We start from the raw sequence: 115,343 nt of genomic DNA on the forward strand, positions 1-115,343 counted from the left end.
TAATCCTAAATTGTACTTTTTCAATCCGAAATTGACTCGTGGATCAAGGGTCAAATACATAAAAAAAGAAAGTAGAGCTTAGTTTAAACCCTACTTTCTAATTCCTGACGAATTTTCCAATAAGCCCAAAAATGAAAAAACCCCGAAAAATTCGGGGTTTTTATATAAACAAGATAGTGCGATCTTATTTAACTTTTTCAACTACAGCTTTGAATGCCTCAGGGTGATTCATTGCAAGGTCAGCAAGAACTTTTCTGTTCAAGTCGATCTCTGCTTTTTTCAAAGCACCCATTAATTGTGAGTAAGATAAGCCATGTATTCTAGCTCCTGCATTGATACGTTGGATCCATAAAGCTCTGAATTCTCTTTTCTTCGCTTTTCTGTCTCTGTACGCATACTGCAAACCTTTCTCGTACTTGTTTTTAGCTACTGTCCAAACATTTTTACCTCTTCCGAAGTAACCTTTGGTTGCTTTTAAAACTTTTTTTCTTCTTGCTCTTGACGCTACCGCGTTTACTGATCTAGGCATAGTAATAAATTTTTTGACTCTTGGTGGCTCGGCTTTCGCTGTGCACTTTTAGACCAAAGCGTCTGGTGAATAATTAACCTTTAATTGATTTTGTTGATAAACGAGAATTAACCGATTCTCAACATAGCTTTTACTCTTCCTTCATCTGACTCGTGAACCATACCCATTTTTGTCAGATTTCTCTTTCTTTTGGTATCTTTCTTAGTCAAGATGTGGCTTTTGTAAGCGTGCTTTCTTCTGATCTTACCGGTTCCAGAAAGCTTGAACCTCTTTTTTGCACTTGATTTGGTTTTTACTTTTGGCATAACTGTATTTGTTTGTTGAAAATTATTTCTTACTTGCTTTTGGCGCTAGGAATAAAAACATCCTTTTGCCTTCCATTTTTGGCATCTGCTCTACCGCCCCGTATTCCTCTAGTGCTTGAGCAAATTTCAATAAAAGCATCTCCCCTCTTTCTTTGAAGACGATCGTTCTACCTACAAAGTGAACGTATGCTTTTACTTTTGCTCCTTCCTTCAGGAAATTGATCGCATGCTTCAGCTTGAAGTTGAAATCGTGGTCATCCGTATTAGGTCCGAACCTGATTTCTTTCAATACTGTCTTTGCAGCATTTGCCTTGATCTCTTTCTGCTTTTTCTTTTGCTCATACTTGAACTTCGCATAATCGATGATCTTACATACTGGCGGATCAGCTGATGGGGAAATTTCTACAAGATCAAGATCGTTTGCTTGGGCAAGCTTGACTGCTTCGGAAGTCTGCATTACGGCATTGCCTCCCTCTACAAAGTCACCAACGACCCTTACCTCACGTGACCTTATTTTCTCATTGATCTTATAAGGTTCTTCTTGTCTTTGTCTAAACGGTGTTCTTCCTCTCAAAATATTATTTTATGGTTTGTTAATGAAATTGCCTGCAAATATCGGAATAAAAATTGGGATTATAAAAAATCCCAATTTATTTTACCTAATTTATTGTGCTAAAGATTCAGAAATAATTCCTTTGAAGTAAGTAGCAAACTCCTCTGGAGTAAAACTACCTAGGTCTCCTTCTCCATGCTTACGTACAGAAAGTTTGCCCTCAGCCATTTCCTTTTCTCCTACGATGAGCATGAAAGGAATCTTCTTAACTTCAGCATCTCTGATTTTTCTTCCTATTTTCTCATCCCTATTATCTATAGCACCCATGATATCATGGTCTTCAAGGATACTTTTGACTTGCTCTGCATATTCGGTAAACTTCTCCGAAATCGGTAATATGGTCATCTGTTCTGGTGAAAGCCATAGCGGGAAGTTCCCTGCACAATGCTCGATCAATACAGCCACAAATCGCTCCAATGAACCAAAAGGTGCTCTGTGAATCATCACAGGCCTGTGTTTCTGATTATCTGACCCAATATACTCAAGTTCAAATCGATCAGGTAACTGATAATCTACCTGAATGGTTCCTAGTTGCCACTTTCTACCCAACGCATCTTTGACCATAAAGTCTAGCTTTGGACCATAAAATGCCGCTTCGCCCAATTCAGTCACAGTATCCAAACCTTTCTCTGCTGCTGCTTCAATGATCGCAGATTCTGCTTTGTTCCAAGCATCATCAGACCCTATATACTTCTCAGCCTTCTCTGGATCTCTCAAGGAAATCTGCGCTGTATAATCTTCAAAACCCAAAGCCCTAAATACATATAAAACCAGATCTATCACCTTAATAAATTCCTCTTTCACCTGCTCTGGTCTACAGAAAATATGCGCATCATCTTGGGTAAAGCCTCTTACCCTAGTCAAACCATGAAGCTCACCGCTCTGCTCGTATCTATAAACTGTACCAAATTCTGCATACCTTATAGGAAGATCTTTGTAAGACCTTGGCTTGTGCTTGTAAATTTCACAATGGTGCGGACAATTCATTGGCTTGAGTAGGAACTCCTCCCCTTCGTTTGGAGTCGCTATAGGCTGAAATGAATCCTTACCATATTTCTCATAGTGACCAGACGTTTCATATAGCGCTTTGTGTCCTATATGTGGCGTCACTACTTGTTGGTATCCCGATTTGTCTTGCGCACGCTTCATGAAATTCACCAAGCGCTCTCTCAAAAGTGTACCTTTTGGTAGCCAAAGTGGAAGCCCCATACCTACTTTTTCAGAAAAAGTAAAAAGCTCTAGTTCCCTTCCTAGCTTTCTATGATCTCTTCTTTTGGCTTCTTCAAGCATATGAAGATATTCCGCTAACTCTTTAGCTTTTGGAAAAGTCACCCCATAAATCCTGGTGAGCATTTTGTTTTTCTCATCACCTCTCCAATAAGCTCCTGCGATATTCAGGAGTTTTACTGCCTTTATAAATCCAGTATTTGGGATGTGAGGGCCTCTACAAAGATCTACAAAGTTACCTTGCTCATAGAAGGTAATATTACCATCCTCTAGTCGCTCAAGTAGGTCTAGTTTATATTCATCACCTTTTTCTGTAAAATAAGCTACAGCATCGGTTTTAGAAATGTCCTTTCGGATATATTCATTTTTTTGCTTGGCAAGCTCTGCCATTTTAGCCTCAATCTTTTCCAGCTCAGCACCATCAAACTCCCTATCTCCGAAGTCAACATCGTAATAGAAGCCCGTTTCGATAGAAGGACCAATGCCCAATTTTACACCTGGGTAGAGCGCCTCTAGTGCTTCAGCCATCAAGTGAGCTGATGAATGCCAAAAAGTAGACTTTCCGTCTTTGTCATTCCATGTCAAAAGTTGAACAGTAGCGTCTTCATGTATGGGTCTATTAGCGTCCCATACTTCGCCATTTACTTTTGCTGCAAGTACATTTCTAGCTAAACCCTCGCTGATACTAAGTGCAATCTGTAGCCCAGAAACTCCTTTTTCATAAGATCTTACCGATCCATCCGGTAAGGTAATGTTGATTTGTTGATCTGACATTTAGTTTTTAAAATCAATTGATGAAACATCGCACCTTTACAAACAGATGCTTTATAGCCTGCAAATATGCAAATTCAATGGTTGTAAAGAAAATTAGTCCTCAAGAGATTCACTATTTTTTAATAAACTCTAGCATTACAATTTCAAACATTGTTAGAATCAACCTTATATTTGTTTTAAGTTTGATAAATATGCTATACGACATCATCATCATAGGCGGGGGAATCGTAGGACTCGCAACAGGATTGAAAATAAAGGAACAAAAACCAGAATTGAACATTGCCATTCTTGAAAAAGAAAATGAACTGGCAAAACATCAGACGGGAAACAACTCTGGTGTCATTCACTCTGGCTTGTACTATAAACCTGGCTCACTCAAAGCGATAAATTGTATCGAGGGCTATCAAGAATTGATAGATTTTTGTGATCAAGAGCAAATCCCTTATGAAATCACTGGAAAAGTGGTGGTCGCAACCAGAAAGGAGCAAATCCCCATTCTTAATGGACTGCATGATAGAGGGTTACATAATGGATTGACTGGAACAAGACACATTACCTTAGATGAATTAAGGGAATATGAGCCCTATTGTGCTGGTGTTGCTGCCATCCATGTACCACAGACGGGTATAGTGGATTATAAAAGAGTAGCACTAGCCTACGGAGAGAAATTCAAAAAGCTAGGTGGCGAGATCTTTTTGGGACATGAGGTAATCAGGACTAGCATTCAAAAAGGTTATTCGGTAGTACAGACCAAACTTCAGCATTTTGACAGTAAGTTGATCATCAATTGTGGTGGACTGTATTCTGATAAAGTTGCTCAAATGAACCAAGCTGAACCATTAGATGTGAAGATTATTCCTTTTAGAGGTGAATACTATAAGCTGAAAAAAGAAAGAGAATATTTAGTCAAAAACCTGATCTACCCAGTGCCAGATCCTAATTTCCCATTTTTAGGAGTTCATTTTACAAGAATGATGAAAGGTGGCGTTGAAGCGGGGCCCAATGCAGTTCTGGCATTCAAAAGAGAAGGTTATAAAAGGTCTGATGTCAACTTGAGAGAGTTATCAGAGACCCTGTCTTGGCCAGGCTTCCAGAAGGTCGCTGCAAAATATTGGAAAACTGGTTTTGGAGAGATGTATAGGTCATTTTCCAAAGCTGCATTTACCAAAGCTCTACAAGAGCTGATTCCTGATATTCAAGAGTCAGATCTGGTTGATGGTGGTGCTGGTGTCAGGGCTCAAGCCTGTGATAGAAATGGTGGTCTTTTGGATGATTTCAGCATACGTGAGAATCAGTTTGCTATCAACGTCTTAAACGCCCCCTCTCCTGCTGCCACAAGTTCACTCGCTATTGGGAATACAGTAAGCCAATTGGCATTGAAAAGATTCTAAAAAAAAGACCAGTCAATTATTTGACTGGTCTTTTAAAAAGTTGAAGATTAAAATTCAATTAAAAACCTAACCCAACGGCCATTGCAGTAGCATTCACATTGAAGTCAGCCACTTTTGTGGCAGCACCGCTCTCAAGATTGATACTATAAACAGCTGTGGTACCGCCCACTTCAAGAAGGGCAAATGCCATATTTGATTTTCCTCCAATATCAAACCCATTATCAGCTGTAATGTCTACACCTAACGCTCCGATAGCTACAAGACCTCCATCATTTGGCGGATCTTGCTTGTACAGCATATTTGTTTCGCTGTCTATTACATACAATACAGTAGAAGTTGCATTTGCTATATTATTGGTATAAGCTGCGCCATTTACCATAGGAGAGCCAGGGTTTAAGTTACCATCTACTGCTACGACAGTTCCTAAGTCTGGATGAAGTCTGAGGTTTTGACCTGTATTACTCACCAACCTGATTCTATCTACTGTAGGATTGAAATCAAAGCCAAAAGTTGAACCAGAAAGAAGTGGATTAAGCACAGCTCCAACAAGGGTCAATTGACCATTAGCTGTATTCACAGTCATAATTCTGCTCAAGCTAGTGATGGCATATAGTTGACCATTGGCAGGTCTGAAGTCGAGTCCTACTACAGTCTCATTTGCTAATAATCCTTGGAAAGCTACCGCATTAGCCTGTGGGGACATAGGATTAAATCTGTGAAGCATATTATCCTCTGTGGCAGCATAAGCCACTGGATTTGTTTTGAAAGCAATTCCAAAAACAGGTTGATTGAATGTACCTACCCATTGTGCTCTGCCAGATGATAAGTTGATAGTATATAACTTTGATTCATTCTCGTGTCTTGTTACAGCTAAAGCCACGCTATTGTCAGGATTGATGTCAAAATTACCCATTCCCATAAAATCCACTCCCAAATCTCCGATTTCTCTCAATCCTCCGTCATTAGGTGGATCTTGAACATAAAGCTTGTTGCTTGCGAAATCAATGTCAAAAAGCTCTGTTGCACTTGCGCCTGCCATACTATTCGTATAAGCCACAGCACCAATTCTTGGGTTACTTCCTCCTGAAATATTGCCATCGGTAGCTACGACATTACCTAATTCAGGATGCAATCTCAAATTCTGTCCCGATTCAGTCACCAACCTGATTCTATCTACTGTTGGATTGAAATCGATCGAAGCATTTTCCCCACTGATGGCAGGAGAAAATGAACTTTCACCCAAAGCAGTGGCCACTCCTGAATTTTCATTGATTACATATAGTCTACTGCTAGCACCCAGAGCATAAAGCTGACCCGTAGCTGGTCTGTAGTCGATACTTATGATGTTATCTCCTGATTCAAGGCCAGTAATTTCTCTAGTATCCATCGGAGAATTCAATTCTCTTGCATCATACATTGCTATCCTATTTCCTTCCAATAATGCAGTGAAAGAAACTTCTGGTGCCATTCCTGGTTGATCGATCCCAGGCATTTCATCTTCATTGTTACAACTAAATCCTAGAATAGCTGTGGTCGCGATCATTAGGGCACGTAGCCCAAAAGTAAAACTGTTCTTTTTCATGTTATTAGTTAATGTTGGTTCGAATAGACAGACTTACGAACTCATGAAGGCGATTGGATTTAGTGATCTGAAAAAAAGTTAAAATAAAACCAATTTTAATTATAAAGATGAAAGAACAGGACAGTGATAACTTGAAAAAACTATCTGAGAAAATTCACTAACGATATATTTTAGATTGAATCAATTTTAAACCAAATCTGCGAAGAATGTATCCAATATTCTACATTTCTCAGTATTTAGAAAGTCAAGAAATGCATTTGGCACTGGCATATGCTTTTTCCCTTTCAACCAGACTAATCTCCATTTTGTCGTGATAGGTAGTCCGTTTACGGGAATGATTTTTAATTGTCCCGACTGCAATTCGTTTTTGATACCAATCAGGGGCATGATGGAGTATCCTAATCCAGCAAGGACAGCTTGTTTTACCGCCTCATTGGAAGTTAATTCCATTTTTTTCTGAATATTGATTTTGCTTCCTTCTATGAATCTCTCCATTGTCTGTCTTGTTCCAGAACCTTTTTCTCTAAAAATCAATGGCAAATCTTTGAAAATATCTTCTGAGTAATTTCTAATTTCTAAAGTAGACTTTTTGTCACCTACCAAATACAAGTCATTGTCTAAAAGATCCATGTACTCCAGATTCATGTCTTTAGGCAAAATAGACAGTAGTGCAAAATCCACTTCATTATTTTCCAAAGATTCTAAAACCTTACTTTTGTTTGTTACATCCATGACCAAATCAACGCCCTTGTGTAATTTCATAAAATCTCCTAAAAAATAGGGCATAACATATTTCCCAGTAGAGACCACCGAGATTCTTAACTTTCCAGTAAGTTGACCCTTAAAAGCTAATGTCTTTTCCTCTATCGAGTTAATTTGATCCAGTATTGGTTTTACTAGCTTGGCGATTTCATATCCAAATTCTGTGATTTGAATTTTTCTACCTAATACCTCCGTCAATGGTATTTCGAATTGGTCCTGAAAATTTTTCAATTGAATTGAAACTGCCGGTTGAGTCAAATGCAACTCTTCAGCGGCTTTGGTAATCGAGCAAGTCTCTACAACTTTCAGAAAGACCAATAGCTGATGTAAAGTATAATTCATAAATAAGCCTAATGATTCGGATAATAAAGTTAAATAAAAATTAATGAAAAATTTAAATCTATTTTGCCCAATAAATGATACTGGAATAAAAACACTGCAAAATGAAAAAGAAGACAGATTTTAAATTAATAGAGGGAGAATTTAGTGGAAAAGAAGCCAAGGAGATTCTAAATCAACTGTTCAGCGATAAAATAAATTTCCACGTCAAGAAAAGCTTCAACTCAAGTATTAAATATGGTACTAAGGACTTGCAATCCGAGGATAGGATTAAGTTTTTAAAAGAAGAAGTTAATGAAATAAATTCGTTTTTTGAAGCGGACGATTATTCAGATCAAACCTATCTGATCGAGGCTAAGGTGATAGTAAAACCTCTAAGTGAATCTTCTGATAAGGATCATTAACTCTACCATTCAGATAATTTAAGCGACAAAAAAATGAATTTCAACCTGCTTGTTGAAAACTTAACAAACCCTGCACTGATGTTCTTTGTGCTTGGTCTGATTGCGGTATTGGTCAAAAGTGACTTAGAAATTCCAGCAAATTCATCGAAATTTATATCACTTTACTTATTATTTGCTATAGGCTTCAAAGGCGGTCAAGAGTTGGCCCATGAGGCATTTACCATGGAAATAGCATGGACTATTCTCTTCGGGCTACTAATAGCTTCGGCAATTCCCATTTATACTTTTTTCATATTGAAGAGAAAGTTGAGTATATATGACTCAGGTGCTGTAGCCGCTGCATATGGCTCAATAAGTGCTGTCACATTTGTGACAGCAGTGAGTTATTTGGAGATTCAGCAAATGGCTCTACATGGTCATATGGTTGCCATCATGGCATTGATGGAAGCTCCTGCCATTGTAATTGGTTTACTATTGATTTCCACTTTTGAGAAAGATGGAAATCAAATTGAAAAAGTCAAAAAGCGAACTGTAATAAAGCATTCGTTTACCAACGGAAGTGTTCTACTCATTTTGGGAAGTCTTGTGATTGGATTTTTGGCCTCAGACGCTCAAGCTGAAGGTATAAAACCTTTCACAAATGATATTTTCAAAGGCTTTTTGGCTATATTCTTACTTGACATGGGCATAATAAGTGGTAAAAAATTGGGGTCGTTTTTCTCATATGGATGGTTTCCAATCATCTTTGCCATCATGATACCATTAATAAACGGATCAGTTGTAGCCATTGCAAGTGGAATAGTTACTGATGATGTTTCTAACAGATTCATGCTAGCCATTCTTTCTGCAAGCGCATCCTATATTGCAGTACCAGCAGCCATGAAAATGACCGTTCCCAAGGCAAATCCCGGATTGTTTCTACCGATGGCCTTAGCAGTCACCTTCCCTATAAATATTACCATCGGAATGCCACTTTACTTTCTTTTGGCATCTTACTAGACTACTTATACTTTACACTTTGTAGAAAATTGAGGCTTATTCCATGATTAAAGTGCTAATTTCGTTGAATGATGAAATTAGCACCTTTAATTTTAATTTTGATATTTATGTCGACACCATTGAGTGCTCAAAATGACTTCAATAGTTTTTACTGGACAAGATATTATCATGTATAAAAAAAGGAGATCTACTAAGACCTCCTTTTTTTATGAATCTTATTTCCAAGTTACCCTGGTAGATTTGACCTCTTGAGAATTTCCACCCACCATGATTTCAAATTCACCAGGCTCAAATACAAATTCTGTGTTGAAATTATAAAACTTCAAAGCTTCCTGAGTTAGCTCGAAAGTAACAGTCTTTGATTCTCCAGCTTTGAGGAATACTTTTTCAAAACCTTTAAGTTCCTTAACTGGTCTTGTGATAGAAGCAACCAAATCTCTCACATAAAGCTGGACAACTTCAGCTCCATCTATTTTGCCAGTATTTTTTAATTCAACACTAATTTCTAGTTTTTGATCTCCTTCAAAGGAAGTACCATTCAATCTGATATCACTGTATTCGAATGTGGTGTAACTCAGGCCGAAACCAAACGGAAACAAGGGTTCATTAGGTACATCAAGATAATTTGATCTAAATTTCTGAAACCATTCTCCTTCTGGCAAAGGTCTTCCAGTATTTTTATGATTGTAGAAAATTGGCACCTGTCCGACGTTCTGAGGAAAAGTAGCGGTAAGCTTACCCGAAGGGTTCACATCTCCAAACAATACATCTGCAATGGCATCCCCAGCTTCACTGCCTGCAAACCATACATTCAAAATCGAAGGGACATTTTCAGCCTCCCACTTCATGGCCAAAGGACGGCCAGTGAACAACACCATAACCACAGGCTTACCAGTTGCTAAAAGTGCCTTCATCAAATCTCTCTGACTCTGAGGAATCTCTATGTCTGAACGGCTGGATGCCTCTCCACTCATCTCTGCCGACTCTCCCATAGCTGCAATGATCACATCGGCTTTTCTAGCAGCAGCTACAGCTTCTTGGATCATAACTTCGGCTGACCTATCATCTCTGTAGGTAGGCTTTCCGAATATACTCACTCGAGATTCTAAGACTTCGTCCTCTGTGATATTTGCACCTCTAGCATAGATGATGTTTGCTTTATCTCCTACCGCATTTTCGAGGCCTTGCCTCAAAGAAATTGCCTGATCAAATTTTCCTGCTACACTCCATGTTCCCGCCATGTTCTCTTTGTTATCCCCCATTGGACCGATTACAGCAATGGTTCCTTTTTTCTCAATAGGTAAAACATTACCTTCATTTTTCATCAAGACAAAAGTCTCTGCGGCTATTTTTCTTGCCACTTTTCTGTGCTCTGCATTGAAGACATCTCTTTTTGAACGCTCTGGATCAGCATATCTATATGGATCTTCGAATAAACCAAGCTTAAACTTTGCAATCAAAATCCTTCTAACAGCTTCATTGATTTGTGCTTCTGAGACTCTGCCTTCATCAAGAGATTTTTGAAGAGTTGTCAAAAACCCTTCACCCACCATGTCCATGTCAACACCAGCATTCAAGGCCAAAGCTGACACATCCTGTAAATCTCCCATGCCATGATCGATCATTTCATTGATAGCAGTATAGTCTGTAACTACAAACCCATTAAATCCCCACTGATCTCTTAGCAGATCGGTCATCAGCCACTTGTTTCCACTAGCTGGAATCCCATCTATATCATTGAACGAAGTCATTACCGTGCCTACTCCCGCCTCTACTGCTGCTTTGTATGGAAGCATGTATTCATTGAACATACGCTGACGACTCATGTCCACAGAATTGTAATCTCTTCCTGCTTCTGGTGCGCCATATAAAGCAAAATGCTTCACACAAGCCATAATCGTATTTTCTAAGGTCAAATCATCCCCTTGATAACCTTTCACCATCGCCTTGGCTATCTGAGCTCCAAGGTAAGGATCTTCTCCATTTCCTTCAGAGACTCTCCCCCATCGAGGATCTCTGGACACATCTACCATAGGAGAAAAAGTCCAGTTGATACCATCAGCACTAGCTTCTATGGCTGCGATTCTGGCAGACTTCTCAATGAGTTCCATATCCCAACTGGCGGATAAGCCTAAAGGAATAGGAAATAGTGTTTCATAACCATGAATCACATCCATCCCAAACAGTAGAGGAATTTTTAGTCTGCTTTCTTCTACTGCTATCCGCTGTACTTCTCGAATTTTTGTGGCTGATTTCAAGTTGAAAAGCCCACCAACTTTTCCTTCTTTAATTTTCTCGGCGATATTGGAACTCTCAGCTTGACCTGTGGTAATATCTCCAGCAGCAGGAAGGTTGAGTTGACCAAGTTTTTCTTCTAAGGTCATTAATGCAAGAACAGAATCCGCTTTTGCTGTAAAATCTATTTCACCGTCATTTGTTTTTTGCTGAGAACAACTTGCTAATAATACTCCAGCAATTAGTGCCATCATGCATGTATATTTTATCATAAATTTTTCTTTCGTTTTTTAATCAATGCTACTTTTAATTTACTTGAACAATGTCAGACCTTTTCGAAACTCCATTTTCATTGAAAGATTCGATAGTGAAATAATATGTCTGACCCGCTGTTAGGCTTTTCAGATTCAACTTGTTTTCACCATAAATCATCCAAGAATTGTAAAGTTTATCAGGTGCAATTCCCCAGAGGATATTATAGCCTTGTGCATCAGGAATAGCATCCCATGTAATCAACGCATCTCTTGGATCTTGATCTCTGCTTACTTTGAAATTTCGCACAAAGCTAGGAATTTTACCCATTCCTTTGCCAAAAATTCTAAGGCCAGAAATGGCTAAATGAGGTGTTGGAACGTGAACATGTTCATACCTTACATACCTGAATTTTTTTGTGAATGGAAGTACTACATAGTCGTTAGGTGTGTCTTTGAAGCTTTTTTCTTTATCTATGATCAGCTCCCAATTATTTTTGTCATGCGACCCGTAAATTTTATACCTATGATACAAGTTTGGAATTCTGCCGTACATGTCAGATTCATGGTCATGGTAGTTTATCTGAATGGCATGCACCATACTTTCTTGCAACAAGTCAATCTCTATCCATTGGTCTTTTTTTGCATCATCAGCAAGCCAAAAGGTCTTGACATTTTCATCCACCATATGGTTTGGAGCATATGTCCCAACCTTGGAAGATGCTTGAACAGGCTTATTGTAAGATAAGAGCATCCATCCTGTGAATTCTCCATTTTTGGACAATTCTGAGGGTGCATAATGCGGGTAATCGCCAAAATACGTATCTGTATACATCAAGCCATCCTTGTCAAAAAATGTAGGAAACATAGCAATTCTTCTTTCCCAATTGACATTGACAGATACAGCATTACTTCCAAAGTGCCAGTAGGCATTCCCTGGGCCAATAACAGTACTTCCGTGGCCAGCTCCATTCATAAATCCACCAGGCTTGTAAGAGATTGGATTGTTTGGTGCATACTCATATGGTCCAAGTGGATCATCACTGGTGTACACCCCGTCTCCATATACATTAAACTCCGTACCTGGTGCTGCATATTGCATGTAATACTTTCCGTTGTGCTTAGTCAGCCAGGGGCCTTCCATGTAACCACCTAAAACAGTGTCCGCATGATTTTCACCAAAACGCTCCCATCCATGCTTTTCCATATCCAAATTAAAAAGCTCGAAAGTCTCCTCCGAAGGCCTGAACCTTTTCTTCATATCCAACTTCTTAGCTCTTATGGGATATTTATTGGATGATCCCCAGAACACGTAGGCTTGTTCATCGTCATCAATAAAGATATGGGGGTCTTGAAGGTTGTTGATGATGCCAGGTACTGCTTTCCAGTCTCCTTTTTTAGGATTATCTGTGTACAATACACTCATACTTCCAGAAGGATTTCCAGAGACATAAAGTACTGAATCTTTGTAATTATGAGCTGTGGGTGCATTGGATCCTTCAAAGTACCACTTTTCTGGCTCAATAAAAGTCCAATTGGTCAAGTCTGAGGAATGCCAATAGCCCATCGATCTGGTAACGAACATGTAATACTCTCCCCTAAACTCAACCACGGCAGGATCAGCTCCAGAGCGGTATGATTTATCTTGATGTGAATTATAAATCATGTAGGTGTAATCCAGATTGATCGGATTACAGTAGGTCGATTGGGCACTGGATTGAAGAATAGTCAGGTTAAAATTGACTAAAAATACGACCAAGAAACTTATACGAACTTTCAATTTATTAAACATACCCATGAGGTCTATCAATTCAACCTTAATTAGAATAGTGTGGACTCGAAAATCCTAGCTTGTCCAATCCTTCTTTCACCTCTGGAGAAGTCATAAATAAATCCCACAACAAACCAGTTCTGTGATTCTCAATCATCACGACAATAGGCCCCTGATCTATGGCTAAGTACCTCTGTGGAAACCAATCTTCCTGAACACTGAAAGCATCATAAAACCCATACTTCCCAAATAACTTATCTCCATAAGTTTCATACCAATACCTCATGGCTTCCATGCTATACTCTGGAGTATATGGAAATGATGATAAAGCAGCCGTTGGAGAAATTACACCTTTGTCACTACTTTCACCAGGAGCATGCGCAGCATATCCTTTTACAGAATAGCTTGCAGTAAGGCCCCAAGAGTGAGGACCATACCCTTCAAAGTTATTTGGGTTCTCGACGCACCAAGCGCGATTAGCTAGTGTATGGTTGACATTGTGTCTCCAATAGTCAGCATATTGATCTTTCAGTCCTCTTGGATCCAATGCCAAATACGAATAATGTGCCCAAAACAAAGGTCCTCCCAATTCTTTTGCACCATTATGATTCAATTCCAACAAATGCCCAAAAGGCTCACTATTTCCTTTGATCGCTCCATCACGTGCCCATCCTTTGTGGTAATAAGCTGCATCAACAGGATATGTCGGAGATGAAGCTGCCAAAATGTATGCGATCATCGTTTCATCATAGCCTTTTAAGCCATGGTTTCTTTTAAATTCATATTGTGGAGACCAGTGCCAAAGCATAACTTCTTCTTTTTCATTCCTGTACCACGACCACTCCATGGCTTCGTATAGCTTGGTGATTTTATTCGCCATAGCTTGCTCCTCTTCATTTCCGTCCTTGAAATATTGCCTTACTGTAAGTAATCCCTGTATCAAGAATGCAGACTCTACCACATCTCCTCCATCGTCGTCATAGCCAAAAGGTTTCACTTTGCCTGTTTCTCCATGTATCCAATGAGACCATATGCCATGAAACCTATCGGCTCTTTCTAAATAATCTACGATATGATTCAATCTTTCAAATCCTTCTTTTCTAGTGATAAATCCTCTTTCGATACCGACCAAAATCGCCATAACTCCAAAACCTGAGCCACCCGTAGTAATTACATTTCGGTCATTTTCTGGATATTCTCCATCCAAGTGAATTCTCTCTCGAGCCAATAAAGATGTAGGCTCAGCACCATCCCAGAAATACTGGAATGTACGGTATTGAACCAAAGTCATCAGTGAATCATCTGAAATTTCACTTTCTTCTATGACAGAGGAATTATTGTTTTCTCTTTGCCCGCACGAAACCATCCATACGAACATTGACATGATAATAATGCTGAATATTCTCATTTTATATCTATTAATAGGTGAATCCTAATTTATTTAAACCTTGTCTTACATCTTGATCTTGCATCAGCAAGTCCCAAAGCAAGGCTGTTCTGTAATTTTCGATCATCAATACAATAGGGCCTTGATCTATAGCCAAATAAGACGACGCAAACCAATCTTCTGTCTGATTAAAAGCATCATAGAAGCCGTATTCTCCCCATAATCTATCTCCCAGCTTATAGTAGAAAAACTCCATAGCTGCGATGGATTCTTCTGGTGTGTAAGGAATGGAAGACAAGGCCGCTGTTGGGGTGATCACCCCTCTGTCATTTGTCGGTGAATGGGCTGAGTATCCAGCATGATTATCACTGGCTGTTAGCCCCCAAGAATTGTCTCTGTATCCTGCAAAACCTAATGGATTGGTCACGCAATACATTCGGTTGATCAGTGTATGATTTACACCTTGAGTCCAGTAATTGGCATATTGATCTACCATGTTTCTAGGATCTAGACCTAAGAATGAATAATGAGAAAAAAATAAAGATCCACCATAATTTACTCCCAGAGGAAGAGGAATGTTATAAAATGAATTACCATTTCTCATTCCTCCATTTCTTGCCCATCCATTGTCATAAACAATTTTTTCAATAGGAAATGTAGGAGAAGCTGCGGCTAATACATAAGCAATCAAAGACTCATTATACCCACTTATCTGAAGATTCATGGCCCATTGATGCTGAGGTGACCAATGCCAGTAAAGCACATTCTGATTGCCACGTGTGTACCATGACCATTCCACTTCTTCCCAAAGTTTGGTGATCTTGTCTATGATAACTTTCTCAGCTGGAGATTGCTCGTTGAGATATTGCCTAACAGTCAAAAGTCCTTGAATCATCAAGGCTGTCTCTACCAAATCCCCACCATTATCAAACTGTGAAAATGGAAGCATTTTTCCTGTATTACCATCAATCCAATGTGACCATGCACCATGAAATCTATCTGCTGATTCTAAAAAATCGACTATTTTCCTCCATCTCTCTACCCCCTGCTCTCGAGATATAAAACCTCGCTCGATCCCAACGATTATCGTCATTACGCCAAAACCAGAGCCACCTACTGTCACGAGATTTCCCGAGGTATTCCTTTCTCTGGTCATTCCACTCGCTGGATGTGCAAAGTCCCAAAAGTATCTAAATGTCTGTTGTTGAACTTTAGTCAAAAGCTCTTCTGTTGGAATTCTAGGGAATTTATCTTGAGCTGAAGGCAAAGTGAATAATTCTCTAATTTGCCTTTCTTTTGTATCTCCATCAGGCCCAGTTATACCTGACTCTATGGTAAGTGTATATTTTGAAAAGTCTCTTAAAGGTGCATTACTTCTGAACTCCAGCTTCCCGTCCTCTTGAACGCTAAAAGTTAAGCTTACATTTGTGGGCCCAATGATGCGAATTCTGCTTGCAAAATTTTGATTTTGATTTATTGTTCCTGTGAAGGTTACTTTTCCTAGCAAGTTCAATGGAGTATCCAAAATTCTATTCGAATGCACTGGCTTAGCATTTTCAATTTCTATAGATGCCACTTCTAATCCTGCTCTTGCAGTAGAAAAATCAAGTTGGAAATTATTTACTTGCTCACCATTAGCACCTCGCAAAGCACTTAAAGAAATTTGATATCTTGAATTTGACTCCAATAGCCCTTGTGGGAAAATCACCAACTCTCTGTTTTGAGCAATGAGACTTTGAGAAAAATTTACATCCGTACTGGTTCCATCATTTATTTTCTTGAATGAAACTGCTCCCTGAATACTTGCTTGGTCTATGGCCGCAGAGAACCTAAAGGTCATAGGCTGATCCAAAGGGATATCTTGATAAACGTCGTTGACCACTTCAGGAGTACTACCTCCAACAAGGAAAGAAGTAACGCTGATAGCTGGTAATTCCTTTTCTTCACTGCATCCCCAAAAGGAAAGACCTAATATTAACAGCCAAGTAAGTTTATTGATTTTGAGTTTCATATACAAGTAAGGTGAAATTTAATAAAAATGGGAGGGTCGGTTATCCCTTTCCCTCCCATTAAATACATTCATGAAGTAGGATTATGGACGCTCAGCATTCATAATTTCCCGAATCTTCTCTTGTGTCAAAGCCACATTGAAAATTCTCAATTCATCTATTAAGCTTTGTGTGGAAAGGTGATTCCATCCTGTAAATCTAGGAGCTCCAGATCCGATAGAAAGAATATCACAACCTTCCCAATCAATACCCGCAAATGATCCTTGACTTACAACGTTACCATTGATGTATACAGCTGCATTGGTTCTTGATACAGTTACCGCAATATGTGCCCACTCACCAGCCGTAGGATTAATATCAGCCGCTGCACCACCATCAAACCAGTTTTCACCTGATCCATTACCTAGGTTCATTTTGATCCTTTGGTTGGCACCTGCTGCTTCTCTGAACAATCTCAAACCTTTTGTTCTCAGATTTTGACTATTTGGATTAACCGTATCAGGAGGCCCCATGACCAAGATTCCCGCTCTATTCGGATCAGCATTTACTTTGTACCAGAATACAGCTGAGAATTCTTGATTTCTCAAGTTGTCCGTAGGTAATGTCAGGTATCCACTGCTACTTCCTCTATATGCTCTACCGATCACGCCATCAGCAAACCCTGGAGAACCATTGATGGTAGCTTGTCTTACTCTTACGAGTTCCATATAATCACCGTCGAAAGGAAGATAGAATACCTCCCCCTCATAGACTGGAGTATAAGGCTCTACTTTTTCAAAGTTTACAGTCTGTGTAGTAGTCTTACCAGAAGTATCTCTAGCTTCTATTACAAGTGTATGCTCCCCATTTCCAAGCTCTTCATACCTGTGAGTCTTCACTAGTCTCCTATAGTCTAGGAATTCATTTACTGACAATATCTCAGTACCGTTCAATCTTAAAACTACCGATTCTATTTCTATATCATCTTTGACTTCAAAGTTGATATTCAATGGAGTAACATCCTCAGCTACTCTGATCAATGTACCTTGAAGCGGGAAGTTAATAGTAATAGAAGGTGGATCTACATCTGTACCAGGAGCTACAGGAATGATATCATCCGTATAAGTACCATCACAACCGAAGACAATTAGTCCAAGTGCAAAGAGTGTATATTTTAAATTTTTCATAATGATTTCTATTTAAGGATTGGAAATGATCAACCTTGAGGTGTATCATTAGATAACTGAGGCAAGATATCGATCTGCTCCAATGGATAAGGCAAGAACCTATGAATCGCTGGCTGGAAATTTCTTCCTCCGAAATTCAACTCATTGGTTTTGTTATGTCTTACCAAATCATAAAATCTGATACCCCATTCCATACCGAATTCCGCAAATTTCTCATCCAATACTGTATCGATAGTAACTGACGATACTGGATTCAACCCAGCTCGACTTCTCACTTGATTGACGGCGTCCAAGGCAGATAGTCCTGATGAACTTGCGCCACTGACTACTGCTTCTGCATGCATCAATAGGATTTCAGAATACCTGATTACTGTCATGTTTTTATTCGTACCATAGGTAAATCTACCAGGTGTCAACTGTGTGCTAGGTAGGTAATGCTTACCACTTAGGAAATTGTACCTCGGGTGATTGTTGAATACATCGCCATCAGGAGTTGAATTGGTAATCCATGTAGGAAGTGGCGAATAATTTGGATCGGAAGCGATTTCAGCAATTCCAGCTGGAGTAAATAGAACTGTGGTCTCTAGACGGGTACGCTCATTTCTATCTAGCATAAACTTGATGTACTTTGGAGTAGGTGCCCAGAATCCCCATCCAGTAGAAGCACCAGTTCTTGCTGGTGTCCAGCTAGAAGGGCCAAAGAATGAGAAATTGTACCCAGTAGAAGTACCTGTTGCAGTTCCAAAGTCTGAATACTGGAATTCAAACACGTTCTCTCTACTCAATTTCCCAGGAATTTTGAAAAGCTGGTAGTAATCTGACTCAAGAGCAAAGGCATTAGAAGATATGATTTGACTCGTTGCATCTACTACACCTTGCCAATTTTTCAACTCTAGATTTGCTTGTGCTTTGATCGCTAATGCTGTATATCTCGTAATACCACCTCTAATGTCTGATCTTTGGTTTGGATGTACGTTTGGTAGCATTGGGATAGCTTCATCCATTTGAGCAGAAATGTAGGACATTACTTGATCGAAGTTTGACAATTCTACATTGAATAATGCTGAAGGCTGTGAACTCTCTGGAATCAAAATAGATCCCCATAGCTTTGCCAAAAACATCAATTCAAAAGATTTCATAACTTTGATTTCCGCAATGTACTGCTCCGCTGTACTAGCAGAAGCACCAGCTTCTTGGTATTTTCTGATCTCTTCCATGGCACCATTCCAATACAAGATATCCGTGTATAGGTTTAGCCAAGAAGAGTTATACAACCAGAAACTTCTGTCATACCTGAATAAATCAGTTTCAATCAAAGGATTTTGATCACCAGCAGGAATCACATCATCACCTCTTGTTGCAATGGTTGGGAAAGTTTCCCATTGAAGACTATATAGCTCTGCATAAGCACCATACAGCATCAAGATCATATTCTCTGTCTGTGTGTAATCTGTCTCTTCTGCTATATTTTGATTTTCCAGAGGCTGATCCAGAAAATCATCACATGAACTCAGACCCAAGCTCAAAGCCAAGATCATCACAAGTCCAGTTTTTATAATTTTGAAATTTTTCATGATTTACCTCCTTAATTAAAATTTAACATTTAAACCAACAGTGTAAATCGCTGGGATAGGATAAACCTCACGGTCAATACCATTTGCCACCTCAGGATTGAAACCATTGTAGTTGAATAGGGTCAATGGACGCTCTGCTGTTACTGAAATTCTTGTTTCTGGGAAAGTTTTTCCAAAAAGCGGCTTATCCTTGATCGTATATGCCATTCTTACATTTTGGATACGGAAATATGAGCCATCCTCGATGAAATAAGTACTCATGTTTTGATTCCATCCTTTTCTCAGGCCGGCAGCAGAAGGATATTGATTTGAAGTACCTTCCCCTCTCCACATGTTTTCAGCCAAATCAGCATCTATATTGGTATCATTGGTGAAGATGATCTCACCTCTTTTCCTATTCAAAATGCTAAATCCTGATTGACCTTGGAACAATGCTGAGAAATCCCAGTTCTTGTATCTGAAGCCTGCATTGAATCCATAAGTTAGCGCCGGTAAATATGATCCTAGAACTTTTCTATCTTCATCATTGATGATTCCATCACCATTAAGATCTTTGAAGATCAAATCACCTGGCTGAAGGTTATTTTCTGCAATGAATGCTTCATTATATCCACTATTAGTGATGTCAGCTTGATTTTGGAATACACCTATGACTTCATAGCCATAGAATGCAGAGATAGGTTGACCAAGAATAGATCTCTGTCTAAATTCTGCCGATCCACCATCTAAGTATTCTGGGCCACCTAGGCTCAACACACTATTTTTCAATGTTGCAAAATTACCTGAGATAAAGTAAGAGAAGTTGTTGGTCAATTGATCATCCCAACCAAGACTTAATTCCAAACCTTCGTTTCGAACTTCTCCTACACTTCTTCTTTCGGAAGCTCTGATAACTGGAGGAATAATTTGAATTGCCAAATTCTTAGAGTCTCTTATGAAGTAATCAGCGTCCAAACTTAATCTATCTCTTAAGAATTTTGCATTGATTCCAATGTTAGTTTCTACAACCATCTCCCACCTATCTATCAAATCAAATGTTGGGTTTAGTCTTCTACCAAATACAAATGCATTATTCAAAGCAACACTATTTTCTTGTAATGTAGGACGTCCGACTGATGGAGCAATTCCATCATTACCTAATTGCCCCCAGGAAACTCTGAATTTCAAGAAGTCGATACCATTTACATCGAAGAATTTTTCAGATGACAAAACCCATCCTGCACCAACTGTGGCAAAATTGCCCCATTTTTTTTGATATTTGTTTGATCCATCACCTCTGAAAGTGGCATATAATAAGTATCTATCATCATAATTATAGGCAAACCTTCCGAAGAAAGAGAGGTAATTCTCTCTATACCCACCATCACCGATGCCATCTACATTAAAATTAGTAACATTTGATAAATACCAGAACTGTTCATTACCCCACATAGGCTCTGGATTCAATGCCTGGCCTGAAGCAAATAAGTTCTCCCCATATTCTATTCTAAAAGATTGACCCAATACCGTGGTGAAATTATGCTTTCCAAAACCATCAGTATATGTGAAGTAATTATCAACAATCTGACCATAACTCGCAGCACTACTTCTTCTTATACTAGACTGATTTTGTGTGATTCCATCATTAAAAGCGAAATTCACTCCTCTGACATTTACCAAATCAATATTGTAATTATAAGCAGTTCTAAATTGTAGTTTGTTTGGAACCATTTCAAAATCAGCATAGAAATTACCCATAACTTTAGAAACATGGTTTCTACTATCAGAGTATAGCAAGCTGTAGAAAGGGTTTTGGTTACCTCTATATCCAAGCTGCTGTGCATTGGCCAGTCTTGGTGCATCCGCTCCTGTATTCAACTCATCAAAAACAGGAAGAATCGGCACAGCAAAGTAAGACCTGAACCAAGCACTGTTGCTCGCATTGTATTGTCTAGCAGTACTCACGTTAACGTTAGCACCTACTCTCAACCAGTCTCTCACATCAGAATCAACCTTTACTCTGAAGTTTAATCGCTTATACTCGTTTCTAGCTTCATTGAGAAGGCCATTTTGGTCAAAATAACTACCTCCTAGAGAGTATCTGGTTTTTTCACTTCCTCCATTGAAAGTCAAAGAGTGATTTTGAATAGCCGCAGGACTCATCACTTCTGAATACCAATCCGTATTCACATCTGGTAAGCTTGGGTCAATTCTACTTCTACCGTATCGTTGTATGGCTGCATCGATAAATGCCATATCAGCAGCACTTCCAGTCTCATTGATATACCTTACAAATTGCTGCGCATTAGCCATTTTCAACACATTCTGAGGATTCTGTATACCTACATAGCCATCATAAATGATTTCAGCCTTTTGATTGTATTTGCCTGTTTTTGTTTCGATCAGAACAACGCCATTGGCACCTCGCATACCGTAGATTGCCGCTGCAGAGGCATCTTTCAATATGTTGATATTCTCAATATCTCCAGGATTCAAAAAATCTATATTACTAAAGAACATTCCGTCAACTACATATAAAGGAGAGTTACTAGCATTGATAGAGCCAATACCTCTAATTCTTACAGTTGGGGAAGCACCTGGAGCACCGTTAGAAACGATCTGCACACCTGCTACCCTACCTTGTAAAGATTGCATGGCTTGAGCATTTGGCGTTTTTATGATATCATCATTATTCACTGTAGAAATGGCCGTGGTCAAATCTTTCACCTTTTGCGTACCATAACCTACTACTACAAATTCCTCAAGCGTCTTTTGGTCTTCTTCCAAAGTGACATTGATTACTTCTGAATTTCCTACAGTGACACGTTTCATTTCCATGCCTACAAAAGAAAACTGAAGCACTTGACCTGCTTGAGCAGTAATGGAATAATTACCATCGATATCTGTAACTGTTCCGCTTGTAGCTCCTTGAATGACTACAGTCACTCCTGGTAGTGGCTCTCCTTGTGAGTCAGTAACTTTCCCACGAACTGTGATTTCCTCAGTCACTGACACCAAATAAGCATTTGATTTGTCACTTTTCTTTACATCGATGCTGTTGTTGATCTGTCTGAAAGACACAGCAGCTTGCTGAGCAGCTTCTGCCAAATATGACTCCACCGTACCTGATGATTGGGTAAGTTTGATAGGAGTAGATAGCTTAACGTCTCTCTTGTCGTAAGCAAAAACATAAGGTGTTTTGCTTTCTACAAGGTTAAAGAATTGCTCTAGGGTAAGCGTGCCTTGTTTCATTTGAATTACAACTTGATCCACTGGCTTATATTGGCCATTTGCAGAAGTCGTAGTTACAAAATTCAAGGTCAATAATTGCAATGCTATACAGTACACAAAGTACTTCGATAGCTTGTACATGACTTTAGTTAAATTTATTTTCATATTTCAATCGGTTTATTGTATTGAATTACTTTCATATCGGTTTGGATTTTGCTTTTTACCATTACCGAAAAACACCATAGATTATTATGTCTATTGGATACTTGATGACGACATTACACTTGTTTTCTCATAAGCTAGAAGGTTATATTTACTTGTTTATCATTGATTTCGAATTTAAAGTCTTCTATAAAAGACATGCTTTTGAGCACAACTTCGAGTGATTGATTTACATACTCTCCAGAAAAGCTCCATTTCTTATTGGGTGCTTTGTTGACCACAATTTGTACTCCATACCATAATTCTAATTTCTCCATGACGTCTTTCAGGCTTTCATTAACAAAAATCAATTTGCCATCTTTCCAACCTGTAATACTTTCTGGGTCAAATGAAGAAACTTGGAAATCATCCTTGCCAGCATCATAATCTAATTTTTGATATGGCATAAGGATTTGACTTTTGAGATTAGGCGTATTGCTCGAAATACTTACACTCCCAGTAAGTAGAGCAACCATAGTTTTTGAATTGCCTGTACTTCGCACATTGAAAGAAGTACCCAGTGCTGTGGTGATTACACCATGAGATTCCACTTTGAAAGGTTTGGATTTATCTTCAAAAACTTCAAAAAACGCCTCCCCAACAAGCTTTACTACCCTCATTGAATCTGTGAATTGCTCTGGATAAATAATTGAACTGTTGCTATTTAACCAAACTCTAGTTCCGTCAGGCAGACCAAAACTTCGCTTTTCTCCTTTGTTTGTAAGCTTTTCTACAAGAGCAAAACCTTCGACTTCACTTTCTACCTCCTTTTGAAATAATAAGAATGTCAAAGATGCTCCTAAAACTAAAATTGCCGCAACTCGAAACCAATTCCATGTAAAAAACCTATTCTTTTGTCCTAAATTTTTATTCGAATTTGTTTCTAGCGTGCTTGACTGCTGCATGATTTGAGAAAGAATCCTATCTTTTTCCTCCTGCTGGAGTTGTGCTGATTCATCAAATCTAATCCCAAGGACGATTTCCCTTGCCAGTAAAAACTCCGATTTAGCATTTGGATTTATTGCTATCCAGTTTTCCCAATATAAATCCAACTCCTTGTTTGGACTTTTAACCCATTTGATAAATTCTGGATCGAGTAAAAAATCTTCTTTTCTATACATCTTGGGGTTTGAATTGTTTTTATACTTTGGTCTCTAAAAGTATAAAGCAACAAACCTTCAAAATGACACCTTAAAATTTTAACTTTTTTTAATAAATATTTCTCAAAAAATCTAATGACTTGTAAATCAGATTCCTAACTGACTTTACATTGTCCAGGTTCATCATTTCTTGAATTTGTTTGAAATCCATTTGCTCGTAAAAATAATAATAGATCACTTCCTTCTTTCGAGGACTTAGCTTGTCAATGGCATGATTTAGCTTTTTAGAAACCTCTTCATCTATTTGCCTATTGATCAACAATTGCTCTGGAGAAAAGCTAAAGTTGAAATAATATTCATCATCCAATGTCTCCAGTATATTTGCATGCTTATTTTCTTCTTTAAAAATTTTTCTTTTGAGACTTTTGAACAAATAAAATTTAATCCTATTGGTCTCCCCTAATCTGCTTCGACTATTTCTCAATTCTATAAAAAGATCTTGAATTGCATCTTTGACGAGGTCTTTATCATTGACCATTTTGCTACCGTAGGCATATAGCAAGTCAAAATAAGTTGTGTAGATAGTAATGAATGCAGCTTCACTCCCACTGCGGAAATCATTCCACAAATCTGAATCTCTGAACTGCTGATCAACAGGAGTCATGAGATCTTCATTTTTAGAAATATTAAAGTAGGGTTTATTATTAGCGCTTGTCATAATCGATTACATTCATGTCAATCAATCAAGGGATGAAACTAGGCATAAAATCAAACATTCAAAACTTTGTTTGGCAAAAAGCACTTTAAACTATGTTTTTAAAGCTTAATTCAAACACTTATTTTTTGAACCATATTTTGAATATTTCTATTCATTCCTTTGATTGGGAAATAAGATTTCAACTTCATTATCTAAATATTTTAATTCAAAACGAAGATTAGCTTCATTTCTATCCCTCAAATTTATTTTTCACAATTCATTGAATTATTTAATTTTGTGAGAAAGAGAGATACCATCTTTATAAAAGGGATATTTTAGACCCTCCTACTCTTGAAGCTCAGGATGAGTTATAATAATAAGGTGATGAAATACATTTGCGAAGTTAAACACTAGAGATTACCATCTTTGAAACTCTATATCATCAAATCATTACCTTTGTGTCAATAAGATCTAAATCCATATGAAATTAACTTTTCCTCATCCAATGATAATCATGTTGCTATTTATAGGACTAGCAACAATACTAACTTATTTCATACCAGCTGGTGTTTATGACAGGGTTTTGGATGAATCGACTGGAAGAGAAGTTGTAGTAGAAGGTAGTTATAAGCAAATCTCAAGTGATCCCGTAAGTGTTGGAAGAGCATTTTTGAGTGTTCCAGAAGGAATCATAGAAGGAGCTGAAGTGGTGGTGCTTATATTGATTATAGGAGGAGCATTTTACGTAGTAGAAAAGACAGGTGCATTTCAAGCTGGATTGGAAAGTTTGATTTATAAGTTTGATCATGCTAAGTCTTGGCTTCTGATTCTTGTGGGCGTATTTTTTGGAACAGCAGGTGCTCTGAATGGATTGCAGGAAGAGATCATAGCTATGGTGCCAGTTCTCATGATTCTATCCAAAAGAATTGGATATACCAAAATTGCTGGAGTTGGAATTAGTTTGGGAAGTGCGTTGATTGGTGGCTCATTCGGTCCATCTAATCCCTTTTCGGTTATCATTGCTCAAAAAATTTCAGAAGTACCTGCATTTTCTGGAGGTTTGTACAGAATGATTTTTTTATTGATTGCCCTTTCATTTTGGATTACCTATATCATCCGAACTGGAAAAGATCAAGAGTCTGATCAAGTTTCCTTGCAGTTCGATAAGCCTAGTAAGCTAACAATCTCCCATCAAGTCATTCTAGTGCTATTAGCCATTACATTTGCAGTGATGATCTATGGCTTAAGCAATTGGGAATGGGATTACAATGAGATGTCCGCACTGTTTTTTGTTTTTGGATTCTCCGTCGGCATTATTGGGAAATTAGGGATCAATGGTACAGCCAAAGCCTATTCTGAAGGATTTGCTGAATTGGTATTTGCAGGAATCATTGTAGGTTTAGCGAGGAGTATCTATTTGGTGCTTCAGAGTGGACAAATCATAGACACAATTATCTATGCATTGTTTACTCCATTAGAAAGCTTGCCTTTGGCATTTTCAGCCTTTGGAATGATGATAGCCCAAGCAATATTACATATTCCAGTGCCAAGTACTTCAGGTCAAGCAGTCTTGACCATGCCATTGCTATCTCCTATTGCGGATTTGATTGGTATGTCTAGACAGGTAGTAATCTTGGCATATCAATATGGAGCAGGTATCATGGACATGGTAACACCCAGTAATGGAGGTCTCATGGCAATCTTGACAGCTGCTGGGGTTTCTTACAAAGAGTGGATTATATATTCTTGGAAGCCTATTATGATTGTTTTCTTTATCGCTTCTTGTGGAGTAGTGATTGGAATATACGTTTTTTAGAGTACAATCGATAGATTTTTCTCCTTGTTTTACTTATATTTAAAGTGCTTATAATCATCATATTCCAACCACTTTATTTTTAAAAAAACATGAAAAGAGTTGCAATTCTATCTATAGACGGAGGAGGTATCAGAGGGATAATTCCAGGGACTATATTACAATTGATTGAGGAGAAAATTCAGGAAAGACTTCAAGATCCTAGAGCACGGCTCGTAGACTATGTAGACTTCGTCGCTGGCACAAGTACGGGAGGGATCATAGGATGTGGCATGCTGATTCCTGATCCTTTTGATCCGAGCCGGCCAAGATATAATTTGAGAGAAGTGGTAAACCTGTATCATGAAAATGGTGCTGCTATCTTTAGAAAACCACTTGGTCATAAGTTAAGGACTATATTTGGAATTAGAGAAGAGAAATATCCAAATACTAATTTACTCAAAGCTTTAGACAAGTATTTTGGAAATGTATACCTGAGCGAACTGATAAAGCCTTGTCTTTTTACTTCCTATGACATCGAAAGTAGAAAGGCAAAGTTTTTCAAGTATGGATATGCATGCACTGATGAAGCTCATGACTTTTTTGTGAAAGATGTAGCTCAAGCTACTGCTGCTGCTCCCACTTATTTTGAAGCCGCATTAATCAAGTCAAGATTCGGAGTATCATATCCATTGATTGATGGAGGAGTATTTGCCAATAATCCCGCAATGTGTGCATATGCAGAAGCTCGCAAATGTACTTTTGGTACGATTGAAAACCCTACCTCAAAAGACATGTTAATGATATCCCTTGGAACTGGCTCTGTGAAAGAACCATTTCCATATGAAAAAGCCAAGAAGTTTGGTCTTGTACAGTGGATCAAGCCACTTATTGACATCATGATGTCGGGAAATTCAGAAACTGTTTCTCATCAGTTGAAATGGCTTTTTGATGCTGGCAAAAATCAGGAAGGCTTTATTCGTATTGAACCAGAGCTTCACGAAGCAAGCCCGGATATGGATGATGCTAGCCAAAAAAACCTGGAAGCTTTGAAAAATGCTGGTATCAAATATGTCAAAGACAATCCTTCTAAAATCAACGATGTAGTAACAAAGCTCATTAAAAACAGGTCAGTCCAATAATTTGGAAAGGATACTTGAAAATATTTACATAAAGAAACCTTACCATTGAGCGAAATACTTACCTATTAATCAAAGTATTGATTTTGGTAAGCTCTGAGTAATCATGGATTTGGGTCAAAATCAACAAAAAACCAATGAATTGATTCACATAATGAAAAGCATAAAGTATAATAAAAGCAATTTGATTTTATGCTTGCTTGCTTGTGACATCAATTCATTGGCGAAATCATTTGATACTGGTAAATATCGATGAATATCAAAACTGAATTAAATCGATATTTTTTACATTCACCTATAAAGTTGAGTCTTTACCAGGAAAACCAAAGAGACATTTATACTTTATGCTTCAAAGAGTAAAATCACCTCACAGCACCTTCAAGTCTAGCGAGGTATACCCATTTTTGATCTCTGGACTTTAGACCTGTTTCTATTTTTTCTTTTTCTTCAGCTGTAGATTCCATATCCTCATATTCCTGTGCATTAAAGAACTGAACGTAATCTTTGTACAGGTTCATAGTGAGGTGTGTGGATTTGGCCTCACTACCAAATGGCAAGGCAGTTCTTAATAGAACCCAACTACCCATTAGCCCTTTTTCAATTTTACTTTGATGAATAGGGAGAAAAACATTCTTCTCAGCAGTCTCATATTCCTGAAAATTATTTTCTACAGCTTTCATCAGGTCAAACGACGCCAAAGCTCCATTTTTATATTTGAAGTCGTCCTTGCTATTAGCAATCTGTCTCATGTAAAAGCGCTGAGTTAGGTCAAAGACACTTTGAGATTTTTTGATCATTTCTTTGATTTGATTTTCATTCATATGGGGAGAACCTATTCTTCCATATTTGATCAAATCATCATTTGCTATACCATCCATCATCTTCACTGGGTCATCGTAGTATGTGACAGTGATATATTGAAACTCCCCTAGCTCTGCACCAGACTGTATGACCCAGAAGTCCCATCCAGTGATTTTTTTATCGTTAATTGCCGATTGATACACTTTTTCCATAAAATCCTTGAAAGTTATGAAATCATACATCTCTGATGACTCTACTTTAATGAATTCAAAAACTAAATATTTGTTTTGTTGGGCCAATGATGTCAAATTGAAAATCGGCACAAAAACGATAATCATGAGTAACTTTTTCATAATATGGCATTTTGGGTTAAAGATTGTTTATTCAATATCTAAAATTTAAGCATAATATTTTTTATTTAATAAATTTACCCATATTTTAACCAAGTTATTTTTCTGAAATTCAGAACATTGTCATTAAAACCAAAAGACAAAGTATTATCTCCAAGAGTTAGGAAAAGTTCACCACATTGTTTAATTTTTATAAAAATTTAACCTGTACACATATGAAAGTATCGAGGAGAGATTGGTTAAAATTGACTTCCATGAGTACTGGATTGGCTTTGGTCGGAAAAGCTAAACCATTATTTGGGATTACGAACGAAGAGAGTTCCAAATTCAATCCCCGTCCATTAGAAGCAGTAATCAAATTAGGCTCAAATGAAAACCCCTATGGCCCCTCGGCACTAGTGAAGGAAAAAATGATTGCTGGATTTGAAAACTGTTGTAGGTATCCCTGGGCATACACCAAGTCACTTGCCGAAATGATCGCAACCAAAGAAGGAGTAAGTCCAGAGCATGTTGTATTGACAGCAGGCTCTACAGAGGGATTGAAAATTGCAGGATTGACTTATGCATCAAATGGTGGCGAAATTATCTCTGGCTTGCCGACATTCCTATCCTTGATGAATTATGCAGAGATCTGGGGTGCATCGATCAACTGGGTACCACTAGACGATGAAATGCAATTTGATTTAGAAGAAATGGCCAATCGAATAACTGAAAAGACTAAATTGGTTTTCCTCTGCAATCCCAATAACCCAACAGGCAGATTACTTCCAGCGAAACGTGTAAAGGATTTTTGTTAATCAGTTTGCTCCAAAACCATGGTTTTCAGTGATGAGGCTTATTATGACTATATAGAAGAAGAAAACTATCCTTCTATGGTAGAACTAGTCAAGGAAGGTAAAAATGTGATCGTTTCAAAAACTTTATCTAAAATCTATGGATTGGCAGGAATAAGAATTGGGTATTTGATTGCCAAACCTGAAATCGCAAAAATGCTCTCTGATAGAATGGTTGCAAACCTCAACATGTTAGCGATAGATGCTGCCAAAGCCGCTCTGGAGGATGAGGATTTCTACAAATTCAGTTTAGAAAAAAACTTGCAAGCAAGAAAAATGATCGAAACCACCTTAAGGGAACTGAAACTTGAATATTTACCTTCCCAAGCAAATTTTGTTTTCTTTGATTCAAAACAACCAGTTTCATCTTTGGCAGAAAAATTGATGAGTAAAAGCATTATTGTCGGACGGCCATTTCCTCCCTTTGATAACTGGTGTAGAATAAGTACAGGTACCATAGAAGAAGTTAGCATCTTTAATGATGCCATGATCTCGATATATGGTTGATCACTATCACTCCAAACACCTTTTCAATCAAACTAGTATATTTTATTACTTATGGCCCTTGATAGACAGTTATTATTATCCAATGAGACCATCTTGCTCAGACCTATAGAAGAGAAAGATAAAGCAGAACTTCAAGAAATATGTCAAAATGAAAATCTTTGGAAATATTTCACACAAGATTTATCTGTATTTGAAGAATTAGAAAAGTGGATGAATCCGGCTTTAGCCGGCGAAAGATTACAATTAATGATCATAGATAATTCTTCTGGTAAGATCTTGGGTTCTTCTGGTTTTGGTAATTATTCTTTGAGAGATGAAAGAGTTGAAGTAGGCTGGACTTGGATCATAAGTTCCCATCATGGAACAGGACTTAATGATGAGGTCAAAGGCTTGATGTTGAATTATGCATTCGAAGTATTGAAAGTAAAAAGAGTAGAGTTCAAGACCGATGTATTGAATATGGCTGCTAGAAAAGCTCTCAAAAATCTTGGGGCAATTGAAGAAGGCGTATTGAGAAGCCATACCCTTATGACTAAAGGAAGAAGAAGGGATACCATTTACTACAGCATTTTGATAGAAGAATGGCCCCATGTAAAAAGAGAAAATGACTGGTAAAATTTAAAAAATATGATAGACAATATTCTCAAAATTGAAAAACTTGCAAAACTAGCGCTAAGAATTGGCCTAGCGATTTACTTCTTATATTTTGGTAGTATGAACCTATGGAGTGCATTGAGCACTACTCAAACAAATAGCGGATGGGGAATTCTTATTTTTATCATTTCGCTTATTACTGCTGTACTTCTTTTGACACATTTCAAAGCTCCAAAGCTAGCAGCTCTAGGAGGAGCAATTGCAGCAGTGAGTTTTTTGGTAATCGTGGTGGTGCTTGCTATTATTGAAATACAGCAACAGGCCATGCCTCAAATGATCATATTGAGGGTACTGAAAGATCTAATTCTTGCAATCGCTTCTATCATACTTTTGGGTGAATCATTGAAGGAAATGGTTCGAGAGAGAATCACCAAACCATTTCCAGTTAGATAATCCCACCTTTTTACAGGTAAGCAAGTTTGAAGAATATTGCTTCTTCTAAAATAACAGATCATCACATATACTTTTTATGAGTCACGCTTGCCAAAGCTTCGTAAATTATAAGTAAGGCTGAGCATGACAAATCTTGTCAATACGTTTGTTCTTTGATCTTCTATGAAGACATCTGTTACCTGTCTGTTAATACTGGTATTTTGATTGAGTAGATCAAATACAGTTACTTTAGCTTCAAGTTTTTCTTTTGCACCAAATCTATACCCCATATCTGCATTCATCAAAATCACTGTACGATCAAAGCCCTCTCCAAGTCCTTCAAAAATCAAATGATTCACATTGGAGCTTACAAAAAAACCACCTAAGGGCTGCCAATAAAAATCAAATCTAGTGTTTTGCGTATAAAAATTATTGTCTAAGGATGTTTGAATGGTGCTTTTGACCGTGTTGAAGCTTCCCTCTGTAGAAAGATTGAAATCTAGTCTTTCGCTTACATTACTGCTGATACCTAGACCAGGTGAGACAGCCAGATTCCTATTTACATTCAATTCACCATTGATGATTCCTGGTCTATTTACATAATTTGCCCTAGTACTTAAGTTCAAATTACTCTTGATAGCGGAAATAGGAAAGCCATAAGACACATATGACCTGGCATCCCAATATCCATCTAGATTTACAGGTTTGTTGAATTGTCCACCTTGCCTCAAGAGCACTTCTCCTCCAATTAAGGTATCCGCCGAGGCTACAAGTGTGGAGTTGCCCAAATAATTATTCCGTTTTGATCCTGATACAAACATAAAGAAGGAACGTGAAGTCTCAGTATCAATGTTTCGGATTCTCGCAAATACCCTATGCTCATATTCTTGAACCAAATCAGCATTTCCAGAAAATATTTGGATTGGATTTCTATTGTCTATCACTTCTTGAAGTTGTCTGATAGAAGGCGCATCTGTTCTGGTTCTATAGTCTAGTCTAATATTTGTTTTGGCAGACGCATTATAATTCACCACAGCTCGTGGAATTACATTTCTAAAAGTCCTCTTGGTATTTTCAAATCCAGGGAATATCCTGTCGCTATCCAAATTTGAAACTTCATAATCCACTGACGTAAATATCCTGAATTTCTCATTATTGAATCTGTATCCTACACCGCTTTGCTGCTGTAGGTAGGAATTCTCAAAAGTATTAGATAATGCTGAGTCAAGCTGAAAAACGGTGGCCTCTGCCAATCGCTGTCTTACCTCCTGTTTTGTATCCCCGAGATCATTACCAATTCTGTATTGAAGTCTCAATTGTGATTTTTCTGAAATTGGTTCATTAAAATCAAAACTAACACGATAATTGAAGTTATTAGAATTGAATGTAGTATTTTGTATCAGGCTGTCTATAGCAGCCGTTTCGAAATCAGTATTGACTGAAGTCAAATTAGCTATTCTTTCATTGCTGTTCAATCTAGTAGTAGCACTTGTAGAAAGTACTCTTCCAGGCTTATTAAATTTGAATCTGTAGGTAAAATCATTATCAAAACTAAACCACTGATTGGTTCCTACGGTGATATTTTCTATTTCATTGATCGGATTGTTCTGTGCTACAAGATTTTGAGCAACTGTAGAATTGGTGAATTCCCTTATTTGTGTATTGAATCTAGGTCTCCAAATGATGGCATGTTTATCTGAGATATCATAATCCAATCTTAAATCCAGTCTATGCCTTTGACTATGACTGATGTCATTTGTTTCTTGGTTGTACAGTTGAAGGCTATCACTCGGTAATACATAAGTTCTGGAAGACACACGGCTCAAGGTATTCCTATTGTCGTTGAAAAAATACGAACCGGTGATTTTAGCTTTTCCTTGATCAAACTTATCTGAGAAATTGAATCCTGCGGCATTTGTGACTGTAATACCAGGTCTTTCCCAAGTCTGAAGCGGGTTTCCACCCCTTCCTCCCCCACCAGCTTGACCCCCATCTTCCCCAAAAGCACCTGCAAGATCATCAGAAGAGAAGTTTTGTTGGTTGATATTATTGGTAAGTCCTAGTACAGTAGTCCTTCTGGAACCTTTGAAAAAATTGAGTGCTCCACTCCCTAGGTAGTTATTATTTGAACCATAGCCAGCTGTCAATCTACCAAACATTCCTGATTTCACCTCTTTTTTGGTGATTATATTGATAGTCTTTGTGGTGTTTCCATCATCGAATCCTGTCAATACAGCTTGGTCACTTCTTTGATCCAAAAACTCTATTTTGTCTATGATCTCTACAGGTATATTAGCCATGGCCATAGCAGGATTGTCTCCAAAGAATGGCTCACCGTCTACTAGCACCCTACCCACTACTTCTCCTTGAACTTCTATCGTCCCACCTCGCATGACTACACCAGGCATTTTTCTCACCAATTCGTCAGCATTGGCTTGGGGTCTTGTTTTAAAAGCATTGGCATTGAATGCTACAGTATCACCTTTGACCTCGCCCGTTAGGACTTGAGCTCTAATCTCAAAAGTCTCCAATAACTGACCATCTTCCGCAATTTCTATATCACCTACACTGTTGTTTTCTATTTTATCTATTTCGATCACATTTGTGCTGTACCCTACAAAAGATATTTCTAGATTGAATATGCTGACATTTGGTTTTTGGAATGAAAATTTTCCATTTCCATCTGTGAAGGTGGATTGGAGAGTTTCACCATTGATAGTTTTGATAAAGACATAGGCTCCAGGAAGTGATTCTTTTGTCTCCTGATCAAGTACTCTACCTGAAATAGACTGGGCATACAGACTTGCAGCACATAGCAGCATAAATACAAACAGGAAAGCTGTTCTAAGCATTATTTCAGAAAATTTAATAGGTTCAAGGTTAATTGTAGTATTGTAGATAGTATAACAAAATTAAACGTAGCACAAGCCTCAATCAAACCACTAGTCAAATATCAACCATGAGTTCCACGCTTTGTTTTGCAGGGATAAAAGAAAAGATGAGTGGTTTAAAAAGCTTTTAAATTTGAACAAATGTATTTTCGGAGGCATTAAATTATCTCAATAAAAAGTATAAATTTACCGATTGTAATACTTTCAGTTTTCTCCTAAAATTAATCACATGAAAAATCAACAAAACACAATAGGTATATTCATTCTATTCAGCTTTTTCTTATTGGGCAGTTGTCAGCAATCTACACAATCCGAAGTGATTGTAGTGGATGATGAAGTATTTGAGGGTGAAGACTTGGGACAGGGATTTATTGACCATCACAATGCATTAAATTCTCTTGATTACATGGGAGTCTATAAGGGAGTTTTACCTTGTGCTGATTGCGAAGGAATCGAGACTATAATTGAATTAGAAAGTGGGAATTCTTACGTCAAAAAGACAATCTATCTTGGTAAAAAGGATCAACAAGTGATTGAATCTAGTGGGACTTTTTCATGGCTGGAAGACGGGAACACCATAATTCTCGAAACAGAAGACGAACCAAATAAATACCTAGTTGGAGAAAATGTACTTTTCCATTTAGATATGGATGGTAATAGGATCACAGGTGAATTAGCTGACAATTATCGTTTGGTCAAAGAGTAAAAAATCGACACATCTTCTAATATCATATGTATAAAATCTTCTAGAAGAATAATAATATACGCTTCAGTTTCCTTGAAATAGATTCTAAGACCATTAGCATCGCCTATCCTCAATTCATGAATCTCTTCCCCTACCAAGCATATCTAAATCCTTGTCTTGTCTCTCTTCTCGCCACTAATCTCTCTGTTTCGCATACCGACTCAAGCTACTTGCTTCATATCTCAAGTCTCCTAAGACCGCTCCTAGATTGAATGTACATGATACTTGGTACATGGTACTTAGTACATGGTACCAGGTACTTGGTACTTAGTACTTAGTACTTAGTACTTAGTACATGGTGCCTGGCACTTTGTACTTTACATTTAATTCTTCCTCTATTCCCTTATATTTCCAATATCTTCTCCAAAAATCTCCTTTACGACCCAGCCTTTACCCCAGTCATTCATTTCATCTTCTGTCCATAGTTCTGGAAAAAATATTACTTTTTGGAATCTAGGTGGTAAGTATTTTTGCCAGTTTGTGCCTCCTGTGGCAGCTATATCCTGTGGGTCTTTTTGAAGATACCTAACAGCAGATTTATAATGTGCCAAGGGCCAAAACACATTTGCTTTCAAATCCAATTGTTTCATCAAATCAATAAGCGCTTGATCTCTATCTTGGCAATATTCAAACTTCTTCCAAATATTTTTAGTACTAAAATCTGCTATCAAGTCCTTGAGCATTTTACCGTACTTTTCTTCAAATGACTTAAGTGTCAGGGTCTTTTCACCAGTAGCCAACTCTATGGCTCCTTGCTGCCAATAAAGCATCTGAAACTGATCCTCAGCCGAATGAGAGGAACTTTCGAGGTTTCTCTTTTCAACGTGAAGAAGGTTTTTTACATCAGTAGCCATGATTTCGATCACTCTAAATTGAGCACTTTGGAATCCTGAAGAAGGTAATAAAGACATCCGAAATTTTAAAAATTGCTCTTTTTCCATTCCTTTCCACATCACAGCAAAAGAGGAAATCAAATGATCAAAATACATAATCACGCGCTCAAGTCGCTGAGTAAAAAATTTATTCTCAATGGCATCCCGATCGGCGATTTGTTCCAATTCCCAGATGATCAATTTGAAGTAGAGCTCTGTGATTTGATGATAGATGATGAATATTTTCTCATCCTTGAAAGAAGTCTTAGGCTGCTGTAAAGAGAGTAAGACGTCTAAGTTGATATAATCCCAGTAAGTCAAATAATCCGCATACAATAGGCCTTCAAGGTAAGAAGTCAAATCTTGTCCAGAAGCTTTGAATTTTTCTTGAAGTAGCTCTATTTTATCTAAAACGTCTTTTCGATCAGGAACTGGGCTCATGTGCTAAAATTTTATCAATTAAGGTAGTTTTTTATCTTGCTTCTTGCTTAATTCATGGCAAGAATGGTGCATTAGCTATGGCAAAAATCCATTATAATTAGCATAAAACCAAAATAGATATGAATCCAAATCAAGTAAACGCTAAATCTTCTAAGCAAGACATGTTTGAAGGTGTTGATTTTTATGGTGTTGATGACCTCCTTACAGAAGAGCACATACTCATCAGGAGTTCAATAAGAGACTTTGTGAAAAAAGAGATCAGTCCTAATATCGAAAGATGGTCTCAAGAGGGTCATTTTCCCTCAGAGATTGTCAAGAAATTTGGGGATGTTGGTGCATTTGGGCCACAAATTCCAGATACATATGGAGGTGGCGGATTGGATTACATTTCTTATGGCCTCATCATGCAAGAAATCGAAAGAGGAGATTCAGGAATGAGAAGTACTGCATCAGTTCAAGGCTCTTTAGTCATGTATCCTATTTATAAATTTGGCAGTGAGGAACAAAAAAGGAAGTATCTTCCAAAGCTTGCCGCTGGTGAAATGTTAGGCTGCTTTGGTCTGACAGAGCCAGATCATGGTTCCAATCCAAGTGGAATGGTCACACACTTCAAGGATATGGGAGATCACTTGCTCCTCAATGGTGCAAAAATGTGGATATCCAATGCACCAGAAGCTGATGTAGCGGTAGTTTGGGCCAAAAATGAAGAAGGTCGCATCCATGGACTGATCGTCGAGAGAGGTATGAAGGGATTCAGCACACCTACTACGCATGGAAAATGGTCTCTTAGAGCATCCTGCACTGGTGAATTGGTATTTGATAATGTAAAAGTTCCAAAAGAAAACTTACTTCCAGGAAAATCTGGACTTGGAGCTCCAATGATGTGCTTGGATTCTGCTAGGTATGGAATCGCTTGGGGAGCTGTAGGGGCTGCTATGGATTGCTATGATGCTGCCCGCAGGTACGCAATGGAAAGGATTCAATTTGACAAACCAATAGGTTCTTTTCAGCTTGTTCAAAAGAAGCTTGCTGAAATGCTCACCGAAATCACAAAGGCACAGCTAATCAACTGGAAGCTTGGGAAAATGATGAATGAAGGCAAAGCAACCACCGCACAAATTTCCCTTGCAAAACGTAACAATGTAGCCATGGCTTTGGAAATAGCTCGGGAAGCACGGCAAATTCATGGTGGTATGGGAATCACTGGAGAATATCCAATGATGAGGCATATGATGAACTTAGAGTCTGTAATCACCTACGAAGGCACACATGATATTCATTTATTGATCCTTGGTCATGCTATCACTGGAATCCCAGCTTTTAAGTAGTTTGAATTTTATAAGCCTAATTTGTAAAAGTAAAATTGTGGTGAAAACATGTAGATATTTGTAGATATTGGATACTTGACGGAAAACCATTTTATGATTACCATCTTCGAACTCATGTAAAAACGGCTTTAAATGAACCAAAACTTAGCAATCAATACCTAAATTATTATTCCCGATCCATTGAAACTTTAGAAAAAAGCCCAATCTCGGGCTTTTTTTATTTGATTTTACTATAAAACTCTCTTTCGTGGATGTCAGCATTTTTCACAATCGCTCTGTACCATTTTGATCTCAGCTTTTCTTTCTCAGATTCATCAATATAAAAATCCGGTATCTGCAAAGACAAAGCCTTTCGCTGTAAATCAAACAAAAATATAGAGGCAGCCACGGATATATTAAAACTCTCTGTGAATCCATCCATTGGAATATGAACCAATCCATCAGCTTGCGCAATCATCTTTTCACTAACTCCTTCATGTTCATTGCCAAAAACCAAAGCAGTTTTGTCAGTTGCTGGTAGATCGTGAATCGATATGCTGCCAGTACGTGGACTTGTTGCGTATACTTTAAATCCTTTTGCTCTTAAATCAGACAAACAACAAGAAACCCCATTGCCTCCATAATTGCTGTATTTGTGAATATCCACCCATTGGGATGCCCCTCGGGTGACATATGGATTGACCTTGTATTCTTGTTCATCTTCGATCATATATACATCTTGGATTCCAAAGCAATCAGCCGTCCTGAGGACGGCTGAAGCATTGTGAGACTTGTATATATTTTCCAGTACAATGGTGAAATACCTGGTTCGCTTTGCCATCACTTTTTCCATCATTGCCCTTTTGTGAGGGGTAATGTATGTGGCCAAATAGGCTAAGAATTGTTTTTCTTGCTCCTCCATTATTTTGAATTAAAATAGACCTAACTGATCATCATCATCTTTAGGAATCTTAAGATCTAAGGTTGTCCCCACTGGAATGGAATCGTCATTTTCATCCTCAGATTCCGCTTCGTCCTCTTCTACCCGTTCAATTTTCTTAGGCTCGATCAGTTCAAGTGATAAAATAGGATGCGAAGAAACCTTATTACCAAGTGCTTTCCATCCTTTGACATCAATCAGCATGTCAAAATCATATTCTACAAACTCCTTCTCTTTACCTTTTTGAAGTTCCACTTTGACTTGTGGGTCCTTTGCAGTTGTGATCAAGGTAAGTGTAGAATGCTTATGATCTGAGATAAAATTGAATTTTTTGTTGAGTGTAGAAGTCTCGATTAAGAACCTTTTCACAAAGTAATTTTTGGATGCACCATCAAAATAGATCGCAGAAACTACTTTTTGGGGATTAAATTTCTCAATCAAGAGAACTTGCTGAGAGTCATACCTATTGGTCAGCTCGAATGTAGTCAACTCATACTCTCCATTTTTGTAGAATACGATTATCTTATCTTCACCTAGGAAATTACCAATTAAAGTACCTCTTTGGTCTGTATTTAACCTCCCTACAGAAGGATCGTAATATACATCCAAGCCCCCCAGTGTTGAGACTCCCTCCATTTTGAACTGAATTTTTCTAACTGGATATCTGGTCAAGATATTACCTCCAGCTCCTCTACCTTTGATTTCAATTGTGCTAAAGTCAAAATCAAATACTTTTACTCTAGCTTTAGCTCCTTGAGTGAGGTAAATGGTGACTACTTCAGCCTCGCCATTAGGATTTGCAGTCAGGTAGAGAACTTTTGATCCCTTGGTACCCTTGGTCAAAGCATATTCTCTATCTCTAGTCACAGCCAATACTTGAAAGCGCTTGACCATGGACCTTCCCGAAGTACCGTCAAGATAGATCAAATTGTACACCATACGTTCATCCCCTTTTCTGAAAATCCCAACATATAATATATCCTTACCTACAAATCCCTTTTCCTGAATCCTGGTGACCATGCACACTCCATCTCTTCTGATCACGATCACATCATCTAAATCAGAACAATCACAGACAAACTCATCCTTCTTTAGACCATATCCTACAAACCCATCTGCTCTATTGACATAAAGTTTAGCATTATTCGCAGCTACTACAGTCGCTTCTATTTGATCAAAAGTTCTGATCTCTGTCTTGCGTTCTCTACCTTTACCATATTTGGCTAATAAATTCTCATAGTATTTGATTGCAAATGCAGTCAAATTCTTGAGGTTATGGTTGACTTCTTTGAGTTCTTCTTGGAGTTTTCTCATCAATTCGTCTGCTTTGAAAGCGTCGAATTTAGATATTCTCTTGATTCTAATTTCAGTCAACCTGATGATGTCTTCGGTTGTAATTTCCCTGTAGAAATCTGGCTTGAATGGATCCAGACCTTTATCAATAGTTTGGATCACCGCATCCCAAGTTTCACACTCCTCGATATCTCTATAGATCCTATTTTCGATGAATATCTTTTCCAAGGATGAAAAGAGAAGCTTTTCCATCAATTCAGCCTTTCTAATTTCTAGCTCTCTTTTGAGCAAAGCTTTTGTCTGCTTGGTATTATACTCCAAGATGTCATTGACAGAAAGAAACACCGGTTTTTCTTCAATGATCACACAAGCATTTGGAGAGATACTCACTTCACAATCCGTAAATGCATAAAGTGCATCAATCGTCATATCTGGAGACTGACCAGGTGCAAGCTGGATTGCAATTTCAACTTCCGCCGCAGTATTGTCTACTACTTTTTTGATCTTGATCTTGCCTTTGTCATTGGCCTTGATGATAGAATCTATCAAAGAATTGGTAGTAGTACCAAATGGTATATCTTTGATTAATAGTGTCTTATTATCACCTTCTTCAATCTTTGCTCTAACTTTAATCTTTCCTCCTCTAAGACCCTCATTGTATTCCGAAAAGTCTGCCATGCCACCTGTGGGGAAATCTGGGAGGATGTTAGTCCTTTCACCCTGAAGAATCTGAATTGAACCTTGGATAAGTTCAATAAAATTGTGCGGTAAAATTTTGGTAGACAAACCAACCGCAATACCTTCCACGCCTTGAGCAAGTAATAATGGGAATTTGACTGGGAGGGTGACTGGTTCTTTTTTTCTACCATCATACGAAAGTTGCCATTCTGTAGTCTGTGGATTAAAGACTACTTCAAGAGCAAATTTCGAAAGTCTTGCTTCTATATATCTTGAGGCAGCAGCACCATCTCCTGTACGGATATCTCCCCAGTTTCCTTGAGTCTCTATCAATAGATCTTTCTGCCCCAAGTTGACAATAGCGTCGCCTATGGACTGATCCCCATGGGGATGATATTGCATAGACTGACCGATGATATTTGCCACTTTGTTGAACCTGCCATCGTCCATTTCCTTCATGGCGTGAAGAATTCTTCTCTGCACTGGCTTCAAGCCATCTTCTATGGCTGGTACTGCCCTTTCAAGAATCACATAAGAAGCATAGTCCAAAAACCACTCCTTATACATTCCAGTGACAGGAATGGATTCATGCAAGCTCTTTTCATTTTCCTCTGGTGTATTTTTATTTTCCTCGCTCATGCAATGTACTTATTATACAATTTCTTATTAACATCCCTCCCGAAGCTGCTAATCTTAGTCCTGATAGCTATTGGGATTAGATTTTAGATTTGACACACTTGTCTCTGTCTCGCCTCTCGCCTCTTTCATGACTCTTGTCTCTTCCTTCTATAAAAGATTCTAGATTGAATTTACTTTGTACTTTATACTTTATACTTTGTACTTTGTGCTTTATACTTTGTACTTTATACTTTTTGGTCTCTCGCCTCTCTTTTCTCAAGCCGCAGTATCTTCCTCTTCATCAGATCCTCTTCCTGCTGGATCATCATGGACTATATCTTTCTCGATTTTGAGGTTATCGATGATAAATGTTTGTCTATCAGGTGTATTTTTACCCATATAGAAGCCTAATAGGTCAGCTATCTTTGTTTCTTTATTTAAGATGATAGGCTCAAGCCTGATATCCTCACCGATAAAAGTTCCGAATTCATTTGGAGAGATTTCTCCCAAACCCTTAAATCGTGTGATTTCAGCAGTTTTCCCTAGCTTATGAATGGCACGTTGCCTTTCTTCATCAGTATAGCAGTAGATCGTTTCCTTCTTATTTCTCACCCTAAATAGTGGTGTGTCCAAGATGTATAAATGACCATTTTTTACCAAGTCTGGAAAAAACTGTAGAAAATAAGTCATGATCAAAAGTCTAATGTGCATGCCATCAACATCTGCATCTGTTGCAATCACGATTTTTCTATACCTTAGACCATCTATCCCATCTTCAATATTCAATGCATGCTGCAAGAGATTGAACTCTTCATTTTCATAGACCACCTTTTTGGTCATACCAAAACAGTTTAACGGCTTACCTCTCAAAGAGAATACCGCTTGAGTCTGCACATCTCTTGACTTGGTAATAGAGCCTGACGCTGAGTCACCTTCTGTGATAAAGAGCATGGTATTATTTTTCTTATCTTCATCACTTTTGGGATCATCATAATGTACCCTACAATCTCTCAATTTCTTATTGTGAAGGTTGGCCTTTTTGGCCCTTTCATTTGCCAACTTTTTGATACCAGAGATTTCCTTACGCTCGCGCTCAGATTGAAGAATTCTCTTCAATAATGCATCCGCTGTCGCAGGGTTTTTGTGTAGATAGTTGTCTAACTCAGTTTTGAGAAAATCATTGACAAATGTCCTCAAGGTAGGACCATCTGGCCCTGTCGTCTGAGAACCAAGTTTGGTCTTGGTCTGTGATTCGAAGACTGGCTCTTGAACCCTCACGGCAATGGCTGCTACCACACTTTGCCGAATATCAGAAGCATCATAGTCTTTTTTGTAAAACTCTCTGATGGTCTTCACAATTGCCTCTCTAAAAGCAGCCAAATGTGTCCCTCCTTGTGTAGTAAACTGACCATTGACAAAAGAGTAATACTCTTCACCGTATTGATTGCTATGAGTAATTGCTACTTCTATATCATTCCCTTTGAGGTGGATGATTGGATATCTACTACTCTCTTCATCTACTTTTCTCTGAAGGAGATCATATAGTCCCTTTTCAGAAAAGTATTTCTTTCCATTGAAATTGATCGTCAGACCAGCATTCAAAAATGCATAGTTCCAAATTTGGTTTTCTAAGTACTCTGGAATGAAATGGTAGTTTTTGAAAACCGAAGCATCTGGCGAAAAGATGATTTTAGTACCATTCCTATCAGAAGTTTTGATTATGGGTTGATCTTTGATCAATACACCTTTCTCAAACTCTGCCACCTTCGTTTCACCATCTCTATATGATTGTACCTTGAAGTAATCTGACAATGCATTTACCGCTTTTGTACCGACACCATTGAGTCCTACAGACTTTTGAAATGCTCCAGAATCATATTTCCCACCTGTATTTATTTTGGAAACACAATCAATGACCTTTCCCAATGGAATACCTCTACCATAATCTCTCACTTCTACTTTATGTTCCGAAATCTTGATATCAATCGTGCGACCATGTCCCATCATGTGTTCGTCAATGCTATTATCCAAGATTTCTTTGACAAGCACGTAGATACCGTCATCTTGAGCACTTCCATCTCCCAATTTGCCTATATACATCCCTGGCCTTAGCCTGATGTGCTCTCTCCAATCCAAAGATTTGATACTATCCTCTGTATACTGAACGTTTTCTGCCATTTTCTAAATATCCACTTATTTGATTATGATAAACCCACAGTTATTGCCCTAATTTAACGGAATTGAACTTCTTTATCAGAATCCAAAATAATGCAACTATCCAAACTGTAAATAAAATTGGTACAAGATAAAAGAAGAAGCTGAAGTCTCCTGCACTTATTTCATGTTGATTATTGATACTATGTACAAAAAAGGCCATGATGATCATTGCAATATTTACAACACCCACAAAACTATACATCCATGCCAAAATGTAATCTGTCAACAACTCCCCTTTTGGAAAAATTCTCCTCAAGCTTGCCACACTTTGATTCTCAATAACTTTCGCTGGAACCACAAGGATAATATTCAAAAGTATGAAAGTGATAACACCTCCATAGAAAAATGCTTCTTTAGTCAAAACTTTATCAAACCCACCACCCTCGTCTAGTTGATATGCCACTATGTCTGCAAGTGCAGCATATATATACAAGAACACCAACACAAATAACAAAACCGTTGCAAAATGGAATACCTTCCCAAATCTATAATACATCATGTCTATCAAATTAAGGTGCTAATATAAAGATTTATGCTAAGCAAAATCGAATCTGATTTTTCGTTTATTCAGTTTTTATAATTAGTTTTCTGCCAGCAATTAACCCAAAAAGCTGATAATAAGATGAATCTAAGCCCTGTTGTCATAGCTATTCCAATGTATTTTCTTTTGATGGCTATTGAATTGATTGTCCTGAGATTTCAAAAAAATCCCAGTTATAGAATGAATGATGCCATCACCAATATAAATCTTGGTGTTGTATCGCAAGTCACAGGCGTATTCTTGAAAATCCTCTCTATTGGTGTATACACTTTTATATTTGAAAAATTCGCTTTTCTTTCTATTCCGAGCACTTTATGGACTTTCTTACTGCTGTTTTTCCTTTATGATTTTTGCTACTATTGGGCACATCGTATGTCGCATGAGATCAATTTGTTCTGGGGAGGACATGTAGTACATCACTCCTCTGAAGAATACAATCTCTCGGTAGCTTTGAGACAAAGTTCCACACAGACGATTTGGACTTTTATCTTTTATCTACCACTTGCCATCATTGGTTTTGACCCAATCCAACTCATCTTGGTTTCTGGCCTGAATCTTTTATATCAATTTTGGATTCATACAGAGGCAATTGATCGAATGGGCTTCTTGGAGAAATTTATGAACACTCCTTCTCATCACAGGGTTCATCATGGTAGAAACCCCAAATACATAGATAAAAATCATGGAGGTACATTTATCATTTTCGATAAGTGGTTTGGTACTTTTCAAGAAGAGGAAGAAAAACCTACCTACGGAATTACTACTCCGGTCAATAGCTGGAATCCTGTCTGGGTAAATTTATCGCACTATTTCAATATGAAAAAAGAGCTTGTGCAAATCAAGAGTTGGAAAAATAAGCTCAAGTACCTTTTCTACAAGCCAGGCTGGCTTCCTGATGAGCTCGGAGGCTATAGAGCAGTAAAAGACATTGATCCTGACTATAAAAAATTCGATACTGCTGTCCCTGATGTTTTAAATCGTTACACTTTCTTCCAATATGTGATCCTTATGGGATTGACAGCCTATTTTCTTTTCAATTTAAATAATCTTGAAATCATACAGCAAGTCAGCTTTTCAGTATTGATTATATGGAGTACGGTGAGTTTCTCTGCGATTTTTGAGCAAAATAAATGGTATCAAATACAAGAGATCATCCGAATAGCTATGCTTTCATTTTACATCATTTACCTTACAAATGCCGAAATAGATCAAAATATAATATGGATTGTGCTTTCAGGCTACGCATTATGCTCGTATTTTTGGCTTTGGAAAAATCATAGGACGATCCAAAGATTTCAAAAGTCCGTTTCAAATCAAATAGAAAATGTACAGCAAGTATAGATGCATAATCGGTGGGCTATTCATTATGGTCATGTTTTCATGTTCTGGAAAATTAGAAGTAGAAGGCATAAACCTAGAAGATTGGAAAAATGATCGCTATGGCTGCAATGGTTTGAGAATTCAGCAACTTGATCAATTTCAAAAAATTAAAAATAGCTTTCTGGGCGCCAATAATCAAAGCTTGATAAAAACCTTCGGAAGACCAGACCGGGTTATTCTCGTTGATAAAAGTCAGAGCTTTTTTTACTACTTTTTTGAACCTAGTTCAAGCAAAGAATGTCCCGCTTATGAAGGAGAAGAGACACAACCACTGAAAGTGATGTTTAGACTCAATGCCATCAATAAAGTAAGTGAAGTTACAATCAGTCGACTGGAGCCGTAACTTTAACTGTTACGATGTTTGCAGCAAGTTTAAAGGGAGGACACGACAATAAAAAAACGAACAGACTGAAACAAGAAAAAGTAAACTATTTTGACAAGTGACCAAAGACAGAGAAAAAATAATAACGGAGAGTAATTAAGCCGAGACACTGGCCTACCCAATGTTTTTTTTTTTTTACCCACTGCACATTATTTAAAAACAATTTTGTCCAGTTGTACTGTCAAGTACATTTGGTTTTTACCAACGCACAAGCCAACCCTGAAAAACCAAAAGAGCTTGCTCCTAAACCCACGATAATATTGTGGAAATTAACACTATCAGACAGTGTGATTTTACTATATTTAACCATTTAAAAATTAATTAGGCTTCAATGAACCGGATTAAAGAAGTACTTAAAGAAAAAGGCATTTCCCAAACTTGGCTTGCTAAGATTTGGACAAAAGTTACAACACAATTAACGAGTATTCTCGCAATGTGAGACAACCGAGCCTTGAAGATTTGTACCGAAACGAAGTTCACGAACACAAAAAATAATTATTCAATTCGTGAGTAATTGCAAAAATTTTGGACGTTAACGCCAAAGATTTATTGAAAGAAGAATGAGCAAAGAAAATCAAATAGAACTAAACCTCATTGAGCAACTGAAAGGTCTGAAATACATTCAACGTCCTGACATAGTTGACAGAAAAACGCTTGAACAAAACTTCAAAGCTAAATTTGAGGCTCTTAACCGTGTTCGCTTGTCTGAGAGCGAGTTTTTGAGACTTAGAGAGGAAATCATTAATTCAGATGTTTTCCTTGCATCCAAAAAATTACGTGAAAGACAATACTTTCAACGTGAGGACGGAACGCCTTTGCATTATACTTTAGTAAATATCAAAGATTGGTGCAAAAATGACTTTGAAGTTATCAGTCAATTACGCATCAACACAGAAAACAGTCATCAACGCTACGACATCATTTTATTAATAAATGGATTGCCAGTGGTGCAAATCGAGTTGAAGAAATTGGATATTTCACCAAGAAAGGCAATGCAACAAATTGTGGATTACAAAAACGAACCTGGCAACGGTTTCGGAAATTCATTGCTTTGCTTTATGCAGTTGTTTATCGTGAGCAACAGAACAAATACCTATTATTTTGCTAACAACAAAATTCAGCATTTCCAATTCAATGCTGACGAACAGTTTTTGCCGATTTATCAATTAGCAGACGAGAGCAACAAGAAAATTACACACCTTGATTCATTCACCGAGAAATTTCTAAGCAAGTGTACACTTGGGGAAATGATTAGCAAGTATATGGTTTTGGTAGAGAGCGAACAAAAATTGCTCGTAATGCGACCGTATCAGATTTATGCAGTAAAAGCAATTGAAGAATGCGTGAAACAAAACAGAGGAAACGGTTATATCTGGCATACAACTGGAAGCGGTAAAACTTTGACCTCTTTCAAAGCTTCTACCCTTTTAAAGGACAATCCCGAAATTGAAAAATGTTTATTTGTAGTTGACCGTAAAGACCTTGACCGACAAACCCGAGAGGAATTTAATAAATTTCAGGAAGGAAGTGTGGAGGCAAACACAGATACAGAGACATTGGTAAAACGTTTGCTTTCTATGGATTATGCCGACAAAGTAATTGTAACTACTATTCAAAAATTGGGCTTAGCATTAGATGGTACTTACAAGAAAAACTATAAAGAACGATTGGAGCCATTAAGCAAAAAACGTGTAGTTTTCATCTTTGACGAGTGTCACCGTTCACAATTTGGCGAGAATCACAAAGCGATTAAAGAGTTTTTCCCTAATGCTCAATTATTTGGTTTTACGGGTACACCTATTTTTGATGAAAACGCAACATACAGCATTAGAGAAGGAGAATATGCTTCGTACAAAACTACGGAGGACATTTTTCAACAAAGGCTACACTCTTATACTATTACCCACGCAATAGATGATAAAAACGTTTTACGTTTTCATATTGACTATTTCAAAGGAAATAATTCCGATAGCTATCGGGACAAAAAACCCGGAGAAGCAATTTCAAGGCAGGCAGTAGTTGAAGCCATTTTGAACAAACACAATGCTGCGACAAATTCAAGAAAGTTCAATGCTGTTTTGGCAACAGCTTCAATCAATAATGCCATTGAGTACTATGAACTTTTCAAAGAATTACAAAAGAAAAAACAAAGTGAAAATCCTGAATATGTTCCGTTAAATATTGCTTGTGTGTTTTCTCCGCCCTCACAACTTATTGCAAAACAGGGAGACCAACAAAGTCAGAAAAATGCAGCCGACATCAAGCAATTGCAGGAAGATTTGACGCAAGAGCGGGAGGATAATAAACAAAATCCCGAAGAGAAGAAAAAAGCACTGACCGAAATTATTGAAGATTACAATAGACAATTTCGAACCAATCACCATATCAACGAATTTGATTTGTACTATCAGGATGTGCAAAGACGCATAAAAGACCAACAATACAGCAATAAAGACTATTCGCATGAAAATAAGATTGATATTACCATAGTGGTGGATATGTTGCTCACAGGTTTTGACAGTAAATATTTGAATACTCTGTATGTAGACAAAAACCTGAAATACCACGGATTGATTCAGGCATTTTCAAGAACCAATCGTGTATTGAATGACACTAAACCTTATGGAAATATTTTAGATTTCCGTTCGCAACAAGAAGCCGTAAATCAAGCCATAGCATTGTTCTCTGGTGAGGACAACGGTAAAGCCAGAGAAATTTGGTTGGTTGACCCTGCCCCTGTAATGATTGACAAATACAAAGAAGCAGTTGAGAAATTAGGGGTGTTTATGCAGGAGCATAATTTGGTGAACGAGCCACAAGAAGTTTACAATTTGAAAGGTGATGCAGCAAGAATAGCTTTTGTACAAAACTTTAAGGAAGTGCAACGTCTCAAAACACAGCTTGACCAATACACAGACTTAGACGAACAACAAAAGGCTAAAATCAAAGCCATTTTGCCTGATGATACCTTGCAAGAGTTCCGAAGTTCTTACATAGAAACAGCAAAGCAGTTAAGGGAAATACAACAAAAAGATGGTGAAAATGCACCGCCCGAAATTCAACAACTCGATTTTGAATTTGTGTTGTTTGCTTCTGCCGTGATTGATTATGACTACATAATGAATCTGATTGCAGACAGCACACAGAAGAAACCTGCCAGGCAAAAAATGACCAAATCACAAGTGATTAGCTTGTTGAAATCTAATTCCAACTTAATGGATGAGGAAGAAGATTTAACCGAGTATATCAATAGTTTGGATTGGGAAAGCGGACAAGATGTTGAAACACTTCGCAAGGGTTATGACAAGTTTAAAGACAACAAGTACAATAAAGAAATAGCCGATATTGCAAACAAACACGGTTTACAAACAGCTGACCTCAAAAAGTTTATTGAAAAGATAATAAGCCGAATGATTTTTGATGGAGAAAAATTGACTGACCTTTTAGCTCCGTTGGATTTGAGTTGGAAGGAACGTAGAGTAAAAGAATTGGCATTGATGGAAGACTTAGTACCCCAATTAAAAAAACTTGCCCAAGGGCGTGAAATTTCAGGATTAGCAGCTTATGAGTAAAGAACTAACTATATCACAAAAGGAAATTGAAAGCCGAATTTTCGTTTTTCGAGACTCCCAAGTAATGCTTGACCGTGATTTAGCAGAAATGTATCAGGTAGAGACTAAAGTTTTAAATCAAGCCGTCAAGAGGAATATAGAAAGGTTTCCGAAACAGTTTCGTTTTCAACTTACTGACAATGAAAAAATGGAACTGGTCACAAATTGTGACCGGTTCGAATCTTTAAAACATTCTTCAACTAATCCTTTCGCTTTCACCGAACAAGGCGTGGCAATGCTTTCTGCTGTGTTGCGTAGTGATGTGGCTGTAAAAGTAAGCATTCAAATCATCAATGCTTTTGTAGAAATGCGAAAACTCATTGCGAACCATAGTGGACTATTGCAGCGAATGGACGGTATTGAACGCAAACAACTGGAAACCGACCAAAAATTTGAGAAAGTATTTAAAGCTCTCGAAAGTAAAGACCTCATTCCCGCCCAAGGCGTATTTTTTGACGGACAAGTATTTGATGCTTACGAATTGGTTTCCAAAATCATCCGCTCTGCCAAGAAAAATATTGTGTTGATTGATAATTATATAGACGAAAGCGCCTTAACACATCTATCCAAGAAAACAAAAGTGGTAAAGGTGCTTTTATTGACCAAAACCATTTCTAAGCAATTGACTTTGGACGTAAAAAAAGCCAACGAACAATACAGCAATTTTGAGCTGAAAATCTTTACCAAAAGCCACGACCGTTTTCTGATTATAGACAACACGGAAGTATATCACTTAGGTGCTTCTCTGAAAGATTTGGGCAAAAAGTGGTTTGCTTTCTCCAAGTTGGATAAAAACTCAATAGCTAACATCTTAAAAGAAATTGGGGTATGAGTAAGAAAAAAAAGCTAATACCCGAGTTGCGTTTTCCTGACTTTAAGAATGAGGGGGAATGGGAAACTAATTCTATTGGGAAAGTTTTTAAATCGTTTAGTGGTGGAACGCCAAGTACTTCTGAAAAAGCATATTATGGTGGCGATATACCATTTATCCGTTCCGCTGAAATAAATAAGGACGCAACGGAATTGTTTATAACTGATAAAGGTCTGAAAAATTCATCTGCAAAGCTTGTCAATAAAGGAGATTTGCTTGTTGCATTATATGGTGCAAATAGTGGTGATTCAGCCATCTCAAAAATTAATGGGGCAATTAACCAAGCAATTTTGTGTTTACAATCTGAATATAGCAATGCATTTACCTACAATTTTTTGACTTTAAAAAAGGATTGGATCGTATCAAAATATATTCAAGGAGGGCAAGGAAATCTTTCGGGTGATATTGTAAAGTCAATATCTATTCCATTTCCAAAAAAGTTAGAACAACAAAAAATTGCATCGTGCCTATCATCATTAGACGATTTGATTGAAGCCCACAGCCAAAAATTGGAATTACTCAAAGACCACAAAAAAGGCTTGATGCAAAATCTTTTTCCGCAAGAGGATGAGAAAGTGCCAAAGTATCGGTTTAAGGAGTTTGAGAAAGACGGAAATTGGGTGGAGAAGTCATTAATTGATACGGCAGATAAAAAAGTAAAATGGAGTTTTACTGGTGGTCCATTTGGTTCAAACCTTAAAGCAAGTGATTATACAAGTGAAGGTATTAGAATCATTCAATTGCAAAATATTGGCGATGGTGAATTTAATGATGAATACAAAATTTACACATCAGAAGAAAAAGCTGATGAATTACTAAGTTGTAACATTTACGCAGGAGAAATAATTCTATCCAAAATGGGAGACCCAGTAGGAAGGGCTTGTATTATACCTAATAAGCTGAAAAGATGTGTAATGGCATCAGATGGAATTAGATTGGTTGTAAATGAGACGAAATACTCTAAATATTTTGTCTATTCTCTAATAAATTCAAAACCCATAAGAGAAGCTATTGAAAATAAAGCTACAGGTTCCACAAGGAAAAGAATCGGTTTGGATGAATTAAGAAATATAGAATTGATTATGCCTAAATCAATATCTGAACAAATAAAAATTGCTAATTGCATTTCTTCTTTAGACAAAAGCATAGTTGCACAAGCTTTGAAAATAGAACAATTGAAGGAGCATAAAAAAGGATTGATGCAGGGTTTGTTTCCTAAAGTAATTGATTAGAAATGAGCGGTAAAAAGAAACTATACAAATACAAAACATTGAAAAATGTGGCAGTAAGATTAAGGGACGATTTAAACAATCATCACTTTGTTTTGCTGTATGCCTACAATGGAACAGGCAAAACACGCCTTTCAATGGAGTTTAAAAATATCAGCAAGAAGAAAAAGAAAAATCCTGTAACTGACACACTATATTACAATGCTTTTACAGAAGACCTTTTCCATTGGAACAATGACCTTGAAAACGATACACAAAGGCATTTAATCATCAACAGAAATTCACGTTTTTTTGAAGGTTTCAGAGAATTGGCATTGGAAGAAAAGATTTTCAATTTTTTGGAACGTTACGCAGATTTTGATTTTAGAATTGATTATGATGCGTGGACAATCACTTTCAACAAAGGAGAAGAAAATAACCATATCAAAGTTTCGAGAGGTGAAGAAAATATCTTTATCTGGTGTATTTTCTTAGCAATAGCCGAACTTGCCATTGATGATGATGGAAATGGTCCATACAATTGGGTCAAATTCATTTACATAGACGACCCCATTTCATCATTGGATGACAATAATGCCATTGGAGTAGCAAGTGATTTAGCCAAACTTTTGAAAAAAGGTAAGGATAAAGTAAAAGTGGTTATCTCCTCGCATCATTCGTTGTTTTACAATGTGATGTATAATGAGCTAAAGAAAATTGAACATAAAAGCCATTTCTTGCATAAAAACGGTGCAGACGGTTACGTTCTGAGAGCTACTGATGAAACGCCATTCTTTCACCACGTTGCTATGTTAGCCGAATTGAAGAAAGTATCAGAAAACGGCAGTATCAACACCTATCATTTCAATATGCTCAGAGGTATCCTTGAAAAGACATCAACATTCTTTGGCTATGATGACTTTTCAAGTTGCATCAATGGCGTTGAAGATGAAATGCTTTTTTCACGCGCTTTAAACTTGCTAAGTCACGGTAAATATTCAATCTATCAACCAGTGGAAATGAATGAAGACAATAAAGAATTATTCAACAGAATATTGACAGCCTTTTTGGAAAAATACGAATTCCAACTGCCTGAAATATTCGCATAAAATATAGAAGTCAATGACACAAAAAGAACAACATAAAAAATTAGGGGATGCACTTTGGGATATTGCCAATGATTTGCGAGGAGCAATGAATGCAGATGACTTCCGTGATTATATGCTTTCCTTTCTCTTCCTTCGGTATTTGTCCTTCAATTATGAGGAGGCAGCAAAAAAGGAATTAGGCAAAGATTATCCGCCAATTAGGTCTAAAGATAACAGACCTGATTTTATTGTCCCTCATCCTCTGGAAGATTGGTACAATGACAATGAGGAGGATATATCAGAGTTTGAGGACAGTATGCGTAAAAAGGTGCATTATGTAATCAATCCTAAATATTTGTGGAGCAACATAACCGAATTAGCCCGTACTCAAAATGATGAATTATTAGAAACACTTCGAAATGGGTTTCGTCACATAGAAGAAGAATCATTTAAAAGCTCGTTCAAAGGCTTGTTCTCTGAAATCAACCTGAACTCGGAAAAGCTCGGCAAGACAGAAAAAGAAAGGAATGATAAACTTTGTAAAATAATAAGAAAAATAGCAGAGGGTATTGCCGATTTTTCAACCGATACCGACACGCTTGGAGATGCTTACGAATATTTGATTGGAAAATTTGCAGCAGGTTCAGGAAAAAAAGCAGGCGAATATTATACCCCTCAACAAATTTCTTCTATCCTTTCAAGTATTGTGATATTAGACGGTCAAAACCCTGCACACCCAGATGGACCAAAAAGGAAACTCAATCAAGTTCTCGATTTTACTTGCGGTTCAGGCTCATTGCTTCTAAACATTCGCACTAAAATCAAGAAAGGTGGAGGCACTATCGGTAAAATTTTCGGTCAAGAAAAGAATGTTACCACATACAACCTTGCCCGAATGAATATGCTTTTACACGGAATGAAAGATACCGAGTTTGAGATATTCCACGGAGATACGTTACTCAACCAATGGGATTTACTCAACGAAATGAATCCGAGTAAAAAAATTGAGTTTGATGCTATTGTAGCCAATCCACCATTTAGTTTGCGTTGGGAGCCAACCGACACTTTAGCAGAAGATTTTCGCTTCAAAGGATATGGTTTAGCTCCCAAATCAGCAGCCGACTTTGCTTTTCTCTTACACGGCTTTCACTTTTTATCTAAAGAGGGAACTATGGCTATTATTCTGCCTCACGGAGTTTTATTCCGTGGTGGTGCAGAAGCAAGAATAAGAGAAAAATTATTGAAAGAAAATTACATTGACACCGTAATCGGTTTGCCATCTAATTTGTTTTACTCAACAGGTATTCCCGTTTGCATTTTGGTATTGAAAAAGTGTAAAAAGCAAGATGATGTATTGTTCATCAACGCCAGTGAGCATTACGAAAAAGGTAAGCGCCAAAATACACTCAGGGAAGGAGAGGGAAGTAAACCAAATGACATCAAAAAAATTGTTGAAACTTATCAGTTCCGTCCTGAGCATATTGAACGATACGCTCGTAGGGTTTCAATGGACGAAATAAAAAAAAACGACTACAATCTGAACATTTCAAGATATGTGAGTACTTCAGAAGACGAAATACAAATTGACTTGGAAGATGTAAACTATAAATTGATAGAAATAAATAAAAGCATAAAAGTAAACACAGAAAAACATAACGAATATTTGAAAGAGTTAGGATTGAAACTGATTTAATGCTATTTGCAGGCATCCCGATTGGTATCGGGACGAAAGCTGCACAAGCCAACGCTACAACCAAAGCTTTGCCAAAGAGTTTGCAAAGCCACCACTGACTATGATTTTTCCAAGGTCGGACGAAGCAATACCGTCGCTACGTTCGAAAAGCCATGAGTCAATATATTAACACGCTTTAAATAAAATAAGCCTGACAGCTATTAAGGTTTGTAAAGGATAAAAACACTTTACTTCCAATAAAGCTATCAGGCTTCTATTTTTTATCAGTCAAATACTGAATATTACTCTTCCAAGAAGCACAAGGCAGCAGCCCCTAAAGTACCTGCGTTGTTTTCCAATGTTGCCTTTTCCATTTTGAGGTCGTCAACATAATATTTGGTAAGAAACTGTCTTACGGTCTTATCCAATGCAGGCATCATAAATTCCAAGCCAGCAGATATTCCACCGCCAAAGTAAACTTCCGTCACATCCAAAATCCTAATCGCTGATACAATTGCTTCACCCAAAACGCGCGCTACTTCCTCAAAAACCATAATAGAAACTTGGTTGCCTTTCTTCGCTGTATCTACTAGCAGGTGCGTACCAAGTTCTTTCCCAATCAGGTCTTCACCCGCCAAGTCAGGGTATGCCCTTATCATTCTGTCCATGATTCTTAAAATCCCATCTCTTCCGATGATTCTTTCAAGTCCTTCATTACCTCTGGACATCATATGGCCCATCTCCATGGCATTGCCTCTTGATCCTTTGAAAACCTGCCCATCTGCAATCAGCGCACTTCCTATACCAGTTCCCATGGTGATAAACAGGAAGTTTGGAGAAGGATTTCCTTTGCCGTATCTATATTCACCCACAGCTGCTGCTGCTGCATCATTTTCCAAGAAGAACTTTTTATCAGGATATTTTTCCAACAATCCTTGCTTCAGGTTGAACCCATTCAAAGCTGGTATTGCTGGAATTTCAAGTGTAGTGGTTCTATCTTTGGAAATAAGCCCTGGTAATCCAATACCAACTTTTTTTACTTCTGGATATTTTTCTAGGTATTTTCCAACTCCCTCTATAAAACATTGGTTGAATCCTCTTGGGTCATCTCTATACGGAGTCGTATCTTCTTTATCAAAAGAAACCAATTCTCCTGATCTATTGACCAAGCCAATTTTTAAGTGAGTGCCTCCTACATCTACTCCTAAAAAAAGTTCGTCATTGTTATTCATAATTTTTTCTTCAATAGGTTTAAGTTGCTAAAATAGTAAACTACATCCTTTACTTCCTAAAATCTTTACCAAAGTCTTGAAATATTTCATGTACAGCAGGACAGACCTGAGTATTTGTTAAAGTTAGGTTGAGGATTCCATGCATATTCTTTCGATTTGTATGAGGATATTCTCTACAGGCTTTTGGTCTTTCTTCATAGACGAAGCAGGTATTATCTTCATTGAGAAATGGACAAGGCGATGATTTCAAAACAAAATCTCCTTCCTCATCTCGGTAAAGATATTCATCAATAAAAGCTGAAGATTTCATTCTAAAGACTTTGGCTATTCTATCTATATCAGTTTGAATAAATATCGGGCTTGTTGTCTTACAGCAATTTGCACAATTTAAGCAATCTATCTTTGAAAATTTCTCTTCATGAGCTTCTAAAAACATTTTATCCAAGGCCTTGGGCTTAATCTTTCTTAGTCTCTCTTTCGTCTTTTTATGAATAGTGAAATCTGCCTTTGATTGATTTTTAAAATTTTCTAAATCCATTTTAGTATAAAACAGCGAATAAATTTTAATTTCCACAAATTATTCGACCTATAATTTTTATTTTTAAAATTTTAACCTTAACTTATACCAACACCAAACGCATACTGTCATGAAAATGCATCCAAACGAATTGTTCTTCTACTACAATCCTTCTCACAATGTAGACAAACAAGTGAGGGCATATGCCCATGCAGTCGCCAAACATGTCAACGAAATCAATATTGACAAAGAGAAGATTACCTCTACAGGCTGGAGGTCTATTCTTAACAAACTCAATTTGAGACCAAAAGATCTATTGAATAGAGCTCATCCAGATTACCAATCCCATATTGCTGGCAAAAGCTGGGATGACGAAAGCTGGTTACAAATTCTCATTAAATACCCGCACCTAATCAAGGCTCCCATAGCCATTATGAAAGATAAAGCGGTGCTTTGCACATCACCCAACCAGATCCTCCGGTTAAACTGACTTAAAGCAACTCAATACCGTCCTGACGGATATTGATTAATTTTGCGCTATATAGTTGGCCGATGGATTGTTTGAAATGTTTTTTACTCATACCCAATAATTCTTTGATGGACTCTGGGGATGATTTATCATGAAGGGGCAAAAACTTCTTAACTTTTAATAAAGCAAGGATTTTTTCAGCCCCTTCCTCGTATTTCTCTCTTCCTGATGGCGTCAAGCTAAGGTCTATCTTACCATCTTCCCTTTTCTTTTTGACAAATGCCCTCACTTTCTGACCCAACTCAATAGATTCAAACACTTCATTTCTATAGATCAAACCTTCAAATGCCTGCTCTATCAAAGCTTTATAACCAAGGTCAGACTGAGCAAAAACGAGCGCTTCCACTTCTTGTCCTTCTTCAAATCCACGGGTATCTTCTTCCAAAAAATCATCATATTTATTGACTCCTATAAGTCTATTTGTCTTGAAATCAATACATACCCTTATCAGATACTTCTCCCCTACGACCATGTCCTCGCGCATTTCAGACTTGGGGACGAAAAGATCCTTCATCAGTCCCCAATCCATGAAAGCACCAAATTTGGTGATTTCTTTAGCCTCCATCACTGCAAATTCATCTAGTAAAGCTACAGGGGGCGTGGTGACAGCTACAGGTCTATCTTCACTATCTGTGTATACAAAAACCTCTATTTCTGTACCTGTTTCCACATCTTCTGGCAAATAACTTTTTGGTAAAAGTACTTCTCCCCCATCATGCAAGGCCAAATAAGCACCATGGGCTGTAAATCTATTGATCAATAGGCTGTTGATTCTTCCTAATTCTTTCATACCTCAAAGGTAAAGAAATAACTTGATGTAGAAATTGGAAAAAGTAGCTAATCGGCTTAGATTTGGCTTTGATCTGAAATTTTTCTGATCTTGTTAGATTTAAAAGTAAATGTAAACCCAATAAAAATGAAAAATATAGCAGTAATAGGCTCTGGAACTATGGGCAATGGAATCGCACATGTATTTGCTCAGCATGGCTTCATGGTAGCATTGATAGATGTCAATCCCTCAGCGCTGGACAAGGCGGTTGCCACCATCCAAAAAAACCTTGATAGACAAGTTTCCAAGGGAATTATCAATGAAGAACAAAAAGAAACTGCTCTTAACAACATCAAAACTTACACCCAGCTCTCAGATGGTGTCGCTCAGGCAGACTTGGTAGTAGAGGCTGCAACAGAAAATGTAGACATCAAACTGAAAATATTCAAGGAGCTAGATGAATTATGTCCATCACATACCGTCTTAGCTTCCAATACCAGCTCCATATCTATCACCAAAATAGGAGCTGCTACACAGAGACCAGAGAAAGTAATAGGCATGCACTTCATGAACCCTGTACCAGTCATGAAGCTGATAGAAGTAATCAGAGGCTATGCTACTTCAGATCAAGTCACCAGTGAAATCATGGAGCTTTCAAGAAACCTAGACAAAGAGCCCGTGGAAGTTAATGATTACCCTGGTTTTGTGGCCAATAGGATTTTGATGCCAATGATCAATGAAGCCATATATACCTTGTACGAGGGAGTAGCCGGTGTATCAGAAATTGATACCGTGATGAAACTAGGTATGGCTCATCCTATGGGGCCATTACAATTGGCTGATTTCATAGGTCTTGATGTATGTCTTTCTATCCTACGTGTTCTTTATGAAGGTTTTGGAAACCCCAAATATGCACCATGTCCGCTACTTGTAAATATGGTTCAAGCAGGATACAAAGGTGTGAAAACTGGAGAAGGTTTCTATAAGCATACTCCTGGATCCAAAGAAATAGTAGTATCCGCACAGTTCAAAAAGTAAACATCAATTTCATTCAAATTGGATGACTTTTACAAAGTTAAAACTTGAACATAGTTTTTGTATTTATATAGTTTCCAACTTTGGAAAAGTTAAAAATCTAGGGGAAGCATTTCCCATTCGAAGTTGAAGTAATATTAGCGTTTTATTTATTTAAAATTTCATCATGCATATTGCAGTATCAGGAAATATAGGAAGTGGAAAAACCACATTGACAGAGAAATTGGCAAAACACTATGGGTGGAAAGCAGAATTTGAATCCGTAGATAATAATCCATATTTGGCAGATTTCTATGAAGATATGAAGAAATGGTCCTTCCACCTTCAAGTATTCTTTCTAAACAGTAGATTTAACCAAATCAATAAAATCAGAGAAAGTAAGCAGTCTATCATTCAAGATAGAACGATCTATGAAGATGCTTATATTTTTGCCGCTAATCTTCATAAATCAAACCTGATTTCTCAACGTGATTATGATAATTATCTGAACCTATTCCACTCTATGATTGCTTTCGTTCAAGCACCTGATTTGTTGATCTATTTAAAAGCAGATATTCCAAAGCTTGTTGGGCAAATCGAGAAGAGAGGAAGAGATTACGAAAATTCCATTCGAATTGATTATTTAAAAAATTTAAACTCACACTACGAAGATTGGATCGGTGGATATGATAAAGGAAAATTACTCATCGTAGATGTAAATGATATGGATTTTGTGGCTAACCCCGAAGATTTTTCAACAATAGTAAACATGGTAGATAGAGAGATTCATGGATTATTTTCTTGAATTTACTACCACATAGTGCTGCTTTTATAATTTGAATTTTATCTCATTAGTTTATAATTATTTCCAGATCATTATCATATTTTAACGTTTCATGCTTTGTAAATAAGTTGAAAATTATGAATTACAAAAAAACATAGTTAAATTTTAACTTGAATAATTTCAACCTATCAACACACCACAACATGAAAACAAAATCCTTGCTTTTGATAGTATTTGCAGTTTTTGCTTTTGGCTGTAAAGAAGAAAATGCTTTCAATCCAAAAGTAATCATCGCCGGTAATCTCTCAAATTTAGATACTGAAGAAATCAAATTGTATTTAGATGAAGAGATTGCCAGTTCAAACCTTGCGGATGACGGTAGCTTTCATTTAAGTTTCGATGCCGACAAATTTGAAAACTATATGCTTATCATCGGTAGAGAAAGATTAAACCTCTTCTTGAGCCCTGGTGATAGTTTGTACATCAAGGGTGACGCCGCGAAGTTCGAAGAATCCATTGTATTCTCAGGAGACCACGAAGCTGAGAATACCTATTTGTACGAAAAAGATAATATAAATACGAAAAGTGGACTTTCAAATTACATGGAATTAATGGGATTAGATAAAGATGCCTATTTCCACAAAAAAGACAGCGCCTTTGGATTGACCAGATCAAGATATGAAAGTATCAAAACCGAAAGAGCTTTTGACGGAGACTTTGTCACCTTAGAAGATGCTTATTATGAATACGAGCCATTGATTTATGATGGTATGTATCCAATGTATTATGCTTATATCAATAAAGTGAGTCAAGACTCTGTGGATTTCCCACATGAGGAAGTAAAAGCTAAATTCGGGCAAGTCCACCTCGGCAGGGAAGATTTATTAGACTCTCGATCATATACCAATGTGGTAGATAGAAGAATTGGAGATAGGGTTTCTGAAATGATGAAATCCGATAGCAGCTTGCTAAAAGATCCTTCAGGCTACGAAAAAGCTCGATTCACAGCGTTGGAAGATATGATTGAAAATCAAGTGGTCAAAGACAAATTCCTCTTTGATTACATCAAATCCAACATGCAATATAGGGGACCTGAGCATACCGAAGTTTCTTACAAAAAATTCATGAAGGAAAATCAAAGTCCTAAACTGGCTGCCAAACTTGAAGCATTAAAAGATAAGTGGGAACCAATCATGCCTGGCAAAGAAGTCCCTGATTTTTCTTTTGTAAACATTGAGGGTGAAGAGGTTAACTTGAGTGATTTAAAAGGTAACTTGGTGTACATTGACATTTGGGCTACTTGGTGTGGACCTTGTATCGCTGAGCATCCGCATTGGGACAAAATGAAAGAAGAATATAAAGATAAATCTATTGCATTCCTTACAGTATCTATAGACGATTCAAAGGATCCGTGGGAGAAAATGGTCAAATCAAAAAATATGGAAGGTCTGCAATGGTTTGCTGAAAATGCATGGAAATCAGAACTTGCAAAACACTTTATGGTAAATGCCATCCCGAGATTCATCCTACTAGACAAAGAAGGAAAAATCATCGATCCTTCTGCTGATAGACCATCAGGCAATATCAGAACGAAAGTCGATCAACATCTTTAAGAGAAACATGAAAATTTAGGATAACTTTATAGACAATATTCAAGACAGAAAAAGTGGGGAGATAGATATCTCTCCACTTTTTTTAAGTATCCCAACAGCAACAAAAATGAAATATTGGTTCAACTACTTTCTACGACTAATAGTCAAATTTGCTTTACATTTATTTTATCACAAAATAGTCGTAGATGGAAAGAAGCATATCCCAAAAGACAAGGCAGTAATTATCGTCAGCAATCATCAAAATGCACTGATTGATCCCTTGATGATAGCTACACATACGCGATTGGAACCACATTTTCTCACACGTGCATCTGCATTTCGGAATCCATTTTTTGCCAAGTTGCTAGATTACATTAGGATGATTCCAATCTATCGCGTCCGAGACGGCGTCAAAAACATGGAGAAAAACCAAGAAACCTTTGACAAAAGCATTCATGTATTGCTTGGAAAAGGCTCTATGCTGATCTTCGGGGAAGGAAGTCACAGTACACTTAGAAATCTTAGACCTTTGAAAAAAGGATTTGCTAGAATAGCATTTCAAACCTTAGAAAAAAATCCAGACTTGGATCTTGTAATCCTCCCAGTAGGGATCAATTATTCCAATCATTTTCATTCTGGAAGCAAAGTCCGGATTTCATTTGGTGAATATATAGAAGCAAAAATGCATTATCCTAACTTTGATAGCTTAATCAAAACTACACATCAAGCATTGGAAAAACTTGTGGTGAATATTCCCGATGAAAACTATGAGAACTTACTTCATCAATTAATCGATCATAAAGTTGATCTGACTTCAAAAATTGCTGTAGACCAATTTATTGAAGCCAAACAACCTCAGAACAAGCTTTCAAAACCTACCTATTTGCGTAACAAGTTAATGAAACTTTTCCATCTGCCCCTCTACTGGACTTGGTTACGAATATCAAATAAAATCAAAGACGCTACCTTTATCGCAACCTTTAAATTTATCATTGGACTGGTAGGGTTACCAGCATGGTATTTTACCCTTATTTTAGCAAGTATTGCACTAGGACATAAGGATTGGGCATTTACTTATCTGCTTCTTGCAGTCATATTCCTTTTGACAAACAAGAACCCACAAAAATAGTCTAACATATTTTTTTATCTTTGTAATCAATAGTATAAACCCAAATTTGAACAAAATGGAACAAGATTTTCTCCCAATCAACGGGACAGATTATGTTGAAATGTATGTGGGCAATGCCAAGCAATCAGCCCTTTATTATCAATACGCTTTTGGATATGAACTGATTGCTTATGCAGGACCAGAGACGGGCATCAGAGACAGAGCATCTTATGTACTGAAGCAAGACAAAATTAGACTTGTACTCACCACCCCCTTGCAGCAAGATCATCCTATAGCTGATCATATCAAAAAACATGGTGACGGTGTCAAAGTACTTGCCCTTTGGGTAGACGATGCCGAGAAATCATGGAAAGAGACCACTTCAAGAGGTGCCGTTTCTTACCAAGAGCCTAAAATCCTCAAAGATGATAATGGAGAAGTAAAAGTAGCTTCCATCAGAACCTATGGCGAAACGATTCACACTTTCGTAGAAAGGAAAAACTATAATGGGATATTCCTACCTGGCTACAAACCCAGAACATCAGAATACAAAAGTACTTCTATTGGTCTTAAATACATAGATCATTGTGTCGGTAATGTAGGTTGGGGAGAGATGAATAAGTGGGTAGATTTCTATGAAAATGTCATGGGATTCAAGCTATTGATCACTTTTGATGATAAAGACATCTCCACAGAATATTCGGCACTGATGTCCAAAGTAGTGTCCAATGGAAATGGCTTCATCAAGTTCCCGATCAATGAACCAGCAGAAGGAAAGAAAAAATCTCAAATTGAGGAGTACTTGGATTTTTACAATGGTGCTGGTGTACAGCACATGGCAATCGCTACGGACGATATTGTACATACTGTATCAGAATTGAGAAAAAGAGGTGTGGAGTTCCTAGAAGTACCTTCCACATATTATGATGATCTACTAGAGCGTGTAGGAGAAATCGACGAAGACCTTAAGCCTCTCAAAGACCTTAACATTTTGGTAGATAGAGATGATGAGGGCTATTTGCTTCAGATCTTCACCAAGCCTGTACAAGATAGACCAACTTTATTCTATGAGATCATCCAAAGAAAAGGTGCCAAATCCTTTGGTAAAGGTAATTTTAAGGCACTCTTCGAAGCCATTGAGCGAGAACAAGAGTTGAGAGGTAACTTATAAATTGTGCTTTGCTGTCTCAGCTGTGATCTGCATGTGATGAATTGTGTTTCTGAGTTCATCAATTAAGATTTATTTCAGGTGAGACAGCTTTTTTACTTCAATAAGCAAAGCTCATGGTCCAAAGCTAAAAGCGCTTCATAAGGATCACCTTTCAGCCCTAGAACCTTAGCAAATGCAGGTTCAGTCTTGAAGCCTTGCTTTTTCAAGGCTATAATTTCCTGTCTAAATTCCTCCCCCATTTTTTGCAACAAGGCATGCTCAATCAGCATGTGCTTATAGGCATATTGTTCTTTGCTTGGTGTCTTTTGTCCGAAAATTTCAATCTCAAAATCAGCTACAAAGAAATTAGCAATCACTGAATACCCTGAATGCTTCATAGTTTCTCTGATTTCAAAGCCTGAAAATGAACCAAAGCTATCAATTAGCTTTTGCTTGAAATCTTCTGCATTATCAAAAGAACAAATGATATCCAAGTCACTACTTTCTATATCAATATTGATCGGGAATGTTCCCACTAAGATTGGTTCAAAACTATGGAATACACCGAAAACATCAAGTGACAATAACAAACTGAAAGCACTCCTATGCCTTTCACTTCCCTCAAGCAAATAGCTAATGCCTGAAAAATCCATCGTGTAAATTTAAACAATTCATTTTTGATTTTTAGTTTAGTCTAGTGGTAAAACATGATCTTCTTGAGCAAATGACTTTACTAAACCATTAAAACGCCTCAAAATGTATCTTTTTTATTAATGATATCCAGCCATTCCTTTTACATTGAATACTAAAATTTATAACTTGAGAGCTCATTCAAACTTTTTATTAAAATGACCAACGTAGATCCAATAATAATAGCCAAAGCTGAGTCTTGGCTAAGTAGTAACATCGACGAAAAAAGCAAAGTCGAAATCAGAAATTTATTAATGTCAAGTGATACCAATGAGCTTGTGGATTCCTTCTACAAAGACTTGGAATTTGGTACAGGTGGACTTAGAGGCTTGATGGGCGTAGGTTCCAACAGGATGAATGTCTATACGGTCGCTATGGCTACCCAAGGTCTTGCAAACTACCTTTTGAAGTCTTTCCCTGGAGAAAAAATTGCAGTGGCAATCACCCATGATTCCAGAATCAACAACACCCTGTTTGCTGATACTACAGCAAATGTATTCACTGCAAATGGTATCCATGTAAAGTATTTCAAAGAAATGAGACCTACACCTATGCTTTCGTTTGCTATCAGGCATTTTGGATGCAAAAGTGGTGTAATGGTAACAGCTTCTCACAATCCAAAAGAATACAATGGATATAAGGCATATTGGGAAGATGGTGGTCAGGTCGTTGCTCCTCATGATGTCAATATCATCACTGAGGTGCAGAAAATCACCTCAGTAGATGATGTCAATTGGAACAAAAATGACGCACTCATTGAATACATAGATGAAAATTTCGATTTCATCTATCTCAATGAAGTGAAAAAGCTAAGTCTTTCTCCAAACGAGATCATGCTGCAGCGAAGCATGCCAGTTGTATTTTCACCGATCCACGGAGCTTCGGGTAAAATGGTTCCAGCAGCACTTAAGGTGTTTGGCTTTGAAAATATCCATGTGGTAGAAGAACAAGCAGAACCAAATGGAAACTTCCCTACAGTCATTTATCCAAATCCAGAAGAAGCTGAAGCACTAAATATGGCCTTGGAGCTAGGAAAGAAGGTAAATGCTGACCTTGTTCTTGCTTGCGATCCAGATGGTGACAGATATGCAGCTTGTGTACCTGATGGTATTGGAGGTTTTGAACTTCTCAATGGTAATCAAACAGGTTCACTTATTACCTATTATTTATTGAATAAATGGAGAGAATTCGGTAGACTCACGGGTGATCAATTTATGGTCAATACGATTGTAACAACCGAACTAATAGATGAAATCTGCAAAAGCTTTGGTGTCACTTGCTATTCGGTGCTTACAGGATTCAAAAATATCGCAGAGGTGATCAGAGAGCTTGAAGGCAAACAAACTTTCATCGCAGGAGGTGAAGAAAGCTACGGCTATTTGGTGGGCGATTTTGTAAGAGACAAAGATGGTGTATCCGCATGTGCTATTGTAGCAGAGATTGTAGCTTATTACAAATCTAAAGGTCAATCTATTCAGGACGTTTTGGCAGAAATATATATGCAATATGGTTTTTACAAAGAGCATTTGATTTCTGTAACCAAAAAAGGAAAAGATGGCGCAGAACAAATCCAAAACTTAATGGCTGGATTTAGGGCTAACAGACCTTTGGAAATCAAAGGTGTGAAAGTAAGTAAGATTGTCGATGTGAAAGAAAGTAAGGTATATGACATGATCAACCATACTGAAAGCGAATTGAATTTGGCAAAGTCCAACGTAATTCAATTTTACTTGGTGGATGGTAGCAAAATATCAGCAAGACCATCTGGAACAGAGCCAAAAATAAAGTACTATTTCTCAGTCAATGAAAAGCTTCCTAACAAAGAAGCCTATCGAGCTGTTGAAAAATCACTCCAAGAGAGAATTGAAGGTTTGACAAGTTTTTTTGCTTAACAGACCAATCAAGAAAAAGGCGATCAAAATTGATCGCCTTTTTTAATTTTATAAGTTGAATTTATTCCAATTCACCTTGAACTTTTCTTAACTTTGATCTAACAATTGGGCATAATTTCCCCTTAGGCATCAGATCTATCATTCTCTATTTCTCTCAATTCTACCTTTACAGCTTGAGGATAAGGGACTACACCTTTGCCTACTTTTTCGGCAATATAATAAGTCACCTGACCTCCAAATAGAAATATAACGACTGAATAATAAACCCAAATCAACAACACTACGAGAGATCCTGCCGTGCCATAAGCAGACCCCATATCAGAATTGCCCATATATAGGCCTATCAAATATTTACCTAATACAAATAGCAACATAGTAACTACTGCCCCTATCCAAGTATCTCTCCATCTAACTTTGGCATCTGGTAATATCTTGAACATCAAGGCAAATATCACGACCAATATACCTTGACCGACTATCAAATGGGTAATTGATGCCAACAAAATAGCTCCGTTTTCAAAGAACTCGGAAAAATAATTGAAGATAACAATGATTACTGCATCTAACACCAGAGATACTAGCATGATAAATCCAATAGAAGCTACCATTGAAAAACTCAGAAGCCTATTTACAATAAACTTTAGTATGCCTTTTTCAGGCTTTGCTTTGATATGCCATATGTGATTGATACCATTTTGCATACTTACAAAAACGGTCGTTGCACTAAAAGCCAATATCCCGAATGCAATGAAATTGGACAAGACGCCATCCGATTCCATGGAGAAGTTTGACATTATATCTTCTAAAGTCTGAGCACTTTCCTCTCCCGCCAACTCTCGAACTTGTACGATGATCTCATCTCTTACTTCCGATTCATTGTAAAAAGTAGTCCCGATGTTGAGTAGAATTATCAACAAAGCAGGCATACTAAAAATCGTGTAAAAGGCTGTGCTAGCAGCAAAACTCATTGAATCACTATTACCAAAATCGACAACGCTATCCTTGAGTATCTGAAACAGTGTTAATTTTTTTATCCTTTTTATCATTTGTATAAGATTATTTAGTACTTAAAGTAAGACATTTTTAATCATTATTACAATTCCCTTCTAAGTCACAAGAATTATTTGACTCTTGTGATCCAATTACATGAGGCTTTTGTGCATCCATAAATTTTTCCCAAGCTTTGATCAAAGTCTGGTCAAACGTCTCGGATGCCTGTGCGCCAGATATTGCGAATTTATTATCAAAAACAAAAAAAGGAACTCCTCTTACACCAATTTGAATGGCCTCTTGGATATCGCTATTTACTTTTTCTATAAATTGATCAGAGGCCAACACATCTTTTAAATCTTCTTGATCTAAACCTACTTCTTCACCTAATCTTTGCAAGGTAGCAGTATCATCTATATTCTCCCCTTCAGTAAAGTAAGCTTTGAAAAGTCGCTCTTTCATGTCATCACCAAGTCTCACGGCTTTTGCAAATTGTAACACTCGGTGGGCATTCTTTGCATTTGCCACTACAGTCCTATCCATGTGATATGTCAACCCTTCTTGACTCGCCATATCAACAACCTGACTCATAATTTGTTCGGTTTGTGATTTTGACCAGCCTTTTGACTCAGATAAATATTCTAAAGTAGATAGGTCAGGATTAGTTTTGAGATCAGGATTGAGAAGAAAACTCTTCCATACAATCTCTACCTTATCTTTATGTTCAAACTTCTCCAAAGAAGCCTCAAGTCTTCTCTTGCCAATATAACAAAATGGACACATTACATCAGACCAAATCTCTATTTTCATGATTATGCTTTTTAAATATTCTTAAGATTAATGAAATTTCAAGTATTTGAGTTCCATATGTCATCAAGCTGTTTTGTCAAAAATGCAAAACCTCTAGTTTCAAAGGCTTATAAATGAAGTATTTTTTGGATTTTCCAAATTGAATTTGCCAGACAACAATTAGTTTCTTAATTTTTAGGAAAATTCACAATTTACCTTGCATATTTTTATCATTCTTATAACCTTTGCATTGCAAATTTGAAAATGAAAAAAACAATAAACATAGCGAACACCATGACAACAAAAGATTATATGCTTTTGGCTATGTTATTTTTAGCTCCATACAGGAGGTTTAGGAACAGCTTTAGGGCATAGTCCCTTCTATATTTTATGGCACACCTTAAGTGGGTAGCCAGCAATAGCATGATCATCATTTCAATTTCTTAAACTTCACTGTTGAAATCCAATCTTTTCCAGAAATGGACAATATAACTTTCAAAATCACAACAGCCACAGAGGCACATCTAGACTATGCATCCATCATCACCGATGAAATGGAGCAATCTGCCAAAGCTAGAGGAACTGGTATTGCCAAAAGATCTCCAGAGTACATTCAGACGAAAATGAAAGAAGGTAAAGCTGTAATTGCACTTACTAGTGATGGTGTATGGGCTGGTTTTTGCTACATTGAAGCTTGGGGTCATGGGAAATTTGTGGCAAACTCAGGCTTAATTGTATCACCTCCTTTTAGAAAATATGGCTTAGCCAGATTGATCAAAAAAGAAATCTTCAAGCTAAGCAGGGAAAAATATCCTGAATCCAAAATCTTTGGACTAACCACAGGTGCAGCGGTTATGAAAATCAATTCAGAATTGGGATACATTCCCGTGTCCTATGCAGACCTGACAGATGATGAACAATTCTGGAAAGGCTGTCAAAGCTGTGTGAATTTTGAAATCCTACAAAGCAAGAATAGACAAAACTGTCTTTGTACAGCCATGCTCTATGTACCCAAACCACAACAACCAGCCCAAGAAGATGTCGCGCTTCGAGATGATTTCAAGAAAAACATCAAGCTGTTTGAGAGATGGACGAGATTGAAAAAATATGTCATGCTCAACCTCAAAAAAACCAAAGATAAAACTTTCAACATATTCTAAAATATCGCACTTAGGTGCTCACAAACAACCATAAAAATGAAAAAAGTAGTATTAGCGTACAGCGGAGGATTAGACACCACATATTGCGCATTGTATCTTTCCAAAGAACTTGGCTATGAAGTCCACGCTGTATTGATCAATACGGGCGGTTTTGAAAAGGAGGAATTAGAGACAATCGAAAATCGTGCACACAGCTTGGGCATTGCATCATTCCAAATTCTTGATGTCACCAAAACATACTATCAAGAAGTTTTGAAATTTTTGGTTTTTGGAAATGTATTAAAAAACCAAACTTATCCACTATCTGTATCCGCTGAAAGGATACTTCAAGCCAAAACACTCGCCGAATATGTGAAAAAAATCGGGGCAAAGAGTGTAGCTCATGGTAGTACTGGTGCTGGCAACGATCAGGTTAGGTTTGACATGATTTTTCAAACTATCATTCCAGATATCGAAATCATCACCCCAATCCGTGACTTGAAGCTTAGCAGAGAGCAAGAGATTGACTATCTAAAAGCTCATGGAGTTAGTATGAATTTTGAAAAAGCAGCTTATTCTATTAATAAGGGAATATGGGGTACATCGGTAGGTGGTAAAGAAACATTAACTTCAAGTCAAACACTTCCTGAATCAGCTTGGCCCACACAGATTACCAAACATGATTCTGAATCCATCACTCTAGGTTTTGAAAAAGGAGAGCTAGTTTCTATCAATGACGAGCATTATGAGCCCGTTCAAGCTATTCAAAAGTTACAAGAAATAGCTGCTCCATACGGAATCGGACGAGATATTCATGTGGGAGATACTATCATTGGCATTAAAGGAAGAGTAGGATTCGAAGCCGCAGCTCCTATCATCATCATCAAAGCTCATCAATTGCTTGAGAAACACACCCTTACCAAATGGCAATCGTATTGGAAAAATCAAATTGCTGAATTTTATGGCAATCACCTTCATGAAGGACATTATCTAGATCCTGTGATGCGAAATCTTGAGGCTTTTTTGACTGATAGTCAATCACAAGTGAGTGGAAATGTAACAGTAGCTCTACATCCCTATAGATTCCAATTGATAGGAATCGAATCAAAACATGATTTGATGGCATCCAAGTTTGGCAGCTATGGAGAAATGAATAAAGGTTATACAGCAGATGATGTAAAAGGTTTCACAAGGATTTTGGGTAATCAAACAGCTATTTTCCACCAAGTAAATCAGCCCGAATCATGAAAATCAAAGTAGCGATCATTGGAGGTGCTGGGTATACAGGAGGAGAATTATTAAGGTTACTTATCCATCATCCCAAGGTAGATTTGGTATATGTTCATAGCAATAGTCAAAAAGGCAAAGCTATCTCTTCACTTCATCCTGATTTGCTAGGTGATACAGATTTAGTCTTCACAGATGAAGTAAAAACAGTTGGTATTGATGCAGTATTCTTAGGCTTACCACATGGAGAAACAAAATCGTTTTTGGACAAACATCAATTTACTGAAGAAACAGTAATCATAGATTTGAGTAACGATTATAGAGATGAAAGCGAAGGTTTTGTTTATGGTTTACCCGAAACAAATCATCATCAAATCTCCAAAGCTAAGAAAATAGCCAATCCAGGATGCTTCGCTACTGCCATCCAGTTGGCTTTACTTCCAGCTGTAAAAGCAGGATGGACTACGTCCCCTATTCACGTATCAGGTATCACTGGGAGTACTGGAGCAGGTAAAAAATTAGCAGAGACATCTCATTTCAGTTATAGAAACAATAATTTCTCTGTTTATAAGCTGTTCACACATCAGCACCTCACGGAGATCAATATGACTTTCAGACAAGTGAGTAATAATTTCGATTCAGACATCTTATTTGTACCATACAGAGGAAACTTTGCAAGGGGAATTTGGATAACTGCCTACTTCCCTTGTGACAAAAGCTTGGAGGACATATCTGAAACTTACAAATCATTCTATAAGGATAGCCCTTTTACCATAGTGTCAGATCAAGACATTGATCTAAAGCAGGTAGTCAATACCAATAAATGTGTATTGCACTTGAAAAAAGAAAAAGGTCAATTGGTAATCTATTCCGCAATAGACAATCTACTAAAAGGTGCCTCTGGACAAGCAGTTCAGAATTTCAATTTAGCTTTTGGCTTACCTGAAGCCACAGGACTTAAGCTCAAAAGCATAGCTTTCTAATCTCCAAAATCAAATATACTTGTGTTATAAAAAGAATTAGTCTTCCAAAAGTAGACGAATCTTATGAATCTACTTTATGAGTAAAATACAAGTGAAAACGATTAAAGCACAAAATAAAAACAGATGAAATTATTTGATGTCTATCCTTTGATGAATGTCACCCCAACTAAAGCACTTGGTGCCAAGCTATGGGATGATGAAGGAAATGAATACATAGACCTATATGGTGGTCATGCAGTGATATCCATTGGTCACTCCCACCCCCATTTCAATAAAAAAATCAATCAACAACTGGCAAATATTGCCTTTTATTCAAACTCCGTCCAAATCCCAATTCAGCAAGAATTTGCTAAAAAACTTGGAGAAGTATCAGGCTATGACGAATACAACCTCTTTCTCTGCAACTCTGGAGCTGAGGCCAATGAAAATGCATTAAAATTAGCTTCATTTGAAACTAAGAGATCTGGTTTTATTTCATTTTCAGGAGCATTTCATGGAAGAACTTCAGCAGCTGTAGCACTTACGGATAATCCAAAAATAGTAGCTCCCAATAATCAGAGAACTGATACCTTTATCCTTCCATGGGGTGATATCAGCGCAGTGGAAACACAGTTGTTGCTTGGCAATATCGCAGGTGTCATCATTGAAGGAATTCAAGGAGTTGGAGGAATTGTTGTGCCAGAAGACTCATTCCTCCAAGAGCTTTCTGTATTATGCAAAAAGCACGACGCAAAACTGATACTAGACGAAGTTCAATCTGGATATGCAAGGACTGGGAAGTTTTTTGCACATCAGTGGTCAGGTATTCAACCAGACATCATTTCTATGGCAAAAGGTATGGGAAATGGATTTCCAATAGGTGGCATCCTAATTCATCCTGATATCAAAGCAAGTTATGGATTACTCGGTACTACATTCGGTGGTAATCACCTCGCATGTGCAGCAGGACTCGCAGTACTGGAGGTAATTGAAAGCGAAGGATTGATGGATAAAGCTCATGAACATGGCATAATGCTCATGAAAGCCTTAAGTGAAGTAAAAGGTATAGAAGAAGTAAGAGGAAGAGGACTAATGATAGGCATAGATCTAGATAGAGATGCCGCACCTGTACGTACTGAATTAGTAAAAAAATACAGAATTTTCACAGGAAGTTCAGCAGGAAAACAAACGATTAGATTACTTCCGCCCTTAAATATTGAAACAAATCAATTATATTCGTTTATAGACAGTATCAAGGAGATTCTAACTTAACAAATCAAACTGTTTTAAAACTGATTGAATATAATTTAATCTCACTTTAGACTCATTTTAGAACGATTTACCCGTAACGGCAATCTATTAGATAACATGAAGCATTTTACACAATTTGAGCATAGATCAATAGCAGATAGATTGATAGATAAAGCATTGGCTTACAAGAAGAATCCGCGTATAGATTTATCCAAAGGTTTAGGTAAAAGAGTAGGATGTATATTTTTGAATCCTTCATTGAGAACCAGAGCCAGCACCCAAATAGCAGCGATGAATTTGGGTATGGAGGCCATAGTGATGAACATGGACAAAGAGGGTTGGGCATTGGAAATGCAAAATGGTGCTGTTATGAACAAAGGCACAGTCGAGCATATCAAAGATGCTGCTGCTGTCTTAGGTACATATTTCGACGTGCTTGCAGTAAGGGCATTTCCTTCATTAACCAATAAAAAAGAAGATATAGAAGACTTTATCTTCAGTCAGTTTATCAAATATGCTGGCATACCTGTCGTGAGCCTAGAGAGTGCAATCAGGCATCCTCTTCAAAGTCTGGCAGACATGATCACTATACAAGAGCATATGATAGCTGGTAAAAATCCTAAAGTGGTACTCACTTGGGCACCACATATCAAGGCAATTCCACATGCAGTCGCAAATTCATTTGCAGAATGGGCAATCGGCTGTGGTCATGAACTTACGATCACACATCCAGAAGGCTATGAGCTAGATAGAAAATTTACCCAAGGTGCTATCATTACATCTGATCAAAAAGAAGCACTCCAAAATGCTGATTTTGTATATGTGAAAAATTGGTCGGCTTTTAATGATTATGGCAAGATTCATAGTACAGATTCATCATGGATGCTGACAGAAAATCACTTCAAAAATGCTCCAAATGCCAAAGTGATGCATTGCTTACCTGTAAGAAGAAACGTCGAGCTGTCTGATGAAATACTTGATGGTGATCGAAGCATCGTCCAAAAACAAGCAGAAAATAGAATCTATGCAGCGCAGGCAGTTCTAAGTGACATCTTAGAGGAATAAAAGCGCAAAACCTTACAGAGCATCTTCTTCATAGATCAACAAAATTTGACGTGAATTTAGAAATCAATAGCTAGCAAAAATATATTGATCTTTAATCTTAGGCAATCCTTCTATCCTAGAGTAAATACTGCGGGATGAAGAAATAAAAAATAGAGATTAGAAGCGTAAACTACAAACCTATAAAACCATGAAAATCAGCATCATCAAAATTGGAGGAAATGTCATTGACTTTCCAGAAAAATTGGATGAATTTTTATTCCTTTTTTCAAGATTCCCAGGCAAAAAAATCCTCATTCATGGAGGAGGTGTACTCGCCTCAAAATTTGGAGAATCTATGGGTGTCATGCCTGAAATGGTTGATGGTCGTAGAATTACAGATAAAGACACCTTAGATATTGTAACCATGGTCTATGCTGGACTTATCAACAAACAAATAGTAGCCAAGCTACAAAAATTGAAACAAAATGCATTGGGAATGACAGGAGCAGATGGCAATCTCATTCAATCGAAAAAGCGTCCTGTCAAAAAAATAGATTATGGTTTTGTAGGCGATATCAAATCTGTCAATACAGATTTATTAGAATCACTTCTGGAAAAGGACATTGTGCCCGTCATTTGCGCAATTACTCATGATAAAAAAGGACAATTGCTAAATACAAATGCTGATAGCATTTCTTCCGAAATTGCGGTAGCAATGTCTAGTAAGCATACCGTAAACTTGTACTATTGCTTCAATAAAGCAGGTGTATTGATTGATGAAAAAAATGATGAATCCATCATCCCTCTCATCAACGAAGAAATTTATAGAGAGCTTAAAAATGAACAAGTGATACATTCTGGCATGATACCCAAGCTTGACAATGCCTTTGCAGCCTTGCATAAGGGTGTAAATCATGTATGGATAGGAAAAGCAGAAAACCTACTTCTGGCAGTGAAAGGAAAAGTGTCTGGTACTAATATAGAAAATCACAAATACGACCTTTATTAGAAAATGCCCCATTTCACAGCGCCATATTTTGAGGAAGTCGTCAACCTTTTAAAATCCTTGATCAGAACGCCTTCTTACAGTAAAGATGAGCACATGACGGCCGATCTTATTGGACAATTTTTATCCGAAAAAGATATTCCATTCCATAGAATTGGTAATAATATCATTGCTCAAAACTATCACTTTGATGTCTCTAAACCATCAATTTTGCTTAACTCCCATCATGATACAGTAAAACCAAATGCTGGATATTCTAGAGATCCTTTTGCTCCAGAAGTAGAAGACGAAAAGCTCTTTGGCTTGGGAAGCAATGATGCTGGAGGATGTCTAGTCTCATTACTAGCTACATTTCTTCATTTCTATAAGCTAGACTTGGGATATAATTTAGTCTATGTGGCTTCTGCTGAGGAGGAAATTTCTGGAAAAAATGGCATCGAAAGTACCTTAGACTCACTTCCTCCTTTTGAAATTGCCATAGTAGGTGAACCGACCCTATTGCAAGGGGCTGTTGCTGAGAAAGGACTCGTGGTAGTCGATGCAGTCGTCTATGGTAAAGCTGGTCACGCGGCAAGAGAAGAAGGTATCAATGCCATATATGAGGCACTTGATGATCTAAACTTGCTAAGACACTACCAGTTTGAACGAGAGTCAAAATACTTGGGGAAATCAAAAGTAAGCGCAACCATCATTCAATCAGGAACACAACACAATGTAATACCAGATACCTGCTCTTATACCATGGACATTAGGGTCACGGATGCATACACATTGGATGAGGCATTGTATGAGCTAGGAAGCAAGCTAAAAGCAAAACTGACACCACGATCTACAAGGCTGAAATCCAGTAGACTTCCTGAAGATCACAAGATCATGAAGGTACTTTACAATATGAGTATCAATCAATACGGAAGCCCAACACTCTCAGATCAAGCCCTTATCCCCTATCCTTCTATCAAAATTGGTCCAGGAGACTCTGCAAGATCACATACTGCTGATGAGTTTATTTATCTCCGAGAAATAAATGATGGGATCAATATTTACATTGAATTATTAAGACAATACTTACACTTAGAAAATCCGAACAATCAGTTATGAAACTTTGGCAAAAAGACAAGACCAGTAGTAAAGAAGTAGAAAAATTCACCATTGGAAGAGATCCAGAGTTTGATATCCTATTAGCACCTTTTGATGTACTTGGTTCCATGGCACATGCGACTATGTTACAAAAAATAGGTTTGCTCACTGCTGAGGATTTGGAAGTTCTGATAAAGGGACTCAGAGAAATATTTGATGAAATAGAGCTGAGCAAATTTGAAATCCAAAAAGGTGTAGAAGATGTTCACTCCCAAGTTGAATTTTTATTGACAGAGCGTTATGGTGAAGTTGGTAAGAAGTTACATAGCGGTAGGTCACGTAATGATCAAGTTTTGGTTGACTTGAAGCTTTATTATAGGTCTGCAATCAAAGCATTGGTTGAGTCCACGCAAGGTCTATTTGATCAGTTGATTTTATTATCTGAAAAGCATAAGGCGGACTTGATGCCAGGATATACACATACGCAATTAGCCATGCCATCATCATTTGGGCTTTGGTTTGGCTCCTTTGCTGAGGGTCTTACAGAAGACATGGATTTGTTGCAATCCGCTTTCAAACTTGCTAATAAAAACCCATTAGGTTCTGCTGCTGGATATGGTTCTTCTTTCCCATTGGACCGCACACTGACTACCGAATTACTGGGCTTTGAAGACCTTCACCATAATGTGATCAATGCTCAAAATAGTCGAGGTAAAACAGAACGAACTTTGGCATTTGCGATGTCAGGAATAGCAGCAACACTCAATAGACTCGCTGCTGATGTTTGCATTTTTATGAATCAGCACTTTGGTTTTATATCATTTCCAGATGAATTGACTACCGGCAGTAGTATCATGCCTCATAAGAAAAATCCAGATGTATTTGAATTGATCAGGGCAAAGACTAATCAAATACAGGCTATTCCACAAGCTATCATAATGATCCTTACCAACACAACGACTGGTTACCACAGAGATTTACAACTCTTGAAGGAGCATATATTTCCTGGCCTAGACGAGTTGATCGACTGTCTTCATATGAGTACCATGATGTTGAAACAAGTTCAAATCAAGTCAAAGATTCTGCATGATCCATTTTTTAAACATGTATTTTCTGTCGAAGTGGTCAACGAGCTTGTTTTAAAAGGAGTACCTTTCAGAGATGCTTATAAAGAAGTGGGTCTTGCTATAGAAAGGGATGATTTTGCTCCGAATCAGGATCAGGTTAATCATACCCATGAGGGTAGCATAGGTAACTTGTGTAACGATGAGATAAGAGGAAAAATGAATGCTGCCATCTCTAAGTTTGAATTTGATAAGATAGATAAAGCTTTAAAAAAACTATTGGATTCTAGTCATTTAGACTAGAATCCAAGTTTAATTTCTAGGGCCAATTGTTCTTCAACTTTGATTAATCCTCCCATTTTGCGAGGAGGAGACAGATCTAATTCTTCAAAATTAAGAATAATATTAGCTGTCAATTGTTTGTCAGATTTCGATAAAGCGATTTTATTATACTGCAACTTTTTACCTACCAAGTTTACAGTCAAATCACAAGTGTAATTTTTTCCATGCTGTCTTAAGTTGGTCACTGCAACTTTGGCTTTTGGATATTCTTCTGCTTTTATAGTCTTTCTAAAATCACTATTTAATATAAAATTCCCACATCCAAACTCTCTAACAAGTATATCAAATTCTATAGCTTTTTTTGAATATGAATCATTTACATAAAGCGTATCCTTCAAGCCTTGATTGACATAATCACATTTGAAGCTTCCTAGCGAAGTGTTCCCATGAACAGTGATCACTTTGTTATTGATAATCAAATGATTATCAGGAAGGAAGAGTTGATAGGTGATGAAAATCAAAGCTAGAAGGATATGCATGGTCAAGAATATTTTAGAATCCTATAACTCCTTCGATCATGAGACCGTTGAATTTACCTCCATTCCTGATATCGCCTGCTGCGAAGTCGTTGTACTGCTGACTCACGTACTCTACTTTTGCAAGGATATTTTTAGTTACGAACCATCCACCACCGATTTGAACCCTATCGATACTTACATTAGCACCACCAGTCAATTCACCACTCACTTTGTTGTATCTTGCTGCAAGATATACTTGCTCTTTTTGACCTATTCTATACACAGCATCTGCACCTAATTGATTCCAGGTTCGGTCTGTTTGCTCATTGGCTGCTTTTCCTTTAGATTGCTCGAAGTTACCAAACAGTTCCAATCCTTTTATTTTCACAAATGGATTCAATACCATCGCTGTAATGTTATCAGTCTGACCTGGATTGAATCTTCCTGAAGTAAAATTAGCTGCTGTAGTCGCACCCACTGGATCCATTACTAAGTAGTACCTTGATCCTGCTCTATCTCCTGCAAATAGTGTATTTCTAGCAGAACCCGCAGTGCTGTAAACTGATCCAGTTAACCTCACCCTGATGTCATCGGTCAAGTTTTTATCATAACCCAATTTTCCGAGGAAATTTAGCTTTCTATCATCAGGTCTAGTAATACCCCCTTGTATTTCGCCGCCAGTGACACCGACCATCGCCAAGAATCCACTGTTCTGATAGTACACTTCTCCACCGACTTCAGTTGTGAAAGCATCCATGATATAGTTACCGACGAATGGATTGTAGATTGCATTTCCATTGTCAGATCTTCTGAAGTGAGCATCACCATAGTTGATTTCCATGTGACCTACCTTCACTGTGAAATGATTGTCAAACCAATCTGTATTTCCTATACCCAAGAATCCCAACTTATCGACTTGAAGAAATCCACCTTTTACCCATGTTTCTGGGTGATGCCTTGAACTGAGGTAGGTCACCAAATTAAGTCTTACACCATCTGCCAAAGCCACATCTATGTTTAGGTTTGCAGTGGCTAAGTTTGTTCCACCACCAATTTCAATCAAATCAGGTGAACCTACAGCATTACTATGGCTTAAGTTTTGATATTGTTGCGTGAAGTGACCGCCCACTCTTACACTTACTCCATCAAAGGAAACTGTATCAGCCTTACCAGTTTCAAAGACATTGATTCCCCTTTGATCATAAGTTCTCCAATATTGCATATCTCTTTGGAGACCTTGAGCCATTGTAAATGCTACACTAGCAAAAATGGCAATGAGTGATAATACGTGCTTTTTCATAGGTTTTTTTTAATTTTAATTGTCTTACAATAGGTCCATTGTAATTACTCTAACTTTTTAAAGTTTTAAAATGGATCATTAATCAAATCATTTAGTTGGTTGGAAGGAGATATCGAAATGAATGCTTACTTCATTTCCAGTTTTCACAGTACCCATAAGGGCAGTTGGTGGATCTATTTTATAATCAGTCAACTTGCAATCATATTTACCCTTGAAATTGATCTTTTCACCTGATACCGTATAGTTTACTGGGAATTTTGCTGATTGAGTGACCCCTGCAATGGTGAAATCTCCTACTGCTTGAAAACCAGAGGACAAAGTGACAAGCTCTTTAAGAACAAACTTCACTTCTTTGTGCGTCTTGGTGTTCAAAGCACTATAAGCATTTTTATCCATACCATTTTTTCCACTTTTGATACTTTCGGCTGGCATAGTCACTATTAGATCTTTTGCATTCATAACTTTTCCATTTTCTAGGGAAAACTTTGCTTTACCAGTCGCAGTATTTGATACCATTTCCCAGTCATGAAGGGTAGAAGTACCAGATACTTTTAAGGTAGAACCCGAAGCGATCGTATAGTTAGTTTGTGCAAATGTTGAGTTATGAAATATCATCATGGCCGCTAGGAACATGATATGGATGATTGAAAAGCTAAATTTTTTCATGGCTTTTTGTTTTTGATTATGGCTCAAAGGTATAATCACAATCATTTTAAAAACATGATGTAAATCAGTTTTTAGGGTGATTTTAAACAAGACAAAAGAATAGAAAAAGTAAAAGGTCAACAGAAGCTAATCTGTTGACCTTTGAAATTTCCCTAAATGTAAAAGGGATTAATTGTTAAAATCTTAAGAAAAGATCTTTTCTAGTATTTTAAATGTAATCAAATAAGTAGGTCTCACACCATCCATACCCAAAGCACCAGAAGCCAATGTGCTTCCAGTTTCCAAAGGATTATCAGATGCATAGTAAGCATAAAGTACCTTTACACTTTTCCTTATTGAATTTCTAATCTTACTTGCAGACTGTATAGCTTTTTGATAATGAGCTCCTTCCATCTCCAGACCACAAGCTTTCCATGAAGATTCCATGAAATATTTCAAGACATCTTTATTTTGCAAGGAAGTACCCAATACTGTGATCATCGGACCATCATATACTCCCAATCCATAGCCTTCAAAATCACTTTTCTTAAGTTCATTTTTCAATGGATAATTATCAGCAGTTCCCTCAAAAACATGACTACTTGGAATCATAATATCCCCCTTATTGCCTTCTAGAATCCCCGCTTTGCCCATTATAGATGCAGAGACTACATCAAGTGGTATAGATTTACCCTCTTTTTCATATGGCTTGAGCAATTCATCAAAACACTCATATGCTTGCTCTCCAAATGCATAATCCATCACCACAATGACTGGTCTATCCTTTTTTTCTTTAGGTAAAGCAATCCCAGGTATCACTGTGTCTTTGGACATCTGTGCAGTGTCAATGATTTGAGCACCTATATTGGTTCCTGATAAATCTGGTAAATCAATAAATCCATTGATATTTGCAAAAGTCTGAATTTCCTTTGCATGCGTTTTCTTCTCCCCTGTACTGATCTCCATGGCTACTTTTTCGATTTCTTCATAAGATTTCAGTCCCATGGCTTGATGCCCGTAGATTGTGTTTACCACACTGTGCAAATTCGCCGAAATGATATGAATAGGTCTTTCAAGCAAATCATTTTCATCCAAGACTTGCTTGATTCGTGTAGCCCATAATTCACCATACACATGGTGTCCTACACGCTCCCTCAAAGTCGCAGAAAATGAAATTTCTCTATCTTTCTCTTCTACAAACTCATCGATTGACAACTTCCCTAAATGATAGATTATGGAAAATAGGCTGTTAGAATTGGAAGAATGATCAAATTTTTCAATTGCACTGTGGGTTTCATCAAATGTTCTACCAGTGATATGGCTCAAATAAGAACATGCTGCTTCTTTGTCAAACTCCTCACCTCTTCGCTCTTTCTCTACTATATTTTCGAGCATTTTCCAATTGAGATTCATCCTACCTTTTTGATCGGTGGCATTCTCTCGAATTTTTTCTGCCTCAATATATAGAAATGTTAAGTGCGTTAAAATATCATATATGTCAGATTTGCCTCTCGTCATCTCTACATACATCTGCTCTTCATCTACCCTATAACAATTTCTCTTTCTTCTGGCAGGCACAAACGTAGGGAAATCAGAATGCTCATATCCTTCTCTACTGATCAATCTTACATAGCGACATTCCTCTATTCCTCTGGGCAACCTTTCCATTACATACAATAAGCCATCTAGTTCGATTTTTTCGTCATCTACCACCAACCCGTAGATCTCTGGACTCAAAACTAAAAGTGAACTCACTAGCGACTCCCCGGAAACTCCCATCGGTTTATAAGACCCTCGCATAAACAAGTGTCTCATAGTAATGTATAGTTTCTCAATGGCTGCGCGTGATTCTTGTGCTCTAGTTCTTTTCATATGTTTTTAGTTTTATTCAATTGTAAAATGGCCTTTTTACTTGACTGATTTTGAGGTATAATAGACTATGTATGACTAGGCTTTTATTCACTTTTGCATCTCAGAAGCAAGCTCAAGTTTCAATTTTACAAATTTTTGTATTAGATAAATTCAGCAAATATAACACATTTGCTTGAATAGATCGATACATTATTTCATAAATTGAAAAATTTCAAATGATTAAATCTAAACTTAAAGATTAATACCTCTCTCTAAGGATCTCTAAATGATACGCAACATGGCCAGTTATAATGTAAAACAATGCCCGCACACTGACCTCAAATCCACTGGCGACCCCTATATTTGACCATGATTCAATCGGTAGGGTTTTGAACATAGAATGGCAAGCATACCTAGAAAATTCAAAATCTTCAATGAGCTTGTTCAAAGGAATTGCATTAGCCATAGATCTTGCTACATATTCGTCTTGGTCAAAACTAGGAAGGGGAGATTTCTCTCCTCTGGCAAAACATAAAGCTCTAAAGGTCATGACCCTATCTGTATCTATGATGTGACTCAATACCTCTTTTCCAGTCCATTTACCCTCAGCATATGTTTTCAAGCTTTGCTCCTCTCCCATTGCTTCAAAATAATTTCTAACTTCTTGAATCTGGGTCAATAATAACTTTTCTATGTCTTCATTTACAACCTTTTTGATGTAGTTCTCATAGTAGGGTGCATATTCTCCCACTTTAGGCTTCAATGTATCGTTCATGTAAAATCAGTTTGTTGAAAGTTTCTCCTTTGGTAAATTTAATGCTTATACCATCATATTGTTGAAAAATGAGAAAAATATTACTTCTACTTACACTCATAGCGAGCTTAGATTGCTTCAGTCAAACCACTATCATCCAACGAGATCCTGAAATTGAAAAGATGGTAAAGGAAATCAAGGCTGAAAATCTTGAACAATATGTTAGAAAATTGGCTGAATTTGGCACTAGGCATACACTAAGTGATCAGCAAGTAAACCGTGGTATTTTAGCTTCTCAAAATTATGTGCTGGCTCATTTCAAATCAATGGAGTCTAAAAGTACTGGAAGATTAAGCTCTGAAATAGACTTTTTTACCATACCGGCAGACAATAGAAGGATTCCCACAGATAGCAAGCTTGGGAATGTCATAGCCACCTTGAAAGGTACTGACCCAAATGATGATAGAGTATTCCTAATCATGGCACATATTGATTCTCGTGCATTAGATGTGATGAATAACAAGATAGATGCCCCTGGAGCCAATGATGACGGATCTGGTGTAGCTGCTATTATGGAATTGGCAAGTATCATGTCTAGTAGATCATTCCCAGCTACGATCAAGTTTGCTGTGGTGAGCGGTGAAGAACAAGGGCTTAAGGGAGCTGAATACCTCGCAAAAAAAGCCAAAGAAGAAAACTGGAACCTTGTTGCGGTACTGAACAATGACATGATTGGCAACAGTCGATCATCTGAAACAGAAATTGCAGACAATACCCGAATCCGGATTTTCTCAGAGGGGGTTCCTATGGCGGAATCAGAGCAAATGGCTGCCATCAGAAGATATACCAACGGCGAAAATGATAGCAAATCACGGCAACTGGCAAGGTTTATCAAAGAAATAGGTGAGAAATATGTAGACCAGTTAGAAGTCAAATTGGTTTACAGAAATGATCGATTTTTGAGAGGTGGTGATCATACGCCGTTTGCAAGAGAAGGGTTCACGGCTATTCGGGTATGTGAAATGAATGAAAACTACTACGCACAGCACGAGGATGTAAGGTTGGAGGATGGTATTCAGTATGGCGACCTTCCAGAATTTATGGATTTCGAGTATATGAGAAAAGCCACAGGTATCAATTTAGCAGTACTAGCAAATCTAGCAACAGCGCCTTCAGAACCACTCATGGTAGGTATAGATGTAAGAAAGCTCAGCAATACTTCTACGCTTCGCTGGGATGCTCCTAAAACTGGAAAAGCCAGAGGCTACTATGTACTCCTTAGAGAAACTGACGCTTCCATGTGGCAGAAGAAGTTTTATACTGAAGACTTAACCATGACTATTCCATACTCCAAAGACAATTATTTCTTTGCTGTACAAGCCGTTGGAGAAAATGGACATGAGAGTTTAGCAGTGTTTCCTCAGCCAATTACGAGGTAAATAACTTAACCTTTGACGATTTTCTTTTGAGACAACTGAATCAAAGCAGCCAATACCATCACCAAAATACAGCCTATGGCATTGTACCAAAGGAAACCTATATTGATTTCTATGCCTATTATTGATTCGCCATTAAACCAATGGAGCATTAATATAATCGCCTCTGCAATCAAAGCTGCTATGAAAACAGCATGCCCCTTGATCCATTTCATGTAAAACCCAACCAAGAAAATACCCAAAATCGTCCCATAGAACAATGAGCCCAGTAAGTTTACTGCTTGTATGAGATTTTCAAATAGAGAGGCGTAAGTAGCAAATAATATGGCAAAAACTCCCCACAAAGCAGTAAGCCACTTAGATGAAAGCATGTAATGTTTGTCTGATTCATTTTTTCGAAGCGAACGTTTGTAGATATCAATCGTAGAGGTGGTACCTAGAGAGTTCAATTCTGAGGCCGTAGACGACATGGCAGCTGAAAAAATCACGGCAAATAGCAATCCGACAATGCCTATAGGTAGATAGTCCATTACAAATCGCATAAACACATAATCTGTATCCTTAGTCTCAGCATTAGGTTCATTCTGTACTATAAGAGATTTAACTTCATTTCGAATTTCTTCCTGACGCTTCTGAGAAGCTTTCATTCCTGATTGGGCATTCCTTATTCCTTGTTCATCATCAGCCTTGACAGCAGCGAGTAGTTCACTGATATGATTTGACTTTTGTTCAAAAGCTTCACTATACTCATCTTCTAGTTTTGAAAATGGCTCTTCATATTCAGAGTTGATCAAGCGCTCTGTTTGTACTTTATTGAATACTACCGGTGGTTGGAAAAACTGATAAAACACAAATACCATCACCCCAATAAACAAGATGATAAACTGCATAGGAATCTTCAGGAGACCGTTCATGATCAGCCCCATCCTACTCTCTGCAAGTGACTTTCCTGTCAAATAACGCTGCACTTGAGACTGATCTGTTCCAAAATAGGAAAGAAAGAGAAACAACGCAGCCGTCATACCAGACCATACATTATACCTATCTGCCAAGTCGAACTCAAAATTGATGATATTCAATCTATCCATTTTCCCAGCTACATGGAGCGCATCAGAGAATCCTACTGGTAGCATTTTTACCACAAAGATTCCTGCTAAAATCATCCCCCCCATCATTACTGCCATTTGCTGTTTTTGAGTGATAGAGACTGCCTTAGTTCCTCCTGATACAGTATAGAGTATCACCAATACTCCAATGAATATATTGGTCCAAAATAAATTCCACCCTAACAAGGTGGACAAAATAATAGCTGGTGCATAAATGGTGATTCCCGCTGCTAACCCTCTTTGAGTCAAAAACAAAAGTGCCGCTAATGTTCTAGTCTTGAGATCAAATCGATTTTCCAAAAACTCATAAGCTGTATACACTTTTAGCTTATAATAAATAGGAATAAATGTCACTGAAAGTATAATCATCGCTATAGGCAATCCGAAATAGAATTGAATAAAGCGCATACCGTCTTCATAGGCTTGACCTGGAGTACTCAAAAAGGTAATCGCAGAAGCTTGCGTTGCCATAATTGACAAACCTATTGTCCACCAGTTCATATCACTATCTCCACGAAGATAGTTATCCATACTTTTTGGGCCGTAAGTCTTATAAACTCCATATCCTACTATGAGTAGTAGGGTCGCAAACAATACTATCCAATCTATCGTACTCATGCGTATGCCTTAGTTAACCAATAAAACAAGGCAATCAAAAGCAATAGTGTTCCTGCTAAGATAAAATACCAGTTATTCCAATTTTGCTTATTTTCCATCTCCTTGCTCTATCAGGTTGACAAAAAGTTTGATTGCGCCTGGCACCCCCGCTGGTAAATGCCTGAACCATGAAATTCCTGAATAGGTATACGTTCCTTCTCCATATTTTGCATGTAGCAAAGCTCCTTTGGATGGTGCTTCTCCTGGGTCTTGCATCTCTAGAGGTGTGGTGTATTTTTGATCCCAATCTGCGGTAAAATACAAGCCTCTCTCCTGAACCCAGTCTTCAAAGTCTTTGGAGGTAATCTGTATTGGAGAGGTTAGTATTGGATGATCATAATCTGCAATTACAGGTGACTCTTCCACAGTGACCCTATCCCTTGATATAGCAAAAGGATATGGACCAAGATCTCTCGTCAAAAGTGGTGACGATGTATTGTATTGGACGATCAAGTTTCCTCCTTCTTTTACATAGTCCATCAATTGATCGACATTATTGGCTAAACTCTGATTGGTATTAAAAGCCCTGATACCGATGATCACAGTAGGATAAAGCTTAAGGTTAGCTTTATTGATACCCCCATTATCTATGATGTTGACCTCATAGCCCAAATATCTCAATACTTCTGGAACATCATCCCCTGCTCCCGCTATATAGGCTATCTTTTGAGCAGATGTAGTAAAATCAAACTTTATCAAATCAAATGATGCAGTTGTGAAATAAGTCAAATTTGGAATGTGTTTGTAAAGAATCCTATTGATATCTTGGTTATATAGCCTTCCATCTTCAGCTTTATAGGCCACAGTGACTTTGGTTTTCTCAGCCTTGGATGCAATCAATTCTACTTTAAAATTAATTTTCTTTCTTCTTTCATCTCTCTCTTCAGAAATGATTTTGTATTGAGATTTATCTAAGCCTTCCAACAACAGCACTCCTTTCAAAATATTTTGCTTGAAACTCACTTCTACTTCTATTGAAGGTTTTTGATCTTTCATTAGAAAAACCAAAGATTGATTTAATGAGACATTCACTTCTGGCACTATGGTTAGTGGTTGGTTGATTTCCCCATCCACTTGATCATTGTATTTGTACTTCAGAGGCAAGATAAGTTCTATCTTCTGACCTTGGATATTTAATTCTAAATTTGCAGCTATAGAAGGATGATTAATAGGAGGACCTATTTTGGTCAAGTCGGAGATGTCAAATAGGTTTTTGTCGATTGGCTTTTCCAACCAAAATGGTTGAGAAACAGGATAATCTTTTGGAATTTTTATAGATACTGGTCTTGTGATAGGTTGGTTTGGTTTGGTAGAGGTATTGAAATCCACGTTAAAAAGTTGATGCGTTGCTTTTAATAATTCGACTGATATTTGACTGGGATTGTTAAAGATAATTTCCCCAGCAATGGTTTCACCTGAATAAGCAATTTCTTTATTCACATTGAATTCTGCCTTGACTCCCAATGCATCCAAAATCAACTGATTGATAGCTTCTTTTTTTTCTAGGTACCAAATCTCATTCTCAGCATTGCTATCAATTAATTTTTTGATTTCAAGTAGTGCTTCTATGTTGTTTGAAACATTAATAAAATCAAAATTCTGCAGTGTTGCAGTTAGTTTATCCTGTATAACCTTACCATTGGGAACTTGACTCCATTTGCTTTCAACTCCTTCAAACGGATCATCTTTAAAAGTGTCGCCTTTCAACTGCTCAATGTGATCTTGTCCCATTCCAATCTGTGGTGTAGAGCCAAATCCTTGAGACTTGTGCATGGTCCTGCTATCGGCAGCTATTTGGGAATAAGTGGTTCCTAACAAAGGATTATAGTCTCCAACTGGAAATATATGGTATTTCTTATCCTCACTAGCCTCATATTGTCCACCCCAGCTGTATGCATTCCAAAACAATCTCTTTGGATTCCATATTTTGACCTTTGAGAGCTGATTAGAAAAAGATTTCGGATCTCCAGCTAAGTCAAAGGCCTCATAAGAAAGCATGGCCGAAGTAGTGTGATGCCCATGCGTAGTACCTGGAATCAAATTGAATCTATTTATGATAATATCAGGTTGAAAACTCCTTATTACCCAAATTACATCAGCCAAAAGTTTCTCTTTATCCCAATTATTTAGGGTTTCGTCAGGGATTTTGCTAAATCCAAAATCTAAAGCCCTAGAAAAAAATTGACGACCTCCATCTGTTTCTCGTGCCTTAAGAAGCTCGTGTGTTCTTATTAAACCTAGAGGTATACCTAGCTCTTTTCCTATTAAATTTTGTCCTCCATCTCCTCTTGTAAGTGAGAGGTAGGCTACTTGTGCATGTTCCCCATTAGCCAAGTATGAAATTAATCTTGTATTTTCATCATCAGGGTGTGCAGCTACAAAAAGTACTCTTTTCGTTTCTTGAAGTTTAAGCAGATCATGATAAAGTTTTGACGAAGGGTTTTGTGCAAAAGCAATACTTGATACCAGTTGAACTACAATCAAGCCAAAGGCTAATTTTCTAAACATATACTTAGGTTAATTTGAACGGTAAAAGCTAATAGAAGATTTAAAGATATAAAAACATTTTTTTACCAAAGGGTTTTGAATTATGTAAAAAAAAAGCCACCCATCATGGGTGGCTTTAATTTTCTATGATTTTGATCTAATATCAACCTTCATCTAGCCAATCTTCACCTAATAGTTTGATCAACTTTTGGTTATATTTTTCTTTTTCAGCTTCATTACCTAGTCTCTCGTGGATTTGGAATAGGATCTGAAGGATGTCGGTAGATTCAGGCTGAATTTCAGAAGCCCTTGTAAAGTAAGGAACTGCTTCTTTGTAAAGGTTTTCAGCTTCTTTATTCATTGCATCTGATTTCTTCTCCCATTCTTCATCAGAAAGAGCACCTACTTCATTGATGATTATTCTTGCTTTCTCCAAGTAGATCGCACCTGCATAGTTGTTACCTTCAAAGAATTTAGGATCAGCTTCTACTGATTTTTTGTATTGTTCCAATGCACCATCAAGATCACCAGATTGCTCTAGCAAGTAGCCATATCTTAAAAGGATACCAGGGTTTTTAGGATCATTTTCCAAAGCTGAAACCACAGAAGTCAAGGCTTCATCCATTTTGTTTAGCTGCAACAAAAGTTGAATTTCATATTCTGCTAATGTTTTATCAGAAGGATCGGCTTTTCTTGCCTCACCGATAAGTCTCAATGCTTCTTCAGGATCATTGTCTTCGCTATTGGCAATTTGGATCAAGAAATAGTAAGCATTCAATTTGTTATACTCCTCTACTTTCAATAACCTGGTGAAGAACTTTTTAGCCTCTGCTGATTTACCAAGATCATTTGCCAAATAGCCAGCGTTGAAGTTCATCGTAGTATCTGTAGGATCAATATCCGCAGCTAATGCGAAATACTCATATGCCATTTCAAAGTTGTCATCTTCATAAGTATCTATAGCTTTTCTAAATGATACATTTTTCAAAGTATAAATACCGTAAGGTCTAAGATTTTCAGGCATTCCATCTATATCTTCTTTGTAGACCTCTTTACCAACTTTTGAACTCTCATCATTATCGACCATTTTCATAGTGCTGTTGAAAGTTTCAAAAGCATCTCTACCCACATCTACAGTGGACATATCCTCTACCTCACCAGATTCAAACATTTTTGTTTGGATTTTTCCTTTCAAGAGATAATTGGAAGGATCGTCTTTAGTCTCTGGGTCTTGTAAAGCTTCATTAATTTCATCTAGGGCAGTAGTCAATTCTCCCTTCTTGAAATTTTTCTCAGCAGATTTCGCAACCTTTTTCTGAGCAAAACTCACAGAAACAAGACCTGCTAATGCGAACGATAGGATTAATTTTCTCATTTTTTTTCTTTAACTTAACTTAATTGTTTGGTTCCTCGGTTATATTGCCATCAGTCGCTGGATTTTCTCCATCAACATTAACATTCGATTCATCTTCTAATTCAACTTCAGACTCATCCTTTCTGATTTTTTCAACTGAGGAAATTTCGTCATTTTCACCCAATTTGATCAACCTTACACCTTGAGTCGCTCTACCCATTACCCTCAAATTTGAAACTGGAGTCCTTATCGTGATTCCTGATTTGTTGATGATCATCAGGTCATCAGAATCTACTACTTCTTTGATCGCTACCAATGAACCAGTCTTTTCAGTCACATTCATAGCTTTCACTCCTTTTCCACCCCTATTGGTAATCCTGTATTCATCCAAAGGAGATCTTTTTCCATATCCTTTCTCTGAGACTACTAAAAGGTTGGCATCTTCTCTCGAGGCACATACCATGCCAATTACATGGTCATTAACATTACTTAACGTTATGGCTTTGACACCTGTAGCTGTTCTTCCCATTGGTCTTACTGTAGACTCGTGGAAATGTATCGCTCTACCTGATCCAGCCGCAATGATAATGTGCGAATCACCATTTGTCATCTCCACTTGCATCAATTGATCCTCCTCTCTGATATTCAGTGCTATGATACCATTGGTACGAGGTCTTGAATATTGTTCAAGTGTGGTTTTCTTAATAATCCCTTTCTTGGTAACCATGACCAAGAAGTTATTATTGATGTAGTCCACATCGTTCAAATCACCCACTTGAATGATTGATCTGATTTTGTCTTCTGAGGTGATATTTATGAGATTTTGTATAGGCCTACCTTTGGAGGCCTTAGCACCTTCAGGAATAGCATAAGTCTTCAACCAGAAGAGCTTCCCGAGATCTGTGAAAATCAACAAATAGTTATGAGTGGAAGCGGTAAAGAGGTATTCAGTCCAGTCATCATCCTTCGTGGTAGCACCCCTAGAGCCTACCCCTCCTCTACTTTGAGTCCTATATTCAGTCAAGGCAGTCCTTTTAATATATCCTTGATGAGATACAGTGATTACCACTTCTTCATTTGGGATCATATCTTCATAACTGAAATCTTCAGCGTTATGCTCTATGACAGTTCTTCTTGGATCACTATATCGATCTTTCATCTCGGTAAGTTCATCCTTGATGATCTGCATTCTCTTGTCTTCATTGGCAAGGATCTCCTTCAGCTCTTCGATCAACTTCATTATCTGATCATATTCTTCTTGGATCTTCTCACGCTCCATACCCGTCAATCTCTGCAGCCTCATATCCAAGATTGCTCTGGCTTGTATCTCGCTCAACTCGAATCTTTGCATCAAGCCATTTCTTGCTGTCTCTGGATCTCTAGAGCTTCTGATCAAAGAAATCACTTCGTCCAAATTGTCCAAAGCTATCAGGTAACCTTGCAAAATATGAGCCCTCTTCTCGGCTTCTCTTAGTTCATATTCCGTACGTCTCACTACGACTTCATGGCGGTGACTTACGTAATGAACGATCATGTCCTTTAGGTTCAAGGTATGTGGTCTACCTTTTACCAAAGCCACATTATTTACTGAAAATGAGGTTTGTAACTGCGTCTGCTTATATAGATTATTTAATACTACATTAGAGATAGCATCTCTTTTCAGTTCATACACTATTCTCATTCCTTGACGGTCAGATTCATCTCTTATCGCAGAGATCCCATCAATCTTTTTCTCATTGATGAGTTGGGCAGTTTTCTCGATCATACTGGCTTTGTTCACCAAATATGGAATTTCGGTAATGATAATCATTTCTTTACCGCTATCCTTAGTTTCGATTTCTGCCTTACCTCTTACGACTATGCGTCCACGACCTGTCTCAAACGCCGCCTTTACTCCGTTGTATCCATAAATAGTAGCACCTGTTGGGAAATCTGGAGCAATAATGTGCTCCATAAGCTCAGCAACAGTAATGTCTCTATTGTCAATGTAAGCAATGATACCATCTACTACCTCTCCAAGGTTGTGAGGAGCCATATTAGTAGCCATACCTACTGCAATTCCAGAAGCTCCATTCAGTAGTAAAGCTGGAATTTTTGCAGGCAGAACAACTGGCTCTTTCAAAGAATCATCAAAATTCAATTGAAAATCAACTGTTTCCTTATTGATATCAATCAACAATTCTTCGGCAATTCGTTTCAACCTCGCTTCGGTGTAACGCATAGCAGCGGGATTATCTCCATCTACTGATCCAAAGTTGCCTTGACCGTCTACGAGTGGATATCTTAAGGACCAGGGTTGAGCCATACGGACCATCGTCTCATATACCGCAGAGTCACCGTGAGGGTGATACTTACCTAGCACTTCCCCTACTATCCTAGCAGATTTCTTAAAAGGTTTGTTGTGTAAAACTCCCAATTCTTGCATTCCGAATAAAATCCTTCGGTGAACTGGTTTTAGTCCGTCTCGGACATCTGGAAGTGCTCTGGAAACAATGACCGACATCGAATAATCGATGTAAGCTCCACGCATTTCTTCCTCAATGTTAATTGGTATGATATTCTCGTTTTCTCCTTGAGCCATATTTATCTATTCTCAATAAGCTTGCAAGATAATAAAAAGTATATGGTTTTGAAACATGAATTTTACATACTAATAATTGGGTTTTATTAGATTTTTAGTACCATTGACCAACTTTCCTATTTTGGAGATTCCAGATCGAGCTACCCCTGTATTCGACACCATCATGTAAGTGCTTCATTACCACACCACAACCTTGCACTTTGCATCGTTTTGTCCCTGGCATACTGATAGACATCCCAACTTGTAACCCAAAAAGTTGTTGTTTAATAGGTTGAAATTCTTCTATGATCAGACCAGAATAAGATGCACTCCTGAACTCTGCCCCTCCTTTGACAAAGAATCTAGCATACTCAGAAAACTCCCTTTCTATCCTCAAAGCCACCCCATAGTAGGGTTCATTGTTTACAACCAGCCTCTGATCGGGCAAAGTCCTTGGATAAAGTTGACCATACTCTCCTTCCAAGACAAATCTCCATGGATAGTTTTGACGCATTCTTTGGTTCTTTTCTGATTGCATATACGTATTTTGAGTAGCATATTTTTTATACTTCCATTTCAAAAAACTTATTCTCCTTTTGGCATCGTAAAGCACCAAGCCAAAGGTTCCAAAGACTTTATCGTAAGTATATCCTAGCTGGTCAAAGCTAAAATCATAATCACTGCCTATCATCACTGACTGCTGCCCCATTTCACGCCCATAGCCTCCCCCGACTACAAATATGTCGAAGAGATTCAATTTTACCCCAACATTGATGGGTACATTAAATCCTGACCCAGAAAAATTAATTGTATCATTCATAGTGATATCTCTTCTCACATCCGTGTTGCGTACCTGTGTTATTGGAAAATCATCAGGATGATTCGTATTAAAGTCCATGCTATTCATTAAGTAGTTTCCCCCAGAAGAAAGTTCAAAACTAAAATTACTGATAGCTTTTCGAAATGTATTTCCTAAATTACTATCACTCATTCTCCCTTTTTTGGCTTTGGTATCAATGCCAAAATAATCCTCTTGCCCATGAGATTGTGATAAAAGAAAAAAGAATAAGATGCTTAGAATTTTCGATTTCATATTCATACCCGATTACAACGGTAGATTTCTTATTTTAATGTGGTAAAAATGCATAAAAAAAAGGTCTTCTGGTTGAAGACCTTTTAAAATTTGAATATTTAATGTATGTATCCGCTATAATTTTTTAAGTGTGTTGTTAAATTATACTAACATCACCCCTGAATCAACATCCAATCAGCTCTTAATGTAAAAATAGCTTTACTTAGAACAGAGGAATCTTTGCAGATAGATACAATATCATTGATTATAATGACTCATCCTCAGATGTAGTATCAACTTCTTTAGTTTTGTATTCAGCTATCAAAGAATCTACTTTTTCTTTCACTTCCGGATCTTCTTTTATCGCTTTGTTGACTTTGTTGTAAGTGGCTGCACCTAGCACTTCTTGATCCATGATCAAATCAGTCTTGTATTGTCTCGCATCGTCACCAATAGAAGCTATAAAGTCTTGAATTCTTTGAAATTCTGCCTTCTCTTCTTCCGTCACATTGATTTCTGCAAGTTTTTCTTCGTTTCCCCAAGCGGCTTTGATCTCGTTATATCTTGCCCCACCTCCTTCAATGATGTCATTTGATTTAATCATTTCTTCCATTTCTGCCTGCTTATTTTGAATAAATTTCGCAAACTTCGCTTCCATTAAAGCAAACTTCTCCATTTCTTCCACAGTCACTTCTTCTGCATCTCCTTGTGCGTTCACTTGCACACTGATCATTCCTAACATCAAGAAGGCTAGTACAAATACTCTTTTCATCATGACAATTCTCAGATTAAGTTTTTAATAAAATTCAATTTACAAGAAAATGTTTAAAGCTCATTTTCACAAGGAATTGTACAAAAACCTTGCCTTAAAAATTGTTAAAAGGCAAATACTTCTGACTGAAGGAAGATTTTTATAATAAAATTTATAGAGATTTTAATGTTCTAATAGTATCTATAGGATCAGAAGAATTAAAAACAAAGCTGCCTGCAACCAATACATCAGCCCCTGCTTCAATGAGTAATGGCGCATTTTGTTGATTTACTCCACCATCTATTTCTATCTCTGTGCTTGCGCCTTGTTCAATAATGATCTCCTTAAGTCTCCTTACTTTTGCATATGTATTCTCAATGAACTTCTGTCCGCCGAAGCCTGGATTGACAGACATGATACAAACCAAATCAGTTTCTTTGATGACATCTTTGAGTAGTTCTACTGAAGTGTGTGGATTGATAGCAATCCCAGCTTTACACCCCAATTGCCTGATTGCCTGCAAGGTCCGGTGTAAATGTGTACATGCTTCGTAATGAACCGAAATGATGGCAGCACCTGCCTCCTTGAAAGCAGTAAGATATTGATCTGGATTAGCAATCATAAGATGTACATCAAGTGGCTTCTTGGCATGTCTATTGACTGCCTCGGTTACAGGTATACCAAAAGAAATATTGGGTACAAACAATCCATCCATGATATCTACATGTATGTAATCCGTGTCGGATGCGTTGAGCATCTCTATCTCCTTTTGAAGATTGGCAAAATCTGAGGCTAAAATCGAAGGTGCAATTTTTACTGGCATGCTTAGCAAATTTTATTTTGCTGCAAAGGAAACAAAAAAGTCATTACTCCCCTATTTTTTGATCAATTTTGTCCGCTTGATTACCTTACCAGATTGTGCTTCTATGATATATACTCCTTGAGAGAGCATAGGAAGTTCGATTTCAAATGGTCCATCAATTCGATCTCTTTGCATGCTTCCCTCTATTACGACTTGCCCAGAGAGATTCTTTAAGACATAACTTCCTGAATATTCATTTCCAATCAATACATTCAGGTTGTTTCCTGAGATAGGATTTGGATAAACCTTCCATACTTCCTCCTCTTTGGGATTCTCTATATCTAATACCCTTCCATAATAGGCATAATGGAAATGCGGTATTCCATATCCAAGCCTATTGTCTGGAGAATCAGCCTGAGTAGCACTTTGAATCAGTGCTTCTATCAATTGATCTTTGTTCCATTCAGGCTTTGCTTGCCACAATCCGGCTGCCAATGCGGCGATTTGTGGGGCAGAAAATGAAGTCCCATTGGCTCTATTGACAGCACCGCTGGATCTGTATAAAAAAACTCCTTCTCCCAAAGTCGAAAGTTCTGGCTTGATTCTTCCATCTGCTGTAGGACCTTGTGAACTAAAGGCGGCCATTTCTCCTGAAGAATTTGTAGCACCGATACTCAAAATACCGCTAGCATCCGCAGGAGCAGTAATTGAGGAAGCTCCTCTTCTTCCGTAATTACCCGCACTATTGACTACCAAGATACCTCTACTTGCTGCTATAGCAGCACCCTGACTAATTACCGCTGTCTTGCCATCCAGATCATCCTGTATATAATCCATACTAGAATCATCAAAATCTAAATATCCAAGTGAGGAATTGATGATATCTACTCCCAAGCTATCCGCATAAGCCGCTGCTTTCACCCAATTATATTCTTCTATTCGATACTCGGAATCATTATCCTCTGTGATACATAGAATATAGGAAGCTTCTGGAGCACCAGACATTAAAGAACCTTCTTGATTTGCACCTATAAGTGAGAGGACGTTAGTTCCATGCTGATGCTTGGTGTAAATATTATCATTTGAAAGATCAACAAAATCCTTTGATGCAATGATCTGTTTATTATCTACCAAGTGTTTCAAACCATCTATCGTATCTACGGATGGAAATCCAGCATCAAAAACTGCAATCAAAATGCCGTTTCCTTTGAAACCCAAATTATGCATTTCATCTATGCCCAAAACTCCGTTTTGAAATCCATAAACTTGCTCATTGATCCTATTACTTTTTAAATTAATTTTGAATTGCAGACCTTTTTTGATTTTCTGAATTGCTTTGCCACCATTTCCTTGGTTGGGTGCTACCAGCACTACTTTATCTACAAATTCCAAGTTGGCCACATCCGCTAGTTGCTCATCATTCAATGTTACTAGTGAAGCATTCAGCCAACTTATATGATAAAGCATCTCATGAACAAAAGGTCTAATTCCTTCAATATAAATTGGAGAAACTGGTAAATCTAAAGAATCTAGTTCTATTCCGTATTTTGTCCTGCGCTCGATTGCTTTGGGAGAAAGGAAAGCTTCTGGTTCTTCAAGTGAAAAAGTTTCTTGAGGCTTATGCTTAAAATGCACTGCATACTTATGCTGGGAAAAAACCATTCCGTTTACACCAAAGCAGATTAAAAATAAGCAAATTCTAATTTTTCCCATAGTTGATAATTTTCATATGGATCATACTTCCAGACTCTTCTATTTGCTGCCCTAAGCAATCGTTTCTTGTACAATAGCTTATTACTTCACTATAGTATTCAATCATCCCGATTCCTTTGGCAAAAACTTCGTAGCGAATGTCTCTCGATGTGATCAAGTCATCGTCATCCTCTTGCAAAACTCTTGCCGCTTGAGAATAGGTAACATTATTTAAATCATAAGATCCTAATAAATCAATTTGAAAAATCTCAGAAGGATTAGAAGAATAAATTTTCGCATCCCACTGACTCCCTTGTCTGGGTGGAAATGGGAATTTTACAACCCTCTCATTTTGTTCCATCCTTATCAATGCCCTATTTCTGACAAAAAGTGCATAGTTTCCTACACCTTCGTAGTCATTGCGCGTATTACCTTTTGACCTTAATATTACAAATACTTCAACTCCCTCATCATTGATAAAAGTATAATCGACCCTATCTTTTATAAAATATGAATTGGTCTCTTCATCATTTTCACCAAATACAATTCTCTCGTCTACCTCATACTCCCAAAACAACCCTTCCTCTAATGGTTGAAAATCAAGTCCGATATCATAATTGGGCTGCTCAACTTCCCTACAACCCAAGAAGAATAAACAAACACACAAGAACTGGACTAAATATCTATACATAAACAAGGCTTCTGAAGGCTAAAAATACGTTATTCGAACGAAAACCTTTACCTTAGCAGATAGAAAATAAAAATAAACATAGCATGGCTCTCAAGACTTTTGTTAAAATCAGCAATATCAACAATCTAAGTGATGCACGATACTGTGCAGGTATGTATGTAGATTTGATGGGCTTCAACCTTGAAAACAATCACAAAGATTTTGTTGCACCTGAAAAGTATAAAGAAATTACAGACTGGATTTCAGGTGTGGCTTTTGTTGCAGAGTTCGAAACATCTCACCCAGATTCTATTTTAGAATTAGTAAAATCTTACCCAAATTTGACATCTATAGAGGTCAAGGAAGAATTTCATATCAAAATGCTTGTCAATTCTGGATATGGTATAATTTGGAAAGTAGATGTGAAAACTCTTGATGATTTTGATGATTTGATTGCTAAAGCCGAATCTTACAAAAACTTTGACGTGGTCTTGCACTTGTCTAGTGATACACTCGAATTAGATGATGCCATAATTTCAAAAATAAAATCATTGGCTTCATCTTGCAATGTTTTATTAGGTTTTGGTATAGAAACGAAAAACATCACAAATATCATAGATGAGACAAATATAAAAGGCATTTGTCTCAAAGGCGGAGACGAAATCAAACCTGGGATAAGGGATTTTGATGAATTGGCAGATATTTTAGAATCATTGGAAATCGAAGATTAATCCTCAGCTGAACAGAAAAATGAATAAAGAAAAAATAGCAGAAGACTTTCGTAAAATTCAAGATCATATTTGCAAAGAGCTAGAGCAGGAAGATGGTAAAGCGACGTTTCATGAAGACCTTTGGTCAAGACCAGAAGGCGGAGGTGGGCGAACGAGAATTATTCAAGATGGTAATATCATAGCAAAGGGAGGAGTGGCATTTTCTGCTGTAGAAGGCCCTACTCCGAAAAAAATTCTCGAGAAACTTCAACTTGATGATGCAGATTTTTTTGCTACTGGCGTATCCATAGTCATTCACCCTAAAAGTCCAATGGTACCTATCATACATATGAACATTAGGTATTTCGAAATGAGCAATGGAGTAAGGTGGTTTGGAGGTGGAATAGACCTTACCCCGCATTACGTAGATGAAGCTGATGCCAGATACTTTCACCAAGCAGTGAAAGATACATGTGATCAATTCGACACCTCTTACTACCCAAAATTCAAGAAATGGGCAGATGATTATTTTTTCATTAAACATAGAAATGAAACTAGAGGTATCGGAGGGATATTCTTTGATCGTCTAAGTGCAGATGATGAGGCAGAAATGATTCAAATCTTTGAATTTGCCAAAGCAATTGGCTATCTGTTCCCTACAGTATATCGCCATTTTATGAAGAAGAACAGTGTGATTGCTTATGGAGAAAAGGAAAAACAATGGCAAGCTTTGAGGAGAGGTAGGTATGTGGAATTCAACTTGGTATGGGATGCGGGCACCAAGTTTGGTCTTGATACCAACGGTAGAACAGAAAGTATACTGATGAGCATGCCTCCGATAGCCAACTGGCAATACATGCATGAGCCCGAATTGAATTCGAGGGAAGCACATACGCTTTCATTATTGAAAAAGGGTATAGACTGGGTATAAATCAATCGCCATGCTAGAAACTATTAAGAACTGGGATGAATCGCTCTTCATTTACTTGAATAGCTTTCATGATGATTTTTTTGATCCCATCATCTTCCAACTTACCCATACATGGCCTTGGATTCCTTTATACATTCTCCTTTTGATACTTATTCTCAAAACCCACGGGAGGGCTTCTTGGTGGGTTTTGATAAGTTTAGCATTGACAATATTGATAGCTGATCAATTCACATCCGGATTCATGAAACCATTTTTTGAACGACTCCGTCCATGTCATGACCCGAAGTGGGAAGGTATAGTACATAATTTTGGAAGATGCGGTGGGCAATTTGGTTTTGCATCTTCTCATGCCTCTAATAGTTTTGCCATCGCTACCTTTATGATGCTTTCAGTAGGAAAAAAGTACCCGAAAATTAAATGGTTGCTTCTTTGGGCATTCTTTTTTTCTTACACTAGAGTGTATTTAGGTGTGCATTATCCAGCTGACATCATAGTAGGTGGACTAGTCGGTATCCTATCGGCATGGTTGGCATACCATGCTATCCACACGGTATATCTCCAGTATATTGTCCATGAAAAAGATCAAGATTCATAACCCCTTATGATTCGCTGAATGTATTTCCCAATCACATCAAATTCTAAATTAACCATATCGCCTATTTTCAGTTGGTGAAAGTTAGTAAACTCATAAGTGTAAGGAATAATAGCTACAGAAAACCTTCCGTTTTTTGAGTTAAAACACGTCAAACTCGTTCCATTTACTGTAATCGAGCCCTTCTCCACAGTAATATTTCCCGAAGATGCATCAAAAGAAAAATCAAAAATCCAAGAACCGTCAACTTCCGAAATATTCTCTACTACTCCTGTTTGATCGACATGTCCTTGAACAATATGTCCATCAAACCTTCCATTTGCTGGCATACACCTCTCCAAGTTGATCTTTTTACCTACACCCCAAGACTGAAGATTAGTTTTTTTCAAAGTCTCATCTATGGCAGTGACCTTGTAAATATCACCTTCTATTGCTACTACTGTAAGACAAACTCCATTATGGGAGACAGATTGGTCTATTTTCAACTCATTGGTTATAGCTGATTGAATTTCAAAGTGAAAGTTTGTGCCCTCTTGCGTGATTTCTTTGATTTCTCCTAGGGTTTCTACGATTCCTGTAAACATCTATATGGTATTTTTAAGCTTAGTGATTTAACTTTTTAAGCCAGATTGATCAATATTGATTCAAATTAAGCCATTTTTAACCTTAACTTAGCACTTTCGATTTAAGTTTCTCAAAATACATTCAATTTATACATGCTCAAACTTGAGGATACCTATAGGCACAAGGGACAACGCAATGCATTAGTAAACCTTCTTAGACAGAAAGGCATCAAAAATGAAGCAGTATTAGACGCCATCAATACACTGCCAAGACATTTCTTTTTTGACACAGCACTAGATTCTCATGCCTACGAAGACAAAGCATTTCCTATAGGAGAAGGACAGACGATATCTCAACCATTCACAGTAGCTTTCCAATCAGAACTTTTGGATGTAAGACATGGAGACAAAATCTTGGAAATCGGGACAGGTTCTGGATATCAAGCCACCATCTTGCATTTACTTGGAGGTACAGTGCACAGCATAGAATATCAAATCAAGCTGTATGAAAAAACCAAAAAATTTCTCACCAAACTAGCTATACCTATTCACTTCTATCATGGAGATGGATCCCAAGGACTCCCTTCTCAAGCTCCATACGACAAAATAATAGTTACAGCAGGAGCACCAGTAGTTCCAAATGCTCTTCTTCATCAATTGAAAATAGGTGGGATTCTGGTCATACCAGTAGGAGATAGAAAAAGTCAAAAAATGATGAAACTCACGAAAAAAACTGAAAAGCAAATCATTCAAGAATCTTTTGACAACTTTGCCTTTGTTCCATTACTTGGAGCTGACGGATGGAAAACAAACAGGTGATTCAAAACAATATTTTGATTTAAATTCATTTTAAAAGCATAGTGAATTTAAATTTTGTATTTTTGTAAAAAACAATCTTTATGACACGTAAGAAACTCGCCCAACAATCTGAAGTGATTATGACCGAAATGGTCCTGCCTAATGATACGAATACTTTGAATAATCTAATGGGAGGTAAATTGATGCATTGGATGGATATAGTAGCTGCCATCGCTGCTCAAAAACATTCCAATAGGATCGTAGTAACTGCTGCCGCCGATAGTATTTCCTTCAAGCATCCTATCGCATTGGGTAATGTGGTTACCCTTAAAGCTAAGGTAACAAGAGCTTTCAATTCGTCCATGGAGGTCTTTATTGAAGTATTTGCAGAGGATATTCCAGCAAATAAAAAAATAACAACCCACAGGGCTTTTTTCACTTTTGTGGCTGTAGATCAAGGTGGAAGACCAATAGAGGTTCCTGAAGTTGAGCCAATATCTGAGGAAGAAATTGAACTATATGAAGGAGCACTTAGAAGAAGACAACTGAGACTCGTACTTGCTAAAAGAATGGACCCCAAAGATGCCGTAGAGCTCAAATCCATCTTTGAAATTGATGACAAATCTTCAAACTAACTGGAGTTTTAAAGGATAATGCTTAGCTTAGACTTTTAGAAATGTCTAAGCTAATTGCTATCCTGTACAATGGAAAATTTGAATTTAAAACACTTCAGTTTATTTCTTGATGATCATACAGTTTTGGTAAAAGAAGAAATCCCAAAGCTACTCGCAAACATGATCAATACAACCTTAAGTTATGATTCTGATGATATGGAAGATGAAGCAGTGTCTGATGCTCTTATCTTTGAGGGAAATTATGAAAAAGCGATCATGATAATCTATCAAGGAAGTCACCTTGAACCAGACCTGAGAGCGTTTCTTTTCAAAATACTAGGTGCAGTGGGCTGTTCCTTAAAAGACATTGCCCTGGCAGCATCAGAGTCAGTTGAAGAAGTAAGTGCAGAAAGCGTAGATGCCTTGAGCCCTAATAAAATCCTTGTATTTGGCAAGCTAAATCATCCAATATCAAAATTCAATCAAAATTTCTACGAAATCATCAATGATAATGGAGTAGAATATCTATTTGCAGATGATCTCAAAGATGTCAATACCAATGTGAATCTAAAAAAGTCTCTTTGGACTGCATTACAAGTACTTTTTGGAATCAAATCCTAATTAATATTTACATGAACTACACCGACGCACAAACTAAGTGGCTTAAAAGATTTAGAAAAATAAGTATCGCTGAAGGATTGTCATTTTTGATACTTCTTTTCATTGCTATGCCCTTGAAGTACATTTTTGATGTGCCTATGGCTGTGACAGTGGTAGGTTGGATTCATGGTCTTCTATTTGTCATATATATCTATGTGATATTTCCCACTGCCAAAAAACTGGATTGGTCTTTTGGCAAAACCCTTTTTGGACTCATTGCCTCGGTCTTACCTTTTGGTCCATTTATTTTTGATCGAAATCTAAAGAAAAAAGAAAAAGAAGTAATTTCATCTTAAATGATTTTTAACTAGAGTGAATTGCTATGGCTTTGATCAGTAAGAAAAAAATAGTATTCCCTATAAGTTCAAAATTGAGAGAATATCTCAATGCCTATGGTAGAGAAGTAGATTTTCCGATACATTACAAGGATCTGCTAAGGTATAGTAGCTCTATCCCACTCTACGATTCCAAAGGAAATGATACTCTATGGGAAACAGTATTTTTCAATGAATCTGATAGAGAAGAAATTCATTACAACATCAAAAAAATCTATGCATTGCTAAAAGCGGAAGGAGATATTTCTGTGATGAATCACCTCTATGTAGATAGGATTGATCTTTGTGTATATGGAAATACTCAGCCATTCAGAGTAAGAATTGTTAATAGAATCAATGACAACTTTGATTACTTTTATGTAAAAAATGCTGATGCTTCAAGGGTCTACGGTTTAGAATTAGAGCATCTTCTATCTCCAAACAGGATCTCATACCTGGTGCATAATAACACGCTCATAGAAGAGCATATAGCTGGTATTCCAGGTGAAATGTTCATGAAGCTGCATATCCATGACCATACCCTGAATCCTATCCGACTGGCCAAAGAATTTGTGAAATTTAATGAGCGCTGCTTTGTCAGGTTGCTTGGGGATATGCATTCTTCCAACTTTGTCATAGATGTGACGCCAGATTTTGAAGAGACACATTACAGGATTAGAGCTATAGACTTTGATCAACAATCCTATGAGGGAAAGAAATCCATTTACTTGCCACAGTATTTCAAAGAAAATAACGCACTCATTCAACTTGGAATCAAGCACATTACCGCCGAATCTATGATACAATATCAAAGAGAAGAACGTGCACTCATAGCCAATAGGCTCAAATCCTCTCCAAAGGAAATAGAAGGTATACTACATAGCATGGAAAATGACAGTATCTCCAAACCAGAAAACATTGAACATTTGAAAAATGATTTGGCAAAACATTATAGTTATCCCAAATTCCTGAAATGCCAAAATATGGGTGCTATTTTGAGGGAAAGTTTGGATCAAGTATTAACAAAAAAGGACTAGCCTATAAAAAAAACAGCAATTTTATATTTCTATAAAATTGCTGTCCAAAATCATTTTCCCAAACTGACTAGTAAAACCTTACATCACAATCAGGATTCAATTTTTTGAAGTTATCTACTGCTCTTTTCTTGATTCTGGTATTGAAGCAAATCAACTTATCTAGATTAGTAAGTCCTTGAACAGGCTTCAATGATTTGACATTGGTACTTGCTATATCCAATTCTTGAAGCTCATAAAGTTGATCAAGACCTCTAAGATTTTTGACATTTGTACCTGGAATAAGTAATGTATTCAGATTTCTCAAAGATGATATAGGTCTCAAGTCTGCAATTCCAGTGTTGGATAAATTCAAATATGTCAGATTATTTAAATTTGATAATACCGACAAATCAGAGATAGGAGCCTGATTGATGGTAAGCGACTCGAGATGTTTTAATTCATTCAAGGCACTGTAATCCATGGCAGGAACATCCGAAATTTTCAATTCCTTGAGGTTAATAAAATCCGTCAAATTACCGAAACTTGATACAGATATTTTGACGATCTCAAACTTAGGGGATGAGGTCCAGACATGAAGGTCTTCTGAATTAGGATCGGATTTAGATTCAAAATTTTTCTTTACAAGATCTTTCCAAGTATCATCTAATCTGTCCCACCATTGTTCTACCTCATCAGTTCTGTATATTAAGGTAAGGTCAGGATTGGAAGTCAATAGTGGTACCACATCTTCCCTATCCAGTGGAGCATTATCTACGTTTAGGTAATTCAGGTTTTTCAATTGAGTCAAAGGACCGATTTCAACAACCTTAGAATTTCTAAAATCCAAATTTTCAAGATTCGGCAAATTCGTGAGCGGCTGTAAAGAGCTCACAGGCGTATTTTTACCTGAAATTTTCACAAGTGTCTTGATATCAGACAATGGAGAAAGATCAGTAATCTCAGTATCATCAAAAGCCAAGAAATTGATTTTCTTAAATTTTAAAACTGGACCTAAATTCAATACTTCACTACCTGATATATCTAAAGAATCCATCGCGACTAATGTAGAAAGATCTTCTGCATTGATATTGGGTCTTGACAGTCTTGGATTTATTTTTTCAAATACAGTCCTCCATGGCTGAGAAAGTCCACCCCACCAAGTATGTAGGTTCTCTACATGATGAATTAGTAAAATATTCTTATTTCTACGAATAAATTCATCAGCCACCCATTCTTCGATGCGTGTTCTATCGGCATAGATTCTTTTCAAAGCAGGAAGACCGTCTAAAGCATTAATGTCTGAAATTTCTGTCTGATCGATATTGACAGTGTTTAATTTTTTGAGCGCTTTCAGAGGTGTCAAATCTACTATGTTTGTCTCCTTAAGATTGATAAATTCAAGACTTTCCAAATTTGAAAGCACTTCAAAATTTATCAAGTAATTTGAGCTAATATCAAGTGATTTCAAATCTGAGAGTTCTTGAACATTTTCTAGGTTATTGAATCCACTAGCTTTTAAATCCAACTCTCTCAAAGCACTAAAAGAATTTAAAACACCAAAACTCATGATTGGCGTATTTTGAGCTTTTAGAAATGAGAGTGCTTTAAGATTACCTAACTCACTGATATCCTCTATTTGTGTATTAGAAATATCCAAATGTGTAAGTCTATCCGAATACTTGATGAATTGTATATCTCTAGTAGGTGTATTGGAAATATTCAAAGAAGTAAGGAAGGTGACATTGCTGATTGGATTCAATTCCTCAATCTGTGTATTGCTGATATCAATATGACGAATTTCCCTCAAAGCTTCTATCGGCTCTAAATCCATCACAAACTGATTACCTGCAAGATTGATAGAATCAATATTGCTTATTTTATAAAGGTGATCAAGTGTAATAGAATCTTGTTCTGAAACACCAATTTTGCTTCTAAAATAACTTTCCCAAGTATACGAAAGTCTACCCCACCATTCCTTAAGTTCTTCATCACGACTCAATTTAGTGGTGTAAATACTAGCTATTTTTAGTTCATTTGATTTTTTGTCAACATTGACTTCCACAAATCTTTGTCTAGTATTTGTGATTTTCTCTTTGTTCAGACCCGTGGCATTCAAAGTCCTGTCCATGGAAACCAAAAAAGAAAGCTCACCATTGTCTCTAAGAAATGGTTTCACCTCTCTAACTTTGAATTTGAAAGAGGCATCTTTAAAAAAGAATTCAATATCCTTGAGATATGCTGTGATGTCTTTGTTGGTGATCACTTTACGATCAAGTAAAAGGTCATCTTCTACTTGTACCAAATGGTCCCTGAAAATTTTCTTGTAGCTTTCACGAATGATCACATCTTTGTCTCTTGCAGGTGTATCTTTACTACCTACAGTATTGAAAAAGTATTCTAAGAAAGTAACTTGATCTTCCACCTTTTGGCTGAGATCCTTGATTTCTTGCTTAGAATAATCACCTATCGCTTGCTGTGCCTTAGTCACTAGACTATTCACAAACATCAAAGCGATCAAAATAAAGGGTATTTTATTTCTGGTCATATATATATCTTTGAACTACATCTTTTTCCCCTGGCTTAAGTTTGATCAAGTTACTGATCAACCAGCCGGTATTGAATCCTGGTCTGTTGAATTGGTTGACTTCAAAGTACCAATTGTCAATTTGGAAAAAATGAAATTTCACATCTAAAACATTGTCAAATTTCAAATTTCCGTTTTTGATTTCATACAAAAACAATGTCAAATAATCTGGCTCATACTCTTTAGGTGTATAAGCTTCTGGTAATTTACTATCCTGAAAGGCTTTTCTCAGATTCATAAATCCTATCTCATGACTCATAGGATGTAAGAAGCTTTTTTGATCTCCCACTGGTTTTTTGAACAAATTTTTGAATGGTGCAAAATTCACCTTATCAACAACCCACTCATATCCGAGACCCTCTGGCTGAAGTTTCATGAATAAGGTTACATTTTCTCTTTTACCCTTATAGATAAAAGTGGTTTCTACTTCTGAAAACCATTCACCTCTATGGAATGCTAGATATTGGGGTAAATTTTCGGATAAAACCTCTTTGAGGAAATCTGATTTTAATTGACTTTCTACATTGGAGGTCTCATTATCAAAAAGAATGCTAATAAACTTCCCTCTCAAAGTACGATCTCTGTATTCTGCGTCGGTATCGTAATACCTTTTGGATCCATCGGCACTTTCCTCTCCATTGAATCTTCTAAAAAATTGATTCACTTGTTTGGTTGATGAAGCGAATCTTCCATCATCTTGAGGGGAACCGGGGCTGTATAATCCTTGCCCCGATACCAACTCAAATGATGAAATAATTAATAAGATAATTATTGTCAGTTTTCTCATGCTGAAGTTTCAGTCACTCTAATATCGCCAAGCATCACATCCCAGAATTCGATAGTTCTACCAGCAATTTGTGTTTGTTTTTTCTCTACGTAGATTGTAATATCTTTTTTGGTTGTATCTCTGTAGTTCAGACCACTTTCGAGAGAAGTACCTTCAAATCTCTGATAAACAGTAACAACACCTACGTATCTTCCATCAGGCTGTCTCTCTAGATCAGAGATGTAGTGGATGTCGTACCAAGTGATGTTTACTCTATCATAGTTCAAAGCCATCAATCTTTCGAAGTATCTTCTTACTTTGTAGTAAGCGATTTCTTTTCTGTTCAATGAAGAGACACCCATTTCCGCATCTGGAGCAAAAAGCTCTTCTGCTCTGTCCATAACTCTATTTGCTTCAGAAAATTGTGTTTCTTTGCTTCCAATGATAGAGATATATTTACTTAAATCTTTTACTTTTTCCAAAGCCAAAGAGTCGATGGCTTGTTTTCTTGCTGGACTAATGGTCTCTGACTGAGCCATAGAAACTGACGTTCCAGCCAAAAACAAGAATAGGAATAGAGAAATGTATTTTTTCATGATTAAAATTTTGTCTTAAATGATAATTATTTGCGACGAAGTTCAAGCTCAGACACTCGACCATTTGAATCTAGTCTGATATCGCTGATGAAGTTCAAGTTTTTCTTTGTGTCTTTTAAGTAATTCAAATACTTAACGATAGTGGTAGGTTCATCATAATCTTTGATGCCACTTTCTTCATGAATTACGATCAAGACTGGAGTTTCTTGATTAGAAAACATACCCAAAGCTTCTTGGATTGTGCTGTTAGCAGCCTGTACATTTGTAGAATTAGCTACACTACTGAAGTAATTCTCTAGCTTACCTACAGCAACTTCTTCAGCAGAAGGCTGTGCTGGTGCTGGAGCGGGAGCTGGTTCTACTCTCTCTACTGGAGCAGCAGGGGCAGGTTCTGCCACAACTTTTTTCTTACTTTTACAAGCTCCCATGGCTAGCAAACCGAACAGCGCAATGATTACCATCCTGTTCATAGGTGATTGAAAGGTTCTTTTTTTCATGTTTGGAATTATAATTTTATGATTTTTCAGTATGAACGACATCACCTTTTCAAAAAGCATTCCATAATCACCCTGTTACAGATTTTATTTCTTGAAATGTGCTTTTTTGAATTTCAGTGAGTCAATTTCAGGCGCAAATGTATATGAAAAACTCAACATTCAAATACGCCTCAGTGCATTATGAGAAAATATTTTTTCTCATAAAAAAAAGTCGCCAACTACCTGCTGGCGACCAAATATTCTTTTTGAATTTTAAGAACCAAAAATCTCCTCTAATTTCTTCTCTAGGCTTGATCCTCGCAAATCCTTTGCAATGATTTTACCATCAGGATCAAGGAGGTAAGTGGCTGGAATCGCATTGATTTGATAGGTAGCTGCTGCTGCCGAATTGAAATATTGCAAATCTGAAACGTGTGTCCAAGTCAATCCATCTTCTGCTATGGCTTTCACCCAGGCATCTTTGGTTCTGTCTAGTGAGACACCAAATACTTCAAATCCTGCATCATTATACTTGTTGAAAAGTCTGACCACATTGGGATTCTCTTCTCTACAGGGTCTACACCATGCCGCCCAAAAATCAATCAACACATACTTTCCTCTAAGGTCTGACAAGCTCACCAAATCTCCATCTGGGTTAGGAAGAGATATCTCGGGTGCTTCCTGACCTATAGATAGCAGTCTCATATCGTCTAATTGAGACTTCAAGGAGGTGATCATCTTAGTATTCGGATACTTTTCATTCAACTTTTCTACCAACTCATCAACAAAGAGAAAATCATTCTTAAAGTTCAGCATTCCCAAGGCAGCAAGTGAAGCAAAGCTACCATCCATATCAGCGATCGCAGATTTAACCTTCTCTGCATGTGTACTTTCCAAATCCATCGCTTTGTTTTGAATCTCTACAATTGCAGCTTGATCTTTATTGGTCATGGCTTCATAATATGCAGAATTCAAATTATTAATTTCTTCTTGATATGCTTGGGCAAGTTCATCTATCTTCATCAAATGTTTAGAATCCTCTGAACCAGAAATTTTATAGCTACTCTCATCTTCTATATCATAGCTTATTTCAATATCTTCATCATATAAAGCAAGCCTTACTGATTTTTTGTCTAAGATATTCAACTCAAAGAAAGTAGGACCGTCCAATGAAACTTCATAATCGAATTTTCCATTTCCACTGATCTTTATAGTGTCTATCACTTCTGCTCTATCATCCAAGTATTTAGACAATATCAGCTTCCCACTTTCAGCATTTGTAATCTTTCCTGAAATTTTCACCTTTCCATCAAATGCCCTCTTTTCCTCCGCACAGGAGAAAAACAACAGTGTAGAAAAGAGTAATATTGATAATTTAATAAACTTCATCTTCTTAGTTTTCAAGTAATTCCATTAATATTTTTGTAGCAACTTTAGGGTCTGCTTTACCTTGAGATTTCTTCATTACCTGCCCCATAAACATCCCCAAAAGACCTTTTTTGCCTGATCTATATTCTTCAACCTTTGCAGGATTCTCTGCCATTACTTGCTCTACTATTGGTCTCAGTGATCCTTCATCACTTTCTTGAATTAGGTTAAGATCTTGAGCTATTTCTAAAGGACTTTTATCTAAATCCTTCAACATCACTGGGTATACTTTCTGTGAAGCTACTGAAAAGTTGAGTTTTCCTTCATCGATGATTCCAATCAGCTCTGCAAGGCGAATTGGTCTGATTGGGAAATCAGTAATATGCAAAGTAAGTTCATTCAAGTAGGATTTCACAGGTCCCATCATCCAGTTTGAAGCAGCTTTGTAGTTACTAGTTGCTTCACAGAGTTCATTGAAGAAGAGTGCAATTTCCTTTGAGTCGGTCAATACTCCTGCATCATACTCAGGTAGGCCGTATTCATTGACAAATTTTGCATGCAATTCACGTGGCAAAGCAGGCATTTCAGCTTTTACGCTTTCTAGCCATTCCTCTGAGACAACTACAGGACTAAGATCTGGCTCAGGAAAATACCTGTAATCGTTGAGATCTTCTTTGGTACGCATGCTAGCAGTGGTGCCTGTAGTGGCATCAAAAGTCCTCGTCTCTGAAATGATTTCCTCTCCAGCCTCTATCATGATGATCTGTCTCTCCATCTCGTGCTCGATTGCCCTAGCTACATTTCTGAAAGAATTCATGTTTTTCACTTCTACTTTTTTACCATACTCCTCTGCTCCATGCAGTCTTACGGAAATGTTAGCATCACATCTCAGTGAACCCTCTTCCATATTTCCATCACATATATCCAAATACCTAACTAGCTTTTTGATCTCAACCAAAAAAGCATATGCTTCCTCGGAAGATCTGATATCAGGTTCAGAAACTATTTCTATCAAAGGAACTCCTGCTCTATTGTAGTCCACTAAAGTATCAACTTCGCCAGCTAAGTGCATAGACTTACCTGCATCTTCTTCCATGTGTATTCTCGTCAAAGCCACCGATTTAGTGGATCCATCAGGTAAAGTCAAAGGAACTTGACCACCCACACAAATGGGATTTTTATCTTGCGTGATCTGATATCCTTTTGGAAGATCTGGATAGAAATAGTTTTTTCTAGCGAAGATATTCCTTCTAGTGATCTCCGAATTACAAGCAATACCCATTTTCACAGCAAATTCTACGGCTTTCTTGTTCACCTTCGGAAGTGTACCAGGGTGTCCCAAAGTAATCACCGAAATGTGCGTGTTGGGTAGATTACCAAATTCGGTAGAGTCTGAAGTGTACATTTTACTTTTGGTAAGCAACTGAGCATGCACTTCAAGGCCTACAACTAGTTCATATTTATCTTTTATCTCTGCTGAAAGCATCTTTTATGTGTTTCAATTTTAAAATTATGGTAATCCGAAGCTCAAAAATGGTTTAGAAAACACCTAAAACCAAATAAGCTGCCATCTAATTGAGTTAAATGGACTCAAACATCGTCTTTGCCTTATCAATTACAGGATCAAGACCCTCAAGTTTTTTTCCCCCCGCAGTTGCGAAAAACGGCTGTCCACCTCCTCCACCTTGAATTTCCTTAGCAAGTTCTCTTATAATCTGACCTGCATTCAGCCCTAAAGTACTGACTAAATGCTCATCAATGATGACAGCTATCTGTGGTTTACTATCTATGTCTGCTGCAAGGATAGCTATCAAATTTTTCACTTCATTTTTCAACTCAAAAGAAAGCTTCTTCAATGCATCCGCAGACGGCAAAGTTATCCTAGCAAATAGTTTACTCACTGACTCCCCTATCTCTACTTTGCCTATCAATTCGCTTTTTAATGAACTGGTTTGCTTTGCGTGAAGCACTTCGATCTCCTTTCTCAAATCATTTCTTTCTGCGATCAAACTTTCTACAGCTTTTCTCAGGTCTTTAGGAGCTTTGAGCAACTCTTGAATTTCCTTAACTACCTGAATATGATCATTGTAAAACTTTTCAGCTGCTAATGAAGTAATAGCTTCAATCCTCCTCACTCCTGAGGAAATAGATCCTTCAGATACAATTTTAAATAAACCTATATTACCAGTAGAAGTCACATGTGTACCTCCACAAAGCTCAACAGAAAAACTTGGATCAAATGTAATAACTCTCACAAAGTCACCATATTTTTCCCCAAACAAAGCCGTTGCGCCTAACTTTTTAGCATCTTCGATAGGGACATTTCGCTGCTCATTGAGAAAAATATTCTCTCTGATTTTTTCATTTACAATACCTTCTACTTGGGCTATTTCTTCTTCCGATAATTTCGCAAAATGAGCAAAATCAAACCTAAGAAGCTCATCGTTCACAAAAGAACCTTTCTGCTGCACATGATCACCCAATACCTGCTTTAAGGCAGCTTGTAGCAAGTGTGTAGCTGTATGATTGCTCATTGTCAATTTTCGCTTTTGAACGTCGACATGAGCGACAAAAGTAGCAGATGGATCCTCAGGCAATTTATCGACAAAATGCACGATCAAGTCATTTTCCTTTTTCGTATCTATTACCCTGATGTTTTCTTTGGTACTGATCAATATCCCCGTATCACCTACTTGGCCACCACTTTCCGCATAGAATGGTGTTTTGTCCAATACTAATTGGAAACGATCGCCTTTTTTATCTTTGATCTTTCTGAATTTGACCAATTGACTTTCACAGGATAGTTCATCATATCCTACAAACATCACACCTTCTTCATCTCTTACTGATACCCAGTCACCTGTCTCTTGCTCAGCTGCGGCACGTGACCTGTTCTTTTGCACTTCCATTTCAGCTGTAAAACCCGCTTCATCTACAGAGAGCCCATTCTCCCTGGCAATCAATGAAGTCAAATCCAATGGGAAACCAAATGTGTCGTACAATTCAAAGGCGGTCTTTCCATTGATGATACCGTGCCCCTGCTTCTTCAAATCTTCTGTGATTTGATCGAGTATTTTCAATCCATTGTCCAATGTTCTGAGGAAAGAAGCTTCTTCCTCTTGGATTACTTTAGCGATAAAATCTTGCTGAGAAGCCACCTCAGGGAAGATCTCTCCAAAACTCTCCGCTATCAAAGGCATCAACTCATGCATAAATGGCTTTTGAAATTCCAAAAATGTATATCCGTATCTCACTGCCCTTCTTAGAATTCTTCTAATCACATATCCAGCCTTATTATTGGATGGCAATTGACCATCAGCTATGGTAAATGCAATCGCTCGGATGTGATCTACAATCACTCTCATAGCGACATCTATCTTTTCGTTTTCACCATACTCCTTGCCCGATTTAAGTTCCAAGACATGGATGAAAGGCATGAAAATATCAGTGTCATAGTTCGAAGATTTTTGTTGTATGGCTCTCACCAAACGCTCGAAACCCATACCAGTATCTACGTGCTTTGCTGGAAGTTCCTTTAGGGAGCCGTCACTCAGCCTATTGAACTGCATGAAGACCAAATTCCAAATCTCAATTACTTGTGGGTGATCATTATTGACTAGATCAAATCCACTGATCTGACTCCTCTCTTCTTCTGATCTCAAATCAATATGAATCTCTGAACATGGACCACAAGGACCAGTATCCCCCATCTCCCAGAAATTATCTTTTTTTGAACCAAAAATAATCCTGTCTTCCGAAACTATATGTTTCCAAAGATCAAAGGCCTCCAAGTCTTTATCCAATCCATCTTGCTGATCTCCACCAAAAACTGAGACGTAGAGCCTGTCTTTGGGTAATTGATATACTTCAGTGAGCAATTCCCAAGCCCATTCAATCGCTTCCTTCTTGAAATAATCACCAAAAGACCAATTACCAAGCATCTCAAACATGGTATGATGGTAGGTATCCACACCAACTTCTTCTAGGTCGTTGTGCTTCCCTGATACACGCAAACATTTTTGGCTATTTGCGACTCTTTTAACTTTTGGTATTTCATTTCCTAAGAAAAAATCTTTGAATTGATTCATGCCTGCATTGGTAAACATCAGCGTGGGATCATTCTTGACCACTATCGGTGAGGAAGGCACATATTGATGCTGTTTGGTTTGAAAAAACTCAATGTAGGTACTTCTAACTTTCTTTGCTTCCATGTAAGCTTTTGACTATGTTCGGATTATATTTTCAAATTTTATATATTTGCAGTCCTCTCAGCGTTAATTGACGAAGAAGCCTCCAAGGCTTGCAAAATTAGAATAATTACTATTGAAATTATAATGAGTAGAATAAAATATTACTATGACCCAAAGACCTGTAAATACGAAAGGTATCAGCGTAGCAAATGGGACATAACTTTAAACACACTCGGCTTCTTATCTTCATCCTTAATTCTAGCTGTTGGAATATTGATCATTTTCAATTTTTATTTTGATAGTCCCAAAGAATTGATTCTTAAAAAAGAGAATAAAGAACTTCGCTATTATTACGAGCTGATGGAGACTGATGTAGTGCAAATGTCAAAGATGCTCAGTGATCTCCAGCAAAGAGATGATAACTTGTATAGAGTGATTTTTGAAACAGAGCCAATACCTTCAGAAATTAGAAAAGCTGGAATAGGTGGAGTAGATCGCTACAGAGAGATTAGAGAGAAAGGATTGAATCCAGAAAAGTTGATAATCGATCTGAGGTCAAAAGTAGATAATCTTAAGAGACAATTGTATGTACAGAACGTCAGTTATGATGAAGTTTCGAATCTAGCTCTGAACAAGGAGGAGTATTGGGCCTCCATCCCAGCGATTCAGCCTATAGTCAATGAAGAATTGACCCAGCTAGCTTCGGGATTTGGAAGCAGATTGCATCCTATTCTAAAAGTTCGAAAAATGCATACTGGAGTGGATTTTTCTGCTCCTCAAGGCACTCCTATCTATGCAACAGGTGATGGTGTAGTCTCTGATGTCAAAACTGTCTTTGGTGGTTATGGTAAATATATTGAGATCGATCATGGTTTTGGCTTCGTAACTAGGTATGCTCATATGCACGAATTCAAAGTAAGGAAAGGACAAAAAGTAAAACGTGGGGATCAAATAGGAACAGTGGGGAATACTGGATCTTCTACGGCACCACATGTTCACTATGAAGTGATCAAAGATGGGAACTTTGTAAATCCAGTTCACTATTTATTCAAAGACCTAGAGCCTAGTGAATACGAGAAGATTCTTGAGCTTGCTTCTCAGGAGAATCAGTCCTTGTCTTAAAATTCACAGCCCTCATGTCCGCCATATTTCAGACATGAGGGTCTTTTTTTTTATATCCTTGTATTAAAGAAAATCTAAAATAGAAACAGGCTGCTCTCTGTTCTACTTCAAAAAATCCGCTTCGGCTTGTAAAGTAGGTTTACTTTAGCCGTATCATAAAGGATTTGTTCAGAGGAAGAAGTTGGTGTTTGATATCCATTCCCTATCTCTCTGAATACTTGAATCAATCCACCTCCACTTGAATTAAAAATATTTACTCCTCCGGAACCATCAGGAATAACTCGGCTCATGAACGCTGTGTATGAGCTTGCCGGAAGGCTTGGTATGTAGGGAAAACTTGCTTTCATAATCGAAGTATTTTTCATCAGATTCATTTCCAGTCTAGTCTTGTACACTGGTGTAGAAAGTACTTGTCGTTTGAGTTCATCCTCCGTAGGAAAAGGCCTAACTTCAATCATATCCAATTCACTTTCTCTTGGAATCAGTATAACTTCACTAGCCAATGCATCCAAACTAATCTCCATTTGCTTGAATTCGTAGCTAACGTGACTAAATGTAATCTTTGCCTGGTCTTTTACTTTCAATGTAAACTCACCTTTTTCGTTTGATACATCTTGACCATTTGGAAAGTAAACATGAACCCCTTCAATTGGTAATCCTGTCACTTGGTCGATCACTTTGGCGTTCCAGACTTTTTCCTCTTGATTGGGGATAAAAAAAAGCATCAATAGTATAATATTCAACATATATCTGACTTTATTGCTGAACCAATATCTGATAAAGGACATTGTGAATCAATCAATTATAATCAGATTTAACTATTAATAAGAAAAAAATTCCTGATTTTAGATTTCTTAATAATTCAAACATTTAAACAACACACTTCTTAATCCCGCTGCTAGAATAGCTCAAGGTCTCCGATACTATAATTCCATTCTTTTGAAAGTTCAGAAACTTGACTAAGATCAAAATTCAGAGCCTTAACAGTCAAAACAGGCCCAAAGGGAATTTTCCAAAACTTTCCAAGTTTTTGAAAAAGATGCACATCGCCATTAAGTGCACAACTTGTAAAATGAACCGTTTCTTGAATTTTTCTTAATTTATCCCTCAAAGAATTTAGCTCAATTTCAACCCCATTTTTTAAGACAAAAAAATCAACAATTCTTAATTCTCGTAAACCTTTTGATATTTTGAATCTATAAATCAGTAGATAAGTAGCATAATCAGTAGCAAATTCATATTTGAAAAGAGGGTTTTCAAAATATCGCCACTTGATGTAGGCTAAAGAATATGAAGTACTTATTCCACATTTTGAATTATTAAAATCATAAAACCCTAATTTTTCAAAGTCAACAATAGGCTGACAATCTATTGATTGCGAGTTCTTAGGAAAAATATGATTGAACTGAATTGCTAGATTTACCTTCCCTAATTTCCTCCAACCTAGTTTGAGATATCCAGGTAGACTTTTTTTGTTTGGTGTGTTGAAAATAAATTGAAATCCATCATCTGCTGCTTTCTTTGCAAGCTGTTTGGTCAGCCTACTGAAAATCCCCTGACCTTGCATTTCTGGTAAAACAGCAGTGTCTACAGCTCTTAAAGCATCCAAACTTTTTGAGTTTTGAAGCCATCTCCACCTCAAAAATGCCCTAACTCCTACTAGTTTTTCATTGACTTCAGCAACTATTACCAATGACTTTCCAAATGGATTACGCTCATGCTTCCACCTCCATAAGTCCTCAGACTTTGGAATCAATCCTTCTCCGAGGCTTGCTTTTAATAATTCTACAATTTGGGGGATATCTTCTTGTTGAGCTTCTCTGAAATTCATTCAAATCTAGTTTTGTTTCTATGGTAGAGACTTGATTTCAAAAACTTGACCTCTAGATTCATTCCCATACCTGTCTATGAAAGTAAGCACTACATACTTAAAATTGAGATCTTGAGCATTCAAAGATATTACATTACCATGTCTTTCATTTAGTCGGATTTTTTTGATTTGAAAATCTTCAGGCTTGAGATTCAGTTGCTCGAGACTATTGGATCCGTAAATATTAGCAAACCTAAAAGAAGAATCTAGCCCTTTTTCAAAGTAAAATTGGTACTCCTGTTGAAATTTGACCAATTCACCCAAACTAGGCTTGGCGACTATACTATTTTGGTGAAGTAAGACAGCTGGAGTTATTGACTTCTGTGGATAAATATTCGATTTTAGAAGTTGAGCCACGTCTTTATTTTTGGTGTAAAGAGAAGTAGCAGAATAGAAAGCATTACCTGAAATCCCTTTTGTCCTCCGTGCATGATTGACTTGAAGAAGAATTTCTTGAGGATTATTCCAAGCCACATCAGCATTGTCACGAATTTTATAAGGGCCATTACCAATGTAAATCTTAGTCCTTCCTGCGTGATTTGCCCACCAATTGATCAATTCTCTGTGCGAGGCCAAATTGTAATCCATAGACCAATAAAGTTGCGGTATCAAATAATCTACCCAGCCATTTCGGATCCAAGTGAGAGGATCAGCAAAAAGTTCATCATAATTTGTCACTCC

General features: G+C 37.4%; 94 protein-coding genes and 1 pseudogene (1 of these 95 running past the window's edge). 42 read left to right on the plus strand and 53 right to left on the minus strand.

Annotated elements, in window-relative coordinates:
• Positions 1-184: 184 nt before the first annotated feature.
• The 4 genes from rplT to thrS all read right to left on the minus strand — a co-directional run bounded on the left by rplT (position 185) and on the right by thrS (position 3,448).
• Positions 185-529, minus strand: coding sequence for a 50S ribosomal protein L20 (gene rplT, locus MM214_RS14950; protein ID WP_241296557.1), 345 nt, complete (start codon positions 527-529; stop codon positions 185-187).
• Positions 530-636: 107 nt separating this feature from the next.
• Complete coding sequence (rpmI, locus tag MM214_RS14955) at positions 637-834, minus strand: 50S ribosomal protein L35 (RefSeq protein ID WP_014773228.1); 198 nt, start codon at positions 832-834, stop codon at positions 637-639.
• Between the two features lie 22 nt (positions 835-856).
• Complete coding sequence (gene infC, locus MM214_RS14960) at positions 857-1,408, minus strand: translation initiation factor IF-3 (protein WP_241296559.1); 552 nt, start codon at positions 1,406-1,408, stop codon at positions 857-859.
• A 90-nt stretch (positions 1,409-1,498) separates the two neighbouring features.
• Positions 1,499-3,448, minus strand: coding sequence for a threonine--tRNA ligase (gene thrS, locus MM214_RS14965; protein ID WP_241296561.1), 1,950 nt, complete (start codon positions 3,446-3,448; stop codon positions 1,499-1,501).
• A 191-nt stretch (positions 3,449-3,639) separates the two neighbouring features.
• Here thrS and lhgO point away from each other — a divergent pair, with 191 nt between their 5' ends.
• Complete coding sequence (gene lhgO, locus MM214_RS14970) at positions 3,640-4,839, plus strand: L-2-hydroxyglutarate oxidase (protein ID WP_241296563.1); 1,200 nt, start codon at positions 3,640-3,642, stop codon at positions 4,837-4,839.
• A gap of 58 nt (positions 4,840-4,897) precedes the next feature.
• Here the strand turns inward: lhgO and MM214_RS14975 are convergent, their stop codons facing one another.
• Both MM214_RS14975 and MM214_RS14980 read right to left on the minus strand, forming a co-directional pair.
• Complete coding sequence (locus MM214_RS14975) at positions 4,898-6,421, minus strand: DUF4394 domain-containing protein (RefSeq protein ID WP_241296565.1); 1,524 nt, start codon at positions 6,419-6,421, stop codon at positions 4,898-4,900.
• Positions 6,422-6,607: 186 nt separating this feature from the next.
• Complete coding sequence (locus tag MM214_RS14980; protein WP_241296567.1) at positions 6,608-7,525, minus strand: LysR family transcriptional regulator; 918 nt, start codon at positions 7,523-7,525, stop codon at positions 6,608-6,610.
• A 101-nt stretch (positions 7,526-7,626) separates the two neighbouring features.
• Between MM214_RS14980 and MM214_RS14985 the strand changes: the two genes are divergently transcribed.
• Positions 7,627-7,926: a hypothetical protein gene (locus tag MM214_RS14985; protein ID WP_241296569.1), complete on the plus strand. Its 300-nt coding sequence runs from the start codon at positions 7,627-7,629 to the stop codon at positions 7,924-7,926.
• A 33-nt stretch (positions 7,927-7,959) separates the two neighbouring features.
• Positions 7,960-8,925 carry a sodium-dependent bicarbonate transport family permease gene (locus MM214_RS14990; RefSeq protein WP_241296571.1) on the plus strand — a complete coding sequence of 322 codons (966 nt, stop codon included), beginning with the start codon at positions 7,960-7,962 and terminating at the stop codon, positions 8,923-8,925.
• Between the two features lie 215 nt (positions 8,926-9,140).
• On the opposite strand, the gene bglX is transcribed toward MM214_RS14990, so the two are convergent.
• The 9 genes from bglX to MM214_RS15035 form a co-directional block, all read right to left on the minus strand.
• Complete coding sequence (gene bglX, locus MM214_RS14995) at positions 9,141-11,414, minus strand: beta-glucosidase BglX (RefSeq protein WP_241296573.1); 2,274 nt, start codon at positions 11,412-11,414, stop codon at positions 9,141-9,143.
• A gap of 52 nt (positions 11,415-11,466) precedes the next feature.
• Positions 11,467-13,203, minus strand: coding sequence for a family 43 glycosylhydrolase (locus MM214_RS15000; protein WP_241296575.1), 1,737 nt, complete (start codon positions 13,201-13,203; stop codon positions 11,467-11,469).
• 25 nt (positions 13,204-13,228) lie between these two features.
• Positions 13,229-14,566, minus strand: a complete 1,338-nt coding sequence (locus MM214_RS15005; RefSeq protein WP_241296577.1) for a glucoamylase family protein — start codon at positions 14,564-14,566, stop codon at positions 13,229-13,231.
• A gap of 34 nt (positions 14,567-14,600) precedes the next feature.
• Positions 14,601-16,580 carry a glucoamylase family protein gene (locus MM214_RS15010; RefSeq protein WP_241296580.1) on the minus strand — a complete coding sequence of 660 codons (1,980 nt, stop codon included), beginning with the start codon at positions 16,578-16,580 and terminating at the stop codon, positions 14,601-14,603.
• 81 nt (positions 16,581-16,661) lie between these two features.
• Positions 16,662-17,744 carry a LamG domain-containing protein gene (locus tag MM214_RS15015; RefSeq protein ID WP_241296582.1) on the minus strand — a complete coding sequence of 361 codons (1,083 nt, stop codon included), beginning with the start codon at positions 17,742-17,744 and terminating at the stop codon, positions 16,662-16,664.
• Between the two features lie 29 nt (positions 17,745-17,773).
• Positions 17,774-19,318, minus strand: a complete 1,545-nt coding sequence (locus MM214_RS15020; RefSeq protein ID WP_241296584.1) for a RagB/SusD family nutrient uptake outer membrane protein — start codon at positions 19,316-19,318, stop codon at positions 17,774-17,776.
• A gap of 15 nt (positions 19,319-19,333) precedes the next feature.
• A complete protein-coding gene (locus tag MM214_RS15025) occupies positions 19,334-22,693 on the minus strand; it encodes a SusC/RagA family TonB-linked outer membrane protein (RefSeq protein ID WP_241296585.1) in 3,360 nt (1,119 codons plus the stop codon).
• 134 nt (positions 22,694-22,827) lie between these two features.
• Positions 22,828-23,850 carry a FecR family protein gene (locus MM214_RS15030; RefSeq protein ID WP_241296586.1) on the minus strand — a complete coding sequence of 341 codons (1,023 nt, stop codon included), beginning with the start codon at positions 23,848-23,850 and terminating at the stop codon, positions 22,828-22,830.
• Positions 23,851-23,938: 88 nt separating this feature from the next.
• The gene (locus MM214_RS15035) at positions 23,939-24,547 is read right to left on the minus strand and encodes an RNA polymerase sigma factor (protein WP_241296587.1); all 609 of its coding nucleotides are present in this window, start codon (positions 24,545-24,547) and stop codon (positions 23,939-23,941) included.
• A gap of 460 nt (positions 24,548-25,007) precedes the next feature.
• Here MM214_RS15035 and MM214_RS15040 point away from each other — a divergent pair, with 460 nt between their 5' ends.
• Complete coding sequence (locus tag MM214_RS15040) at positions 25,008-26,342, plus strand: YfcC family protein (protein ID WP_241296588.1); 1,335 nt, start codon at positions 25,008-25,010, stop codon at positions 26,340-26,342.
• Positions 26,343-26,431: 89 nt separating this feature from the next.
• Entirely contained in the window at positions 26,432-27,460 is a 1,029-nt protein-coding gene (locus MM214_RS15045; protein ID WP_241296589.1) for a patatin-like phospholipase family protein, read from the plus strand.
• A gap of 359 nt (positions 27,461-27,819) precedes the next feature.
• On the opposite strand, the gene MM214_RS15050 is transcribed toward MM214_RS15045, so the two are convergent.
• On the minus strand, positions 27,820-28,611 hold the full coding sequence (locus MM214_RS15050; RefSeq protein WP_241296590.1) for a hypothetical protein: 792 nt from the start codon (positions 28,609-28,611) through the stop codon (positions 27,820-27,822).
• Between the two features lie 251 nt (positions 28,612-28,862).
• Here MM214_RS15050 and MM214_RS15055 point away from each other — a divergent pair.
• The 3 genes and pseudogenes from MM214_RS15055 (at position 28,863) to MM214_RS15065 (ending at position 30,995) form a co-directional block, all read left to right on the plus strand.
• Positions 28,863-29,948, plus strand: a pseudogene (locus MM214_RS15055) (pyridoxal phosphate-dependent aminotransferase).
• A 51-nt stretch (positions 29,949-29,999) separates the two neighbouring features.
• A complete protein-coding gene (locus MM214_RS15060) occupies positions 30,000-30,563 on the plus strand; it encodes a GNAT family N-acetyltransferase (RefSeq protein WP_241296591.1) in 564 nt (187 codons plus the stop codon).
• A gap of 12 nt (positions 30,564-30,575) precedes the next feature.
• Positions 30,576-30,995, plus strand: coding sequence for a hypothetical protein (locus MM214_RS15065; protein WP_241296593.1), 420 nt, complete (start codon positions 30,576-30,578; stop codon positions 30,993-30,995).
• Positions 30,996-31,069: 74 nt separating this feature from the next.
• Here the strand turns inward: MM214_RS15065 and MM214_RS15070 are convergent, their stop codons facing one another.
• The gene (locus MM214_RS15070) at positions 31,070-33,826 is read right to left on the minus strand and encodes a TonB-dependent receptor (protein WP_241296595.1); all 2,757 of its coding nucleotides are present in this window, start codon (positions 33,824-33,826) and stop codon (positions 31,070-31,072) included.
• A gap of 268 nt (positions 33,827-34,094) precedes the next feature.
• Between MM214_RS15070 and MM214_RS15075 the strand changes: the two genes are divergently transcribed.
• Positions 34,095-34,571 (plus strand): copper resistance protein NlpE, encoded by a 477-nt coding sequence (locus MM214_RS15075; protein ID WP_241296597.1) that lies wholly within the window; start codon positions 34,095-34,097, stop codon positions 34,569-34,571.
• 374 nt (positions 34,572-34,945) lie between these two features.
• On the opposite strand, the gene MM214_RS15080 is transcribed toward MM214_RS15075, so the two are convergent.
• Positions 34,946-35,923: a tryptophan 2,3-dioxygenase family protein gene (locus MM214_RS15080; protein WP_241296598.1), complete on the minus strand. Its 978-nt coding sequence runs from the start codon at positions 35,921-35,923 to the stop codon at positions 34,946-34,948.
• Between the two features lie 119 nt (positions 35,924-36,042).
• On the opposite strand from MM214_RS15080, the gene MM214_RS15085 reads away from it, so the two are divergent.
• Positions 36,043-37,251: an acyl-CoA dehydrogenase family protein gene (locus MM214_RS15085; RefSeq protein ID WP_241296599.1), complete on the plus strand. Its 1,209-nt coding sequence runs from the start codon at positions 36,043-36,045 to the stop codon at positions 37,249-37,251.
• A 217-nt stretch (positions 37,252-37,468) separates the two neighbouring features.
• Here MM214_RS15085 and MM214_RS15090 read toward each other — a convergent pair whose 3' ends face one another.
• From MM214_RS15090 to MM214_RS15105, 4 genes are all read right to left on the minus strand, one after another.
• A complete protein-coding gene (locus MM214_RS15090) occupies positions 37,469-38,152 on the minus strand; it encodes a TrmH family RNA methyltransferase (protein WP_241296600.1) in 684 nt (227 codons plus the stop codon).
• Positions 38,153-38,161: 9 nt separating this feature from the next.
• Positions 38,162-40,780, minus strand: a complete 2,619-nt coding sequence (locus MM214_RS15095) for a DNA gyrase/topoisomerase IV subunit A (protein WP_241296601.1) — start codon at positions 40,778-40,780, stop codon at positions 38,162-38,164.
• A 255-nt stretch (positions 40,781-41,035) separates the two neighbouring features.
• Positions 41,036-42,937 (minus strand): DNA topoisomerase IV subunit B, encoded by a 1,902-nt coding sequence (locus tag MM214_RS15100; protein ID WP_241296604.1) that lies wholly within the window; start codon positions 42,935-42,937, stop codon positions 41,036-41,038.
• Positions 42,938-42,977: 40 nt separating this feature from the next.
• Positions 42,978-43,475, minus strand: coding sequence for a DNA topoisomerase IV (locus MM214_RS15105; protein ID WP_241296606.1), 498 nt, complete (start codon positions 43,473-43,475; stop codon positions 42,978-42,980).
• A 123-nt stretch (positions 43,476-43,598) separates the two neighbouring features.
• Between MM214_RS15105 and MM214_RS15110 the strand changes: the two genes are divergently transcribed.
• The 7 genes from MM214_RS15110 to MM214_RS15145 all read left to right on the plus strand — a co-directional run bounded on the left by MM214_RS15110 (position 43,599) and on the right by MM214_RS15145 (position 53,750).
• The gene (locus MM214_RS15110) at positions 43,599-44,858 is read left to right on the plus strand and encodes a sterol desaturase family protein (RefSeq protein ID WP_241296608.1); all 1,260 of its coding nucleotides are present in this window, start codon (positions 43,599-43,601) and stop codon (positions 44,856-44,858) included.
• Positions 44,842-45,240 carry a hypothetical protein gene (locus MM214_RS15115; protein WP_241296610.1) on the plus strand — a complete coding sequence of 133 codons (399 nt, stop codon included), beginning with the start codon at positions 44,842-44,844 and terminating at the stop codon, positions 45,238-45,240. The genes MM214_RS15110 and MM214_RS15115 overlap by 17 nt, the downstream gene beginning before the upstream one ends.
• 599 nt (positions 45,241-45,839) lie before the next feature.
• Positions 45,840-48,851: a type I restriction endonuclease subunit R gene (locus tag MM214_RS15125; RefSeq protein ID WP_241296612.1), complete on the plus strand. Its 3,012-nt coding sequence runs from the start codon at positions 45,840-45,842 to the stop codon at positions 48,849-48,851.
• Positions 48,844-49,722: an ORF6N domain-containing protein gene (locus MM214_RS15130; RefSeq protein WP_241296614.1), complete on the plus strand. Its 879-nt coding sequence runs from the start codon at positions 48,844-48,846 to the stop codon at positions 49,720-49,722. The genes MM214_RS15125 and MM214_RS15130 overlap by 8 nt, the downstream gene beginning before the upstream one ends.
• Positions 49,719-50,993, plus strand: a complete 1,275-nt coding sequence (locus MM214_RS15135) for a restriction endonuclease subunit S (protein WP_241296616.1) — start codon at positions 49,719-49,721, stop codon at positions 50,991-50,993. Before MM214_RS15130 ends, MM214_RS15135 begins: the two co-directional genes overlap by 4 nt.
• Positions 50,994-51,040: 47 nt before the next feature.
• Positions 51,041-52,078 carry an AAA family ATPase gene (locus MM214_RS15140; RefSeq protein ID WP_241296618.1) on the plus strand — a complete coding sequence of 346 codons (1,038 nt, stop codon included), beginning with the start codon at positions 51,041-51,043 and terminating at the stop codon, positions 52,076-52,078.
• A 13-nt stretch (positions 52,079-52,091) separates the two neighbouring features.
• Entirely contained in the window at positions 52,092-53,750 is a 1,659-nt protein-coding gene (locus MM214_RS15145; protein WP_241296620.1) for a type I restriction-modification system subunit M, read from the plus strand.
• 281 nt (positions 53,751-54,031) lie between these two features.
• On the opposite strand, the gene MM214_RS15150 is transcribed toward MM214_RS15145, so the two are convergent.
• Both MM214_RS15150 and MM214_RS15155 read right to left on the minus strand, forming a co-directional pair.
• A complete protein-coding gene (locus tag MM214_RS15150) occupies positions 54,032-54,961 on the minus strand; it encodes an ROK family protein (RefSeq protein ID WP_241296622.1) in 930 nt (309 codons plus the stop codon).
• A gap of 49 nt (positions 54,962-55,010) precedes the next feature.
• Positions 55,011-55,499 carry a YkgJ family cysteine cluster protein gene (locus MM214_RS15155; RefSeq protein ID WP_241296625.1) on the minus strand — a complete coding sequence of 163 codons (489 nt, stop codon included), beginning with the start codon at positions 55,497-55,499 and terminating at the stop codon, positions 55,011-55,013.
• Between the two features lie 109 nt (positions 55,500-55,608).
• Between MM214_RS15155 and MM214_RS15160 the strand changes: the two genes are divergently transcribed.
• On the plus strand, positions 55,609-55,968 hold the full coding sequence (locus MM214_RS15160; RefSeq protein ID WP_241296627.1) for an arsenate reductase family protein: 360 nt from the start codon (positions 55,609-55,611) through the stop codon (positions 55,966-55,968).
• 1 nt (position 55,969) lies between these two features.
• Here MM214_RS15160 and MM214_RS15165 read toward each other — a convergent pair whose 3' ends face one another.
• Positions 55,970-56,797, minus strand: coding sequence for a CvfB family protein (locus MM214_RS15165; protein WP_241296629.1), 828 nt, complete (start codon positions 56,795-56,797; stop codon positions 55,970-55,972).
• Between the two features lie 126 nt (positions 56,798-56,923).
• On the opposite strand from MM214_RS15165, the gene MM214_RS15170 reads away from it, so the two are divergent.
• The 5 genes from MM214_RS15170 to hppD all read left to right on the plus strand — a co-directional run bounded on the left by MM214_RS15170 (position 56,924) and on the right by hppD (position 62,445).
• The gene (locus MM214_RS15170; protein WP_241296630.1) at positions 56,924-57,814 is read left to right on the plus strand and encodes a 3-hydroxyacyl-CoA dehydrogenase family protein; all 891 of its coding nucleotides are present in this window, start codon (positions 56,924-56,926) and stop codon (positions 57,812-57,814) included.
• A gap of 163 nt (positions 57,815-57,977) precedes the next feature.
• Complete coding sequence (locus MM214_RS15175) at positions 57,978-58,595, plus strand: deoxynucleoside kinase (RefSeq protein ID WP_241296631.1); 618 nt, start codon at positions 57,978-57,980, stop codon at positions 58,593-58,595.
• Between the two features lie 182 nt (positions 58,596-58,777).
• A complete protein-coding gene (locus MM214_RS15180; RefSeq protein ID WP_241296632.1) occupies positions 58,778-60,187 on the plus strand; it encodes a redoxin family protein in 1,410 nt (469 codons plus the stop codon).
• Between the two features lie 106 nt (positions 60,188-60,293).
• Positions 60,294-61,295 (plus strand): lysophospholipid acyltransferase family protein, encoded by a 1,002-nt coding sequence (locus MM214_RS15185; protein WP_241296633.1) that lies wholly within the window; start codon positions 60,294-60,296, stop codon positions 61,293-61,295.
• 55 nt (positions 61,296-61,350) lie between these two features.
• Complete coding sequence (gene hppD, locus MM214_RS15190; RefSeq protein WP_241296634.1) at positions 61,351-62,445, plus strand: 4-hydroxyphenylpyruvate dioxygenase; 1,095 nt, start codon at positions 61,351-61,353, stop codon at positions 62,443-62,445.
• Positions 62,446-62,537: 92 nt separating this feature from the next.
• Here the strand turns inward: hppD and MM214_RS15195 are convergent, their stop codons facing one another.
• Positions 62,538-63,077, minus strand: a complete 540-nt coding sequence (locus MM214_RS15195) for a DUF4269 domain-containing protein (RefSeq protein ID WP_241296636.1) — start codon at positions 63,075-63,077, stop codon at positions 62,538-62,540.
• A 195-nt stretch (positions 63,078-63,272) separates the two neighbouring features.
• Between MM214_RS15195 and MM214_RS15200 the strand changes: the two genes are divergently transcribed.
• A complete protein-coding gene (locus tag MM214_RS15200; protein WP_241296638.1) occupies positions 63,273-65,006 on the plus strand; it encodes a phospho-sugar mutase in 1,734 nt (577 codons plus the stop codon).
• 122 nt (positions 65,007-65,128) lie between these two features.
• On the opposite strand, the gene MM214_RS15205 is transcribed toward MM214_RS15200, so the two are convergent.
• Entirely contained in the window at positions 65,129-66,052 is a 924-nt protein-coding gene (locus MM214_RS15205) for a YihY/virulence factor BrkB family protein (protein WP_241296639.1), read from the minus strand.
• 37 nt (positions 66,053-66,089) lie between these two features.
• On the minus strand, positions 66,090-66,806 hold the full coding sequence (locus tag MM214_RS15210; RefSeq protein ID WP_241296640.1) for a DsbA family oxidoreductase: 717 nt from the start codon (positions 66,804-66,806) through the stop codon (positions 66,090-66,092).
• Between the two features lie 458 nt (positions 66,807-67,264).
• Here MM214_RS15210 and MM214_RS15215 point away from each other — a divergent pair, with 458 nt between their 5' ends.
• The 8 genes from MM214_RS15215 to argH all read left to right on the plus strand — a co-directional run bounded on the left by MM214_RS15215 (position 67,265) and on the right by argH (position 75,858).
• A complete protein-coding gene (locus tag MM214_RS15215; RefSeq protein ID WP_241296641.1) occupies positions 67,265-67,945 on the plus strand; it encodes a GNAT family N-acetyltransferase in 681 nt (226 codons plus the stop codon).
• A gap of 36 nt (positions 67,946-67,981) precedes the next feature.
• Positions 67,982-69,172: an argininosuccinate synthase gene (gene argG / locus MM214_RS15220; RefSeq protein ID WP_241296642.1), complete on the plus strand. Its 1,191-nt coding sequence runs from the start codon at positions 67,982-67,984 to the stop codon at positions 69,170-69,172.
• Positions 69,166-70,134, plus strand: a complete 969-nt coding sequence (gene argC / locus MM214_RS15225) for an N-acetyl-gamma-glutamyl-phosphate reductase (protein ID WP_241296723.1) — start codon at positions 69,166-69,168, stop codon at positions 70,132-70,134. Before argG ends, argC begins: the two co-directional genes overlap by 7 nt.
• Before the next feature lie 123 nt (positions 70,135-70,257).
• Positions 70,258-71,385: an aspartate aminotransferase family protein gene (locus MM214_RS15230; RefSeq protein WP_241296643.1), complete on the plus strand. Its 1,128-nt coding sequence runs from the start codon at positions 70,258-70,260 to the stop codon at positions 71,383-71,385.
• Between the two features lie 96 nt (positions 71,386-71,481).
• Positions 71,482-72,429 carry an N-acetylornithine carbamoyltransferase gene (locus MM214_RS15235; RefSeq protein ID WP_241296645.1) on the plus strand — a complete coding sequence of 316 codons (948 nt, stop codon included), beginning with the start codon at positions 71,482-71,484 and terminating at the stop codon, positions 72,427-72,429.
• Positions 72,430-72,616: 187 nt separating this feature from the next.
• Positions 72,617-73,417, plus strand: coding sequence for an acetylglutamate kinase (gene argB, locus MM214_RS15240; RefSeq protein ID WP_241296647.1), 801 nt, complete (start codon positions 72,617-72,619; stop codon positions 73,415-73,417).
• 3 nt (positions 73,418-73,420) lie between these two features.
• Positions 73,421-74,512, plus strand: a complete 1,092-nt coding sequence (locus MM214_RS15245; RefSeq protein ID WP_241296649.1) for a M20 family metallo-hydrolase — start codon at positions 73,421-73,423, stop codon at positions 74,510-74,512.
• Complete coding sequence (gene argH / locus MM214_RS15250) at positions 74,509-75,858, plus strand: argininosuccinate lyase (protein WP_241296651.1); 1,350 nt, start codon at positions 74,509-74,511, stop codon at positions 75,856-75,858. The genes MM214_RS15245 and argH overlap by 4 nt, the downstream gene beginning before the upstream one ends.
• Here argH and MM214_RS15255 read toward each other — a convergent pair.
• From MM214_RS15255 to MM214_RS15275, 5 genes are all read right to left on the minus strand, one after another.
• The gene (locus tag MM214_RS15255) at positions 75,855-76,376 is read right to left on the minus strand and encodes a hypothetical protein (RefSeq protein ID WP_241296653.1); all 522 of its coding nucleotides are present in this window, start codon (positions 76,374-76,376) and stop codon (positions 75,855-75,857) included. The genes argH and MM214_RS15255 overlap by 4 nt on opposite strands.
• A gap of 13 nt (positions 76,377-76,389) precedes the next feature.
• Positions 76,390-77,655 carry a hypothetical protein gene (locus MM214_RS15260; RefSeq protein WP_241296655.1) on the minus strand — a complete coding sequence of 422 codons (1,266 nt, stop codon included), beginning with the start codon at positions 77,653-77,655 and terminating at the stop codon, positions 76,390-76,392.
• Between the two features lie 87 nt (positions 77,656-77,742).
• A complete protein-coding gene (locus MM214_RS15265) occupies positions 77,743-78,321 on the minus strand; it encodes a YceI family protein (RefSeq protein ID WP_241296657.1) in 579 nt (192 codons plus the stop codon).
• Positions 78,322-78,504: 183 nt separating this feature from the next.
• The gene (locus MM214_RS15270) at positions 78,505-80,172 is read right to left on the minus strand and encodes a DUF6909 family protein (RefSeq protein WP_241296659.1); all 1,668 of its coding nucleotides are present in this window, start codon (positions 80,170-80,172) and stop codon (positions 78,505-78,507) included.
• A 238-nt stretch (positions 80,173-80,410) separates the two neighbouring features.
• A complete protein-coding gene (locus MM214_RS15275; RefSeq protein WP_241296661.1) occupies positions 80,411-80,926 on the minus strand; it encodes a DinB family protein in 516 nt (171 codons plus the stop codon).
• Between the two features lie 68 nt (positions 80,927-80,994).
• On the opposite strand from MM214_RS15275, the gene MM214_RS15280 reads away from it, so the two are divergent.
• Positions 80,995-82,344: a M20/M25/M40 family metallo-hydrolase gene (locus tag MM214_RS15280; protein ID WP_241296663.1), complete on the plus strand. Its 1,350-nt coding sequence runs from the start codon at positions 80,995-80,997 to the stop codon at positions 82,342-82,344.
• Between the two features lie 5 nt (positions 82,345-82,349).
• On the opposite strand, the gene MM214_RS15285 is transcribed toward MM214_RS15280, so the two are convergent.
• The 9 genes from MM214_RS15285 to MM214_RS15325 all read right to left on the minus strand — a co-directional run bounded on the left by MM214_RS15285 (position 82,350) and on the right by MM214_RS15325 (position 95,513).
• Positions 82,350-84,065: a sodium:solute symporter gene (locus tag MM214_RS15285; protein ID WP_241296665.1), complete on the minus strand. Its 1,716-nt coding sequence runs from the start codon at positions 84,063-84,065 to the stop codon at positions 82,350-82,352.
• 87 nt (positions 84,066-84,152) lie between these two features.
• On the minus strand, positions 84,153-86,612 hold the full coding sequence (locus tag MM214_RS15290; RefSeq protein WP_241296667.1) for a PIG-L family deacetylase: 2,460 nt from the start codon (positions 86,610-86,612) through the stop codon (positions 84,153-84,155).
• 142 nt (positions 86,613-86,754) lie between these two features.
• Entirely contained in the window at positions 86,755-87,966 is a 1,212-nt protein-coding gene (locus tag MM214_RS15295; RefSeq protein ID WP_241296669.1) for a tetratricopeptide repeat protein, read from the minus strand.
• Positions 87,967-87,985: 19 nt separating this feature from the next.
• On the minus strand, positions 87,986-90,526 hold the full coding sequence (gyrA, locus tag MM214_RS15300; protein ID WP_241296670.1) for a DNA gyrase subunit A: 2,541 nt from the start codon (positions 90,524-90,526) through the stop codon (positions 87,986-87,988).
• 94 nt (positions 90,527-90,620) lie between these two features.
• Positions 90,621-91,598, minus strand: coding sequence for a hypothetical protein (locus tag MM214_RS15305; RefSeq protein WP_241296672.1), 978 nt, complete (start codon positions 91,596-91,598; stop codon positions 90,621-90,623).
• Between the two features lie 244 nt (positions 91,599-91,842).
• Positions 91,843-92,349, minus strand: a complete 507-nt coding sequence (locus tag MM214_RS15310; protein WP_241296725.1) for a hypothetical protein — start codon at positions 92,347-92,349, stop codon at positions 91,843-91,845.
• 151 nt (positions 92,350-92,500) lie between these two features.
• Positions 92,501-93,151: a ribulose-phosphate 3-epimerase gene (gene rpe, locus MM214_RS15315; protein ID WP_241296674.1), complete on the minus strand. Its 651-nt coding sequence runs from the start codon at positions 93,149-93,151 to the stop codon at positions 92,501-92,503.
• A gap of 51 nt (positions 93,152-93,202) precedes the next feature.
• Positions 93,203-94,843: a S8 family serine peptidase gene (locus MM214_RS15320; RefSeq protein WP_241296676.1), complete on the minus strand. Its 1,641-nt coding sequence runs from the start codon at positions 94,841-94,843 to the stop codon at positions 93,203-93,205.
• Positions 94,830-95,513 (minus strand): hypothetical protein, encoded by a 684-nt coding sequence (locus MM214_RS15325; RefSeq protein WP_241296678.1) that lies wholly within the window; start codon positions 95,511-95,513, stop codon positions 94,830-94,832. Before MM214_RS15325 ends, MM214_RS15320 begins: the two co-directional genes overlap by 14 nt.
• An 83-nt stretch (positions 95,514-95,596) precedes the next feature.
• Here MM214_RS15325 and trpF point away from each other — a divergent pair, with 83 nt between their 5' ends.
• From trpF to MM214_RS15340, 3 genes are read left to right on the plus strand one after another with little or no spacing between them, the layout of a single operon-like run.
• Positions 95,597-96,223 (plus strand): phosphoribosylanthranilate isomerase, encoded by a 627-nt coding sequence (gene trpF / locus MM214_RS15330; RefSeq protein WP_241296680.1) that lies wholly within the window; start codon positions 95,597-95,599, stop codon positions 96,221-96,223.
• 19 nt (positions 96,224-96,242) lie between these two features.
• A complete protein-coding gene (hemF, locus tag MM214_RS15335) occupies positions 96,243-97,133 on the plus strand; it encodes an oxygen-dependent coproporphyrinogen oxidase (RefSeq protein ID WP_241296682.1) in 891 nt (296 codons plus the stop codon).
• 10 nt (positions 97,134-97,143) lie between these two features.
• Positions 97,144-97,728, plus strand: a complete 585-nt coding sequence (locus MM214_RS15340; protein WP_241296685.1) for a phosphatase PAP2 family protein — start codon at positions 97,144-97,146, stop codon at positions 97,726-97,728.
• Here the strand turns inward: MM214_RS15340 and MM214_RS15345 are convergent.
• A complete protein-coding gene (locus MM214_RS15345; RefSeq protein WP_241296687.1) occupies positions 97,716-98,309 on the minus strand; it encodes a riboflavin synthase in 594 nt (197 codons plus the stop codon). The two genes, MM214_RS15340 and MM214_RS15345, sit on opposite strands and share 13 nt — an antisense overlap.
• A gap of 132 nt (positions 98,310-98,441) precedes the next feature.
• On the opposite strand from MM214_RS15345, the gene MM214_RS15350 reads away from it, so the two are divergent.
• The 5 genes from MM214_RS15350 (at position 98,442) to MM214_RS15370 (ending at position 101,711) form a co-directional block, all read left to right on the plus strand.
• Entirely contained in the window at positions 98,442-99,107 is a 666-nt protein-coding gene (locus tag MM214_RS15350) for a protein-L-isoaspartate(D-aspartate) O-methyltransferase (protein ID WP_241296689.1), read from the plus strand.
• Between the two features lie 80 nt (positions 99,108-99,187).
• On the plus strand, positions 99,188-99,721 hold the full coding sequence (locus MM214_RS15355) for an acyl-CoA thioesterase (protein ID WP_241296691.1): 534 nt from the start codon (positions 99,188-99,190) through the stop codon (positions 99,719-99,721).
• Between the two features lie 69 nt (positions 99,722-99,790).
• Positions 99,791-100,321, plus strand: coding sequence for a hypothetical protein (locus tag MM214_RS15360; RefSeq protein ID WP_241296692.1), 531 nt, complete (start codon positions 99,791-99,793; stop codon positions 100,319-100,321).
• Between the two features lie 11 nt (positions 100,322-100,332).
• Positions 100,333-100,656: a DUF3817 domain-containing protein gene (locus MM214_RS15365; protein ID WP_241296693.1), complete on the plus strand. Its 324-nt coding sequence runs from the start codon at positions 100,333-100,335 to the stop codon at positions 100,654-100,656.
• Positions 100,657-100,682: 26 nt separating this feature from the next.
• Positions 100,683-101,711: a hypothetical protein gene (locus tag MM214_RS15370; protein ID WP_241296695.1), complete on the plus strand. Its 1,029-nt coding sequence runs from the start codon at positions 100,683-100,685 to the stop codon at positions 101,709-101,711.
• 67 nt (positions 101,712-101,778) lie between these two features.
• Here MM214_RS15370 and MM214_RS15375 read toward each other — a convergent pair whose 3' ends face one another.
• The 7 genes from MM214_RS15375 to alaS form a co-directional block, all read right to left on the minus strand.
• Positions 101,779-104,235 (minus strand): leucine-rich repeat domain-containing protein, encoded by a 2,457-nt coding sequence (locus MM214_RS15375; protein ID WP_241296697.1) that lies wholly within the window; start codon positions 104,233-104,235, stop codon positions 101,779-101,781.
• Positions 104,222-105,061 carry a hypothetical protein gene (locus tag MM214_RS15380; protein ID WP_241296699.1) on the minus strand — a complete coding sequence of 280 codons (840 nt, stop codon included), beginning with the start codon at positions 105,059-105,061 and terminating at the stop codon, positions 104,222-104,224. The genes MM214_RS15375 and MM214_RS15380 overlap by 14 nt, the downstream gene beginning before the upstream one ends.
• Positions 105,058-105,636, minus strand: coding sequence for a hypothetical protein (locus MM214_RS15385; protein WP_241296701.1), 579 nt, complete (start codon positions 105,634-105,636; stop codon positions 105,058-105,060). Before MM214_RS15385 ends, MM214_RS15380 begins: the two co-directional genes overlap by 4 nt.
• A gap of 26 nt (positions 105,637-105,662) precedes the next feature.
• The gene (locus tag MM214_RS15390; RefSeq protein ID WP_241296703.1) at positions 105,663-106,133 is read right to left on the minus strand and encodes a nucleoid-structuring protein H-NS; all 471 of its coding nucleotides are present in this window, start codon (positions 106,131-106,133) and stop codon (positions 105,663-105,665) included.
• A 252-nt stretch (positions 106,134-106,385) separates the two neighbouring features.
• Entirely contained in the window at positions 106,386-107,501 is a 1,116-nt protein-coding gene (locus MM214_RS15395) for a TlpA disulfide reductase family protein (protein ID WP_241296705.1), read from the minus strand.
• A gap of 4 nt (positions 107,502-107,505) precedes the next feature.
• Positions 107,506-108,966, minus strand: a complete 1,461-nt coding sequence (gene gatB, locus MM214_RS15400; protein ID WP_241296707.1) for an Asp-tRNA(Asn)/Glu-tRNA(Gln) amidotransferase subunit GatB — start codon at positions 108,964-108,966, stop codon at positions 107,506-107,508.
• A 94-nt stretch (positions 108,967-109,060) separates the two neighbouring features.
• Entirely contained in the window at positions 109,061-111,691 is a 2,631-nt protein-coding gene (gene alaS, locus MM214_RS15405; protein ID WP_241296709.1) for an alanine--tRNA ligase, read from the minus strand.
• A gap of 123 nt (positions 111,692-111,814) precedes the next feature.
• Here alaS and MM214_RS15410 point away from each other — a divergent pair, with 123 nt between their 5' ends.
• Positions 111,815-112,792, plus strand: a complete 978-nt coding sequence (locus tag MM214_RS15410) for a M23 family metallopeptidase (protein ID WP_241296711.1) — start codon at positions 111,815-111,817, stop codon at positions 112,790-112,792.
• Between the two features lie 107 nt (positions 112,793-112,899).
• Here MM214_RS15410 and MM214_RS15415 read toward each other — a convergent pair whose 3' ends face one another.
• The 3 genes from MM214_RS15415 to MM214_RS15425 all read right to left on the minus strand — a co-directional run.
• Positions 112,900-113,538, minus strand: coding sequence for a peptidase associated/transthyretin-like domain-containing protein (locus tag MM214_RS15415; RefSeq protein WP_241296713.1), 639 nt, complete (start codon positions 113,536-113,538; stop codon positions 112,900-112,902).
• Between the two features lie 152 nt (positions 113,539-113,690).
• Entirely contained in the window at positions 113,691-114,623 is a 933-nt protein-coding gene (locus MM214_RS15420; protein WP_241296715.1) for a GNAT family N-acetyltransferase, read from the minus strand.
• A gap of 18 nt (positions 114,624-114,641) precedes the next feature.
• Positions 114,642-115,343, minus strand: partial view of a glycoside hydrolase family 10 protein gene (locus tag MM214_RS15425; RefSeq protein WP_241296717.1) — the end only. The gene runs 957 nt beyond the window's last position; only the last 702 of its 1,659 coding nucleotides appear in the window; the start codon falls outside the window, past its right edge; its stop codon occupies positions 114,642-114,644.

The organism is Belliella kenyensis, assembly GCF_022549675.1.
GTDB lineage: Bacteria > Bacteroidota > Bacteroidia > Cytophagales > Cyclobacteriaceae > Belliella > Belliella kenyensis.

Excerpts from the sequence above, each read along its gene's own strand:
- MM214_RS15155 (WP_241296625.1), bottom strand. The coding sequence starts at position 55,499 with ATGGATTTAGAAAATTTTAAAAATCAATCAAAGGCAGATTTCACTATT.
- MM214_RS15390 (WP_241296703.1), bottom strand. The coding sequence starts at position 106,133 with ATGAAAAAAAGAACCTTTCAATCACCTATGAACAGGATGGTAATCATT.
- MM214_RS15040 (WP_241296588.1), top strand. The coding sequence starts at position 25,008 with ATGAAATTAACTTTTCCTCATCCAATGATAATCATGTTGCTATTTATA.
- rpmI (WP_014773228.1), bottom strand. The coding sequence starts at position 834 with ATGCCAAAAGTAAAAACCAAATCAAGTGCAAAAAAGAGGTTCAAGCTT.
- MM214_RS15060 (WP_241296591.1), top strand. The coding sequence starts at position 30,000 with ATGGCCCTTGATAGACAGTTATTATTATCCAATGAGACCATCTTGCTC.
- MM214_RS15385 (WP_241296701.1), bottom strand. The coding sequence starts at position 105,636 with ATGAAAAAATACATTTCTCTATTCCTATTCTTGTTTTTGGCTGGAACG.
- MM214_RS15070 (WP_241296595.1), bottom strand. The coding sequence starts at position 33,826 with ATGCTTAGAACAGCTTTCCTGTTTGTATTTATGCTGCTATGTGCTGCA.
- MM214_RS15340 (WP_241296685.1), top strand. The coding sequence starts at position 97,144 with ATGCTAGAAACTATTAAGAACTGGGATGAATCGCTCTTCATTTACTTG.
- MM214_RS15265 (WP_241296657.1), bottom strand. The coding sequence starts at position 78,321 with ATGAAAAAATTTAGCTTTTCAATCATCCATATCATGTTCCTAGCGGCC.
- MM214_RS15280 (WP_241296663.1), top strand. The coding sequence starts at position 80,995 with ATGAGAAAAATATTACTTCTACTTACACTCATAGCGAGCTTAGATTGC.
- MM214_RS15270 (WP_241296659.1), bottom strand. The coding sequence starts at position 80,172 with ATGAAAAGAACTAGAGCACAAGAATCACGCGCAGCCATTGAGAAACTA.
- MM214_RS15115 (WP_241296610.1), top strand. The coding sequence starts at position 44,842 with ATGTACAGCAAGTATAGATGCATAATCGGTGGGCTATTCATTATGGTC.
- MM214_RS15305 (WP_241296672.1), bottom strand. The coding sequence starts at position 91,598 with ATGAAATCGAAAATTCTAAGCATCTTATTCTTTTTTCTTTTATCACAA.
- MM214_RS15175 (WP_241296631.1), top strand. The coding sequence starts at position 57,978 with ATGCATATTGCAGTATCAGGAAATATAGGAAGTGGAAAAACCACATTG.
- MM214_RS15310 (WP_241296725.1), bottom strand. The coding sequence starts at position 92,349 with ATGAAAAGAGTATTTGTACTAGCCTTCTTGATGTTAGGAATGATCAGT.
- MM214_RS14975 (WP_241296565.1), bottom strand. The coding sequence starts at position 6,421 with ATGAAAAAGAACAGTTTTACTTTTGGGCTACGTGCCCTAATGATCGCG.
- rplT (WP_241296557.1), bottom strand. The coding sequence starts at position 529 with ATGCCTAGATCAGTAAACGCGGTAGCGTCAAGAGCAAGAAGAAAAAAA.
- MM214_RS15345 (WP_241296687.1), bottom strand. The coding sequence starts at position 98,309 with ATGTTTACAGGAATCGTAGAAACCCTAGGAGAAATCAAAGAAATCACG.
- MM214_RS15145 (WP_241296620.1), top strand. The coding sequence starts at position 52,092 with ATGACACAAAAAGAACAACATAAAAAATTAGGGGATGCACTTTGGGAT.
- MM214_RS15000 (WP_241296575.1), bottom strand. The coding sequence starts at position 13,203 with ATGTTTAATAAATTGAAAGTTCGTATAAGTTTCTTGGTCGTATTTTTA.
- MM214_RS15100 (WP_241296604.1), bottom strand. The coding sequence starts at position 42,937 with ATGGCAGAAAACGTTCAGTATACAGAGGATAGTATCAAATCTTTGGAT.
- hppD (WP_241296634.1), top strand. The coding sequence starts at position 61,351 with ATGGAACAAGATTTTCTCCCAATCAACGGGACAGATTATGTTGAAATG.
- MM214_RS15015 (WP_241296582.1), bottom strand. The coding sequence starts at position 17,744 with ATGAAAAATTTAAAATATACACTCTTTGCACTTGGACTAATTGTCTTC.
- MM214_RS15050 (WP_241296590.1), bottom strand. The coding sequence starts at position 28,611 with ATGAAAAAGTTACTCATGATTATCGTTTTTGTGCCGATTTTCAATTTG.
- MM214_RS15160 (WP_241296627.1), top strand. The coding sequence starts at position 55,609 with ATGAAAATGCATCCAAACGAATTGTTCTTCTACTACAATCCTTCTCAC.
- MM214_RS15150 (WP_241296622.1), bottom strand. The coding sequence starts at position 54,961 with ATGAATAACAATGACGAACTTTTTTTAGGAGTAGATGTAGGAGGCACT.
- MM214_RS15215 (WP_241296641.1), top strand. The coding sequence starts at position 67,265 with ATGGACAATATAACTTTCAAAATCACAACAGCCACAGAGGCACATCTA.
- MM214_RS15355 (WP_241296691.1), top strand. The coding sequence starts at position 99,188 with ATGACACGTAAGAAACTCGCCCAACAATCTGAAGTGATTATGACCGAA.
- gatB (WP_241296707.1), bottom strand. The coding sequence starts at position 108,966 with ATGCTTTCAGCAGAGATAAAAGATAAATATGAACTAGTTGTAGGCCTT.
- MM214_RS15275 (WP_241296661.1), bottom strand. The coding sequence starts at position 80,926 with ATGAACGATACATTGAAGCCTAAAGTGGGAGAATATGCACCCTACTAT.
- argG (WP_241296642.1), top strand. The coding sequence starts at position 67,982 with ATGAAAAAAGTAGTATTAGCGTACAGCGGAGGATTAGACACCACATAT.
- MM214_RS14985 (WP_241296569.1), top strand. The coding sequence starts at position 7,627 with ATGAAAAAGAAGACAGATTTTAAATTAATAGAGGGAGAATTTAGTGGA.
- MM214_RS15130 (WP_241296614.1), top strand. The coding sequence starts at position 48,844 with ATGAGTAAAGAACTAACTATATCACAAAAGGAAATTGAAAGCCGAATT.
- MM214_RS15245 (WP_241296649.1), top strand. The coding sequence starts at position 73,421 with ATGCCCCATTTCACAGCGCCATATTTTGAGGAAGTCGTCAACCTTTTA.
- MM214_RS15350 (WP_241296689.1), top strand. The coding sequence starts at position 98,442 with ATGCTCAAACTTGAGGATACCTATAGGCACAAGGGACAACGCAATGCA.
- MM214_RS15420 (WP_241296715.1), bottom strand. The coding sequence starts at position 114,623 with ATGAATTTCAGAGAAGCTCAACAAGAAGATATCCCCCAAATTGTAGAA.
- rpe (WP_241296674.1), bottom strand. The coding sequence starts at position 93,151 with ATGCCAGTAAAAATTGCACCTTCGATTTTAGCCTCAGATTTTGCCAAT.
- MM214_RS15230 (WP_241296643.1), top strand. The coding sequence starts at position 70,258 with ATGAAATTATTTGATGTCTATCCTTTGATGAATGTCACCCCAACTAAA.
- gyrA (WP_241296670.1), bottom strand. The coding sequence starts at position 90,526 with ATGGCTCAAGGAGAAAACGAGAATATCATACCAATTAACATTGAGGAA.
- MM214_RS15235 (WP_241296645.1), top strand. The coding sequence starts at position 71,482 with ATGAAGCATTTTACACAATTTGAGCATAGATCAATAGCAGATAGATTG.
- MM214_RS15380 (WP_241296699.1), bottom strand. The coding sequence starts at position 105,061 with ATGAGAAAACTGACAATAATTATCTTATTAATTATTTCATCATTTGAG.
- MM214_RS15415 (WP_241296713.1), bottom strand. The coding sequence starts at position 113,538 with ATGTTGAATATTATACTATTGATGCTTTTTTTTATCCCCAATCAAGAG.
- MM214_RS15085 (WP_241296599.1), top strand. The coding sequence starts at position 36,043 with ATGAATCCAAATCAAGTAAACGCTAAATCTTCTAAGCAAGACATGTTT.
- MM214_RS15180 (WP_241296632.1), top strand. The coding sequence starts at position 58,778 with ATGAAAACAAAATCCTTGCTTTTGATAGTATTTGCAGTTTTTGCTTTT.
- MM214_RS15200 (WP_241296638.1), top strand. The coding sequence starts at position 63,273 with ATGACCAACGTAGATCCAATAATAATAGCCAAAGCTGAGTCTTGGCTA.
- MM214_RS15020 (WP_241296584.1), bottom strand. The coding sequence starts at position 19,318 with ATGAAAAATTTCAAAATTATAAAAACTGGACTTGTGATGATCTTGGCT.
- MM214_RS15035 (WP_241296587.1), bottom strand. The coding sequence starts at position 24,547 with ATGACAAGCGCTAATAATAAACCCTACTTTAATATTTCTAAAAATGAA.
- argH (WP_241296651.1), top strand. The coding sequence starts at position 74,509 with ATGAAACTTTGGCAAAAAGACAAGACCAGTAGTAAAGAAGTAGAAAAA.
- thrS (WP_241296561.1), bottom strand. The coding sequence starts at position 3,448 with ATGTCAGATCAACAAATCAACATTACCTTACCGGATGGATCGGTAAGA.
- MM214_RS15010 (WP_241296580.1), bottom strand. The coding sequence starts at position 16,580 with ATGAAACTCAAAATCAATAAACTTACTTGGCTGTTAATATTAGGTCTT.
- MM214_RS15410 (WP_241296711.1), top strand. The coding sequence starts at position 111,815 with ATGAGTAGAATAAAATATTACTATGACCCAAAGACCTGTAAATACGAA.
- MM214_RS15360 (WP_241296692.1), top strand. The coding sequence starts at position 99,791 with ATGGAAAATTTGAATTTAAAACACTTCAGTTTATTTCTTGATGATCAT.
- trpF (WP_241296680.1), top strand. The coding sequence starts at position 95,597 with ATGGCTCTCAAGACTTTTGTTAAAATCAGCAATATCAACAATCTAAGT.
- MM214_RS15290 (WP_241296667.1), bottom strand. The coding sequence starts at position 86,612 with ATGTTTAGAAAATTAGCCTTTGGCTTGATTGTAGTTCAACTGGTATCA.
- MM214_RS15045 (WP_241296589.1), top strand. The coding sequence starts at position 26,432 with ATGAAAAGAGTTGCAATTCTATCTATAGACGGAGGAGGTATCAGAGGG.
- MM214_RS15320 (WP_241296676.1), bottom strand. The coding sequence starts at position 94,843 with ATGGGAAAAATTAGAATTTGCTTATTTTTAATCTGCTTTGGTGTAAAC.
- MM214_RS15205 (WP_241296639.1), bottom strand. The coding sequence starts at position 66,052 with ATGATAAAAAGGATAAAAAAATTAACACTGTTTCAGATACTCAAGGAT.
- MM214_RS15365 (WP_241296693.1), top strand. The coding sequence starts at position 100,333 with ATGAACTACACCGACGCACAAACTAAGTGGCTTAAAAGATTTAGAAAA.
- MM214_RS15285 (WP_241296665.1), bottom strand. The coding sequence starts at position 84,065 with ATGAGTACGATAGATTGGATAGTATTGTTTGCGACCCTACTACTCATA.
- MM214_RS15370 (WP_241296695.1), top strand. The coding sequence starts at position 100,683 with ATGGCTTTGATCAGTAAGAAAAAAATAGTATTCCCTATAAGTTCAAAA.
- MM214_RS15295 (WP_241296669.1), bottom strand. The coding sequence starts at position 87,966 with ATGAGAAAATTAATCCTATCGTTCGCATTAGCAGGTCTTGTTTCTGTG.
- MM214_RS15025 (WP_241296585.1), bottom strand. The coding sequence starts at position 22,693 with ATGAAAATAAATTTAACTAAAGTCATGTACAAGCTATCGAAGTACTTT.
- MM214_RS15030 (WP_241296586.1), bottom strand. The coding sequence starts at position 23,850 with ATGTATAGAAAAGAAGATTTTTTACTCGATCCAGAATTTATCAAATGG.
- MM214_RS15165 (WP_241296629.1), bottom strand. The coding sequence starts at position 56,797 with ATGAAAGAATTAGGAAGAATCAACAGCCTATTGATCAATAGATTTACA.
- MM214_RS15170 (WP_241296630.1), top strand. The coding sequence starts at position 56,924 with ATGAAAAATATAGCAGTAATAGGCTCTGGAACTATGGGCAATGGAATC.
- MM214_RS15135 (WP_241296616.1), top strand. The coding sequence starts at position 49,719 with ATGAGTAAGAAAAAAAAGCTAATACCCGAGTTGCGTTTTCCTGACTTT.
- MM214_RS15075 (WP_241296597.1), top strand. The coding sequence starts at position 34,095 with ATGAAAAATCAACAAAACACAATAGGTATATTCATTCTATTCAGCTTT.
- MM214_RS15110 (WP_241296608.1), top strand. The coding sequence starts at position 43,599 with ATGAATCTAAGCCCTGTTGTCATAGCTATTCCAATGTATTTTCTTTTG.
- MM214_RS14990 (WP_241296571.1), top strand. The coding sequence starts at position 7,960 with ATGAATTTCAACCTGCTTGTTGAAAACTTAACAAACCCTGCACTGATG.
- lhgO (WP_241296563.1), top strand. The coding sequence starts at position 3,640 with ATGCTATACGACATCATCATCATAGGCGGGGGAATCGTAGGACTCGCA.
- MM214_RS15105 (WP_241296606.1), bottom strand. The coding sequence starts at position 43,475 with ATGATGTATTATAGATTTGGGAAGGTATTCCATTTTGCAACGGTTTTG.
- MM214_RS15210 (WP_241296640.1), bottom strand. The coding sequence starts at position 66,806 with ATGAAAATAGAGATTTGGTCTGATGTAATGTGTCCATTTTGTTATATT.
- alaS (WP_241296709.1), bottom strand. The coding sequence starts at position 111,691 with ATGGAAGCAAAGAAAGTTAGAAGTACCTACATTGAGTTTTTTCAAACC.
- MM214_RS14980 (WP_241296567.1), bottom strand. The coding sequence starts at position 7,525 with ATGAATTATACTTTACATCAGCTATTGGTCTTTCTGAAAGTTGTAGAG.
- MM214_RS15005 (WP_241296577.1), bottom strand. The coding sequence starts at position 14,566 with ATGTCAATGTTCGTATGGATGGTTTCGTGCGGGCAAAGAGAAAACAAT.
- MM214_RS15195 (WP_241296636.1), bottom strand. The coding sequence starts at position 63,077 with ATGGATTTTTCAGGCATTAGCTATTTGCTTGAGGGAAGTGAAAGGCAT.
- bglX (WP_241296573.1), bottom strand. The coding sequence starts at position 11,414 with ATGATGGCACTAATTGCTGGAGTATTATTAGCAAGTTGTTCTCAGCAA.
- MM214_RS15260 (WP_241296655.1), bottom strand. The coding sequence starts at position 77,655 with ATGAAAAAGCACGTATTATCACTCATTGCCATTTTTGCTAGTGTAGCA.
- MM214_RS15125 (WP_241296612.1), top strand. The coding sequence starts at position 45,840 with ATGAGCAAAGAAAATCAAATAGAACTAAACCTCATTGAGCAACTGAAA.
- MM214_RS15255 (WP_241296653.1), bottom strand. The coding sequence starts at position 76,376 with ATGCATATCCTTCTAGCTTTGATTTTCATCACCTATCAACTCTTCCTT.
- MM214_RS15080 (WP_241296598.1), bottom strand. The coding sequence starts at position 35,923 with ATGAGCCCAGTTCCTGATCGAAAAGACGTTTTAGATAAAATAGAGCTA.
- MM214_RS15065 (WP_241296593.1), top strand. The coding sequence starts at position 30,576 with ATGATAGACAATATTCTCAAAATTGAAAAACTTGCAAAACTAGCGCTA.
- MM214_RS15325 (WP_241296678.1), bottom strand. The coding sequence starts at position 95,513 with ATGTATAGATATTTAGTCCAGTTCTTGTGTGTTTGTTTATTCTTCTTG.
- MM214_RS15375 (WP_241296697.1), bottom strand. The coding sequence starts at position 104,235 with ATGACCAGAAATAAAATACCCTTTATTTTGATCGCTTTGATGTTTGTG.
- MM214_RS15185 (WP_241296633.1), top strand. The coding sequence starts at position 60,294 with ATGAAATATTGGTTCAACTACTTTCTACGACTAATAGTCAAATTTGCT.
- hemF (WP_241296682.1), top strand. The coding sequence starts at position 96,243 with ATGAATAAAGAAAAAATAGCAGAAGACTTTCGTAAAATTCAAGATCAT.
- MM214_RS15090 (WP_241296600.1), bottom strand. The coding sequence starts at position 38,152 with ATGGAGGAGCAAGAAAAACAATTCTTAGCCTATTTGGCCACATACATT.
- argB (WP_241296647.1), top strand. The coding sequence starts at position 72,617 with ATGAAAATCAGCATCATCAAAATTGGAGGAAATGTCATTGACTTTCCA.
- MM214_RS15095 (WP_241296601.1), bottom strand. The coding sequence starts at position 40,780 with ATGAGCGAGGAAAATAAAAATACACCAGAGGAAAATGAAAAGAGCTTG.
- MM214_RS15395 (WP_241296705.1), bottom strand. The coding sequence starts at position 107,501 with ATGAAGTTTATTAAATTATCAATATTACTCTTTTCTACACTGTTGTTT.